The sequence below is a fragment of the Nocardia pseudobrasiliensis NBRC 108224 genome (genome assembly GCF_001613105.1).
GTDB classification, from domain to species: domain Bacteria; phylum Actinomycetota; class Actinomycetes; order Mycobacteriales; family Mycobacteriaceae; genus Nocardia; species Nocardia pseudobrasiliensis.
Map to the genome: position 1 here is coordinate 1 of NZ_BDBS01000031.1, position 111,661 is coordinate 111,661.

Here is a 111,661-nt window from a genome sequence, read left to right on the forward strand (position 1 = left end):
CGCGCCCACGCGCGAACTGCGCCGCGCCCGCACCGGCCCACACCCCCGAGGAGATCGCCCACGCCCCGCCCTGGCCGCCGAAGCCGCCGACCGCACCGGTGATCGGCTCGCGGGTGGTCACGTCACCCGCGCCGAACAATCCCGGAACCGTTGTGGCACAGTCGAATCCGGTAACTCGCAGCCCGCCCGTACCGCGGACCGTACCCTCCAGCACCGGCCGCAACTGCACCTTGGGATGCGCGAGCACCGGCGTCGCCGACAGCTGTTCGCGCAGCGAACCGGGCACCTCGTCCAGCGCCGCGTAGATCCGCCGCCCGTCGGCGATCGCCTCGAACGCCGCCGCGCGCGAGCCGAACGGCCCGCCCCCGAGGGCCGCGCCCGTCTCGTCGTAGAGGGTGGCGAAGTGCAGGGCCAGATCGGGCACCGGCCGGGCCGTCGGGACGATGGCGTCGTCGCCGAGCGCGGACAGTCGCACCGGGCCGACCGGGGCCAGCGCGTAGGCGCTCGAGAACTCCATCCCCGACAGCTCGCATCCGGCCTCGACTGCCATCAGCAGGCCGTCGCCGGTATCGACATCGGTGCCCGCGCCGCCGGACAGGAACGCGCAGCCACCCGTCGCGAGCACCACCGCGCCCGCGTGCGCGGACCAGCTGCGGTAATCATTGCGCAACTGCACGCCGCTGGCCCCGGTGACGACCCCCTCGGCATCCACGAGCAGTTGCAGCGCCGGATGATGGTCCAGGATGCGCACCCCAGCCACGATCAGGCTGCGGCGCAATCGGCCCAGATACTTCGCGCCGTCCAGACAGACCCGAGCGGGCAGGCCCGCCCGCTCGCCCGGAAACCGATAACCCCAGCGCACCAGCTGATCGACGCGCCGATGCGTCTCGGACAGCACCCGGTGCATCCACACCGGATCGCCCAGATAACCGCCCTTGGCATAGCTGTGCTGGACCGCGTCCTCCCGGGCCGGACCCGGTGGAACGTTCCACAGCGCGACAAGCCCTTTCGCCGTGGGCCCACTACTCCCACAGCGCGCCTTGTCGACCATGACCACCCGAGCGCCGCCATATGCGGCAGCGAGCGCGGCCCATGCCCCCGCGGGCCCACCTCCCACCACCAACACATCGCACTCGATCGCCGCCACAATGAAAAATATTCGGCCACAATTCACTCGATGGCAACCGTTACGCGGGACTCAATTCCACCATTGCGTAACCAAAAGATAACCCGCCGCACCAAAAACGACCACCGATCCGGAAAAGGCCGCAAAACCACGACGCCGATCGGCAAATAACTGTGCTGCGACAGCGAGCGCCGACAAACCGATATGCCACGCCACCGGACTCGCACCGGGTCCCGGAAAACCGCGGCGCGCACCGAGGATTTCCGCGCCGATCACCACCAGGGTCAGCACGACCAAACCGCCGGCGACCACCCCGCTGAGCGCCCGCAACAACCTCACGCGACGATCACCGGAACCCCGCTGGCCTTATCGGCCAACTTCTCGAACTGGTCGGGATCGGTGGTGAATTCGCCGAGCCGGATGGTCTTGTTGGCGCCGTGATAGTCCGAGGAGCCGGTCATGAGCAGGCCCAGTTCATGGGCGAGCTCGCGCAGCAGCGCGCGATCGGCCACGCTGTGATCGATGTGGTCGACCTCGATCCCGGCCAGCCCGAGTCCGGCCAGATCGCGAATCTCGTCCAGCGCCAGCAGCCGCCCGCGCGAGCGCGCCCGCGGATGCGCGACCACACTCACCCCGCCCGCCGCGGCGACCATCTCGACGGCCTTGTGCAGCGGCGTATCGGCCTTCTCGACGTAGTAGCGACCGCGTGGGGCGAGCAGATCCTCGAAGGCGGCGCTCACGGTCGGCACCACCCCGGCCGCTACCAGCGCCCGCGCCAGATGCGGCCGCCCGGCCGAGGGACCCGCGGAGGCGAGCACGGCCTCGGGATCGATCGGCAGTCCGTCGGCGGCCATCCGCTCGGCCATCGCGCGCACCCGGATCACGCGCTCGGCGCGCAGCCGCTCGCGCTCGGCCGCGAAGACCGTATCGGTCGGATCGAACAGATAGGCCAGCAGATGCACCGAAACCGGCCAGCCGTCCTCGCCCAGGCCCGAGCAGGACATCTCCATCCCGCGCACCAGCGTCATCCCGTTCGGTAGCGCCTCGACGGCCTCGGCCCACCCGGAGGTGGTGTCGTGGTCGGTGAGGGCCACCACGTCGAGTCCGGCCGCGGCCGCGTTGCGGATCAATTCGGCCGGGGTGTCGGTCCCGTCGGAGGCATTGGAATGGGTATGCAGGTCGATGCGCACCCGTCCATCTTGCCGAAGATCAGCGACTAACATCCCAACTCGTGCCCCAGATTCCGCCACTGCCCTCCTTCCGCGGCCGGGGAAAGGCGGAGCCGTTGCCGCATATTCCTGTCCCGACCGCGCGCGCCGTCATCGACTGCGCGGTGTACGTCGACGGTCATCGCCTGCCGGGGCGACTCACCCACGCCGAGGCATTGGCCACGGTGCGGGCCAAGGGGGCCGGATTCGTCTGGCTGGGTCTGCACGCGCCCGACGAGTTCCAGATGGCCGATGTGGCAGGGACTTTCGGCCTGCACGAATTGGCGGTCGAGGATGCCGTGCACGCGCATCAGCGACCCAAGTTGGAGCGCTACGACGACATTCTGTTCCTGGTACTGCGCACGGTGAACTACGTCGAACACGATCTGCACAGCATCACCGAGATCGTCGAGACCGGCGAGATCATGATTTTCCTCGGCCGCGATTTCGTGGTGACCGTCCGGCACGGCGAGCACACCGGATTGACGGGGGTGCGTCGCGAATTGGAGCGGAATCCGCAGCGGCTGGCGCTGGGTCCGGGCGCGGTACTGCACGCCATCGCCGATTACGTCGTCGATTCGTATGTCGATGTGACGCAGGAGATCGAAGACGATGTCGAGGAGATGGAGGAGGAGGTTTTCACCCCGCGCAATCGCCTCGCGATCGAGGCCATCTATCAACTCAAGCGCGAGGTGGTCGAACTGCGCCGGGCGGTGAATCCGCTCTCCCTGCCGCTGCAATTACTCTCCAAGAGCCCGGAATTGCCGCTGCCCAAGGAGGTTCGGCGCTATCTGCGCGATGTCACCGATCACCATACGGCCGTCGCGGAACGGATCAGCGATTTCGACGAATCGCTCAGTGCGCTCATCAATGCCGCACTGGCGAAGGTGAGCGTCCAGCAGAACACGGATATGCGCAAGATCTCGGCCTGGGCGGCCATGGCGGCCGTGCCGACGATGGTCGCGGGCATCTACGGCATGAATTTCGAGCATATGCCGGAATTGCGGTGGACCTTCGGCTATCCGTCGGTGGTCGCCGTCATCCTGGTCATCTGCAGCGGATTGTTCATCACCTTCCGCCGAAACAACTGGCTGTAGTCACAGATTCGCCGCGCCCCGGCCCGGATCGCGCACATCAATTCCGGCCTCGGCCCACGCCTCGCGCAGGGCCGCGGCGCCGCGCACCCGCACCCACGCCGCCTCGGTCGCGGTGATCGGGGCGACCGACAGGAAGCGCACCGGCTCGGCGGGTTCGGGCAGCGGCACCTCGGCCAGTTCGCTCGGGCCCAGCAGCGCCGCGGTGAACGGGGCATTGCGCCACAACGGTTCTCCGAGGTCCAGCAGCGCGTCCTCCCGCAGGACCACACCCTCCACCGCGGGCGAGGCGATGAGTACGCCCAGGCCGCGGCTGATGCCGGTGTGCGGGCCGCCGTGCAGGGCGAGCACCAGTTCCGCGCGGGGACCGCGCAGCGGATCGGCCAGCGCCGCAGTGGGATCGGTCATGGGATGGCGGGCCCCGCCCAGCGTCACGTAGTGGGTGAACTCACCGTCCGGGATCCGTAGGATCTCGATCGGCTCCAAACCCAGAAACGTCACCGACGCCGAATCGGCCGACGGCACACCGTAATGTCCGAGCACCGCGGCTCGAACCTCGTCCAGCACCTGCATGGGTCCTACAGTGCCAGGCGCGCCAGCATGTCCCGCGCCTGCTCGGCGGTCTTGGGCTCGCACAGCACGTCGTAGCGACCGGCCACCAGCTGCATGGTCGAGGCGAAATCGCGCTGACCGCGGGTGGCGGCGTACGGGATCGAGGTGGAGATGACGCCGAAGATGATGCCGCCCACCAGACCCACGATCAGGGGACCGAAGGTGCCCCCGGTGGTGAACAGGCTCAACAGCAGACCCAGGAACAGGCCCAGCCACGCGCCCGACACCATGCCGCCGCCGATGACCCGACCCCAGGTCAGCCGGTACAGCACCCGCTCGACCTGCATCAGGTCGACGCCGACGATGGTCACCCCGTCGACCGGAAACTGATTGTCGGCAAGGAAGTCGACCGCCCGCTGCGCCTCGGCATAGGTCGGATACGACCCGACCGGCCAACCCGATGGAGGCGTCGGCAGGGCCGGCCGATTGCGGTTCGAGTTCCCCAAGGGACTTGTCATGACTCCATCATGCTAGTTTTCGGCCACCGACGGGGCCGCGAAACGCGTGGTTCGCACCATTCCCGCGGCGCGTCCCTTATCGGCTATGACGCGCGCCATCTTCGCGCTCGCCTCATCGATCATCTCCTCGCCCAGCATCACCGCGCCGCGGGCGCCGCCGTCGACCGAGGTGTGATAGGCGTAGGCGTCCAGAATCTCCTCGGCGCGATCGTAATCGGCCTGACGCGGGGAGAAGATTTCATTGGCGGCCTCGATCTGCGTGGGGTGCAGCACCCATTTCCCGTCGAAACCCAGTGCGGCCGTTCGGGATGCGGCGCGGCGGAAACCGTCGAGATCGCGAATCTGCAGATACGGTCCGTCGATCGCCTGCAGGCCGTGGGCCCGCGCGGTCAGCAGAATCGTCATCAGAATGTGGTGATAGGCATCACCGGTGTCATAGCCCTCCGGCTGCTCGCCGACCACCAGGGTGCGCATATTGATACTGGCCATGAAGTCGGCCGGACCGAATACCAGCGTCCGCACCCGGGCGCTCGCCGTGGCGATCGCATCGATATTGCGCAGTCCCAGTGCGTTTTCCAGCTGCGGTTGGATGCCGATGCGGCCGACCTCGAGGCCGGAGGCCTTCTCCAATTGGGTCAGCAGCAGATCCAGCGCCCGCACCTGTCCGGCATCGGTGACCTTCGGCAGCAGGATCTCGTCCAGTTCCGCGCCCGCGCCCTCGACGATCGCGATGACGTCGGCATAGGTCCATTCGGTGGTCCAGTCGTTGACCCGCACCACCCGAATCTGCCTGCCCCATCCGGAGGAATTCAGCGCGGCGATGATATTCGCCCGTGCCGCCGCCTTGGCCGCCGGCGCCACCGCGTCCTCGAGATCGAGGAAGACTTCATCGGCGGGCAATCCCATGGCCTTCTCGATCATCCGGGGTTTGCTACCGGGGACGGCGAGCACCGATCGGCGAACTGACATGCAGCGAGCTCCTTACAGTCGAGATCCGGACACACCACCCTCTAGCCTGGTCGCATGGCAGCGACGAGGGTTTTCGCCGCCAGGCTGGCGGGCCTGGTGGTGCTGGGGCCGGACGGCGAGTCTATCGGCCGTGTCCGGGATGTGTTGATCTCCGTACGGTACGACCGCCAGCAACCGCGGGTGCTCGGCCTGCTCGTCGAACTGCCAACGCGCAAACGGATTTTCGTGCCGATTCTGCGTGTCACCTCGATCGAGCCGGGTGCGGTGACGCTCAACACCGGCAATGTCAGCCTGCGTCGCTTCGAGCAGCGCCCGGGCGAAATGCTGGGCCTGGCACAGGTGCTCGATTCCAAGGTGCAGGTCGACGATCCCGAACACGCGGATCTGCACGGGGTCGATCTGTTCGTGGTCGATCTGGGCATCGAGCAGACCCGCACCCGCGACTGGGTGGTCTCGCGGGTAGCGGTGCGCGGCCATCGCCGGCTCGGTCGCCGCCGCGAGGTACATGTGGTCGACTGGATCCACGTGCGCGGTCTGACCCAGCGCGAACTGAATCTGCCCGGTCAGGACGTGACCCAGCTGCTCGGCCAGTTCGAGGGCCTGCGCCCGGCCGATGTGGCGCATCTGCTGCGCGAACTGCCCGCCAAACGCCGCATCGAACTGGCCCGCGCCCTCGACGACGAACGGCTCGCGGATGTGGTGCAGGAGCTGCCCGAAACCGACCAGGTCGAGGTGTTGCAGAAACTGGGCGTGGAACGGGCCGCCGACGTCCTCGAGGCCATGGATCCCGACGACGCGGCCGATCTGCTCGGCGAACTGCCCACCGGCGAGGCCGAGGCGCTGCTGTCGCTGATGGATCCGGAGGAGTCCGAGCCGGTGCGCCGACTGCTGGAGTACTCCCCCTACACCGCGGGCGGTCTGATGACCCCCGAACCGGTCGTCCTCACCCCCGCGGCCACCGTCGCCGAGGCGCTGGCCCGGGTGCGCAATCCGGATCTGACGCCCGCGCTGGCCTCCATGATCTTCGTGGTGCGCCCGCCCACCGCGACCCCGACCGGCCGCTATCTCGGCTGTGTACATCTGCAGCAATTGCTGCGCGAACCTCCGGCGAATCTGGTGGGTGGGATCGTGGACACCGATCTGTCGCCGCTGGGACCCGATACCCCGCTGGCCGCGGTCACCCGATACTTCGCCACCTACAACTTCGTCTGCGGCCCGGTCGTCGACGAGGAGAACCACCTGCTGGGCGCGGTGACCGTCGACGACGTCCTCGACCATCTGCTGCCGGAGGATTGGCGCGAGCACGACGAGGAAGGCACCGATATGCACGCCGGCGCGCACGCCGTCAACGGAACGGGAGGACGGCCGTGACCGACCGAGCCGACAAGCCGCTGGCCCGTCAACGCCTGGAGACACCGCTCGAGACCCGGTTCCGCTTCGATTTCGACGCCGAGGCGATGGCCCGCACCAGCGAACGGATCGCGCGATTCCTGGGCACCGGGCGCTATCTGGTGCTGCAGACCGTGATCGTGATCGTCTGGATCATCCTCAACGTGTTCGTCGCCATACTGCGCTGGGATCCGTATCCGTTTATTCTTCTCAACCTGGCCTTTTCGACGCAGGCCGCGTATGCCGCGCCGTTGATCTTGTTGGCGCAGAACAGGCAGGACAACCGAGACCGGGTGGCCCTCGAGGAGGACCGCACCCGGGCGGCGCAGACCAAGGCCGATACCGAATTCCTGGCCCGCGAACTGGCGGCCCTGCGAATCGCCGTCGGCGAGGTCGCCACCCGCGACTATCTGCGCCGCGAACTCGAGGACATCAAGGATGCCCTGGCGCGCCTCGAGCTGAATGCACCAATGGACGGAGAAGAATCCGTTGCAATGCCCAAAACGAAGAAGGTTAGCGAGCGAAAGAGGGGCCGGGTCCCGATTTCTCCACAGATCGAAGGCAACTGACCGTAAATATTGAGAACAACAAGCTGACTGCCGGGTAACCTGGATCACGTTGTCCAGAGCGAGCGGCTCGCACGGGTGCCGAGCCGATCGCTCACCGACTACGAAGGGGTTTGGTTGTGCCGATGCGAATATCTGGTCCGATTACCGTATCGGCGCTGGTAGTGGCGGGTTTGGTGGCTTCGGGTTCGACGGCTGTGCACACCTCGGCACGCACCGGCGCGACGAAGCCTCCCGAGGCTCAGCTGGCCGCTATGACGGCTCCCACCGACCGTTCGAGTGCGGCGACCGACCAGTCTGTCGGCCTCGTTCCGGCCGCCCCCGAGCCGCCTCGCAAACTTCGGGCTATGGCCACCCCGGCCGGTGGGCCGCTGTTCGCCGGGACCGTCCCGCTGCAGGACATTTCGCTGCCCGGCGGCGGCGCGCTCGGAATTCCGGAAATCGTGCTCGCGGCCTATCGCAATGCCGAACTGGCCCTGCAGTCCTCGATGCCGGGCTGCGGCCTGAGCTGGAGTCTGCTCGCGGGTATCGGCAAGGTCGAATCCAATCACGCGGGCTTCGGCCGCACCGATGCCAACGGCACCACGGTCGGCGTGATCTACGGACCCGCCCTGGACGGCACCCTGCCCGGCAACGAGGTCATCAAGGCCGCCGACGGCGGATTCGTGCGGGCCGTCGGGCCGATGCAGTTCCTGCCGGGCACCTGGTCGTTCTATGCCTCCGACGGCAACGGCGACGGTGTCTCCGACCCCAACAACGTCTTCGACGCCACGCTCGCGGCCGGTAAGTATCTGTGCTCGGGCGGACTGGATCTGCGCGATCCGCAGCAGGAGCTGCGTTCGGTATTGCGCTACAACAACTCCGTGGCCTACGCCGCGCAGGTACTCAGCTGGTCCAATGCCTACAAGACCGGCGGCGCGCCGACACCGGTGCAGATCTCGCCGGATCTGATTCCGCCGGGCGCCATGCCCGAGGGCGCGGGTTCGACGATGCTGGCGGCCAATACGACCATCCCCGGGCCACCCTCGACGACCGAGCCGCCGAGCTCCGCGGCGACCACCGCGGTGCCGCAGCAGCCGACCCAGGTGATGATCAACATCCCGGGCCTGCCCCCGATCCCGTGCGGCATCTTCTGCCCGCCGCCCCCGCCGAATGCCTGTGGCCCGGCGTCGGTTCCGGCCCCGATGCCCAAACCGGGCGATCCGGTCGCCCCGGTCGAGACGCAGCGCTGGTCGGCCGCGGATCAGAACAAGCCGGGTGAGGTGAAGCCCGGCGACGATCCGAACGCGGATCCGAACAAGCCCGCCGATCCGAATGCCAGGCCGCAGGATCCGAACGCCGCGCGTCCGGCCGTCTGCGCACCGCCGCCCGCACCGGGCCAGCCCGGCGCACCGCAGCCCCCGGCTCCCGCCGCTCCGGCTCCGGCACAGGATCAGCAGCAGTCCGAAACCCCGGCCAAGACACCGGAACCCGGCCCGACCGAACCGGCTCCCGCCGAGGGCCCCGGGCCCGCCCCCGCGCCCGCGCCGCCGGGCATCACGCTGCCCTTCGGCATCGTGATTCCGCTGCCCGGCCAGCCGCAATGAAATAAACAACGAACACGGTCACGAAGAAGTAACGAAAAGGTCTCGGATGCGGTAGCCTCATCTCGTTGTGTCACGAAAGGCTCACAGCGAGCAATGGAGGGCCACCGCACAGTGGGACGTCACCGTAAGCCGCCGACCGTCACCGTTCGGCGCGGATCCGTAATCGCCCTCACCGGGCTGGTGCCTGCCGGAGTCGTCGCGGTGAGCGCGGCCTCGGCCTCGGACGTGGATACCGCAGAGCACGCGACATTGGCTGCGGCGCAGCATCTTTCGGACGACGCTCGCAATGAGCAGGCTCCGAAGTTGGAGGCCGTCGGACATCCGGCCACCGACGAGTTGATGCACGCCGCCAAGCATCCCGGGCCGCCGGTCGTGAAAACCGTTGCGCAGCCCGACGGCCGGGTCGCCTCGGACGCGCCCGCCGGGCCGCTGGGCATTCCCGGCGTCGCGTACGCGGCCTACACCAATGCCGAACGCCTGCTGGCACAGGAGGAGCCGACCTGCCACATGCCGTGGTCGGTGCTGGCCGGTATCGGTCGCATCGAATCGCATCACGCCTACGGCAAGGTCGACGCCAAGGGCAATCCGCTCGATCCGATCTACGGTCCGGTGCTCGACGGCAGCCTCGCGGGCAACAATGTCGTGCACGCGACCGACGGCGAACTCGACGGCGGTATGCGCGGCTATGCCCGCGCGGTCGGCCCGATGCAGTTCCTGCCCGAGACCTACCGCAAGTTCGCGGGCGATGGCGACGGCGACGGCATCTCCGACCCGCAGAACCTGTTCGACGCGGCCCTGACCGCGGGCAAATACCTGTGCTACGGCGGCCTGGACATGAACGATCTGTCCCAGCAGTCCAAGGCCATCATGCGCTACAACAATTCGATGGCCTACGTGGCCAACGTGATGGCGTGGGAGGTCGCGTACCGCACGGGCGTCGCTCCCCAGGCCAGCCAGCTGCCGCGAATCTGACATCCGTAAACTCGGCCCTATGCCAGTGGTTACGGAAGCGGATGTGCGGGGCGCCCTCGCGAAGGTGAACGACCCGGAGATCCGTAAACCGATCACCGAACTGGGCATGGTGAAAAGCGTCGCCATCGGCGCCGACAGCGGTGTCCACGTCGAGATCTACCTGACGACGGCGGCCTGCCCGCTGCGCTCCAAACTCATCGAGATGGTGCAGAAGGCGGTCGCCGATGTGCCCGGCGCGGGCGCGGTCACCGTCGAACTCGATGTGATGAGCGACGAGCAGCGCACCGAACTGCGTAAGAAGCTGCGCGGCGACTCCCCCGAGCCGGTCATCCCGTTCGCCCAGCCGGGTTCGCTGACCCGTGTGTACGCGGTCGCCTCCGGTAAGGGCGGCGTCGGAAAGTCCAGTGTCACGGTCAATCTCGCGGCCGCCCTGGCCGCGCGGGGGCTGTCGGTGGGCGTGCTCGACGCCGATATCTACGGTCACTCGGTTCCGCGCATGCTCGGCACCGATCAGCGTCCCACTCAGGTCGAGCGCATGATCATGCCGCCGGTCGCGCACGATGTGAAGGTCATCTCGATCGCCATGTTCACCCAGGGCAATACGCCCGTGGTGTGGCGCGGCCCGATGCTGCACCGCGCGCTGCAGCAGTTCCTGGCCGATGTGTTCTGGGGCGATCTGGACGTCCTGCTGCTCGACCTGCCGCCCGGCACCGGCGATGTCGCGATCTCCATCGCCCAGCTCATCCCCAATGCCGAAATCCTCGTCGTCACCACCCCCCAGCCCGCGGCCGCCGAGGTCGCCGAGCGCGCCGGCGCCATCGCCCTGCAGACCCGCCAGCGCATCGCGGGCGTGGTCGAGAACATGTCGTGGCTCGACCTGCCCGACGGTTCCCGCATGGACCTCTACGGTTCCGGCGGCGGCCAGGCCGTGGCCGAGCGCCTCACCCGGGCCGTGGGCGCCGATGTCCCACTCCTGGGCCAGATCCCGATCACCCAGGAACTGCGCGAGGCGGGCGATACCGGCACCCCGCTCGTGCTGAGCGACCCCACCAACCCGGCCGCCGAAGCCCTGCTGAACATTTCGGAGAAACTCGCGATCCGCCGCCGCGGCCTCGCGGGTATGTCCCTGAGCATCGACACCACCCGGCACCTGTAGCTACAGGATGTGCCAGTCGAGGGCGACGCCCCGGCGTAGGCCGTCGATGCGGCGCAGTACCTCTCGGGCGCTCGGGGAGGCGGGCGCGGATTTGTAGGCGTTGGTGGTGATCATGCGGAGTTCGCGCAGATCGCGCAGCCAGGTGTAACCGGGCCAGTCGCGGATGTCGAATCCGTAGTCGCGGCAGAACTTCTCGTATTCCACCGGTGGGTGGGCGAAGCGGCGGCAGTGGACCTCGATAGTGACCAGATCCCATTCGGGGTGGCCGAGGGCGACGCTCTCCCAGTCGCACAGCACGCCGCGCCCGGCGGCGCTGTCCCACAGGGCGTTGCGATGATGGGCGTCGCCGTGGATGAGGCCCGAGCGCAGGAAGAATTCGATATCGGCCGCGCCCGCGGCCAGGCGCAGGCGCTCATCGTGCAGCAGGCGGCGATCGAACGGGGACAGGATGGCGCTGGCCTCGATGGCATGCGCGATATGGGCGAACGCGTCGGACAGGTGGCGATGCGGCAGCCACTGCGCCGGGCGGGTGCGCAGGCCGTGCAGCAGGCGCAGCGGTTCGGCCAGATCCGCGGCGACGATCGGCCGCTGCTGCGGCAGATATCGCCAGAACGTCACCGCGCAGCCTCCGATGTGCAGCGGCTGCACCGCCGCGGCCAGCGGCACCGCGGGCACATCCTGGGCTTGCAGCCAGCGCATCAGCGCGACCACGTCCACTGGCGGCCGCACGCCGTAGGGCCGATCGATCTTCACCACGACCGGCGCGCTCACCAGCGCGTACACGGCATTGGTGTGATGGCGCAGCAGCCGGGCGCCGGTCGCGTCGAAACCGGCGCGCGCACAGGCGCGTTCGAGGATCCAGAAGGTCCGTCGCGGCGTGAATCGCGCGACGGACGCACCCGGCGCCGCCGACTCGGGCATCGCAATCACCGCAGTTCACCGGATCCGGCGGCGATCAGGTGCCGCAATTCCACCACCGCGCGCCGCCCCCGATCGGTTTCGGGGATCGCATCGAGCACCGCCGCCGCTCGCGACACCACGATCGTGGTGCGATGTTCGGCCGGCAGCGTGGTGAGCACCCGCGCGGCCAGCGCGCACGCCTCGTCCACCGCGCCCTCGAGGGCGTAGCCGACCGCGATATCCAATTCGATGAGCGCCGGATCGACCACCACATCGGGACTGCCGCGATACAGCTGGAGCGCCTGCTCCTGCACCCGGCGCGCGTCGGCGACACGGCCGAGATTGGTGTAGGTGCCGGAAAGATAGAGCAGCAAACGCTTCTCACCGAACCGGAACGCCTCGTCGGAGGTCATATCGCCGAGTTCGGCGGTCCGCAGCCGCGCCCGCCGCATCGCCGATTCCGCACCGTCGACATCGCCGAGCCGGGCCAGCGCCCGCGCCTCCGCGGCGGCCGCCAGAGCCGTTGCGTCGTCGGTGATCTCGGGCAGTTGCGCCTGTGCGGCCCGGGCCAGCACCACCGCCCGCTCCGGACTGCCGTAGTAATACGGCAGCATCGCGTGCTGGGCCCGCACCCGCGCCCGTAATCGCCGGTTCCCGGTGTCGTCGGCGGCCATCCGCGCGGTGCCGTACCAGAAGTCGGCGCGTTCGATCTGACCCAGTTTCATCAGCGCGTCGGCGATCAGCAGCCCCAGCACCGCGGTGACCTCCGACAGCCGCGACTGAATGGCCGCGGGCTGGCGGCGCGTCGAAATCGACTGCACCTCCAGCACATCGGGCAACACCGTGGCCAATACCTGCGACGGCGGGGTCCGGGTGTAGTTGAGCACGCGCCCGGCGGCCCGCTCCTCCATCAACTCCACCATCGCGGGCCCGATCGTGCAGGCCGCGAGCGTGCGATCGACCTGTGTGCGCGCATCGTCGAGCCGGGCCAGCAGCGCCGCGTCCCCGCTCGACGCCGCGGGCGGCGGAGTGGGAACCGTTCGGCGCGCGAGGGATCGGCGCGAGCCCAGCGCCTGCTCCCCCTCGGCGAGGATCTGCTCGAATCGCTCCCGAACCGGCGCGCCGACCTGAACCAACAGGGTGTCGAGCAACTCCTGGGTGAGCGGCCGCGGGATCACCGTACTCAGTCCGGCCCGCCAGTTGGCGACCGTGGTCATCTCGACACCCAGGTGAGCGGCGAAGTCCCGCACGGATTTTCGCATCGCCTCTTGCAGCGCGACCGCTTCGAACCCGGTCCAGGGGCGACCCAACACCATTGTTACGTCCTTGTTTCAAGCCTCTCTGCCAACAGTAGGCCAACACCAACGCCAACGGTGTGCGATTTCATATCGGTCGGAACACGGCGAAAGTACTAAGTGCATCCGGCGTCGAGGCACAACCTTCGCAGCCGTGACAACCCGAACCGGGCCGGCGATCCCCTTGGTCCGGTTGTCGACGCCGGATGCACCGCTCGCCAGTTGGAGGTACCCGATGGACGCCCCGCCCCCGGATGTCCGAGACCTGTGGCTGGCCGGCAGCCGCAACTGCGCCAGTGAGCCGAGCGATCTGAGCTTCGACAGAGCCCGGTTCATCCTGGCCGTCCACGCCGGGCACGGTGGCGGCTGCCGCCAATACCTGGCCGCGGCGGCCTACTGCTACCGCCGCACCGGCGAACACTGAGCGATCCCCGAGCAACCGATATGCGCGACCCCTGAATCTCGTCCGGCGCAGACCTCGGCTCCCGGCCTTGCCGTGCCGGACGGGAACCCGCCGAGCCGGGCGATGAGGGTCCGGCTCGGCGGGATCCGTCCCGACGCCGAGCCGAATCTGTCGGCCCTTCCACCTATCCTCGTCCCTATGCTCACGCTGCTGCTGTACGTGCTGATCGTCGGCCTGGTCGCCGCGCTGCTGTTCCTGGTCGCGAGCGCGGTATTCGGGCGCGGGGAGGAATTGGGCCCGCTGCCCGAGGGCACGACCGCGACCGTGCTGCCCGCCCAGGGCATCGGCGGCGCCGATGTGCGCGCACTGCGTTTCCAGCAGGTGCTGCGCGGTTACAAGGCCGGTGAGGTGGACTGGGCGCTGGCCCGCCTGGCCGCCCGCATCGATGAACTCGAGACCCAGCTGGCCCAGGCCCGCGGCGAGCACACCGTGACGCAGCCGGGTAACGGCCTGCACGGTGAGGCCCCGGCCATTCCGCAGGTGCAGCCGCCCGCCCAGCTGGTCGAGGATCCGCATGCCGACGCGGGCTCGCGGGACGCCCGATGAGCGCGCCGGTCGACGACGGCAAGGTCCGCTGCGGTTGGGGTGAATCCTCGCAGCTCTATCGCGACTATCACGATCAGGAGTGGGGCCGCCCGCTGCACGGTGAGGACGCTCTGTTCGAGCGGATGTGCCTCGAGGCGTTCCAGTCCGGCCTGTCCTGGATCACGATTCTGCGCAAGCGCCCCGCCTTCCGCGCCGCCTTCGACGGCTTCGTCATCGAGCGGGTGGCCGCGTTCACCGACGCGGACGTGGAACGACTGATGGCCGATTCTGGCATCGTACGCAATCGCGCCAAGATCGAATCGAGTATCGGCAACGCGAGGGTTGCTGCCGATCTTGATCGGCCGCTCGACGAGCTGTTGTGGTCGTTCGCCCCGCCGACGCGCCCGCGCCCGCGCACCCTTGCCGACGTGCCCGCGGTCACACCCGAATCCATTGCTCTGGCAAAAGAACTCAAACGTCGCGGGTTCCGTTTCGTGGGCCCGACCACGGCATATGCCCTGATGCAGGCGACCGGTATGGTCGATGATCATCTGGCCGATTGCTGGGTCGACCCGCGCGGGTGAACACGCGCCGCGGCGGTCGGTTTTCGAACTCAGGTACCCGCCCAGTTCCGTGATGAGGAAGAATAGGCGTGGTGCAGCCCTCCGGGCGCGGATTCTCGCGCGCGGCGGCTGCCTGTTGGTGACAACACACGAGTTCCAAGAAAGTGCGCAGCAGACCGCGCGGATCTGGAGGGAGCAGAGGATGGCGGCCATGAAGCCCCGCACCGGGGACGGTCCCCTCGAGGCAACCAAGGAAGGGCGTGGAATCGTCATGCGGGTTCCACTCGAGGGTGGCGGGCGTCTGGTCGTCGAGCTCACGCCGGAAGAGGCCGCGGCCCTCGGCAAAGAGCTCACCGAAGTCACCAGCTAGTCGCTCGTCGTATCGATGCCGGTGAACTCCGGCGCCGAGCCGCTGACCGCGGTCGCGCGGATACTGGCCTGTCCCGAATGCGGGGACACCCTGACCGTGCGCGATCGCTCATTGGTTTGCGCACGTCGGCACAGTTTCGACATTGCCCGGCAGGGCTACGTGAGCCTGCTGACCGGTGCGTCGACCAAGATGACCGGCGACACCGCCGACATGCTGGACGCGCGAGCCGCCTTTCAGGGTGAACGACATTTCGCCCCGATCGCCGACGCACTGGTCGCGGCGCTGAGCGCCGCCACACCGAATCCGCGCACGCTGCTGGAGATCGGCTCCGGCACCGGTTACTACCTCGCCGCGGCCCTCGACGCCCTCCCGAACGCGGACGGGATCGCCCTGGATGTCGCCAAACCCGCCGCCCGGCGCGGCGCCCGCGCACATCCGCGCGCCGCCTCGATCCTGGCCGACGCCTGGCGCGGCCTGCCCGTGCGCGATGCGGCGCTGACCCATGTGCTGTCGGTGTTCGCCCCGCGCAATCCCGACGAGGTCGCACGCGTGCTCGACCCCGGCGGACTGTTCGTGGTCGTGGCCCCGACCCATCGGCATCTGGCGGAACTGATCGAACCGCTGGGCATGGTCAGCGTCGACTCGACCAAGGACGATCGCCTCGCCGAGGCCCTGTCCGGCCGCTTCGAGCGGATCGATCGCGAACTCGTCGAATATCCGATGAAGCTCGGGCACACCGATATCGGCAATGTGGCGGCCATGGGCCCCTCGGCCCATCACGCGGCCGCGGCCCGGTCCGATCGCATCGCCGCGCTACCGGAGTTCGTACAGGTGACGGCCTCGGTGACGGTTTCGTCGTATCGCCCGCGCTAGCCGCGTACCCTTCAGACGTGGACGCCTCGATTTCCCCTCGAGCCCACGCGATTCCGTATCGCGCCATCGGTTACTGGGTGGCCACCGCGGTGATCGTCGCCGAACTGGCCGTCGGCGGAGTGTGGGACATCGCCCGGATCGACCTCGTGCGCGAGGTGATCACCCATCTCGGTTATCCGACGTATTTCCTGATCCTGCTGGGTATCTGGAAGATTCTCGGCGCCGCGGCGATCATCGCGCCGCGCGACCGCTGGTGAAGGAATGGGCCTATGCCGGGGCGTTTTTCGTCTACACCGGCGCGATCGCCTCGCATCTGACCACCGGCTACCAACGCTGGGAGGCGGTGATCCTGGCGGTGATGACGCTGCTGACCGTCGTGTCTTGGGCGCTGCGGCCCGCCGATCGCTGCCTGCCCAGCCGTCAGCCCTTGCGGATTCGGTCGTAGAGCGCGACGGTCTGCCGGGCGACCTCGGACCAATCGAATTCCGCCATGGCGCGATCGCGGCCCGCGATGCCCATCGCGCGCGCCAGCGCCGCATCGCCTGCCACGGCATTGACCGCCTCGGCCAGGCCGCGCTCGTAGGCCGCGGTGTGCTCGCCGTCGTAGTGCACCAATCGGCCGGTGACGCCGTCGGCCACCACCTCCGGAATACCGCCCACATCCGAGGCCACGACCGCGGTCCCGCAGGCCATGGCCTCCAGATTCACGATGCCCAGCGGCTCGTACACCGAGGGACAGACGAAGACCGTTGCCGCGGCGAGAATCTGGCGCACCTGTTCGGTGGGCAGCATCTCGCGCACCCAGAACACCCCGCCGCGACGCTGCGCGAGCTCGGCCACGGCCTCGGACACCTCGGCCTCGAGCGCGACGGTGTCGGGAGCGCCCGCGCAGAGCACCAGCTGGATGTCCGGATCGAAATCGCGAGCGGCGTGCAGCAGATGGGCGACGCCCTTCTGCCTGGTGATCCGGCCGACGAAGGCCACGATGGGCAGATCGGTGCGCACGCCGAGATCGGCGAGTACGTCGGGGGCCTGGGCGATCGGGCCGCCGGGGTGCCAGGCCTGGGCGTCGATGCCGTTGTGCACCACGTGTACTCGCGCGGGATCGATCGTCGGATAGGCGGCGAGCACGTCGTGGCGCATACCCTCGCTGACCGCGACCACGGCGTCGGCGTATTCCATCGCATTGCGCTCCGACCAGGACGACAGCCGGTAGCCGCCGCCGAGCTGTTCGGCCTTCCAGGGGCGGCGCGGTTCGAGCGAATGTGCGGTCAGCACATGCGGAATGCCGTACAGCGTGGCGGCCAGATGTCCGCTCAGGCCGGTGTACCAGGTATGCGAATGCACCACGTCGACACCGCCGACCGCATCGGTCATGCGCAGTTGCGCCGACATCATCTGCAATGCGGAATTGGCGGCGTACAGCGTCGGATCCGGTTGGTGCACCACGGCATCCGAGCGCGGCACACCCATGCAGTGCACGGTGACATCGCAGATCGCACGCAACCGCGGGACCAGTTGCGTGACATGAACCCCCGCACCGCCGTACACCTCCGGCGGCCACTCACGGGTCAGCATCGCGACCCGCAGCCGCTCCGCGGGCCCCGTCGGCTCTGGACCGTCCTCCGCGCCGAAACTCACTGCTCCAAACTAAACGCTTCGCGCCGACGTTGGCCACCGCGCCCGTCGCGACGCACCGCGGCAGCACCGGATGTTTCCGGCGTCGTTAGGGAAGCGGTACCTGGGGTACGTCTGGAGGAGCAACGAACGCAACAGCGAAACACGGTAGGTTGAGATATGTGAGGAGCCAGCCGCACGTACTCGGGATCGTGCTCGCCGGCGGCGAGGGCAAGCGTCTCTTCCCGCTCACCAAGGACCGTGCCAAACCCGCGGTCCCGTTCGGGGGCGCGTACCGATTGATCGACTTCGTCCTGTCCAATCTGGTCAATGCCGGCTATCTGCGGTTGTGCGTACTCACCCAGTACAAGTCGCATTCGCTGGATCGCCACATCTCCCAGACCTGGCGGCTGTCCGGATTCACCGGCGAGTACATCACTCCGGTGCCCGCGCAGCAGCGGCTCGGGCCGCGCTGGTACACCGGCAGTGCCGACGCCATCATGCAGTCGATGAATCTGATCTTCGACGAGGATCCGGACTACATCGTCGTCTTCGGCGCCGACCATGTGTATCGCATGGATCCGGAGCAGATGGTGCAGCATCACATCGACTCCGGCGCCGGGGTGACCGTGGCCGGGATCCGTGTGCCGCGCGCCGAGGCCAGCGCGTTCGGTTGTATCGACTCCGACGAATCCGGGCGCATCACCGGATTTCTGGAGAAGCCCGTCCATCCGCCGGGGACCCCCGACGATCCCAATGTCACCTTCGCGTCGATGGGTAACTACGTGTTCAGCACGAAGGTCCTCGTCGACGCCATCCGCGCCGACGCCGACAACTCCGACTCCGATCACGATATGGGCGGTGACATCATTCCCGCGCTGGTGACCCAGGGCGAGGCGGGCGTCTACGATTTCGCGCTCAACGATGTGCCCGGTTCCACCGATCGCGACCGCGGCTACTGGCGTGACGTCGGAACCATCGACGCGTTCTACGACGCGCATATGGACCTGGTCTCGGTGCATCCGATCTTCAATCTCTACAACCGGCACTGGCCGATTCGCGGCGCCGCGGAGAATCTGCCGCCCGCCAAATTCGCCCAGGGCGGCCTGGCTCAGGAGTCGATCGTCGGCGCGGGCAGCATCCTGTCTGCGGCCACGGTCCGCAATTCGGTACTGAGCTCCAATGTCTTCGTCGAGGACGGCGCGACCGTCGAGGGCAGCGTGCTCATGCCCGGCGTCCGGGTCGGCCGCGGCGCGGTGGTCCGGCGCGCGATCCTGGACAAGAACGTGATGGTCGGCGAGGGCGAGATCATCGGGGTCGACCTCGAGCGCGACCGCGAACGCTTCGCGGTCAGCAACGGCGGCGTGGTAACCGTCGGCAAGGGCATCTGGGTCTGACTACTGCCACCCCGGCGGCGCCGGCTCCGGACTGGCCGTACAGAACGGATAACAGGACCCCTTGGGAATATCGGTAGCCGGCTCGTGAAAGTCGCTCCCACTCACCAGAAGCAACACCAACAACGCCACGAACACCGCAATCCCCAACACCACAGCCACCAGCACCAGCCACCCCCGCGGCAACAAAGCCTCGACCAGTAGCCCGCGTTCGAACGCCATCACAGCTCCTCTGCGCTACCGAATCGCATACTCGCCCAATAATATCCGCTGCCCCCTCGAAAACCCCCGCCCGCCCCGAGCCGAACACCGAACAACCCGCACACGAACAGCCCACTCACCTCCCCGCGCCCGGCACAGCCACCTCCACCCTCAGCGCAGCCCACTCACCTCCCCCCCGCCCGGCACAACCACCTCCACCCTCAGCGCAGCCCACTCACCTCCCCGCGCCCGGCCGCCAGGCCGGGCGCGGGGTCCTCAGTGAGGTTGGGCTGGGTCCAAAGTTGTGGTGGTGCAGAACGGTTGGCAGGAGCCGGGGGTGGTTACGGGAACCGTGGTGGGATCGTTGTCGAAGTGGGCGCCGCTGACCAGGAGCATTACCAGGAGGGCTATGGAGAGGAGGATGGCCAGGAAGACCAGGGCGGGGCCGAGCCAGCCGGGGGGCATGTGCTCGCCGAAGAACATTCCGTATTCGCCGTAGTCGCCGGCCATGACAGTCCTCCGCATTCGCAGCCGTCGGATACCCGGATGCTTATCGGGCACTGTGTTCGACCCGTCATCGATCGCATACCCATGGTGCGGTACCGAAACCGGCATCGGGTGCCATTTTCGTGACGACGAGAAAAACCTCGGCGGGCGGAGCGGGCGATTTCGTCACGATCGCGAAACTACTGGCGCAGATCTCGCCGGTGGAAACCGAACAGCCCCACCACGATCAACGCGGCGGCGATCACCAGCATGATCACCACGGGCGCGGCCCGGAACGATTCGGCGGGCACCTTGGGCAGGTGGCCGTAGGGATTCAGATCTTGAACCCAATGCGGCATACCGGAAACCGAGCCGAGCAGAAACAGCGCGATCCCCGCGGTGAACAGGCCCCACGCGACCGGCGCCCAGCGCGGCAACCATCCGAACAGCAGCACTGTCACGCCAACCAGCACCCAGATCATCGGCGTCTGCACCAGCGCCGCACCGACCACCCGCGGCAGCTGCCCGCCGATATCGTGCGCGGCCGCACCGTATACCAATCCGCCGATCACACTCGACACCAGCAGCGCCACAACGGGCCCCAGCAGGGCGTAGACCAGATGCGAGGCCGCCCAGCGAATCCGGCCGACCGCCCCGGTGAGCACCACCTCGGCCCGCTGACTGTTCTCCTCCGTATGCAGCCGTAGCGCAGCCGAAATGGCGTACGCGCCCGCGAACATCCCCAGAGCCATGAACCCGGTCGCGAGGAAGGCGTCCTCCATCGCCTGCGACCCACCGAGCCGGGCGAGAATATCCTTCACGGCCTTGCTGTCGCCGAGCTGATCGCCCAACCCGTGCACCACACTGCCGATCAGCAACCCGTACAGCCCCAGCCCCACGGTCCACGCGACCAACGTGCCACGCTGCAGCCGCCACGCGAGCCCGAACGGCCCGCCCAATTCCGCCCCGGCCGCCGCCGGACCCGGCCGCTCGGCGATCAATCCCGCCCCGAGATCACGCCGCCCCAACAGGACATAGGCGATCGCGATCAATACGACCGCCGTCACGACATGCAGTAGCAGCACCGCGAAGTTGTCCTCGGCGAACGGCCGAACCTGCAGCGACCACCCCTGCGGCGACAACCAGCTGAACACACTGGCCGGACCGTCGGCTTCCCGGACATCGCCGACCGCCCGCAGCACGAAGGTCGTCGCCAGCACCGAGAAGGCGATCCCGCGCGCGGTCCGCGCACTCGTGCTCAACTGCGCGGCCACCGCCGCCACCCCCGCGAAGACGATGCCCGACCCGGCCAGCGCGAGCCCGAACGCGAGCGCGCCCCCACCGGGCACCCCAGCGCCCTTGATGCTCACCGCGGCAAGCAATCCGGCGATCAACGCGGCCCCGCACGTGAGCAGCAGCGCCGCGGTCAGATTGGCGTAGCGCCCGACACGCGTGGAGGCCAGCAACTCCTCGCGTCCGGTCTCCTCCTCGGCCCGGGTGTGCCGGATGAGCACGAGGATGGTCGCGATCGCGAGGAAGGTGAAGAACGGCCCCGCCTTCCACAGCCCGATACTGCCCAATTCGGTGCTGTAGGCCGGTCCGTACAGGGCCAGCTCGGCGGGATTGGTATTGATCGTATGTGCGTAGTTGGCCAGATCGGCCGGGGTCGACATGACCTTCTTCGTACTCGTGATGTACGTCGGCCCCAGCGGCAGCGACAGCAGGATCACCCACAGCGGCAATACGATTCGATCGCGGCGCAGATACAACCGCAGCAGTTGCAGCGTCCCGGTGAAATCCGAAGCGCCCCGCGATATCTCGGCCGGACGATGACGTGCGACGACGGCGGTGGTCATTTCGACACCTCCGCCAACTCGTGCCCCGCGCCGCCCCGCGAGTAGTGCCGTAGGAACAGCTCCTCGAGCGTCGGCGGCTGACTGACCAGACTGCGCACCCCGGCATCACCGAGAACGCGGATCAGCTCACCCAGATGTTCGCTGTCGACCTGGCAGTGCAGGGTGCGGCCGTCGATGCTGACATCCTCTACGCCCGGTATCCGGCTGAGATCACCCGGCTCACCGGACAATTCGGCCTTGATCGAGGTGCGCGACAGATGCCGCATCTCGGCCAGCGTGCCGCTCTCCACGGTCCGCCCCTCGCGGATGATCGTGACCCGATCGCACAGCGCCTCCACCTCCGACAGGATGTGGCTGGACAGCAGCACGGTCGTACCGCGCTCGGCCGCCTCGCGGGCGCAGTCCCGGAAAACCTGTTCCATCAGCGGATCCAGGCCCGAGGTCGGCTCGTCGAGCAGCAGCAGCTTCGCGGGGGAGGAGAACGCCGAGACCAGCGCGACCTTCTGTCGATTGCCCTTGGAGTAGGTGCGGGCCTTCTTACGCGGATCGAATTCGAAGCGCTCGATCAGCTCGGCACGCCGGTCGGCGTCGATACCGCCGCGCATCCGGGCCAGCAGATCGATGGTCTCCCCGCCCGACAGCGACGGCCACAACGTGACATCGCCTGGTACATAGGCGATGTCGTGGTGCAGCGCGACCGCGTCGGACCACGGGTCGCGGCCCAGAATCCGGGCCTCGCCCGAGGTCTTGGCGAGAATGCCCAGCAGGATTCGAATGGTTGTCGATTTACCGGCCCCGTTGGGGCCGAGGAACCCGTGCACCTCCCCCTCGGCGACCTCGAGGTCGAGACCGTCGAGGGCGCGCACCTGTCCGAAATGTTTGTGCAGATCTCGGACACTGATTGCCGATGACATCGAATCTCCTTGTGAGATAAGGGTTTCACCGCTTCTTCTCGCGCAGGGTCTCCAGCGCGGAGGAATCGGCGAGCAGGCCATTGGTAAAGATTTCGACCGCCGGCAGCATGACCTGGTCGGCGTAATCGCGTAGCGCTTGTCGATAGTCGAGTTTTCCGTCGTGCCGAGCGGCGTAGAGCTGCAGGAAGAAGAACAGTCCGCCGCCGTTGTGCAGCGCCAGATATCGCGCCGTCGCCTTCGGATCCTTTTGCGGCCGTAGCGTTCCGGCCTCGACACCGGTGGCGAGATAGCCCTCGACATCTTCGACCAGATGCTCGTACAGCGTCACCGTGAGCGACCCCCCGGCTTGGAAACTGCGCATCATATAGGCGATATACGGCGCGAAATCCTCTATCTCCGCAAGGGATTGGAGCAGCGTGCCCGATGTCGGGTTGCGCAGGTACTCCGTCTTCGCCTCGCGTATGAGATCGCGTACGTAATCGTCGCAGGCCGCTCGCAGCCCGTCCTTGGAACCGAAGTGATGGTTCACCAGTCCCGGTGACACACCGGCCGCGGCGGCGATGGCTCGCACGCCCACCCCGAAACCCTCCTCGCCGAAGGCGACGATCGCGGCATCGCGAATGCGGGCGCGAGTGGTCAGATCTTCGGCGGATCCTTCCGATACGGCTGCTCTCTTAAACACATGTTCAATATACTAAACGCGTGTTCAATCGTCACGCAAGAGCCTTGTTACCTGGCGTTTCGTGACATCCGGCCGCTCGATCAGTGGAGATTGCGCCCTTGGAAGGCGGCCAAACCCTCCTCGGCCACGGGGGCGTGCTCACCGCGCCCGCGCCGACTGCCCGCATAGGCCCACTCCCGCACCCCGGCCACCACCCGCGGCAGCAGCTCCACCCCCGGCGGCCGGTTCAGCACCGGATCGAAGAAGCCCGGCGCGGCATGTTCGCCGATCTCCGGACGCGACAGGGTGATCTCGGCCAGCGGGCGGGCCGGACCGAGCAGCGGGGCCGCGTAGAGAACGAACTCCAACCGATGCCCGTCGTGGTACTGCCCCAGCGAGTTCAACGAAACCGTCTGCGGCTGAGCGGAATCCGGTGCCGCGAACACCCATTCGGGCGGGCCGCCGAAGAACGAGTAGGGCATCAGACTGCCGTATCGGGCCGCGGCCCAGCTGCCGACCGGCCGGAGCAGGAACCGACCGATCGGACTCGTACCCGTGGTGGCCAGCGCCAGATCCCAGGGGCGATCCTGCCAATCCAGTACGCGCACAGCCAATCCCAACGCATCCGGAATTGCGGCGGGCATGCTGGTGGCCTTGGAGATGCGCGCCAGCACGGGTTTGTCGGGGGCGCCGATCAGTCCCCTGTAATCGTCGTCGATCGCGTGCAGGGCTCCGGTCAGCGACAGCCCCTCGGGATGAAAGACGCGAGCGTGGCGAACCCGCGCTATGGTCGAAAACGTCTGCGCGACAATACGATCCGGGAGCGCCATGAGATCACCTCAGCTCGGGCCGGAACAGTCGCACCGGCCGGTACATATAGCTGCCGCGATACCCGTTTCCGCGCGGGTTATCCCCGCGACGCGCAGAGCAATCCGTCGCCGACCGGAATCAGCACGCTGGTCAGATCCGGATCCTCGGCGATGGCGCGGGTGGCCGCCCGTACGGCCTGGGTGGCCGGATCACGTTGCGCCGGATCGGGAACCCTCCCGCCGAGCAGCGCGTTGTGCAGCAGGATCGCCCCACCCTCGCGCAGCAGCCGCACGGCCTGCGCGACGTACTGCGGATGTTCGAGCGGGGCGGCGTCGATGAAGACCAGATCGTAGGCCCCGTCGGCCAGGCGCGGCAGCACATCCAGGGCGCGGCCGTTGATCAGCCGGGTGTGCGCGGGCGGTATCTCGGCCGTGCGGAACGCCTCCCGGGCCGCGCGCTGATGTTCCGGTTCGGAGTCGATCGTGGTCAGCGTGCCGTCCTCACGCATGCCGTCCAGTAGCCACAACCCGCTGATGCCCGCGCCCGTACCCACCTCGACGACCGCCCGCGCGCCCAGCAACTGGGCGTACATGCTCAGCAACGCACCCACCGACGGCGGCACCGGCGCGGCGCCCAACTCGGTGGCCCGTTCGCGCGCCGCCACGAGAATCTCATCCTCGACGACCGATTCCTCGACATAGGCGAGGTTGCGCTGCAGGGCCGCTGCGGTGGATAACTGACTCACGGGTATGAGGCTAACGGCGGAGGACCGCCCGCGTGGCGAACGACGAGCCCGCTGGCGCGGGCAATCGGGGTACAGCGGGGACGCAATCGGGGGTTCGAAGGTCGCGATCGGGGTTTGCCGAGAATTTTTTCTCAGGTGTCCCTCAGCCTCCCCATACGACGGGCACATCGGGACCCGACAAAGTAAGGGCTACGCAAAGGCCGACCGACCACCGGACGGCGCCACCGGGAACAACCGGAACCGAAATTCGGTTGCTTTCCGTACACGAACCAGTGTCGTGTGTAGGTGCCGGCCACGGTCCCGAGTAGGAGGTAACCCCATCCACATGGTCGATGCGGCGCGTGAGTACGCCCACCTGCCCGAATCGGGCCTGCCGATCGACGGTACGGCCGATTACGAGCTGCCCACTGCCGACGGCGGCGACCCCGCCCTCGAAGAATCCCTGTCCGGAACCGCGGCCTTCGATGCCACCGGTGACCGCGACATGATGCCCACCTGGGACGAACTGGTCCGCGAGCACGCCGACCGGGTCTACCGGCTGGCCTATCGCCTCACCGGCGATCCCCAGGACGCCGACGATCTGACGCAGGAGACCTTCATCCGCGTCTTCCGGTCGCTGTCCAATTACCAGCCCGGCACATTCGAAGGCTGGCTGCATCGCATTACCACCAACCTGTTCCTGGACATGGTCCGCCGGCGCAACCGCATCCGCATGGAGGCGCTGCCCGACGACTACGACCGGGTGCCCTCCGAGGGCCCGGATCCCGAACAGGCCTATCACGACGCCCGTCTGGACCCCGATCTGCAATCCGCGCTCGACTCGCTGGCCCCGGAATTCCGTGCGGCCGTGGTCCTGTGCGATATCGAGGGCCTGTCCTACGAGGAGATCGGCGCGACACTGGGTGTGAAGCTGGGCACCGTGCGCAGCCGCATCCATCGCGGACGCCAGGCACTGCGGGAGTACCTTGCGCATAATGGTTCTCAGCAGCGGTTCGCCGCTGACGAGAAGGTCGGGTGATCCCGGCCGCTACCAGGCGGCCGATCCCGGCGCAGCTGTTATCCGTCGGAAGGGTGTGCACCGTATGAGTGGCGAAGATGCCGCGGCCAACCGGCCCCGATTCGCCCCCACCGAGCATCTGGCCAGTGAGGCCATTGCCGCCTACGTCGACGGCGAGTTGCGCATGAATGCCTATCTGCGCGCCGCCGAACATTTGGCGAAGTGCCCGGAATGCGCATCCGAGGTCGAAGCGCAGCAGCAGGCCCGCATCGCATTGCGACAGGCCGCGCAGCATCAGATCTCCGCTCCCACCGATCTGCACGACACCCTGAGCCGCATTCCGCTCGCCGACCTCACCGGACACGGCATGGAGGAAATGTCGCGCGGCACGAGTTTCCTCGGGCTGCGGACGGATTCGTTCCATTTCGTGTCCGACAGCAGGCGGTGGACCGGGTGGTGGCGCAAGTAGAGTTCACCAAGTGACCTCCGAATCCACGAACGCCGGATCGACGTCCGATGACCGGAGCGCTGCGGCGCAACGCGGTGCCGCGACGGATTCGGCGGCCGACAGGGGGAACCTGAGGCCGCCGGACGCACCCGTCCTGGGTCCACGCCCGGTCTATCGACCGCATATCGATACCCACACCACGCGGGCGTTCCGTCGCCCCGCCGGGCAGGCCGGTTCCTTCGCTCCGCACACCCCCGCCACGGCGACCCCGCGCAACGACGGTCCCGAATTGGTGAATCGTCCCCCGGACGGAGTGCTGGCCGAGGCGTTCGCGCGCCCCGCGGGTTCCACCGAACTGCTGCAACGCGATCCGGACGCGGCCGAGGACAACGGCGCGCCCGCCGGTCCGGCCGATCCGTGGCGCGATCCGCAATCCGGCGCCCGGCTCGGCGCGCCCGCGATCGCCACGCCGCGGGCGCAGGAGCTGCCCCGGGCCACCAAGCTGAGCGCGCGCGAGGTGCTGTTCGGCGGCCGGATCGCGCCCAAGGCGCTGGCGATTCTCGGTGTCGTGGCGCTGGCGATCGGCGTGGTCGGCGGACTGGTCGGCCGGTTCACCGCGGAGACCACCTCCTCGCTCACCTCGCACAAGGTCGCCCTGCAGCAGGAGAGTTCGACCGACAAGCCGCACGGGCAGATCGCCAAGGTGGCCGACGCGGTGCTGCCCTCGGTGGTCTCCATTCGCGAAACCGTCGGCGACAACGGCGCTCTCGGCTCGGGCGTGGTGATCGACGGCAACGGCTACATCGTCACCAACAATCACGTGATCTCGATGGCCGCCACGGACAAGACCGGCCGCGCCAAGATTCAGGTCACCTTCTCCGACGGCACCCGGGCCCCGGCCAAACTGGTCGGCCGCGATCCCAAGACCGATCTCGCGGTGCTCAAGGTCGACGTCAAGAATCTGACCGTGATCCGGCTCGGCAAATCCGGCGATGTGCAGGTCGGCGACGATGTGCTGGCCATCGGTTCGCCGCTGGGCCTGCAGAAGACCGTCACCTCCGGCATCGTCAGCGCGCTGCACCGGGCGATGGTGGAAACGCCGGAGGCGGGCGACGATTCGGCCGGCGCGTTCGACGCCGTGCAGACCGATGCCGCGATCAATCACGGCAACTCCGGTGGCGCGCTGGTGGACAGTCAAGGTCGGTTGATCGGTATCAACACCGCGATCCGCAGTGAGAGCGGCGGTTCGGTCGGTCTCGGCTTCGCGATTCCGGTCGATCTGGTGCAGCACATCACGCAGACCATCATTCGCGACGGCCAGGTGCACCACCCGGTGCTCGGCGTGAGCGCTCGCAACAAGCAGGTCGAGAACGATGTCCTCAGCGGTGCGCAGGTGGCCGATGTGCAGCCGGGCAGCGCGGCCGCCAAGGCGGGTATCGCCGAGGGCGACATCATCGTGAAGGTCGGCGACCGCGATGTGACCGAGACCCCGGAGCTGACAGTGGCGATCCAGTCGCATCAGATCGGCGAGACGGTGAACATCCAATTGATCCGGGACGGCCGGCGGGTGGACGTTCCGGTGACGCTCGAATCGGACTGAGCCGACCCCTGCGGGCTACCTCGGCCGGTGCGAGTCGGCCCAGGTAGCCTGTCTGTGTGTTCAATATCGGCTGGCCCGAGATGGTGATCCTGGTGGTCGCCGCATTGGTGATCCTGGGTCCCGAGCGGTTGCCGGGGGCGATCCGCTGGACCGCTCAGAGTCTGCGGCAGGTGCGTGATTACGCCAGTGGCGCGACCACCCAGTTGCGCAGTGAGCTCGGACCCGAGCTCGACGAATTGCGCAAGCCGCTGGAGGAGCTCAACGAGTTGCGCCGGCCGTTCAACGAGTTCCGCGGTATGACGCCGAAGTCGATGGTGACCAAACATCTGCTCGACGGCGATGATTCACTGTTCACGGGAAAATTCGACAAACCGACCAGTACTTCCATCGGTTCGGAATATTCCCCGCCGCCGACATATACGCCGCCGGAGCCCCCGAAACCACTGGCGCGCAATGAAAAACCGCCGATCGACTTCGACGCGACATAACAATTTCCGCTCGTTGCCGCGGGTATCGCGGTCCATTCGGGCTATTGGGACGGATCGACGCAGGTAAACGCGTTACCTCGGGAAAAATAGCGGCCGGTTGGTCGTCAAGGAGTCTGGACACATACTGCTGTCGAGCGCTCTAGACTTCGCACATGTCAGCCGATGAGGTGGCACGGGTGTTCGCGATCGAGGACAAGGTCGAGCGCCTGAAAGCGGCTACCGAAGGGGTTGCCCAGGCCCAGCAAACCATCAACGAACTCACGCGCATTCGACGGGCCGTCATTCGCGAATTGCACGCCGAGGGGTGGACGTTCGCGAGAATCGGTGCGGCGGCGGGACTTTCCCGCGCGCGCATTCATCAGGTGAGTACGCAGGGCCCGGTCCCGGAGGGCCTGTTCTTCGGACACGGCCCCCTGACCATCCTCACCCCCGATGTCCGCAGCACCACCCGGGCCGCTCCGCTGGTCGGCGCGCCCGACGCCGCCGCACCGCACCGCCTGGTGGAACTGTTGCGCGAGTTGGGATTTACCGTCGGCGTGGAGCGCTTCCTCCCCGGCCGCCCCCTCGACCTGGACCGAGACGGCCTCATCGTCCTGGGCGGCCCCGAACTCTCCCCCAGCCTGCGCTACCTCGTCGCCGCCGACCCCCGCCTGCGCCGCACGGTCGCCCGCGCGGGCCGAGTCCGCCGCGGCATAGAAGACCGCGCCGCCCGCCGCGTCTACCGCCCCGGCGGCACCGAACCCTACGACATCGCCTACCTCGCAAGGGTCCCCCGCCCCGACGCCCGAGGCACGGTCCTGGTCATAGACGGCCTCCACCCACCCGGCTCCCTCGGCGCCATCCGCCTCCTGGCCACCCGCCTGGCCACCCTCCACGAACGAGCAGGCACCCACCCCTTCTCCGCCGTAGTAGGCGTCCGCTACGACCGCAACACCGGCGAACCCTTGGAAGCGGACCTGCTCACCCCGATCTACCGCCACGAAAGGTAATGGGCGACAAAGGGTCAGACGTCCCCCGTCGCCCGGTCAGGCGGCTACCTCGGTGGGGCGGAGGGTGTTCATCGGGGGGCGGTCGGAGAGGGAGACCTCTGTGGTCAGGGCGGTGAATTCGTCGCCTATCAAAGGGAATTGGGTGAGGGCGGCGCCTGAGTCTCGGATGCCGCTGCGGCCCAGGATGGTTCCTACGATTTGGCGACTCATGACGCCTAGGTCGGAGAGGGGGCGGTTGCGGTGGGTGCGGACGCCCAGGTTGACCTGGCCGATGGCGGGGAGGCCCAGGAGGTCGTATGTGTCCAGGAGCAGGCCGATTTCCACGCCGTAGCCGGGGGCGAAGGGGACGGCGGTCAGCAGTTCGCGGGTGCCGGCGTATTCACCGCCCAAGGGCTGCAACACCTTCGACAGGTCGGGGCGCAGCGCCGACAGCAGGGGGCGGGCCACCAACTCGGTGACGCGGCCGCCGCCGTTGTGATCGACCGTCTCGCCCTGACGCAGCGGGCGACGGTAGTACGCCTTGACCAGATGCACATCGTCGACCGTCAGCAGCGGGCCCAGCAGCCGCGGCACGAACAGCGGATCCGGATCGATCAGATCCGAATCGACGAAGGCGATCAGATCCCCGGTTGTGGCGGCCAGCGAACGCCACAGCACCTCACCCTTACCGGGCACGGGCTCCAATTCGGGAACGGCCTGTTCGCGGGTGACCACGCGCGCCCCGGCACCCCGGGCCCGCTCGATGGTCGCATCGGATGATCCGGAATCCAACACGACGAGCTCGTCGACCAGCGTGCCGACCAGCGGCAGAATACTGGCCACCACGTCGGCGACGGTACGTTCCTCGTTCAGCGCGGGCAGCACCACGGAAACCGTGCGCCCGTCCTTGGCGGCGATCAGTTCGTCGATCGTCCACTCGGGGCGATCCCACGTACGCGAGATCGCCCAGTCGTCGGAGTTGTCGAAATTTTCGGGGTTGGTTGTCATACCAGACCTCGCAGAGTTCGTGCGGGGGGCCGGATGCCCTGAATCGCGGCGATCGTGTCCACCACGCGCCGGGTCGCAGCGACCTCGTGGACACGGAACACTCGAGCGCCGGCCGCGGCCGACCACGCGGTTGCCGCCAATGTGCCCTCCAATCGCTCGGATAGGCCGACACCGAGAGTCTCCCCGATGAAATCCTTGTTGCTCAGCGCCATCAAGACCGGCCATCCGGTATTTACAAGAACGTCCATCGCCCGCAACAGTTCGAGCCCGTGGTAACTGTTCTTGCCGAAATCATGGGTCGGATCGATCAGAATCGCGTCCCGCGCGACACCCGCCGCCTCGGCCGCCTCGGCGGCCCGCACCAGCGTATCGGTCACCTCGCCCACCAGATCGGCGTACCGCACCCGGTGTGGGCGGGTACGCGGCCGCGCCCCGCCGGTATGACTGCAGACGATGCCCGCCCCGAGATCGGCGGCCACCCGAACCAGATCGGGATCCGCGCCCGCCCAGGTGTCGTTGATCAGCCCCGCACCCGCCGCGACCGCCGCCCGGGCCACCTCCGCGCGCCAGGTATCGATACTGATCAGCAGGTCCGGATATCGCTGTCGAATAGCCGCCACGAACGGCACCACCCGCCGGGCCTCCTCCGCGGCGTCGACCTCGGTCCCCGGCCCGGCCTTCACCCCGCCGATATCGACCAGATCCGCACCCTCGACGACCGCCCGCTCGACGGCCGCCATCGCGGCCTCGTCGGAGAACGTGGCCCCCTGGTCGTAGAACGAGTCCGGCGTGCGGTTCACGATGGCCATGACCAGCGACCGATCCGTCACCACCGGTTTCCCGCACAAAGTGGACAACACCGGCGTCGAACTCATGATCACGAGTTTATCGGCCGGGCCGCGCCCGACGGGGTGCGGGCATCACAGCCTCGGGGCTTTACCCCTCGCCACCTCGTCGACGTAGTCGTCGTAGAAGGGCACGTACCCGTCCTCCCGACCGGACAGGACGTAGAGGGTGGTCGCGTCGTCCGGCGTGTAGCCCTGCTTGCGCAGGTCCACCTTGAGGCTTTTGAAGGTCGAGGTGGTCTGGAGCTCGTCGACCACGCGCACGAACAGCGGGACGGCGTAGGCGGGCAGCCGATCGGCGAGATGACCGGCCAGGGCCTTGCCGTCGAATTCGACGCCCGGGCGCAGGGTCAGCGCGGCCATACCGGCCTTACCGTCGGCCCCGGGAACGTCGACGCCGTAGACCACGGCCTCGGTGACCGCGTCCGCACCGTCGAAGGCCGCCTCGACCTGCGTGGTGGCGACATTCTCACCCTTCCACCGGAAGGTGTCGCCGAGCCGGTCCACGAACGCGATATGCCGCCAGTGCTGATCGCGCACCAGATCTCCGGTGTCGAACCAGAGATCGCCGTCGTCGAAGGCGTCGCGCACCAGCTTCGATTCGGTCGCCTTCTGATCGGTGTAACCGTCGAACGGCGAACGGTCGGTGACCTGGGACAGCAGCAGCCCCACACCACCCGAGCCCACCCGCCGCAACCGCCCGTCCGGGAACCGCTTGGGTTTGCCTGTGGCATCGTCGAATTCGACCACCGCGTACGGCAGCGGCCCGAATCCGGCCGTCCGATCCACCCCGAACGCGTTGATGAACGCGACGTTTCCCTCACTGGCGCCGTAGAATTCGACGATCCGGCCGATACCGAACCGCTCGCGGAACTCGTCCCACAGCTCCGGCCGCAATCCATTGCCGACCGCCAGGCGCACTCGATGCTCGCGCTCCTGCGGCTTATCGGGCTGATTGAGCAGATACCGGCACAGCTCGCCGATGTAGATGAAGGCGGTGGCCCGCGAGGCGACCACCTCCTCCCAGAACCGCGACACCGAGAACTTGCGCCCCAGAGCCAAAGTCGCCCGCGCGCCCAGCACCGCGCCGAGCGCGACGGTCAGCGCGTTGTTGTGATACAGCGGCAGGCAACAGTACATGGTGTCGTCACCGTGCAGCCGAATTCCCAAGCCGCCCAACCCCGCCAGGCTCTTGTTCCAGCGGAAGTGGGTCATCACGCTGGCCTTGGGCAGGCCGGTGGTGCCGGAGGTGAAGATCAGGAAGGCTCGCTCGCTGCCCCGAATATCCTCGCACACAGGCGGATTCGTGGCATCGGCGCCGCGCGCCAGCTCCTCCAGCTCACCGGAGTAGAGCACATTGTCGAGTGGCTCGCCCAGCGTGTCCAGCGCGTCGCGGCACTCCTCGCCGATCACGTTCAGCACACTGCCGAGCAGACCGAAGCTGTGCTCCAGAACCTGTTCGCGCTGATTGTGATTGAGCACTCCGATGGTCGCGCCCAGCTTCACCGTCGCCAGCACCACGAACAGCGTCTCGGGCCGATTGGTCATCAGCACCCCGACCACATCACCACGCCGCACGCCCCGCGCGGTCAGCACGGCGGCGTAGCGGTTCACCTCGGCATTGGCCGAACCGTAGCTGTACTCACGCTCCTCGAACCGCACGAACGGGCGATCCGGGAACCGATCGGCCGCGCGTTGAAAGTGCAGGCCCACAGAGACTTTGTCATGCGGGCGCGCCATCATGCCGAGCACACCGCGCAGCATTCCCGGCGCGTCCAATGCCATGGCGGGTAACTTCCGGGCGATGTCGAGCAGGGAGATATTGCGGGTGTCCGCGGCCACGGTTCCTCCAGCAGGGTTCGTGCTCAGGTCGACTCAGGCGAGCGCCTCGAATGCCGAGGCCAGGTCTGTGGCCACGGTAACTCGGTCGAGCGCGCCCTGCCCGATGAATCCGCCACCCTGAATCTCGCCGAGCCAGGCGAACAGTCCGCGATAGTGCCCGTGTGGATCCAACACCACCAGCGGTTTGTCGTGCAGGCCGAGATAACCGCCGGTCCAGGCCTCGAAGAATTCCTCGAGCGTGCCGACGCCGCCGGGCAGGGTGAGGAAGGCGTCGGCGCGATCCTCCATGACCTGTTTGCGCTCGCGCATGGTGTCGGTGACGATCAGCTCGTCGGCGTCGACATCGGCGACCTCACGATGCACCAGGCTCTTGGGGATCACTCCGACCGTGCGCGCACCGGCCGCGCGGGCCGCCCGCGCGACCGCGCCCATCATCGAGACATTGCCGCCACCGGAGACCAATTGCCAACCGCGCCGGGCGATTTCGGCGCCCACCCCGGCGGCGAGAGCCAGATTCTCCGGACCGTCCGCGCTGGCCGAGCAGTAGACGCACACCGCATAGCTCACCACTGATCCTCCGTACCGGTCACGTGCTCACCGCGACTCTCGGCAGCGCGCACGACGATATCGATCACCACGTCGACGCTGTCGGTGACATACAGCAGATCCACATCGCCCGGCGAGATCTTGCCCGACTCCAGCAGCGAATCCCGCAGCCACCGCACCAATCCCGACCAGTAGTCGGTGCCGAACAGCACGATCGGAAAGCGGGTGATCTTGCGGGTCTGCACCAACGTGAGCGCCTCGAACAGTTCGTCGAGGGTGCCGAAACCGCCGGGCAGGCAGATGAACGCCTGCGAATATTTGACGAACATCGTTTTGCGGGCGAAGAAATAGCGGAAGTTCAGGCCCAGATCGACCCATTCGTTGAGGCCCTGTTCCATGGGCAGTTCGATGCCCAGGCCGATCGAATAGCCGCCCGCCTCCGACGCGCCGCGATTGGCCGCCTCCATGACGCCGGGGCCGCCGCCGGTGATGACCGCGAATCCGGCTCGCGCCAGCGCCGCGCCGATGGCCCGGGCCGATTCGTATTCCGGCGTCTCGATCGCGGTGCGGGCCGAGCCGAAAACCGCTACGGCGCGCGGGATTTCGGCCAGCGCTCCGAAACCCTCCACGAATTCGCTCTGAATGCGCAGCACCCGCCAGGGGTCGGTGTGCACCCAGTCGGTGGGCCCGCGACCGTCGAGCAGATGCTGATCGGTGGTGCCGGTGCCCTCTTTACGATCGCGGCGCAGCATCACGGGTCCGCGGAACTTCGGAGTGGACCTCGGCTGCCGATCGGACTCGAACTCGGTGGACATATCGCTACGCTAACAGCGCTCTCCGCGCCGCTCCGGCGTCGCGGTCGCGGCCTTGGCGATCTCCGCCCGTCCCTCCTCCGCTCCGCCGGTCCAGGACGGCGGCGAGCCGCCGCGCCCAGGTGACGAACTTCACAGCGGCGGCGGCAACAGCCTCAGACACCCGCCCCGGTGAGGTAGCTGCGCAGGATCTCGGCGACGGTGGTGATCTGCGCGGTCGGCACGTGCTCGTCGACCTTGTGGGCCAGATTGGGATCGCCCGGGCCGAAGTTCACCGCCGGGATGCCGCGCGCGGCGAATCGGGAGACATCGGTCCAGCCGTATTTGGCGCGCACTCCGCCGCCGCCGTGGGTGTGCACCATCTCGACCAGATTCTTGGCCGCGGGCGCGGACAGGCCGGGCAGGGCGCCCGGTGCGCCGTCGGTGCGTTCGAATTCGACGCCCAGGCCCGAAAAGACCTGGCGCACATGTTCGGTCGCCTCGTCGAGCGTGCGGTCCGGCGCGAAGCGGAAGTTCACGACCACCTCGGCCTCGTCGGGTACGACATTGCCCGCGACGCCGCCGGACACCTGGACCGCCGACAGGCCCTCACGGTAGACGCAGCCGTCGATCTCCACCTCGCGGGCGCGATAGTCGCGCAGACGTTCCAGGACCGGGGCCAGATCGTGAATCGCGTTGTCGCCCAACCAGGCTCGCGCGGTGTGGGCGCGGGTGCCGGAGGCGGTGAGCCGGGCGCGCAGGGTGCCCTGACAGCCCGCCTCGATCCAGCCGCCCGAGGGTTCGCCGAGAATGGCCAGATCGGCGTCGAGCCATTCGGGCAGTTCGCGTTCGATGCCGCCGAGACCGTTGAATTCGGCGGCGATCTCCTCGCAGTCGTAGAAGATCAGGGTCAGATCGCAGACCGGATCGGCGACCGTGGCGGCCAGATGCAGGAACACGGCGTCACCGGATTTCATATCGACGCTGCCGCAGCCGTACAGACGCTCCTCGCCGTCCTCGACGACGACGTGGCCCGGGACGTTGTCCGCGATCGGGACGGTATCCAGATGTCCGGCGAGGATGACGCGGGTGGGGCGGCCGCGGTCGGTGCGGGCCAGCACGGTATTGCCGTGGCGCAGCACTTCGAAACCCTCGGTCTGCTCGCGCAGCGCCGCCGCGACGACGTCGGCGATGGCCGCTTCATCCCGCGAGACGCTCGGCATGTCGACGAGGGCGGCGGTCAAGGCGATGGGGTCGGCGCGCAGATCGATGGTCACCCCATCCACCCTAATTGTTCGTTTGCCTAAACTGCCTGTGTGAGTATTCAGGGAGCTTCCGCAGTCGGCCTCGCGACCGTGACCGTCAACGGCACGGTCCTCGACACCTGGTATCCGTATCCGCAGCTCGGAGAGTTCGCGGCGGCCGGAACCGAAAAGCTGGGCCCCACCGATCCCGAATACGCCCGCTTCGCCGAACTCGTCGGCTTCGACGAGGCCCGGCGGGTGGAGGTGGTGGCCGTGCGCACGACCATCGCCGATGTGGCCGCGGCGCCGGTCGACACCCACGACGTGTATCTGCGACTGCATCTGCTGTCGCATCGGCTGATTCGGCCGCACGGCGCCAATCTGGACGGCATCTTCGGACTGCTCGCCAATGTCGTGTGGACCAACCACGGGCCGTGCTCGGTCGAGGAGTTCGAGCTGGTGCGGGCCAAGCTGCGCGCCCGCGGCCCGGTGACCGTCTACGGCGTGGACAAGTTCCCCCGCCTGGTCGACTACGTCCTGCCGTCGGGAGTCCGCATCGCCGACGCCGACCGCGTGCGCCTGGGCGCGCATCTGGCCGAGGGCACCACGGTCATGCACGAGGGCTTCGTCAATTACAACGCGGGCACCCTGGGCGCGTCCATGGTCGAGGGCCGCATCTCCGCGGGCGTGGTAGTCGGCAACGGCTCCGACGTCGGCGGCGGCGCCTCGATCATGGGCACCCTCTCCGGCGGCGGCAAGGAGGTCATCTCCATCGGCGAACGCTGCCTCCTCGGCGCCAACGCGGGCCTGGGCATCTCCCTCGGCGACGACTGCGTCATCGAAGCGGGCCTCTACGTAACCGCAGGCACCAAACTGACCCTCCCCGACGGCAAGACCGCCAAGGCAGCGGACCTGTCGGGCCGATCCAACCTGCTGTTCCGCCGCAATTCCCTCACGGGCGCAGTGGAAGTGGTAGCCCGCAAGGGCACGGGCATCGAACTCAACGCGGCCCTGCACGCGAACTGACCGCGCACCCCCGCCGCTCGCTGACGCTCGCGGCGGGGGAAATATGGGCGGTAGTGCGGCGAGGAAATCTGGGCGGCAGCGCGGCGGGGGAAAATGGGTGCCCCCACCGCAAGACAAACGGATGCCGCCAACGCAGACCAAACCGATGCCGTCCCTGTGGAATAGATGGAGGCCGCCCCTGCGGGACGAATGCACACCACAGCAGCGGCATACGTTCGAACAGCATTGCGGTGAGGACGAATCGGTGGGCTCGCAGCGGTCTGCCAGCGTCGCTCGGGTGGCCAACTCTTATCCCCGAGCGGGGCGAGGGGTCAGATGCCGAAGGCGAGGATTCGTTCGGGGGTGATGCGGATGAGTTCGGGAGAGCCGCCGGGGAGGTAGGTTTCGGTGTTGCGGAGGGCTTGGGCTGTGCCTCGGATTTCCAGGCAGCGGACTTCCCAGGGGGATTGGGATTTGATGTCGTCCACTACGAACGCGACGCGGTCTTCCTTGGTGAGGTTGCGGAATTTTTGGGAGGCGCCGAGGTCTCGGCCGCCGATGTCTATGGTGCCGAGGGCCTCGTTGTAGCGGAAGCCGACGGGGTTGTTCTGGGGGGAGCCGTCGGGGCGGATGGTGGCGAGTCGGCCCAGCCGCTGGGTGCGCAGATACTCGATCTGGGCGGGTGACAGCGTTGCGATCATGGTAGGAAGCCTAGGACCTCGAGTGTGGTAGAGGTCAAGCCGTCAGATGTTTCTTCTGGACCTTACCCATGGCGTTGCGGGGCAGCGCGTCCACCAGGCGGACCTCGCGCGGGCGCTTGTGCACCGAGAGCTGTTGTGCCACAAGATCGATGAGTTCGTCCGCAAGCGAGTCGCCGGGCGCGCCTCGCGGCACGACGAAGGCGACGATGCGCTGGCCCAGATCCGCGTCGGGCAGGCCGACCACCGCCGCCTCCGCGACGGCCGGATGGCCGAGCAGTACGGTCTCGATCTCCCCCGCCCCGACGCGGAAACCGCCGGACTTGATGAGATCCACCGATTCCCGGCCCACGATGCGGTGGAAGCCGTCGACATCGATCGCCGCGACGTCACCCGTGCGGAACCACCCGTCCTCGGTCCAGCATTCGGCGCTCGCCTCGGGCCGGTTCAGATACCCGTCGAACAACATCGGCCCGCGCACCTGCAGCCCGCCGATACTCTCCCCGTCGTGCGGCACCGCGTCCCCCGCCTCGTCGCGCAGCCGAGTTTCCACGCCGGCCACCGGAATTCCGACCCAGCCGGGCCGACGCTCGCCGTCGGCGCGGGTGGACAGCGTGATCATGGTCTCGCTCATGCCGTACCGCTCGATCGGCGCCTGCCCGGTCAGCTCGCGCAGCCGCTCGAAGACCGGCACCGGCAGCGGCGCACTACCCGATACCAGCAGCCGCGCGGAGGCCAATTCCTTTGCCGCGGTGGGATCTTCGACAATTCTCGACCACACCGTCGGCACCCCGAAATACAGCGTCCCGCCCGCGGCGGCATACGCCTGCGGCGTCGGCTTACCGGTGTGCACGAGCGGACTGCCCAGCCGCAGCGGTCCCAGCAGGCCCAGGATCAGCCCGTGCACATGGAACAGCGGAAGCCCGTGCACCAGAACATCTTTCGAAGTCCACGCCCACGCCTCGGCCAGCGCGTCCAATCCGGCCGCGATCGCGCCGCGACTGAGCATCACACCCTTGGGCGCACCCGTCGTCCCGGAGGTGTAGAGGATGAAAGCCGTTGTGCGCGCGTCCGGTTCGGGATAGGTGTGCCACGAGCGGGCGTGTTTACGCACCGGCACCACCGGCAGCGACGTCCCCTCAGGCGCCTCGCCGAGCCACGCCCGCGCACCGGAATCGGCCAGGATGTGCGCGAGTTCGGCCGCCCCCGCGTCGGGCGGCACCGGCACCACGGTCACACCCGCGATGAGACATCCGACCACCGCGAGCACGGTCGTCACCGTCGGCCGCGCCAACACCGCCACCCGATCGGCCCCGGCGATCCGCTCGGCGACCGAGGTGGCCGCGCCGAGCACATCGCTGCGCGAAAGCACCTGGGAGTCGATGGTGACCGCATCGGGAATATCGGCCCCCGCGGCGACGGCGGCCGGATTCAACGAGCGCAGCAGCGGTAACGATCCAGAGATCACCCGCCCAAACTACCAATCCGCAGCACTGTGATGGTTGACACACCATTGAGTCAGTGAGAAATTTGATCCACAGCTTTCTCACCGAGAACGAGGTCAACGATGACCAGGCCGATTCGCGCGACGCCGCACGAAAAACACACGCCGAGCGGTGATTTCGACATCACCCGCTTCATCGACGGTTCCGCCGCCTTCTTCGGCGCCGCGGCGAATGTGATCATGCAGCTCAGCTCCCCACCGGTCGGCTACGGCGTCGTCGAGAGCACGGTGGACAGCGGCAAGATCATGCTGCATCCGATCAAACGCACCCGCACCACCCTGACCTATCTGGCCGTGGCCATGCTCGGCACCGAGACCGAACGCGCGGCCTATCGCGCCGCGATCAACTGGTCGCATCGCCCGGTGCGCTCCACCGCGTCGAGTCCGGTGAAGTACAACGCCTTCGACCCCCGCCTGCAGCTGTGGGTGGCCGCCTGCCTGTACTGGGGCGCCCGCGATCTGTACGAGCGCATGCACGGCCCCATGACCGAGGCCGACGCCGACGGCTTCTATCACCACTGCGCCCGTCTGGGCACGACATTGCAGATGCCACAGGAACTCTGGCCGCCCGACCGCACGGCCTTCGACCGCTACTGGACCACCAACCTGGCCCGCACGAGTATCGATCCGCCCGTACGCGCCTACTTCCAGGACCTGATCGATCTGAGGATGTTCCCGCAGCCGATCCCTTTGGTATTCGGTGCGTTTCACCGCTGGGTCGTCGCGGGCCTGCTACCCCCGCGGCTGCGCGAGCAGATGGGCATGACCTGGAGCGACACCGACGACCGCCGACTGGCCCGGCTGCTGCGCCTCGTCGGCGCGGTGGAGCAGCGATTGCCCAAGCAGCTCGAGCTCTTTCCGATCAACATCTTCCTGACCGATCTGCGCGTGCGCCGCGCGCTGGGCCTGCGCCTGGTCTAGCCGCGCAGCCGGAACCCGGGCACGATGTGGTCGCGCGCGAACTGTCGCAGCGCGACCTCGTCCTCGAGCGGAATCACAGTCTGCGGCGTCAGCGCCATGGACAGCGCGGTGCGCGCGATCGTCTCGGCCAGCGGCAGCGGGTCGTAGCGCTCGAGCTTGTCCTCGTCCTGTAGCCGCGTGATGAATTCGGCCAGATAGTCGCGGCCGAGCTCGATCACCGGCGCGCCCCGAACGGTCAGATGCGGCAGCACGATCTCCGGCTCGGTCTTCAACAGCCGATCGAGCAGCCGATTGCCGCGCAGCCCGTCGACGAAGGCCACGAACAGCTCGACGATCTGCTCCTCGGCCGGGGCATCGCCATCGATCTGCGGCTGCACGGCCGCGTCGACCTGCTGCACGAACTGCCGCGCCTGCCTCAGCCCGACGGCCTGGATCAAATCCGACTTCCCCGCGAATCGCCGATACAGCGTGGCCAGCGACAATCCACCGCGCCGCGCCACCTCGACCATGCTCGTGCGTTTGATTCCGAAGTCGAGGAAGGCCAGCAGCGCCGCGTCGAGCACCTTGATCTGGCCGCGATCCTCGGCCCCCGCATCGCGGACCAGCGGCAACAGCTTGGCCATGCCCGGACTCCTTCCCGCGAAACGACACGATGACAGGGAGATCTTCCCATATCGTCACCAATGGGGTACCGGCATTGACATGGGCATCGCCCGATGAGAAGGTGAGAAGAGAAGTTTCTCACACTTCTTCCGCCTCACGAAGCGAGACCGAGGAGACGAGTCGACGATGACCGCCCCGCTGCGCTATACCGAATCCGAAACCCCGGACACGCCGGAACTCACCCCGCGCACAGTGCGTCCACATATGGACGGCATCGCCGCGTTCCTCGGCGGCGCCGCGAATGTCGTCATGCAGCTGAGCCACCCGCCGGTCGGCTACGGCGTGCTGGAGAGCCCGGTCGACAGCGGCAAGGCCACGCTGCATCCGATCAAGCGGCTGCGCACCACACTGACCTATCTCGCGGTCGCGTGGCTGGGCACCGAGGAGGATCGGCGGATCTATCGCGAGGCCGTCAATGTCTCGCATCGGCCCATCCACTCCAAACCGGACGCCGCGGTGAAGTACAACGCCTTCGATCCGAAGCTGCAGCTGTGGGTCGCGGCCTGCCTGTACTGGGGCGTCGACGATCTGTACCTGCGCATGCACGGCCCGATGGAACCCGAACTCGCCGAAGCCTTCTACCGATACTCCGCGCGCCTGGGCACCACATTGCAGATGCGCCCGGAGATGTGGCCAGCAGACCGCGCCGCGTTCTATCGGTACTGGGACGAGAATCTGGCCCAGCGCACCATCGACGAACCGGTGCGCCGCTATTTCAACGATCTGATCGACTTGAAGATGCTCTCGCCGGTTCCGCGCGTCCTGTTCGGTCGCATCCATCGCTTCGGCGTGACCGCCCTGCTCCCGCAACATCTTCGGGAGCAGATGGGCATGACCTGGACCACCCGCCAGGACCGCCGCTACACCCGGATCCTGCGCGCCATCTCGTTCGTATGGCTGCGCCTGCCCGAGATCATCCGAGCCTTCCCGCTCAACTATCTGCTGTGGGATATGCGCATCCGCCACCGCCTGGGACGACCACTGGTATAGGGCGTCAACGCTTTTCGGTAAGGGCACGCAAGAAGAACGCGAGGTTGGCCGGGCGCTCGGCCAGCCTGCGCATCAGATACCCGTACCACTGATTCCCATACGGCACATACACCCGAACCCCGTGCCCCGCCCGCGTCAGCCGCAACTGCTCGGCATCGCGAATGCCGTACAGCATCTGAAACTCGAATTCCCCGGCACCCAGGGCGTTTTCGAGCGCGAACCGGGACGCGGCCGCGATCATGTCCGGATCGTGGGTGGCCACCATCGGATACCCCGCGCCCCGCATCAGCACGTCCAGGCAGCGCAGATACGCCGAATCCACATCCGAGCGCCGCTGATGCGCCACCTCCGACGGCTCCCGATACGCTCCCTTGCACAATCGAATTCGCCCGCCCAGCGACGCCAGCTCCCGGCATTCGGTCTCGGCGCGGCGCAGATAGGTCTGCACCGCGACCGCCAGCCAGGGGAATTCCCCGCGCAGCTGACGCACGGTGTCGAGGGTGGCATCGGTGGTGGTGTGGTCCTCGGCGTCCACGGTCACCCACACCCCGGCCTGTTCGGCCCGCAGGCACAGCGTGCGCAGATTCGCCGCGGCGATCTCCGGTCCGGCCGCGCCCAGCGCCTGCCCCAGCGCCGAGAGTTTGACCGAAACCTCCACGCGCCGAACCGATGTACCGCCGTGACCGTTCCAGCCCGCCAGATCGTCGATGAGCGCCAGATATTCGGTGACGGCGGTATCGGCCATGGACCGCTCGGTGGTGTGCTCACCGAGGTAATCCACACTCACCATTCGCCCCGAGGCCAGCAGCTCGCGCACCACCGGCGCCAGATCCGGCCGCGACTCCCCCGCCACGAAGCGCCGCACCACTGCGGCCGTGATCGGAATGCCGGTGAGCGCCCGCCTCATTCGCGAGGAATCCGCCGCGGCGAGGATCGCCGGGCGCAGCGGATTCACGATCCCTCCATATGCGGATAGCGGTAATCGGTGGCCGGCCGGAAGGTCTCCTTGATGGTGCGCGGGGCCAGCCAGCGCAGCAGATTCAAATACGATCCGGCCTTGTCGTCGGTGCCCGAGGCACGCGCCCCGCCGAACGGCTGCTGGCCGACCACCGCACCCGTCGGCTTGTCGTTGACATAGAAATTGCCCGCCGCGAAACGCAGAGCGGCCGAAGCCTGTTCGATGGCATCGCGATCATTGGCGAAGATCGCGCCCGTGAGCGCGTACGGCGCGGCCGCGTCGACCTCGGCCAGCACATCGGAATAGGCCCCGGGGGCGGCGTCGTCGTAGACGTACACCGACAGAATCGGACCGAAGTACTCGGTCGCGAACGCCTCGTCGCGCGGATCGTCGGCCAGCAGCACCGTCGGCCGCACGAAATACCCCTCGCTGTCGTCGTAGCGGCCGCCCACCGCGATCTCGAGTCCCGCCGCGCGCGCCCGCTCCAGCGCGGCCACATTCTTGTCGTAGGCCCGCCGATCGATCAGCGCCCCACCGAAATTGGCCAGCTCCGCCACATCGCCGTAGGTCAGCTCGTCGACCTGAGCGAAAAACTCCGCGCTCATCCGCCGCCACACCGATTTCGCGATATAGGCCCGCGAGGCGGCCGAACACTTCTGACCCTGATATTCGAACGCCCCGCGAATCAACCCCGTGCGCAATGCCTCCGGATCGGCCGAGGAGTGCGCGACGATGAAATCCTTACCGCCGGTCTCCCCCACCAGCCGCGGATAGCCGTGATAGCGCGGCAGATTCGCGCCGACCTGCTGCCACAGATACTGAAATGTGCGGGTGGAGCCGGTGAAGTGGATCCCGCCCAGCTGCGGGTCGGCCAGCACCTCCTCCGACAGTTCGGCCCCGTCGCCGGTGACCATATTGATCACCCCCGGCGGCAACCCGGCCTCCTCCAGCAGCCGCATGGTGTAGTAGGCGGCCAGCGTCTGGGTAGGCGAGGGCTTCCACACCACCGTATTGCCCAGCAAAGCCGGTGCGGTGGGCAGATTTCCAGCGATCGCGCTGAAATTGAACGGCGTGATCGCGTAGACGAAACCCTCGAGCGGCCGATAGTCCATCCGATTCCACACCCCGGCAGCCGATTCCGGCTGTTCGGCCATGATCCGCTGGGCGAAGGCGACATTGAAGCGCCAGAAGTCCACCAGCTCGCACGGTGCGTCGATCTCGGCCTGATACGGCGATTTCGACTGTCCGAGCATGGTTGCGGCGGCCATGGTTTCGCGCCACGGTCCCGCCAGCAGATCGGCCGCCCGCAACAGGATCGCGGCCCGCTCGTCGAAGGCGAGCGCACGCCACGCGGGCGCGGCGGCGACGGCCGCTTCGACCGCCGCGCGGCCCTCCTCGTGCGTGGTATTCGTGTAAGTCCCCAGCACGTGCCGATAACGATGTGGCATCACGATATCCAGCCGCGGACCGGATCCGGGTCGGTGTTTCCCCCCGATCACCAGGGGCACGTCCACCACCCCTGCGGCGATCTCGCCCAGCCTGGTGACCAGCAGTTCTCGCTCCGGACTACCCGGCGCGTAGGAGTGCACCGGTTCATTCGCGGGAGGCGGGACAACGGTGACAGCGTCCATGGGTTCAGGCTAGCGCCGAGCCCCGATCGCTCGTCGACTTTGCACGCTCGGCGCGCGGAACTCCGCACACTGCGAGCGAATCCGTGCCGAGCGCGGCAATATGTCGATCATGCGCGTTGTCATTCAGCTTCGCCCGGACGCCGATCTGATCACCGCAGTCGCTGATCCCCGGACCCGAGTCGCCCCGGCCGATGTCGCCGGGTCACTGCCCGGCTTCGATCTCGATCACGACTTCGAACCGGTGGCGATACCTCGCCGGACGGACAATCCGACCTATTCCATGTCCCCCGATCACGCCTCGGTGCTCGTCCGCGGCGAACTCGGCGACGATCCCGCGACCCATCGCAGAGTGGCGGAGTTGTCGCTGGTCACAGGCGTTTTCGCCGATCCGGCCATCGAGCCGGTCCTCACCTGTGGCGGTGATCCCTCGGTCGGCGACTGGCATGGCGTCGGCACGCTGCTGCATGCCGACGATCTGGCCGCCGCGGGTCTGACCGGTCAGGGCGTGGCCCTGGCCGTGGTCGACACCGGAATCAATGCCGCACAGGTGGACCGGGTACGCGGCGGGCATATGACCATCGATGCCGCACGCAGCTGGAATCCCTCGGGCGTCACCGGCGCCCCGGGCAAATTCCCGGTCGATCACGGCAGTATGTGCGCCTTCGACGCCCTCATCTGCGCACCGCGGGCGTCCTTCCTCGATCTGCCGGTGTTGCGCAGCGTGCGACAGGGACAGACCACGATGGACGGCCTGCTCTCCGACGCCCTGGCCGGATACGCCCACTTGCGCACGGTGTTGACCGATCAGCCCGCGGCGACCCGCGCGCTGGTGGTGAGCAACAGCTGGGGTTCGTTCTCCCCGGACTGGGATTTCCCGGTCGGGCAGCCCGGCAACTATTCCGATAATCCGTCGCATCCGTTCAATGTGATCGTCGGTTCGCTCGAGGCCGCGGGGGCGGACATCCTGTTCGCGGCGGGCAACTGCGGGCGTGACTGCCCCGACGGTCGCTGCGCCTATCCCGACCGCCCGATCAGCGGCGCGAATTCGCATCCGAGCGTGCTGAGCATCGGTGGCGTGGACACCCAGAACCGGCGAGTCGGTTATTCGTCACAGGGGCCTGGACGACTCTCCGATCACAAACCGGACGTCTGTACCTACACCCACTTCGCCGGCTCACAGGCCTTCGGGGCCGACGAACCCGATACCGGCACCTCGGCGGCCTGTCCGGTGGCCGCGGGCCTGGTCGCGGCCGTTCGGACGAAGTGGTCGGCGACCGCGCTGCCCCCGGCTCAGCTGCGCGCACTGATCCAGCGCACCGCCCTGGATCGCGGGTCCAAGGGCTTCGACTACGACTACGGGTACGGCATCGCCGACAGCGCCGCCCTGCTCGAGGAGCTGCGCAGGACGACGAATCGGGCGTAGCTTGGTGTAATGCCGTTGCTCACCGTCCAGCTGCCGCAGGGCGCGTCCATGAGCGATGCCCTGCGCACGCTGCATCTGACCGAGAGCGAGGTCGACATGGGCTACGGCCTGATCCCCGTCGACCCCGAGATCGGTCTGTACGCCCTGCGAGTCTCCGATTCCGCCGCCGCCCGCCTGTCGACCAACGGTACGGGTGCAACGGTTTTCGCGGACCCGCATATCGAACCGGCGCATTCGGTCGCCACCCGGGGCCGGAACGCGTCGCCGCCCGGACGGTGACGACGATCAGGCCAGTCGCTCGGCCGCCGCGGCGATCCGTTCGTCGGTGGCCGTGAGCGCGATGCGGACGTGGTCGACGCCCGCGGGACCGTAGAAGTCACCGGGCGCGGCCAGAATGCCGCGATCGGCCAGCCATTCCAGCGTGGCGCGACCCGATTCGCCGCGCGTGGACCACAGATACAGTCCGGCCTGCGAATGATCGATGCGGAAACCCGCGTCCTGCAACGCCTTTCGCAGGATCTCCCGACGGGCGCGATAGCGTTCACGCTGCGCGGCCTCGTGCGCGTCGTCGCCGAGGGCCGCGGTCATGGCGGCCTGCACCGGGAACGGCATGATCAGCCCGGAATGTTTGCGCACCTCGAGCAGTTCGCGCACCAGCGCGGGATCGCCGGTCACGAAGCCCGCGCGATATCCGGCCAGATTCGAGGTCTTGGACAGCGAATGAATCGCCAGCAGGCCGGTGTGGTCGCCGTCGCAGACCCGCGGATCCAGGATCGAGACGGCCGGTTCGTCCCACGCCAGGCCGAGATAGCACTCGTCGGAGGCGAGGACCGCGCCGCGCTCACGCGCGAAGGCCACGACCTTGCGCAGATGTTCCACGCCCAGCACCCGCCCGGTCGGATTCGACGGCGAGTTCAGATAGATCAGCGCGGGATCGCGCGGGCCGAGCTGAGCGGTCCCATCGGCCCGCGCGATCTGCGTGCCCGCCAGCAGCGCACCCACCTCGTAGGTCGGATACGCCACCTCGGGGATGACGACCAGATCATCGGCGCCGAGTCCGAGCAGCCGCGGCAGTCCGGCAATCAGCTCCTTGGTGCCGATCACCGGCAACACGGCCGCGGAGTCGACGCCGGTAATGCCGTAGCGGCGCTTCAGCGCGTCGACCGCGGCCGCCCGCAGTTCGGGTGTGCCGTGCGTGGCCGGATAGCCGGGCACCTCGGCCACCGAGGCGAGCGCCCGCCGAATCAACGGATCCACCGGATCCACCGGTGTGCCCACCGACAGATCCACGATTCCACCCGCATGCGCGGCGGCCCGCTGCTTCACCGAAGCAATGGTGTCCCAAGGAAAATCGGGCAGCAGGCTACTGACCCGGCCACGCGTCGACAAGATGCCTACTCGCTCGCCATCGGGGGCAGCGCCGCGATGAACGGTGGATCGAAATCGACCTTGCCCACCTTGGTGGCGCCGCCGGGCGAACCGAGCTCGTCGAAGAAGTCGACATTGGCGTTGACGTAACCACTCCACTGGTCCGGAGTGTCGTCCTCGTAGAAGATGGCCTCCACCGGGCATACCGGCTCACATGCACCACAGTCCACGCACTCGTCCGGATGGATGTACAGCATGCGACCGCCCTCGTAGATACAGTCCACGGGGCATTCCTCGATGCACGCCTTGTCCTTCACGTCAACGCACGGTTCAGCGATGATGTACGGCACTGCCGCTCTCCTAGTCTGGTCCTTGCCTGCGGGATACTTCCGCGCCCCGCGCAACAGTATCCCGCACCGACACATTACTACTGGTCAGCCTTGCCTAACTTGTTCCGGTTATCCCACCGGTAGCGACATCGCCGGAGCCCGGTGCGGAGGCACACCGTACACCGTCGTGCGTTCCCGGACCGGACGGCCGATACCAGCGGCGATCTCGCTCAGCTCCGCAACGGTTTTCGCCGAACCGTGTTCGGAGCCGGCCATGCGGGAGATGGTCTCCTCCATCAGCGTGCCGCCCAGATCGTTGGCGCCGCCGGTGAGCATGACCCGAGTACCCGTGGTGCCGAGCTTGACCCAGCTGGTCTGGATGTTGTCGATGCGCCCGTGCAACATGATGCGGGCCAGGGCGTGCACCGCGCGATTGTCCCGATTGGTCGGGCCCGGCCGTGACGCGCCCGCCAGATACAGCGGGGCGCTCTGATGGACGAACGGCAGTGGCACGAATTCGGTGAAACCGCCCGTCTCGTCCTGGATTCCGCGCAGCACCCGCAGATGGCCGACCCAATGCTTCGGGCTGTCCACATGTCCGTACATCATGGTCGAACTCGACCGGATGCCGAGCCGGTGCGCGGTGGTGATCACCTCGATCCAGGCGGAGGTGGGCAGTTTGCCCTTGGTGAGCACCCAGCGCACCTCGTCGTCGAGGATTTCCGCGGCCGTGCCCGGAATGGTGTCGAGTCCGGCCTCGGCGAGCGCTTGGAGCCAGTCGTGCACGCTCTGCCCGCCGCGCGAGGCGCCGTTGACGATCTCCATCGGGCTGAAGGCGTGCACATGCATCGACGGCACCCGCTTCTTGATCGCCCGCACCAGATCGGCATAGCCGGTGACCGGCAGATCCGGATCGATACCGCCCTGCATGCAGATCTCGGTCGCGCCCTCGACATGCGCCTCCCACGCGCGGTCGGCGACCTCGTCGGTGCTCAGGGTGTAGGCGTCGGCATCGCCCTTGCGCTGCGCGAAGGCGCAGAACCGGCAGCCGGTGTAGCAGATGTTGGTGAAGTTGATATTGCGGTTCACCACATAGGTGACATCGTCGCCGACCACCTCGCGGCGCAGCTGATCGGCAAGGGCCGCAACGGCTTCCAGCTCCGCGCCGTCGGCGGTGGCCAGCGCCAGATACTGCTCGTCGGTCAACCCGGCCGGATCGTTCTCGGCCGCGCGCAGGGCCGAGAGCACATCCGCGTCGAAGCGCTCCGGCGCGGAGGCGGCCAGCTCACGCACCTGCTCGCGAATGGTCTCCCAGTCGCCGAACGCACCGAGCACCTCCTGACCGAGCCCGGAATCGCTGCGGGACACGGTGTTACGGCCATCGGTATCGATCGCGCTGTGCAGATCGACCCGGCCCGCCGACTCCCACGACTCGTCCGGCTCCTGCCACGGCAGGCCCCGCGGAATCGCCTCCGGATTCGCCAGGCCCGTGCGCAGATCCGACAGCGCGGCGACATGTGCGCCGATGCGCGGATCCACCCAGGGATTTCCGGCGCGTACGTAGCGCGGATGCGCCGAGGTGCGTTCGGCCAGTTGGAATCCCGCGGATTCGGTGATCCGCACGAGCGCGTCCAGATCCGGCCACGGACGCTCCGGGTTCACATGATCGACGGTCACCGGGGACACTCCGCCCCAATCGTCGATGCCCGCGTCGAGCAGGGCCTGACATTCGCTCTGCGACACCAGATTCGGCGGCGCCTGCACGGCGACATCCGGCGGCAGCAGCAGTCGGCTGACCGCGACGGTCGCCAGGAACTCCTCGATATCGGCATCGGGAGTATCGCGCATGGCGGTGTCGTCCTTGGCCCGGAAGTTCTGCACGATGACTTCCTGGATATGCCCGAACGCCTTGTGCTGCTTGCGAATCGCCATGATCGACTCGGCCCGCTCGTGCAGCGTCTCACCGATGCCGACCAGAATGCCGGTGGTGAACGGCACCGACAGGCGGCCCGCGTCGGTGATCGCGCGCAGGCGCACCTGCGGGTCCTTGTCCGGACTGCCGTAGTGGCAGTTGCCCTTCTCGCTGAACAACCGGGTCGCGGTGGTCTCGAGCATCAGGCCCATCGACTGCGACACCGGCTTGAGCCGCGAGATCTCCTCCCACGACATCACGCCCGGATTGATGTGCGGCAGCAGGCCCGTCTCCTCGAGCACCATGATCGAGACGGCGCGCAGGTAGTCCAGGGTGGAGTCGTAGCCGCGCTCGTCGAGCCACTGCGCGGCCTCCGGCCAGCGGTCCTCGGGGCGATCGCCGAGGGTGAAAAGCGCTTCTTTACAGCCCAATTCGGCGCCGCGGCGGGCGATGTCGAGCACCTCGTCGGGCTCCAGGTACATCCCCTTGCCCTCGGCGCGCAATTTGCCGGGCACGGTCACGAACGTGCAGTAGTGACAGCGATCGCGACACAGTTTGGTCAGCGGGATGAAGACATTCTTCGAATAGGTGATGGTCCTGGGCCGGCCCGCCGACTCCAGGGCGGCGTCGCGCACCCGCGCGGCACTGTGACTCAGATCGGTCAGATCGGCTCCCCGTGCGTGCAGCAGCACGGTCGCTTCGTCCACATTGAGCGTCACTCCATCGCGGGCGCGGCGCAGCGCGCGGCGCATCGCCGAGGCCGTCGGCGGCGGAGAAGGAATGCTCGGGTTCGGCAATTCGGTCACCCCGTCGATCATGCGCTACCCATCCGGACATGTCTCCTTCCACTGCCTGTGAGGGGTGACAACCTCCCCGATGACCACACTATTCCGGGCACGGCGACGATTCCTGGACACGGCCGGTTCGTGAAACCATGGCTGCATGGCACAGCCGACGATCATGGCCGCGCCCGCTCGGCGCCCCAGCCCGCGGGCGAAACTGCTCTGGGCGCTCGGGCCCGCGATCGGCTGGGCACTCGTGGTGCTGGGCGAACTGGTCTGGATCGTCGTCGACGATCGGTATCGGGCGATCCAGGCCGCGGTCGTGGTGGCCACCCTGCTCGTGGCGGTATTCGTCTGCGTGGTGGTGCCGCTGTGGCGCTACAACGTTCATCGTTGGGAGATCACCGACGAGGCCGTCTACACCCGCACCGGCTGGATCACCCAGGAGAGTCGAGTCGCGCCGATCACGCGCGTGCAGACCGTCGACACCCATCGCGGACCGCTCGAGCGGCTGCTCGGATTGGCGACGGTCACGGTCACCACCGCCTCGTCGGCGGGCGCGGTGCGCATCACCGCACTGGATCTCGCGGTGGCCGAGCAGACGGTCACACGATTGACCGAGGTCGCGGCCGCGCATCGCGGAGACGCCACATGACCGACACGACCACCGCGGGCGGACAGTGGCAGCGTCTGGATGCTCGCATGCTGCTGGTACATCCCGTGCGCGAGGCGATCCGCTTCATTCCGGTGCTGATCGTGACCGTGGTCGTCGGCAGCCGCAGCGACAATCCCGGTTGGGGTCTGCTGGCGTTGGCGGTGATCGTCGCGCTGGCGCTGGGCCGCTGGTTCACCACGACGTATCGGATCGGGCCGGAGAATGTGCAGTTGCGGCGCGGGCTGCTGCAGCGGCGCACATTGACCGTGCCGCGCTCGCGAATTCGTTCGGTGGATGTGCACGCCGATCCGATGCACCGGATCCTGGGCCTGGCCGCGCTGACCATCGGCACCGGACAGCAGGCCGACCGCGAGGAGCGGTTCCATCTGGACGGGGTGGCCACCGGACAGGTGCCCGAACTGCGGGCGCTGCTGCTGTCGGATCGGCCCGAAGAGGCCGCACCCCAGGAGGTTTCCCAACCGTCGGCGCGGCCCGAGCCGGACGAGGGTGTGGATATCGCGCAGTGGCGACCGGCATGGGTGCGGTACGCCCCGCTGTCGCTGACCGGACTGGCCATTGTCGGCCCGATCGTGGGCCTGGCCCTCAAATACGGTGTGGCGCAAGTACTCGTGGATTCCCGGACCGTGCACGATCTGGGTGAGCGCGGTGCGGTCTTCCTCGCGATGCTGGCGCTCATCGGCATAGCGGCACTGCTCGTGGTGACCGCGCTCGCGGCCTGTATCCACTATCTGACCACCTATTTCGGGCTGAAGGTGCTCGACGACGGCAAGACCCTGCACATCCGCCACGGTCTGTTCACCACGCGGCAGACCACGTTGGATCTGGCCCGACTGCGCGGCGCGACGGTCAAGGAGCCGCTGCTGCTGCGCCTGGCCGGGGCCGCCGAACTCGAGGCCGTGATGACGGGTACCAGTCCGCGGCAGAAACTGCTGCCGCAGGCGCCGCGCGCGGCGGTCGAGCGCACCCTGGCCCGGCTGTTGAGCGGCGGGCGCGCGGCCCCGGGTGACGCGGCCGCACCGGCACTGGTCGAGCTGATTCCCCACGGCCCGCGCGCCCGACGCCGCCGCTACATGCGGACGCTGACCCCGGTCGCCGCGCTCGCTGTCGCGCTGATCGCCATATCCCTTGTGAGACCGGGCCTTCCGGGCTGGACCTGGATCGCGCTGGCCGGATTGTTCGCCGCGGCGATCCCGCTGGCCGAGGATCGCTATCGCGGTCTCGGGCACGCGGTGCTGCACGCCGACCCCACCTGGCTGATCACCCGCCACGGCTCCCTGGATCGCGATCGCGATTGCCTCGAGGCCCCCGGCATCATCGGCTGGACGGTCCGGCAGACCTTCTTCCAGCGCCGCGCGGGCCTGGCCACGCTGACCGCGGCCACCGCGGCGGGTAAGAAGCGCTACCACGTCGTCGACGTTCCGATCGAAAGAGCCTGGGCGATCATCGAATCGGTGACCCCGGCAGGAAAGTGAACTACATCACAATTCCCGAACCCGCTCGACTCATTAAGTAACTGCCGATTCTGATAGAACTCAGCAGGCGTCGAGAAGGGTGGAGTTCATGGAGGCGACGGCCGAGCAGCGGGCAGCGATGAGCGCGATCTGCGATACCTTCGTACCGGGCGACGGGCTGACCCTGCCGTCGGCGAGCGCGCTCGGTGCGGTCGATACGGTGTTCCGATTGCTGGCGCGCAGTCCGCGGGAGGCCGATCGCAAACAGCTGGCAATGTTGCTGGGGCTGTGGGACTCCCGCTTCGCGGGCTTGCTGCTCGGGGCGGGTCCGCGGCGGTTCTCGACACTGACGCCGCAGGAACGCGAACAGGCGCTGCTGCGGCTCGGCGATTCGCGACTGACGCCCGTGCGGGCGATCTTCCAGGCGTTGAAACAGGCTGCGCTGCTGGCCTACAACGTGACCCCCGGTCCGACGGGTACCAATCCGCTGTGGAAGGAGATCGGCTATCCGCCGCCGACGGGTCCGCTGCGTGAGGCTCCGCCACCACCGCTGAATCCGCTGCGGATCACCGAGGACACCACGCTCACCTGCGATGTCGTGATCGTCGGCTCGGGCGCCGGCGGCGGCGCGGCGGCCGCGGTACTGGCCGAGGCCGGCCTCGATGTGCTCGTGCTGGAACGCGGAAACTATTACGACGACCGGGATTTCGGCGCAGGCGAACTCGCCGCCCTGGAACAGCTCTACGCACCGGGAGCCAGTTCGGCGGAGGGACAGATCACGCTGGTCGCGGGCAGTTGCCTGGGCGGCGGCACGGTCGTCAACTGGAGCACCTCACTGCCCACCCCCGACGAGGTTCGCGCGGAGTGGGCGGCCCTGGGCGCGAGGCAGTTCGCCGAGGACGAGTACGGTTCCGCGCTCGCGGCGGTGCGGAACCGGTTGGCGGTCACCGACGATCGCTCACCGCTGTCGACGCGCGACGGCGTCCTCGAACGCGGGGCCCACGCCCTCGGCTGGGAGGTCGACGCGCTGCCGCGCAATGTCTCCGACGCCTGTGACGCCGGAATCGAATGCGGCCGTTGCGGTTACGGATGTCGCCTGGGCGCCAAGCGGTCGGTCGCCAAGACCTGGCTGGTCGATGCCGCCACACACGGGGCCCACTTGATCGTCGACGCCGACGTGCGCGCTATCGACGTGACGAATGCTCGCGCCCAAGGGGTTTCGGCGATCACCTCGACGGGCGCGCGGATCGAGGTACGCGCCCGCGCCGTCGTGGTCGCGGCGGGCGCGATTCAAACCCCCGCGCTGCTGCGTCGATCGGGTCTGCGCAACAAGAACATCGGCGCGCATCTGCGCCTGCATCCGGCCGCCGCGGTGTTCGGGGTGTTCGACGAGGAGATCCGGGCCTGGGAGGGCGCGCTGCAGGGCCGCATCTGCCGCCGCCACGCGAATCTGGACGGCGAGGGCCACGGCGTCATCTACGAGACCGGACCGATCCACCCGGGTATGGGCATCGGCTTCATGAGCTGGCGCGGCGCGGATCACCACCGCAACACCATGCTCGATCTGGCCCGCACCGCGGCGATCGGCGTCATCACCCGCGACCGCGACGCGGGCGTCGTCACGATCGACAAATCCGGCGAGCCGCTCGTGCGCTATCGGCTGTCGGACCGCGACGCCGCCCATCTGCACACCGGAATCACCGGCGCCGCAAGCATTCTCGAGGCCGCGGGGGCGCGCCGCATCTTCTCCGGACATCAGGCGGGGATCGACTACGAACCCGGCAGGCGCGGCACACACGCCGATTTCGCCGCCACCTGCCGGGCCGCCGGATACGGACCGGGACAGTGCGCGCTGGGCGCCCTGCACATCATGGGTTCGGCCCGGATGGGCGGTTCGCGGGACAGTTCGGCCACCGATCCGGACGGCGCGACCTGGGAGGTCGGCAATATCGTCGTCGCCGACGCCTCCTGTTTTCCCACCGCGTCCGGCGTCAATCCGATGATCTCGATCGAGGCGATAGCCTACATGAACGCGAAAAGGCTTGCGGGACGGTTGATCTAGCGCGCGAGGTCACCCACGGGCCGGAAACGCCCGCCGAAACAGATAGAACCCCGCGGGAACCAGACCGCAGGCCAGCAACAGCGGCGAGGCCCAGTTGTCGGTGAGCATCACATCGCCGCCGGGTCCCGCGGTGGAGCAGAACAGAAAGCCGAGCAACCACGCGACCAATGGCAACGACATCGCCGCCGGGCGGGCGACCACCGCGCCCATACCCGCGATCAGCGCGATGTTCACCAGCGCGGCCACGGCCGCGCTGATCGGAACGGGCGTACCGCCGATGTACAGCGGCAGGAACAGCACCTCCAGGGCCAGGGTCAGCAGGCCGTCCAGCACCAGCACAGCGGCCAGTACCGCGCCCAGCACCGACCATGCGAGCCCGCGCCCCTCGGCCGCGGCGGGCACCCGATCGATGGCCGCCGTCACGGCACCGGCGGGAAGCCGAGCAGCGTCAGCAACTGACTCTGCATAGCGACGAACCCGTGCAGCACCGCCAGATAGATCTCGTGCTGCATCTGGAAATACGGCTTCTGGCTTTCCACGAACGCCGCGATGGCGTCCTGCAGGGCCCAGTTGTACATGCGGGTCAGTCTATGCCAGGCGGCGGATATGCCCGCCAGCTCGGATCGAGCAGGGCCCACAGGTCGTGGGATGCGCGTGAAATGTCGGTGAAACCCTCGCCCAGCAGGCTTCCACCCGGTAACGGAAAACCCCACGGAGAGAACCGAAATGAAATCTGTCAGTCGTATTGCCGCAGCGTCGATCCTGGCGGCTGCCGCCTTCCTGATCAGCGTCCCCGCCGCCCAGGCGTACAATCTGCCGCGGGTGAACACCGGCAGCGCCGCCCCGGAGGCGGCCGGGCCGAACGGTCCCTTCGAACGGCTCAGCAGCTGCGAGGCCCGCGGCAATCAGGGTATGGCCAACGGTGAATGGGACGACTACGACTGCGTCGGTGGTCCCGGCGCCTGGTTCGTCCAGCCGAAGTAGTCCGCGGCGAATGCGCGGTCACGGCTGGGCAATGCCCGCGAACAGATCGTGTTCGCGCTTATCCGGTCCCACCGGACCCAGCCGGCCGCGCACCAGCAGGTAGTGCTCCTCGGGCAGGATGGGCTGGGCGACATTGTTCGACAGCGCGAACTCGCGGCCCGAGGCGGCGACGCTGACCTGGGTGGCGTGTGCCCGCAACGCGGCGCGTTTGGCGGCCAGAACATCGGAGACGTCGATTGTGGTGGTCACCGATTCGCTGGGCACGCAGGGCAATTCCCCCTCGGCGGGCAGCCGCCAGCCGGGGGGCAGCGCGCCCGGCAGCCGGTCCACCGTGCGGCGGGCCAGGGCCTCGGTGTGCAGGCGCAGCACCGAGGCGTCGGTGACGGTCCAGTACACCTTCGGTGCGGCCCAACCCTTTTCGGCCGCGGCGTCCACGGCGTCCATCGTGACGCGGTGTGCGCGAATATGATCCGGATGTCCGTAACCGCCGCGCGGATCGTAACCGATCACCACCTGCGGCCGGATCTCGAGCAGCAGCTCCACCAGGGCCTCGACCGCCGCCGGGCCGGAATCGACGAACGCCCGCGGATGCGTCGGTTCCATCGGCCGCGGATCGGCTGTCGTCCCGGACATTCCGGAATCGCGCCAGCGCCCGGCCCCGCCGAGGAACCGCGGCGGCCCCGCACCCAATTCGCCCAGCGCCCGGTCCAATTCGCCGATTCGAAAACCGCCCAGCTGATCGGCCTCGACGCTGATCAGCCGCGCCCACCGATCCCCGATCACCTCGCCCTCCTCGCCGAGGGTGCAGGTCACCACGGTCACCGGAACGCCGAGTCGGCGATAGTGCGCGATGGTGCCGCCGGTGGTGATGGTCTCGTCGTCGGGATGGGCGTGGACCAGCAGCAACCCGCCGACGGCGGGAGCGTCAGGCCCGGAGGCGGCAGCCTGAGTAACCATGGAGGGCCCGCGGACGCCGCGTCGAGCACCGCTCACGACAGCCGCCTCCAGGTGGCCGCGCCCGCGAACATGCCGATCTGGATGGATCCGCCGAGCGAGACTCCGTCCATGCGCGAACTGGCCGCGGCGACACCGGTGTCCTGCATGATCGGCAGCACGGTCGACAGATCCCACAGCTTGGGTTCGGCATCGCCGAGGGCCCTGGGCACATCGAGTCCGCGCAGCGCCGCGTCGATTGGCGGCTGCAATGTCGGATCGCAGACACCGGCGATATTGCTCGGCGCCTTGCGCATCGCGTCCAGCTGCGCGGCGTTCTCCTCGGCGCCCGTGGGCGGCGCGGGCGGCGGCGGGCAGCCGTAGCGCGAGGCCAGCCGCGTCGCGGCGTCCTCACCGGCCCGCTCCCAGCCGACGATCGCGTCGACGGTGCCGTCCAGCAGATCCTTGCCGTACAGCTCGTCGGCGGGCAGATTGCGCACGGTGGCGTCGATACCGGCACTGCGCAACTGATCCGCGGCGGTATTGGCGACCGCGAGCGTGGTCGGATCCTTGTCGACCGCGCCGATGCGCAGGGTCAGGGTCTTGCCGTTCTTGGCCAGCGGCCGCGGTTGTGGGGCGGGCGAGGTCGGCGAATTGCCCTGCGGCGGTTCGGGTGCGCGGCCGTAACCGGCCTCGGCGAGCAGCGCGAAGGCCTCCTCCACCGGCGGTCGCGGCGGCGCGGTCGGGGCGTAGCCGGGATCCGAGGGCGAAAGCACCTGGGCGCGAACCGGTTCCGCCCATGCGCCGGTCTGCGCGCCGACAGTAGCCAGCAGCGCCGGATCCAGCAGCGACAGCACGGCGTGGCGGACCCGGACGTCGGCGAGTTCACCGGTGCGGGCATTGAGAGCCAACTGCATTTCCCGCGCCTGGGCCATGACCGCGGTGCGCACCGCCGGAATCGCGGCCAGTTGCGATTGCAGCGCTACACCGCCGTGCACCAGTGCCATCTGCGCGTCGCCGGTACGCAGGGATTCGGCGAGCTGAGCGGCGGTTCCGCCACGTCGCAGCAGGATCTGATCCGGAATCGCGGGCGTGCCCCAGTACCGATCGTTGCGCTCGAGCAGGATCTCCTCGCGGCCGGAATCGGCCTGTTTGACCCGGAACTGCCCGCCGGAGATGGGGTTCTGATCGATCAGCCCGCGCTCCACGGCCAGCGCCCGCTGGAATCCACCGGGCTGATCCTTGAGCAGATGGGAGGGCAGCAGATCGGTGAACAGCTCCCGCCACGCCGGATACGGCCCGTTCATGGTGACGGTCACCGTCTTACCGCCCTCGGAGGAGGCGACATCGGCGATCAGCCGATAACCCGCCGGATCGACCACACCCGGCTGGGTGATCATCTGCTGCCACAGATAGCGGAAGTCCTCCGCGGCGATCGGCGCGCCGTCGGACCAGGAGGCCTGGTTCTGCAGCTTGTAGGTGATCGTGAACGGTTCCTGCGCGGTCACATCGGCCGAGACCATCAGCGAGTTGTCCGGCACCCAGTCGGTCACCCCCGGCGGCGCGGGCGGGGCCGCGGGCGCCGGTTTGAACGGGCTCGGAAACACCATCGAGGCAACGGCATTCGTCGCGGGAGACTGATTCGAGCGCAGATGCGGATTGAATCCGATCCCGATGTCGTCGACCGCCACCACCACGGTGCTCTTGGTGGGCTTGGCGGGCGTCGTCTTCGGACTGTCGGTGCTCTCGATCGGTGGCGGCGGATTCGCGGTGCATCCGGCGAGCACTGTCACCAGCGTCGCCACAACAACCACCACGCGCACCGTCGCGCGAGTTACTGCCCCCGGCATCACGCTGGGCACTCTACCGTCCTGTAGTCGTCGTTCGATTCGCCCCGGGTCGCTCCACAGACAACCGTGCCCGGGTGGGATACCCGGGCACGATCGGTGGATTACGCGTTCTGCGCGGCGCGGTCGCGGGCCTTGCGGCGCGAGACCTCGCGGGCGCGCTCGGTGGCGTTCAGGATGACCTTGCGCACCCGGACCACGTTCGGGCCGACCTCGACGCATTCGTCGCCGGCGCAGAACTCCAGCGCGCCTTCCAGATCCAGCACCATCGGCTTGGCCAGGGTCTCCAGCACGTCTCCGGTGGCGCTGCGCATATTGGTCAGCTTCTTCTCGCGGGTGACGTTGATGTCGAGGTCCTCCGCGCGCGGGTTGATGCCCACGACCATGCCCTCGTAGGTGTCCGCGCCCGGCTCCACGAAGAAGGTGCCGCGATCGGCCAGCTGCGCCATGGCGTAACCGGTGACGCTGCCCGCGCGGTCGGATACCAGCGAACCGGTGTGCCGGGCGCGGATCTCACCGGCCCACGGCGCGTAGCCGTGCGAGACGGCGTTGGCGATACCGGTACCGCGGGTGTCGGTCAGGAAGTCGGTGCGGAAACCGATCAGACCGCGCGAGGGCACGATGAATTCCATGCGGACCCAACCGGATCCGTGGTTGGTCATCTGCACCATCTTGCCCTTGCGGGCGGCCAGCAGCTGGGTGATCGCGCCCAGATGCTCCTCGGGCACGTCGACGGTGAGCTCCTCGAAGGGCTCGTGCACCTTGCCGTCGACCAGATGGGTGACCACCTGCGGCTTGCCGACGGTCAGCTCGAAACCCTCGCGGCGCATGGTCTCCACCAGAATGGCCAGCGCCAGCTCACCGCGGCCCTGCACCTCCCAGGTGTCGGGGCGCTCGGTGTTGAGCACGCGCAGCGAGACGTTGCCGACCAGTTCCTGATCCAGGCGCGCCTTCACCATGCGGGCGGTCAGCTTGGTGCCGCCGTTGCGTCCGGCCAGCGGCGAGGTGTTGATACCGATGGTGACCGAGATCGCGGGCTGATCGACCGTGATGCGCGGCAGCGCCACGGGATTCTCCGGATCTGCCAGGGTGTCGCCGATCATGATCTCCGGAATTCCGGCGACCGCGACGATATCGCCCGCCACGGCCTCCTCGGCCGGATTGCGTTCGACGCCAACGGTCTTGAGCAGTTCGGTGATCTTCACCGTCTTGGTGCCCTCGGCGCTCATCCAGGCCACGTTCTGGCCCTTGCGCAGGGTGCCGTTGTGCACGCGCAGCAGGGCGAGACGACCCAGGAACGGGGAGGCGTCGAGGTTGGTGACGTGGGCCTGCAGCGGCGCGGTCGCATCGCCCTTGGGGGCGGGGATGTAGTTCATCAGAATCTCGAACAGCGCGTCGAGGTTCTCCGCGTCGGGGGCACTGCCGTTCTCCGGGCGGGTCGTGGAAGCCTTGCCCTCGCGGCCGGAGGCGTAGAGCACCGGTAGGTCCAGCGCGAGTTCGGCGGCCTCGGCGGCCTCGTCGTCCAGATCCGAGGCCAGATCCAGCAGCAGGTCGTGACTCTCCTCGACGACCTCGGCGATCCGCGCGTCGGGACGGTCGGTCTTGTTGACCACCAGGATCACCGGCAGCGAGGCGGCCAGCGCCTTGCGCAGCACGAACCGGGTCTGCGGCAGCGGGCCCTCGGACGCGTCGACCAGCAGCACGACACCGTCGACCATGGACAGGCCGCGCTCGACCTCACCGCCGAAGTCGGCGTGGCCGGGGGTGTCGATGACGTTGATCACAGTGACGCTGCCATCGGGGTTGTGGCGGTGCACGGCGGTGTTCTTGGCGAGAATGGTGATGCCCTTCTCGCGCTCGAGATCGCCGGAATCCATCACACGATCGACGGGCTCGGCCCGCTCGGCGAACGCACCGGACTGCCTGAGCATGGCATCGACCAGCGTCGTCTTGCCGTGGTCGACGTGCGCAACGATGGCCACGTTACGGAACTCGACAGACGACACGTTTGATTCCTCCTGCTGAATGGGGTGGTGCGGCCGACCCTCGCCGTAGAGGGGACGAGCTTGCGGCCAGCTACACAGTACCGAAATTCGGGTGGCCACCAATTTCCGGGCATTGCTATTAGGGTATGCTTACCTACTATGGGCAAGGTCAAGGCGAAGAAGGTTTCGAGCCTCAAGCCGAAGAAGAAGTGCTGTCGCAAGTCGACGCGCTGTGTGAAGTGCCCTGTCGTCATCATGCGGATGAAGAAGGCCGAAGCCGCTGGTTGCTGCGGTAAGGATCTGAAGAAGGCCCTCAAGCAGGCGCGTGCGGCATAGTCCGTGGGGTAGAACGTGGGTATGAGTACGCCATTGCTCACCGACGACGAATTGGCCACCGCGCTGAAGGACCTCCCCGACTGGACCCATACCGGCGATTCCATCGCCCGGACAGTCGAGGCCCCGACCTTCCTGGCCGGCATCGAACTGGTCCGCAAGGTCGCCGCCGCGGCCGAGGAGGCCAATCACCACCCCGATATCGACATCCGCTGGCGGCGGGTCGGTTTCACCCTGTCCACCCACGACTCGAACGGTCTCACCCGGCTGGACGTGGAGCTGGCACACGAGATCGATCGCCTGGCTCGGCAGAGCTAGCGCCCTCGGCTTCGGGCCCGGGCGTCGTGCGCCGGGGCCCGACCCGAACGATCCAGATCAGCAGCGCCAGTACGCCGATCACGTCGACCGTGCCCAGCCACGACAGGATCGCGGGCCGGGAGATCTCCCAGATGGTCGGCTGGAAGAACGAGAGAATCCACGGCACGCCCACCAGCGTGGTGACCAACCAGTACCCCGCCAGCACGCGCGCACCGGCCACCGCGCGCAGCGGGCCGTAGAGCAGCCACAGGATCAGCGGCAGCAGCCACACGAAGTGATGCGACCAGGAGATGGGCGAGACCATCAGTCCGAACAGCTGCACCACCAGCAGCTGACCCAGCCGGTCGTCGAATGCCAGGGCGCGCCAGGCGAATACGGACAGCACCGTGATCACCGCGACCGCGGCCAGCCACCACGGCCCGAACGGGATCCGATGGCCCGCGAGGGTCCAGGGCGATCCGGCGTCATGGCCGAGCAGCCGGCTCAGCGCGCCGCGCAGCGATTGATTCCACACCGAGCCGACCGGCCCGATCCGATGCGCGTCGCCCAGCAGCGGCCCGAAGTAGGTGCGCGTCTCCCCCGCCGAGATCAGGAAGCTGAGTCCGATGGTCGCGCCGAACACCGCCGCCGAACACAGCACGGCCGCCCAGCGTCGCCGGGCGGCGAGATAGAAGCCGGTAACGGCCGGGGTCAGTTTCACCCCCGCCGCGATGCCGACCAGCAGGCCCGACAGCCACCAGCGCGTGGAGTAGGCCGCGATCATCCCGGCGAGCACCAGGAAGACATTGACCTGTCCGTAGTCGATGGTCGTGCGTACCGGTTCGAGCCAGAGCCCGACCGCGGTCCAGCCGATCGCCGCGGTGCGCCAGCGGCTTTCGCGCGCGGCCTCGCCGAGCAGCATCGAGAGCGCGATCCGAACGACCGCGTACAGCGCCGCCACGATCAGCAGCAGCCAGCCGATCGCCACCACCGTGAACGGTAGATAGTGCAGCGGATAGAACAGCACCGCGGCGAAGGGCGGATAGGTGAACGGCAGCGGAAAGTCCGGTGTCTTCTCCGAATAGGTGAAGTCGTACAGATGTCCGGTGCCCAGATCGGCCGCGCCGCCGACGTAGACGTGCAGATCGACCAGATTCATGCCGTTGGGCGCGAGCGTCATCCACAGCAGCCGGATCAGTACCGACACACCCAGCGCGGCAACGGCTGCGCGACGTCCGCCGAGGATCGATCGCAGATTTCGAGTCACGGCGCGCAAGCTTTCGGGTCGGGTGCCGGGCCTGGACAAGATTAGCGGCGCGAGCGTACCGGAACTAAGCCGACCGACACATTTGTAACACTTGCATCTCTAATCACTCCAGTCACACCGAGTAGGGCTATCTTCTGATAACGCGCCGACCAGTTTGATTACTCGCCCAACGACTGCAGGCAAGATCACACCACGGCTGTACAACACAGATCTCGATCCCTAGAGTGACGCGCAGCGATGCGCGCCGTATCGCCGACGTTGATGTACCCGAGGGTAAGGACGGCTACACCAGTGCTTCGCAGCAGAGGAACGCGGTTCGCATTGTCCGTGCTGGCCCTGACGGCCGGCACCGCCCTTGCCGCGTCGACGACCGCAGTCGCCGCCCCCGCACCGAAGCCCCAGGAATCCGCGACGGTTCCGCTGGTGCCCGAGGGTGTTCCGGTCGACGCGCTGGCGGCCCTGGCCCCGGCCATCGTCGGCGCGGCCGCCCAGAACATCGCGTCGCCGGGTCAGCAGACCATCCTCGATCAGGCCGAGGCGATTCTCGATTCGGCGGGTCTGCCGCCGCAAATCAAGAAGACCCTGCAGGCCATCATCGCGTTCCTCACCGGTAGCAACGGCGGCGGTCCGGACATCCCGAAGAACGGCCCGACCATCGCGCAGTTCCTCTACCCGAGCATCGGCCGCGGCTGCATCGGTCCCGGCGCCGATTCGGTCGGCACCGCGCTGGCCGTCCCCGGCCCCGCCGAACTACCCCCGCCGGGCCCGCAGGCCAACCAGGCCGGCTTCGTCTTCACCGCCCTGGGCACCAAAGGTCTGACGCCGCAACAGAACGCGCCGATGACCGTCCAGTGGTTCAACATCGACACCCAGCGCGGGGGCACCCTGGCGCTGACCGACGAGGCCCACATCAACCCCGACGGCCCGGCCACCCTGACCGCGATCGCCGATACCGGCCCCGGCCGCATCGTCGCCGTCGTCGCGGGCTCCCTGACCACCCAGCCCGCCGCCGACCAGCCCCCCATCACCTGCTCCTTCCTCCCCACCCTGGGCTTCTTCACCGTCGCCCCGGGCGCCCCCCAGCAGGTCTCGGCCCGGGCTCCCCAAGCCCCGGCCCCCCAACCGGCCTCCGCCCCGCAGCACTGAGCCGCAAGCGAACTTCAGCCGCGCCCAGCCCCGGCAGGGCGCGGCTTTCTTTCACCGCCTCCACCGGGCCGAGGTCGGGCCCTCTCGCACGAAGCTTGGGGGCTGGCCCGCACTTGTTTCTCGGCTAGGACCGGGCCTCATCCTTCCTCGGCTGGGACCGGTCTAATCTTTCCTCGGCTAGGACCGGGCCTCATCCTTCCTCGGCTGGGACCGGTCTAATCTTTCCTCGGCTAGGACCGGGCCTTATCCTCCCTCGGCTGGGACCAGGCCTTATCTTTTACTCGGCTGGGGGCCAGGCCTAATCTTTTCCTCGACGGACGCGGAGCGGACGTCGAGGACCCCTTACCGGCGCACGCCCGACACTCCGGACATTTCGTCTCGAACGTCCGCGATGGCGCGTTCGCTGTGGTAGACCGCTATCTATGGCGACTGTCGATCAGATCGAACGGTCAGCAGCCCGGCCCTCGCGCCGGTCGGTGATGTCGCGTCGCTCCTATCGGTCGGTGCTGTCGACCAGATCCCATCGCTCGGTGCTGTCGATTCGCTCGGAGGGTTCGATCCTCTCGATCGGATCGGCCTACTCCGTCCTGTCGATCGGCAGCGTGGGTTCGGTGCTGTCGGTCGGATCGGCGGGATCGTTCTTCAGTCTCGGCTCGGCCTTCTCCGGCCTGTCGCGCTGGTCGCTGCTGTCATGGATGGGCAACCGCGAGGCCCCGGAGATCCGTCCGGCGCTGCGCGTGGTCCCGAGGGAACCGGATCCGACCATGGACCCGATCCTGCACTGCCAGACCTAGTTCACCACTGGCCGTACTGCGGCGTCAGGATCGCGTTGACGTCGACGCCGATCCCGTCGAGGGTGCGCTTATCGATCTCGAACTGGTGCAGATGCGCCGCGGGGTGGACATAACCCTTCGGGGTGCCCCAATTGTGCTGCCAGAACCAGGAACCCAGCCCGGCCGCACGGACCCAGTCGATGGTCGGCGAATTGGCGTAGACGCCGACATTCGCCTTGCCGATCACGGCCTGCCAGCCCAGCAGATAGGGCGCGATCATGGCGCCGAAATCGGCCGCGGTGGGATTGTCATCGATGGCGGCGTAGATCGGCACGCCGTCGGGACCACCCGCCTGCTTGTGCAGCTTCAGCGCCTGATCGGCATGGTATTTACCGGCTTCCAGCCCACCGCGCCAATCGGCCGTGGGCCCCTTGCCGAACTGATAGCAGGACACGATGGCGAGCCCGGCCCCGTGCAGCGCGTCGACCTCGTTGGCCTGCAACGGCTTTCCGGCCATCCACTCCGCCCCGGGCCGCCGTTCGGAAACGTAGCGGATCACCCCCGCGTGGCCCGCCGCGCGGATCGCATCGGCGCCGGGCACCCCACCCGCGTAGTCCAGCAGCGTGCCGAGTTCGGCGCGTTCGGCCGACGCCGCGGGGGCCACGGCCGCCACACCGGCTGCCAGGGCCGCGCCCGCGGCACACCCGAACAGGGTCCGCCGGGACATCGGATCCGAACGCATCGACGACCTCCTTCACGCGGTTACCACGGCAGGAAAATCCCCGGCGCGCCTTCCCCGACGACATCGCCGATGTCATCCGCGCGCCGGGAGCCTCGAATGTCAACTCATTTCACCACATGCACACCCGAACCGCCAGGCTCACAGGACACATCAACACCACAAGTCACACCGAGGTCTTGCCGATCTTGTCCAATCGCGCCGCCACATCGATCGTCCGCCCGGACGGATCGGCCAACTCGCCCCGAATGACCCGCGCCACCTGCACCGCGATCTGTTTGCGAATACCGCCGACCGCGCCCAGCGCCTTGGCCCGCCAGCCCTCGGCCGCCAGATCGACCCTCACATCCAGCGCGGACGGCGGCGTCGCATCGATCACGATCAACAGCGGATCGGCCGCCCGGGCCACGAGTCGCACCGGAATCTCCACCTCGGCCCGATAACGATTGGCCTTGAGCACATCGACGGTGATGTCGAGCCCCACCGGCACGGCCAGATCGAACGACACCGGATCCACACCCTCGCGCTCGGTCAGCCGCGGCACCCGCACGGTGCCCTTCACCTCCACCGTCGCCGCTTCGCGCGGTCCGGTATGGATCGGGCCGACCTCGATACTGCGCCCGGCCAATCCCTCGACCACCTCGCGCACCCGCGCGGCGGTGACGATGCGCGGGAAGAACCGCCGCCCGAATTCGGCATAGTCGATCCAGTCGAACCGCTCCTGGGAAAGATGTTCGGAACGAACGCCGTTCATGATCGCCTCGACGTCGAAGACCCGCGCCCGCCGCGCACCCGGATCGGCGAGCATGCCGTTGAGCCGCCCGGCGACCTCGCGCTGCACCAGCGCCGCGATCGGATCCAGCAGCAGTTCGAAGGCCGCGCCCACCGCCTGGGCCCGCATGACGAAACTGACGTCGCGCGAACCGATCCGCGGGATATCGATGACGATCAGCAGCGGATCCGCGGTCCTCGCGTGCAGGGTGAGATCGATCTCGACCACCGCCTCCAGCCGCAGCCGCTGCCCGCCCAGGGTCACGGTCACGTGCAGGGTCACGGGCAACCGGACCTCGAAGGTGACATTCGGCCCGCTGCGCGCGATGACCGGCTTGCCGACACTGCCCTCGGCGACGAATCCCGCCAGCCCGGCGGGGCCGATGGAGAACGGCCCGAGGGTTATTCCGCGCCCGGCCATTCCGGACACCGCGGATTCGATGCGCTCCGGCGTCACCGCGTGCCGGACGAAACGTTCACCGAATTCGCCGTAGTCGATCCACGTCGGATCGTATTCGCTGTGCTCTGGCATGAGATCGGGGTCGCCCTTCGGCTCTCGCGTCGGTTGGATCCGAGCGTAAGCGATTGCGATGCAAGTCCCCGTCCTGCCGATGAGGGGGCAGCAGGACAGGGACCGCGACGGCGGCGCTGCCGGGCACCGCCGGGTTTATCGTAGGGCGCGGCGCACACAGGCGCCCTCCCCCGTCAGTCCAGTTATCACCCCGCGGGGCGGATACGTTTCACAGACGACCGGAACCGACGATACCCGGTACCGACGCTCGTTCGTAGTGGTGAATTCCGATGCCGCCCCGTTCGTTTGCGCCGATTGCCACCGAATCGTCGGCGGCGATACCGGGCACGACGGCGGCGTACCGGTCGAACGGGCTGGTAGAGGCATATGGGACCATGGCCTCGATACCCGTATTCGACCGTCGCGCGGCGCTCGGACGCCACGAAATATTGGCCGAATCGTTCCTTGCCGCGCTTGTGACATACGCCCGGAAAATCCCTCGCCACACACCGCCGCGCCGATACACTCAGCCCGCTCGGACGCCGCGAAGTGGGAGGTCGGCACCTGAACACGTTGTGGACCTTCGTGGTCGACCACCGCAGTCAGCTGCTCGTCGATTCCTATCTGCATGTCTCCGCGGTCGTTCAGGCGGTCGTGCTCGCGACCGTGATCGCGGTGCTCGTGGGAGTCGCGGTGCAGCACAGTCCGTGGGGTTCGGCGCTGTCGACCGCGGTGGCAAGCATCATTCTGACCGTGCCCTCGTTCGCGCTGCTGGGCATTCTCATCCCGATCATGGGCCTGGGCGTGCGGCCGACGGTCACCGCGCTGGTGCTCTACGCGCTGCTGCCGATTCTGCGCAATACGATCGTGGGTCTCGCGGGCGTCGATCCGGCCATCAGCGATGCCGCGCGCGGTGCGGGGATGAACCGGCTGCGGGTGCTCGGCCGCATCGAACTGCCGCTGGCGTGGCCGTCGATTCTGGCCGGGATGCGGATCAGCACGCAGATGATCATGGGCATCCTCGCCATGGCCGCCTATGCCAAGGGGCCCGGGCTGGGCAATCTCATCTTCTCCGGGCTGGCTCGCCTCGGCAGCCCGACCGCGGTTCCGCAGGCGCTCACCGGAACCGTGCTGATCATCGTGCTGGCCCTGCTGCTGGACGGCGTACTCGTACTCGTCGGCCGGCTCACCACGAGGGGAATCCGTGACTGACAACGAACGGGCCGAGATCGTGCTGGATTCGGTCTCCAAACGCTATCCCGGACAGCGGGATCCGGCGGTCGACGATATCTCGATGACCATCGCGGCCGGTGAGATCGTGGTGCTGGTGGGCCCGTCGGGCTGCGGTAAGACGACGACGATGCGCATGATCAACCGACTGATCGAGCCGAGTTCGGGCGTCATCACCATCGCCGGGCGCGATATCACCCGGATGAATCCGGATCTGCTGCGCCGCGGGATCGGATATTCGATTCAGCAGGCCGGACTGTTCCCGCATCTGACGGTCGCGCGCAATATCGCCACGGTGCCCGGGCTGCTGGGCTGGGACCGCAAGCGCATCGCCGCGCGGGTGGACGAGATGCTCGCGCTGGTCGGGCTGGATCCGGATACCTTCCGCGGCCGCTATCCCCGGCAGCTGTCGGGCGGACAGCAGCAGCGCGTGGGCGTGGCGCGCGCGTTGGCCGCCGACCCACCGGTACTGCTGATGGACGAGCCGTTCGGCGCGGTCGATCCGATCACCCGCGGCGCGCTGCAGGACGAATTGCTGCGCCTGCAAGCCGAATTGCACAAGACCATCGTCTTCGTCACCCACGACTTCAACGAGGCGGTCAAACTCGGCGACCGGATCGCGGTCCTGGGCAATCAGTCCCGCATCCTCCAGTACGACACCCCCGCGGCGATCCTCACCGAGCCCGCCGACGAGACGGTGGCGGGTTTCGTCGGCGCCGACGCCGCCCTCAAACAGCTCACCCTCGTCCGAGTGAGCGAAACCGAACTCGCCGACTGCCCCACCATCCTCGAATCCGACCCACTCGACACCGCCCGAGCGGCCCTCGCCACCCAGGACTGGGGCCTGATCCTCGACGCCACCCGCCGCCCCCTGCGCTGGATCTCCAAACCCCAACTCACCCAAGCCACCACCCTCCACAACCTCGGCCTCCCCGTAACCGGCACCGTCCCCCTGCGAGCCACCCTCCAACAGGCCCTGGAAACCCTCCTCGCCGAATCCAACGCCAACGCCGTGGTAACCGGCCCCCACGGCGAATACCTGGGCCTCGTCACAATCGACACCTTGGTCACCCACCTCTCCGAACTCCGCGCCGAACACACCAGCGCCCCATCCCCTTCGGAGCCCCAACCATGACCAACCCCCCACCGCACCCGACCCACGCATTCCCGCCGCAGAGCACGACCCGCCTGTTGCCTCCGCCGAGCACGACCCACACGTCCCCGCCACCGAGCACAACCCACCTGTTCCCTCCGCCGAGCACGACCCACACGTCCCCGCCACCGAGCACAACCCACCTGTTCCCTCCGCCGAGCACGACCCACACGTCCCCGCCACCGAGCACAACCCACCTGTTCCCTCCGCCGAGCACGACCCACACGTCCCCGCCACCGAGCACAACCCGCACGATCCCTCTGCCGAGCACGGCCCATCTGTTCCCCCCGCCGAGCGCCAGCGAGGCGGGGGGATGAGCGCTGTGGATATGCGGACCGAGAAGCGGGCGGAGCGGATTCGGCTGCTTATTCAGCCTGCGCTCGCGCTGGCGCTGGCCGCTGGGGTGCTGGTTTGGGCGTTCGATCGGCAGCTCACCGTCACCCAGCGGGCCAGTCTCTCCGCGGGCAATATCGCCACCGCCACCCGGCAGCACATCCAGATCACCCTTACCGTCATCGCGATCGTCGTGGTGGTCGCGGTGCCGCTGGGGACGCTGCTGACCCGGGCTCGATATCGCAGGCTCGCACCGTTTTTCGTCGGCATCGCCAATATCGGGGCCGCGGCGCCGGCGATCGGGTTGATCGTGCTGGCGTATCTGTGGACGCAGACCACCGGCTTCTGGGTCGGCGTCGCGCCGATCGCCTTCTACGCCCTCCTGCCCGTGCTGCGCAACACCATCCTCGGTTATCAGCAGGTGGATCCGACCCTGGTCGACGCGGGGCGCGGGCAGGGGATGTCGGCTCGAACGGTGCTGCGCCGCATCGAATTTCCGCTCGCGATTCCCTACATCCTCGCGGGCCTGCGCACGTCGCTGGTGCTGGCCGTCGGCACCGCCACGCTGTCGTTCCTGGTCAGCGCGGGCGGGCTGGGCATTCTCATCGATACCGGCTACAAGCTGCGCGACAATGTCACCCTCTGGGTGGGCGCGCTGCTGGCGGTGGCGCTGGCCCTGCTGGTCGACTGGTTCGGCGCGCTGGCCGAACGATTCCTCGGCCCGAGGGGGCTGCGATGAGGCGAATCGCACTGCTGCTCTTGGCGTTCGGCCTGCTGGCCGGATGCGGTCTGGAGGCGGGCGGCGCGGTGCCGCTGCGGGTGGGCCCGGGCAGCATCCGCCCGGTGGCCGAACTCGACGGGGTGCGAATCACGGTGGGCTCCAAGGACTTCACCGAACAGAACATCCTCGGCTACCTGATCGAATTCGCCCTCACCGCCGCCGGCGCCCAGGTTCGCGACCTGACCAACATCACCGGCTCCAACAGCCTGCGCGACGCCCAACTGCACGGCCAGGTCGACATCGCCTACGACTACACCGGCACCGGCTGGATCAACTACCTCGGCAACGAAACCCCGATCCCCGACTCCGACAAGCAATTCCAGGCCGTTCGCGAGGCCGACCAGGCCGCCCACGGCATGCTCTGGGCGGATATGGCCCCGATGAACAACACCTACGCCCTGATCACCACCGCCGCCGACGCCACCAGCACGCTGTCGGACTACGCACGCCTGGTGAACTCCGATCCGAACTCCGCCAACACCTGCCTGGGCACCGAATTCAGCGTCCGTCAGGACGGATTCCCCGGCATGGCAGGCAAATACGGCATCGATCCCGGTCGGGCCCGCAAGCAGATCATGAACGACGCCCTGGTCTACACCGCCGTCGCGAACGGCACCTGCCGCTTCGGCTCGGTCGCCGCCACCGACGGCCGCATCCAGGCCCTGCGACTGAAACTGCTCGACGACGATCTCGGCTTCTTCCCGAAATACAATGCGGCACTGGTGATGCGGAAATCCTTCGCCGACGCCCACCCGCGGATCGCCGAGATCATGGCCCCCATCTCACAGCTGCTGACCAACGAGACCATCACCGAACTCAACCGGCAGGTCGACGTCGACGGCCGCGAACCATCGGTGGTCGCCCGGGACTGGCTGGTCGCGCGCGGCTTCGTCACCGCGCGCTGAACATTCAGGCGGCCGCCGCGCGCAGCGCCAGCCACCCGTCGCCCGGCTCGGCGAAGCCGTGGTACATCAGCGGAATACGTTGATCCACACCGAAATACCGATAGACGGCCAGCATCGCCCGCCGCACCGACAACTCCTGGAAGTCATCGATGCGCCGCGCCCCGATCGACCGTTCCGGCAGCAGCGCCAGCCGCGCCATCTCGGCCGAATCCCCAACGTCGAGCCCGACCGGACCGTCGGCGATGTAGTGATCGTGGAACACCGACCGCACCCTGCGCGGGTCCGAGTCGACGGCCGCGAACGCCACCGCACGCACCCGCACACCGGGCAGGCGCAGCCCCTCCAGCATGGCCACCAGTTCCGGATCGCGCCGCGGCGCACCGGCCACCGGAGCCTGCTCGAGCAGATGCAGCATGTAGGCGCCGCGCACCCGCGGTTCGGGCACCAGGAACAGGCTCACCATCGGTTCGGCATGCCCCGAACAGGACAGACAGATTCTGCTGTGCAGCGGATCGGACATGCGGACTCCTCAGGAAAGCGGGCCGGCCGATACTCCTCGAAGTATAGGAGCCGAGCCCGCCTCCGCACAGAGTTCTCACGCGTTCAGCAATTGCCCGTCGGTCGAGCCGTTGGCGGCGAGCTGGGCCGCGATATTCGCCCGGACCGTCGGCCACTCCTCGTCCAGAATCGAATAGAAGGCCGTGCTGCGCACCTGCCCGTCCAGTCCGCGCGAATGCGCCCGCCGCACGCCGTCGCTGGTGGCGCCCAGGCGCTCGATCGCGATGCGCGAGCGCAGATTTCGCACATCGGCGCGCATCGCGATCCGCCGCACGCGCCAGCTGTCGAACGCATGGCTCAGCAGCAGCAGCTTCGACTCGAGATTCGCCCCGGACCCCCGCGCGGACCGCGACAGCCAGGTATTGCCGATCTCGGCCGCGTCCGGCACCGCCATCAGCGGATCCCCGCTGGGCATACCGTGTACGACCGGCCAGACCAGCGGCCCCTGCCAGTAGTCGAAGCGGGTGAATCTGGTCGAACCCAGGACTCTGCCGTCGACCGCCGAGACGATGGCGAAGGCCAGCGCGGTACCGGCCGCGTGGCCGGCCACCGCCTGTGCGACGTACTCGGTGGCCTCCTCCGGGCCCTGGGGTACCGGCGTGAAGGCAAAGGCGTCGCGGTCCCCGAAGCCCGCCTCGGCGAGCCCCGGAATATGATGCGGCGCAATCGGTTCCAGCCGTACCAGGCGGCCGGTGAGAGTAACGGGTGCAGGCACGTTCCCTCGATCTTTCGGGACGGTCTCGGCCACGTTCGGGCAGGTTGCCGTACCGGTCGCAACGCTCCGGATCGACGGACCAGCCCTGGCGCGCCAGCAGCAGCATCGGACAGTGAAATGAACGATAACGGAACATGCGCCATCGGCACTGTAGGCGCAATGTAAATTCCGCAGCCCGGCTCGCGTGTCTCTCGGCGCGTCGCGAGCCCCCGGTCAGCCCCCGGTCAGCGGCAGGATCCGGTACCCCGGCGGCGCCGAATCCAAACCCGCGAATTCGATTGCTCGTTGAAAGCTGATAACCGATCCGAGCCCCGCTTGCGCTCGACCGGCCGGCGCACGGCGCCTGGTCCCTCCGGGATCAGACGCCCACCGGAAAATGCTGAGGCAGACGATGTTTGGCGGCGAAGCGGTGGGTCAAACGGACGATCGGCCCGGCGAAGGTCCCGCCGAGGCGGGTATAGGGCCACAGGGCGATCAGTACCAGCAGGATCAAGCCGCGCGCCTGAACCATCACGGGCGCGTCGGCGAGCGCCTCCGGATTCGGGTGCAGACTGAACAGCGACCGGAACCAGACGAAAAGCATTTCGGCCGCAGGGTGTTCGCCGTCGGTAGGGTTCGAGCCGAAGTCGATGGCCACCCGCGACAGCACGGTCGCGGCCAGCACCGGCAGCGTGAACCGATCGAGCGGGCTCACCGCCGAATTCGGCATGGCCGCGATGAGCGGCGGCACGATCAGCAGCATGGCGCCGAGGATCGCGAAGGGCTGGGCGAGGATCTCGACCACCGTGGCCACGGTATGCACCGAATCGGTTGTGTGCGAGGTGGAGCCGATCATGTCCAGCACCCGTGCGCCCAGCACGCCGGCGATGCCGATCCGGAAGATCGCGGGACCGATCCGCTCCAGGCGACCGGCATCGGGACCGGGCTCGAGTGGGCCGAACCGGTCGTGCCGATAGCGCCACAGATGTCCCAGCGCGAATGAGGCAAAGGCGCTGTAGGGGAGGATGATCCACATCAGGAACATCATGGTAGTTCTACTTTCAACTTCGGATCTGGACCATCACAGCAGACCGTGCGGACTGAAACAAGGGACGGAAGTCAACAGTCCGCGAATTTGCGAAGGATATGCCGCTCTGTCCGAATGATCCCGACGTTCGCAAGGGTGTTGCCGGTAGGTCATCCAGCGCTGCCAGGATTCGCTTGCCTCGCAAGAATTCCCACCCGGAACGGAGACCGAGCATGCGATTACCCAAGGCGATGCTCACCACCATGCTGGCGGCGATCACCCTCGCCGCCGGATTCACCCCGAACGCGCACGCGGCCGACGACGCGAATGTGCGCGTGCTGTCCTGGAACATCCTGCACGGCGGCCGCGAGCCGTCGCCGGACAATCTGCCGCGGCTCATCGACCAGGTCGTCGACGTGCGGCCGGATGTGTTCTTCGCCGTGGAGACCTACGGTTCCGGCGACGCCATCGCCGACGCCCTGACCCGGCGCGCGAACAACGGCCGCTACACCGGGATTCGCGTGACCGACCGCGCGCCGGGCTCGGACAATCTGTGGATCTTCACCCGCTACGAGGTGGTCGCCACCTATCCGAAACCGCAGGGCGGCCAGGTCACCGACTTCAATCTCGGCGGTGTGCGGGTACGCCTGCCGCGCGGCGGCGAGCTGAATCTGTTCGCGGCCTGGCTGCCCTATACCAATCCGTGGAACGGCTATCTGATGGACGACAACGCGGCCGATCGCCAGGCCGGGCGGCCGCCGCGGCATTCGGTCGACGATGTGGTCGCGGCCGATCGGGCGCAGACGCAGGCCGTCACCGATATCGTCACCAACCAGCTGCCCCGGATGCTCGGTACCGACGGTTCGCCGGTGCTGCTGGCGGGTGATTTCAATACCGCCCCCGCCGTCGATTGGACTCAGGCCCAGGCCAACTGCCCGAACCACTTCGGTCTGAGCTATCCCCTGCGGGCCACCCAGGCCGTGACCACCGCGGGTTTCGTCGACACCTACCGTGCGGCGCACCCGGATGTGTGCACCGATCCGGGCAGCACGTGGAGTCCGCTGCCGACCGAGAAGATGATCACCCCGCAGCGCATCGACTTCATCTTCGCCCGCGGCGGGCTCGACATTCGCTCCTCGCGGCTGATCGACCGGCGCATGCCCCAGCACGGTCCCGGCGTGTTCTATTCCGATCACGCCGCGGTCGTCACCGAGGTGCGCCCGCTGCGCTGGTGGTGAGGATGCCGCCGAGACCATAAGCTGACCCGGTGATTTCGGGTCGGACTGTGATCGACCAGCGGTTCGAGCTGATCGAGCCGCTGGGCAGCGGCGGTATGGGCACGGTGTGGCGGGCCTATGACATCGCCCTGCACCGCGAGGTGGCGCTCAAGGAGGTCCGCGACGACCAGCAGGGTGGCGCGCAGCGCGAGCGGGTGCTGCGCGAAGCGCGGGCGCTGGCCCGGATCGGGCATCCCAATGTCGTAGCCATCCATCACATCGTGGATTCGCCCGCGGAGAAGCATCCGTGGATCGTCATGGAACTGGTCCGCGGCGGCTCGCTCGCCGACCGCCTCGCGGCCGGACCGCTGCCGCCCGACCAGGCCGCCAGAATCGGTCGCGGCATCCTCGCCGCACTGCGCGCCGCCCATGCCGTGGGCGTTCTGCACCGCGATGTGAAACCGGCGAATGTGCTATTGCGCCAGGATGATTCCCCGGTGCTCACCGATTTCGGCATCGCCGCGCTCAGCGATATGACCGGCCTGACCTCCACCGGCAGTGTGGTCGGCTCGCTGAATTACGTTGCCCCGGAACGTCTGGGCGGCCGCGAGGGCCTGCCCGCCTCGGATCTGTGGTCCCTGGGCCTGGTGCTGTTCACCGCCGTCGAGGGCTATCAGCCCATGCAGCGCGAAACCTCGGTCGCCACCCTGGCAGCCGTTCTCAAAGGCGAAGTGCCGCAACCACAACGCTCCGGCCCCCTGACCCCGGTCCTAACTGCCCTCCTGGTCCCGGACCCCGACAGCCGTCCCACCGCCGAAGCCCTCGACCACATGCTCGCCCACACAGCCGAGCGCCCCTACCCCTTCACTCCCCCGCCTCCCCAAATCTCCCCCACCTCAACCACCTACACCTCCACCCCCAGTTCCCCGTACACCGCTGGCCCACAGCACGATCCATCCTCCACATCCGCCCCACAGCACTTTTCGGCCGGGCCCACCCACACCCCCGGCCAAGCGCATCCCCCAGCCGGGCCTGGCCACGCCTTCTGCCCACAGCACGATTCCTCCTCTGGATCCACCCACACCTCAGCCCCACAGCACTTTTCGGCGGGGACCACCCACACCCCCGGCCAAGCGCACCCCCCAGCCGGGACCGACCACAGCTCGGGCCGAGTGCATTCCTCGGCTGGCCCCACCCACAGCTCTGGTCCTCATTTCTCCGCGGGCTCTGTTCATCCCTCCGGGCAGCGGGATTCGTCCGCATATCCGCATGGTCCGCAGTCGCCCGTCCGATCGCGGCGCGGTTGGGCGGTGGCGGGGGTTGCGGTCCTGGCTTCCGGGGCGATTCTGGCCGTATTCGGGCTGGTTCTCTTGCGGTCGACGCCGTCCGCGCCCGAGGCGGGTGGTGCGGATCAGCCGGTGCCTTCGCAGGTGGTTGGTCCGGCGAGCATAGTGGCACCGTCCGCTACCGCCAGGATCACCGCCGCTCCCCCGGTCGGTGAGCAGTCGAATCTGCTCACCCCCGAGGGCATGCGGGCGGCCGTCGCGGCGCTCGAAAAGGCCGCGGGCGGGCAGCAATTCACCGAGACCACCATCTATCCCGGCTACGTGAACACCGGCGCGCCCGTGGCGGGCCAGCCGGGGTTGTTCGACCGGTTCAGCTATCGCAACGGCAAGGCCGCGCGCAGCGGGCCGGGTGGTCAGCTCACCGATCCGACCATCGCACTGGGGTCCGTCGACTGGTCGGTGCTGCCGAAACTGTTCGACGCGGCCGATCAGCAGCTCCGAATCCCACATCCCACAAGCAGATACGTCATCGTCGACCCGGCTTGGACATTCAACGACAACCGACCCTCGCTGCTGATCTACCTGTCCGACGACTACGGCGGCGCATATCTCGCCGCCGATCTGGACGGCACAATCGTGCGGACGTACCCCCGCAAGTGATCTGGGGGGTATGACACTCCCAGGGCGCGGCAATCGGGGCCCCGGCACGACAAAATCGGTTGAGTGGGTGCCTGCAGGCGTCGAGGATGGCCGGGTGACGGGATCGGTGTTGTGGTTGACCGGTGCGCCGGGGGTTGGGAAGTCGACGGCCGGGTGGGGGTTGTTCATGTGGGCGCGGGCTGCGGGGCGGGCGGTGGCGTATGTGGATATCGATCAGTTGGGGTTGCTGGCTCCGGTACCGGAGGGGGATGTGGGATATCACCGGATCAAGGCGGGCAATCTCGTCGAGGTGGTCGAGGTGTTCCGGCGGCACGGGGTGGAGCAGGTGATCGTGTCGGGGGTGGTCGATCCGGTGCGGGGCATCGCGCCATATGTGGGAGATCTTGATATCACGCTCGTCCGGTTGCGTTGCACGGCAGGGGAATTGCGACGTCGTTATCTCGGGCGGGGATCATCCGGCGAGCGTGTGGTTCAAGCGTTGGAATTCTCGGATCTGCTGGATCGCAATGGCATCGGCGTCCCATTGGATATCACCACGCTGTCACCCGAGGCCGTCGTCGACGCACTCTCCGAGCGAATTGGCACTGCGGCACAGGGGAACACCGTACCGCCGACCACCGAAACGGACGGATTCACCGAGCCGCTTCCGGTGCTGCTACTCCTCGGCCCCACCGCGGTAGGCAAGTCGGCCGTGGGCTGGGAGGTACTGCGGACTCTGTGGGATCGAGACCTTCCGGCCGCCTTCATCGACGCCGAGCAACTCGGCTTCCACCCTGACGGGTCAGGCCCGAATATCAAGGCCCAGAATCTTCTTCGCGTCTGGCACGGATACCGTCGCGCGGGCGCACGAGCGCTGATCGTCGTGACACGGGGCCAACCCGAGCCCTTTACGCGAGCGCTCTGCGAAGAGTTCGTCACCACCGTCCGGCTGGACGCCTCCCCCGAGGAGTTGGCGAAGCGGATCGCCCAGCGCGCACACGGACAAGGCCCCGGCCTCGCGGGCGATTCCCTCATCGGGGCATCCGCCGAACGGCAGACGCGAACCGGGCGGCGCGCCGACGCGGAGGCGCGCACATTGCGCCGAAACACCGACGGCATCCCGGTGATCGAAACCGACGGCGCGGACATTGCGAGTATCGCGGCCGAATTGGCCGATTTCATGATCGAAATTCGTTGACCCCCAACATATTCGATCTATATAACCCGTAAACCCCTACTGCGTCGAGGAATTCGAATTTGCGCGCCCGGGATCGACGCTCGCCCCGCTCCACCCGGTCGGATGATGACTGCATTGGACTCGGATGAGGGAGCAGAATCATGAGTCGTCGATGGCCACGTCTGGCAGGAATCGTCGCGGGGCTCGCCTTGAGCCTCGCCGCACTGACGCCGGTAACCCATGCCGCGCCGAGCGACAGCGCCACCTGCGCAACCAAACCGCGACCGGCGGGCAAAGTGCTACAGGGATATTGGGAGAACTGGGACGGCGCGTCCAATGGCGTGCATCCGGGCATGGGGTGGATTCCGATCACCGACGCCCGCATGGCCACACACGGTTACAACGTCATCAACGCGGCATTCCCGGTCATCCGCTCGGACGGCACCGCGCTGTGGGAGGACGGGATGGATTCGACGGTCAAGGTCGCGACGCCCGCGGAAATGTGCCAGGCCAAGGCGGCCGGAGCCACCATCCTGATGTCCATCGGCGGCGCGGCGGCCGGTATCGACCTCAATTCCAGCGCGGTCGCCGACCGTTTCGTCGCGACCATCGTGCCGATTCTGAAGCAGTACAACTTCGACGGCATCGATATCGACCTGGAGACCGGCCTCACCGGCAGCGGCAATATCAAGACGCTGTCCACCTCCCAGGCCAATCTGATCCGGATCATCGACGGCATCCTGGCCCAGATGCCCGCGGGCTTCGGCCTGACCATGGCCCCCGAAACCGCCTATGTCACCGGCGCGAGCGTCACCTACGGTTCGATCTGGGGCGCCTACCTGCCGATCATCAAGAAGTACGCCGACAACGGGCGGCTCTGGTGGCTCAACATGCAGTACTACAACGGCAGCATGTACGGCTGTTCCGGCGACTCCTACCAGGCCGGAACGGTCCAAGGGTTCACCGTTCAAACCGATTGCCTGGCAAAGGGTCTCACCGTACAGGGCACCACGATCACCGTCCCCTACGACAAGCAGGTCCCCGGCCTGCCCGCCCAGCCCGGCGCGGGCGGCGGCTATATGTCCCCGAGCCTGGTCGCCCAGGCGTGGAACCATTACGGCAGCGGCGCGGGCAATCCGCTCAAAGGCCTGATGACCTGGTCGATCAACTGGGACGGCTCCCGCAATTGGACCTTCGGCAACAACGTCAAATCGCTACAGGCCAGGAGCTGATCAATTGCATTGAGGCGGACGCGCGCCGCGCTGTAGACTGACGCCCGCGCACGGCGCGCGTCCGACGAACCGGAACCAAGGAGCTGATGAATATGGCCCGCACAGGCTGTATTCGCCATGCCCTCATCCGGTTCGTGCGTTGACGCACGCCCGGATCGTACTTCCACGATCTGGAGATCTCATGTCCACCACTCCTCCGGTGACCGACCTGCGCACCGAACGTCTCGTCCTGCGCCGCTGGACATCCGGCGAGATCGACGCCGTACTCACCGACCGGCGGCTGCCGCACTGGGCGGCCGACTTCCCCGCCGAGGGCGACCGGGTCATCGCCGGTCTGATCTCGGAGAATCCGGACTGGTCGACCGAGTACGGCCATCGCCTCATCGCCGAACGCGACGGCGGCCTGATCATCGGATCGATCGGCCTGTTCTGGCCGCCGAACAATGGCGAAATCGAAATCGGCTACGGCATAGCGCCTTCCCGCCGGGGCCGCGGCTACGCCACCGAGGCCACCCGCGCACTGGCCGAATTCGCCTTGGGCGCAGCACAAGTGCACACCGTGCTGGCGAAGGTCGAACTGTCGAATCCGGCTTCGATCCGTGTGCTGGAGAAGGCGGGCTTCCGGCACAGTCCGGCGCTCATCGACGAGGACGTCGCGGAATTGCGCCTGAGGGCCTAATCCTCCTGTCCGGCCAGGGCTTCCGCGGTGAGTGACAGGTGTCGGGTCAATACCTCAGCCGCGGTGTCGGCGTCGCGGGACAGTGCGGACTCCTCGAGTCGGCGGTGTTCCTCGGCGCCGTCCCGGTGCGGATTGCGCCGCGCCGACAGCCGGCGGGCCAATTCGCTTGCGGTCCAGAGGCGATCGAAGGTTTCGAGCAGGGCGTGGTTGGCGCAACCCTCCAGCAGAGTGCGATGGAAGCTCCGGTGCGCCTCGGACCAGGCTTCGCTGTAGTAGTCGCCGTCCCGCGGTGTGAAGGGCGGCGTGCGGGCGAGGCGGTGGTGGGCGGCTCGGACGCGGGCCTCCCAGTCGAGGTCGCCGCGTTCGATGGACATGCGCAGCATCGCCGGTTCGATGGTCCGGCGGGCCTCCGCGATCTCCTGCCAGCGGCGGTCGGTGAATTCCGGTACGGCGAAGCCGCGATTGGGCAGCCGATCGGCCAGGCCCTCGCCGACCAATCTCACCAGGGCCTCACGCACGACGGCCAGGCTGACACCCTGCGCCCTGGCCAGATCCTGCGGTTTCAGGGCGTCGCCGGGTGCGTGCTCCCCGCGCATGATCGCCTCACGCAGGCGGAGGTAGACCTGCTCGGAGAGCATCTGCTTCGCTGGTGACGTCGAGGGGTGGGCCGTCCGGATCATCCGCTCAGCATAGACGATTCGACAAATAATCGATTATTCGTGCTACGGTCGATCATGTTCCACAGTTCGGCTCGAAAGGTACGCGATGAGCGCCAACGACCCCTTCGCCCGCCTCCCGCAGGCGGCCTCGTTCACTGTCACCAGCACCACCGTCACCGACGGCGCCCCATTGCCGCCGCAGCACTGGTCCTCCGGCGTACCCGGCGGGAAGGACATATCGCCGCAGCTGTCCTGGAGCGGCGCTCCGGACGGCACCGAAAGCTACGCCGTCACCGTCTACGACCCCGACGCCCCGACCGGATCCGGATTCTGGCACTGGGCGGTCGCCGACATCCCCGCCACCGTCACCGAACTGCCCGAGGGTGCGGGTGACGACACCGGTTCGGCCTTGCCCGAGAAGGCTTTTCAGCTGCCCAACGACGCGCGCATGGCGCGTTTCCTCGGCGCGGCCCCGCCCGCCGGGCACGGACCGCACCGCTATGTGATCGTCGTGCACGCCCTCGATGTCGAATCCCTCGGCGTCCCCGCCGATGCCACCCCGGCCTATCTGGGCTTCGTCATGAGCTCGCACATCCTCGGCCGCGCGGTGCTGACCGCTACGGCGTATACGCCTCCCGCGACCGAAGTCGTTGAACGCGTGGAGGTCTCGCGCGTCATTCCCGCTCCCCCCGCCGCCGTCTTCGCGATCCTCACCGATCCGAAGGGCCATGTGGACATCGATGCGTCCGGGATGCTCATGTCCGCCGAGGGCCAGCCGGTCGAGCGGGCCGGTGACAGATTCGTGGTGCATATGGACCGAGATGCCCTGGGAGACTTCCCACTCGGCAAATACGACGTCGAGGTCGTCATCACCACACTGATCCCCGACGAAGAGATCGCCTGGACGGTCGAGGGTCAGCTGCGGCCGCATGTCCGCCACATCTACGGCTACCGGCTCGCGCCGACCGAGGGCGGCACACTCGTCACCTCCTACTACGACTGGTCCGAACTCGACGAGACCTGGAAGCGGCGACTGACCTTCCCGGTGGTCCCCGAAACCGCCCTCCGGGCCACCCTCGGCATCCTCGAACGCACCGTCCGCCGCCGCACCACCTGATCTCGCGGGGCCGCATAGGAATTCCCTATGGGGCCCGCTGACAATTCGTCTTTGCCACCGCTTCTTTTCGGGACATACCGTGAAAACAGCTCGACGCCGATTCCATTTTTCGCCGAGCGTCGACACGTAATCGAAAGGATCAGTGGCATGACCACGATCGAAACACGGTCGGAAACGCGAGAACTCGCGGGGAAGCGCGCCTTGGTCACCGGCGGCACTCGCGGAATAGGAGCGGCCATTGTGCGCCAACTCCTCGACGCGGGGGCCGAGGTGCTGACGACCGCCAGGTCGACGACCAGCACCGCGCCGGAGGGGGCCTCCTTCGTGGCGGCCGATGTGCGGACGCGGGCCGGTGCGGAGGCGATCGCCGCCGCCGCGCGGGAGCTGCTCGGCGGGGTGGATGTGCTGGTGCACAACGCGGGTGGTGGGCAGCCGCATCATGGAGCCCTGGCCATTCCCGACGAGGTGTGGCAGGACGCGCTGGATTTGAACTTCCTGGCCTCGGTGCGACTGGACGCGCTGCTGGCACCGGGGATGCGGGAGCGCGGTTCGGGAGCGATCGTGCACATCTCCTCGGCCGCGGTCCCGTCCGTCGCGCCACCCTTCCTGCACTACACGACGGCGAAGGCGGCGCTCGAGAACTACAGCCGCGGGCTGGCCGCGGAGTTGGCGCCGTTCGGGATTCGGGTCAACGCCGTATTGCCGGGCCGGACCGCCACCCCGGGCGGCGAGGCGACGCGGGAGCGGTGGGCACTGCTGAACGAGGGGCCGGGCCAGGACAACACCTTCCCGCCGCTGGGCCGCGACGGCAGACCCGACGATATCGCCGACGCGGTGCTGTTTCTCGTATCCGGCCGGGCGAGTTGGCTGACCGGAAGCAGTCTCGTCGTAGACGGCGGCGAATTCCCCCGGGGCTGAAGCGAATCGGAAGGAGGCCCGGCATGGGCGTCTACAGCGACAAGAATGTGGTGATCACCGGGGGCGGTAATGGCCTGGGGTTCGCGATGGCGAAGCTGCTGGTGGACGACGGAGCGCGGGTGATGATCACCGGTCGTTCACAGGCCACCCTCGACGCCGCGCGGGAGCGGCTCGGGGACAACGCGTTGGCCGTCCGGGGCGATGTGTCCGCGGTATCGGACCTGGCTGCCTTGGCCGACCGCGTGCGGGATGAATTCGGCACGGTCGACGCCCTTTTCGTCAATGCGGGCATCGCGGCCCTCACGCCGTTCGAATCGACGACCGAGCAGATGTACGACGAACTGTTCGCGATCAATGTCAAGGGCGCGTTCTTCACCGTGCAGAAACTCGCTCCGCTGCTGAATACGGGTGCGGGGGTCGTTCTCACCACCTCGAATGCGAATACCATCGGCGTGCTGGAGTCGAGTGTCTATTCCGCGGGCAAGGCGGCACTGCGCTCATTCGCCCGCACTCTGTCCCGCGAGCTGATTTCGCGTGGAATTCGGGTCAACGCGATCAGTCCCGGCCCTATTGATACGGGAATTCTGGAGGCCACGATGACCGCGGCGGCCGCCGAGCGGTTCAAGGCGGAACGGGTCGCGGACAATCCCATGCGGCGGTTCGGTACGCCCGAGGAAATCGCGCGGGCGGCAATATTTCTCGCCTTCGAGGCGACCTACACCACCGGGGCCGAACTCGTCGCCGACGGTGGCGCCACGCAGCTGTGAGTCGGCGCTAGGACGCCAAGGGGGCGGCGCTGTACCAGATCTCCTGCCGCAGGAGTTCGAGTAGCGCCGTCGCCGCCCGTCCCGCCTCCTGACGCACCACGGCGACGACGGGCTGGGAGACGATCGGAAATACCGGGCGCACAAGGTATTCGTAGCCGTGGGGCACCGCGGAGGCCGGAACGAGTGTCACACCCAGTCCGTGGGCGGCCCAGCGCACGGCCGTCGCCGTCTGGGATACGCGGGCGGCGGTGACCGGGGTCAGCTCGTTGTCACGCAGTACACCGGTGAGCACACCGTCGAGCGCGCTGTCACGGTCGAACCGCACCCACGCTTCGCCGTCCAGTTCACGCAGGGCGACCCGGTCCGCGGCCAGCTGCGAATGTCCGGCGCTCAGCACCACGGCGAACTCCTCGTGGCCGAGATGGTGCGCACCGGCCGGACCCCGCTCGCACGCCGCCATCAGCGCGAGATCCAGCGCGCCCCGGCGGCAGAGTCGTTCCAGCTCGGCGGAACTCGGCTCCTCGAAGACGGTGACCTCCAACCGGGGGAAGCGCCGACGCAGCGCGCCCAGCGCGCCCGGCAGTTGCCGCGTGCCGAAACCCATCTGCACCGCGACCACCACTTCGCCCGCCAGTTCCTCGGCCCCGGCCCGGGCGGTCGCGCGCGCCTGACGCGCCGCGCGCACCGCGATCTCCGCATCCCGCAGAAACGCGCGACCGACCGCGGTGGGAACGAGGCCCGTCGGCGTGCGCGCGAACAGAGTCACGCCGAGCTCCCGCTCCAAATTGCGGATCTGCTGGGACATCGACGGTTGGGCGACATGCAGCAGCTCCGCAGCCGCCGTGACCGAGCCCGCCTCCGCGACGGCCAGGGCGTATTCGAACTGACGAAGGCTCATCGGCCCCATCTTATCCACGTCACCGATGGCGAGATCGTGTGCACGAGCTGACGAACTCCTCGGGCAAGGTGTCAGGGCGCGCAGGGAGATCGTCGACCCGATCTTTCTCCCGCTGGTCCGTGGCACAGTGGATCCGAGACGACCCCCCAGGGAGGAGCAACACACGATGAGCGGACGCACCCCCAGCCAGTGGGAGGAGATCACGGCCGCCGATCCGGCGCATTCGACCTGGTACGTGGAGCGGTTCCGGACATTGGCGGCGGAGGGCACCGATATCGTCGGCGAGGCGCGACTGATCGACGCGATGCTCGAGCGCGGTGCGCGCGTCCTGGACGCGGGATGCGGTCCGGGGCGGGTGGGCGGTTATCTGCATCGCGCCGGTCACCTCGTGGTCGGCGTCGACGTCGATCCGGTCTTGATCGCCGCCGCCGAGCAGGACCATCCCGGCCCGACCTGGATCGTCGGCGATCTCGCCGAACTGGATCTGCCCGACCGCTTCGATGTCATCGTGTGCGCGGGAAATGTGATGACATTCGTGGCGCCGTCGACCCGGACGGCCGTGCTGACGGGGTTCGCCCGCCACCTCGCCCCGAACGGTCGCGTGGTCGTGGGGTTCGGCGCGGATCGTGGTTACGAGTTCCCGCGATTCCTCGCCGACGCCGAGAGCGCCGGACTCGTTGTGGACGTGCGACTTTCGACGTGGGATCTGCGCCCGTTCACCGACGACTCCGATTTCCTGGTGGCGGTATTCTCTGCAACGAAATCGGATCCCAGGTGAATACGAGTGGCGGTTGGGAATCGGCGCTTCACAGGCCCGCGGCGGTGAGCCGGTAGTCCGCTTCGAGCAGCAGCCACCCGCTCAGCTGCACCGATAGATCCGGGCTCAGGTTCTCCGCGGGCGGAGGCGGTGAATGTGTGAGTTGGGCAAGGACTTTCGTGCCGTCGGGGATCGTGACCGGGCGGGACCAATCCATGCCGAACAGTGGCAGCCCGTGTACCTCGGCACGGTTCTCCCAGGCCGCTCGCGCGGAGGCGTGCACGATTCGCGCCGCGGTCGTATCGCGCAGGGACAGTGCGGCTTCGGCGAGATAGCGGGCGAGGATGCCCATGAACAGTCCGGAATCGTCCGCACCGGAGGCGGCGATCACTCCGGTGTGGGCGAGCCTGTCGCCGGCCGCGGCGACGAGTGCGGCCGCGCGGTCGTGATGAACCGATTCGCCTGTGCGGACGGCTAATTCGGCTTCCAGCCCGATGACCACGCCTTGACAGTAGGTCAGGACGGTGCGGTCCACCCGCCCGCCGGGCTCGTAGAGACCGTCGAGGATCAGATCGCTGTCGGCGTCGCGTAATCGGGTGTGCAGGAAGTCGGCGAGTTGCTCGGCGCGCGGCAGTTCGCCCAAGCGCGCCAGAGCGATCGCGGTCGGACCGATCGCCGGGGTGTTGTAGTAGTCGGCATTGATCCGCCACGGCACCGCGCCGACGGCCGGGTTCCAGCCATCCACCAGGGCCGACTTCAAATCTTCGACCGCATCGCCGAACCGGATGCCGAGCAGTCGATCGGCGCGTTCGAGCGCCAATGCCAGCCACGCCATATCGTCGTAGTACCGATTGGTCCAGCCGGTGAGATTGCGTGCCCGAATCCCATTGGCGAGGGCGATAACTCGTTCGACGCGTTCGGGAGTGCGGGCGCGGTACGCGGCATCCACCGCGCAGTCGAGCAGATGGGCCTGCCACCAGTAGCACCATTTCAGAAGCGACTGATCCAAGAGCGACGACGGCCAGACGAGCGTGCCCAACCGCAGCCCCGACTGTCCCCACAGCGTGCGCACATGCCGGCGCACGATCGCCTGTTCCGCCAGATCCGCCCGCTTCGCGCACTCCTCGACGCCCACGCAGTACGCGCCCGCGCTCCGCGTGAGCGATCGCGCCTGGGTCGGCTGGGTGAGCGCGGTGAGTGCGACCGTCGCCCCGGCGGCGAACAGCACGCTGCGCCGACTGATCCCCTTGTTCCGGCGATCCATCCGCCCGGACTCCTCTTACAGAACAACGCTCACCAGAGCCGGAAACCGTTCAGTTACAGCTTATCCTGCCCTGGCCGCCACGGCGCGGCGCGCGGGATAACCCCAGGTGAAGGAGTTGATCACCGACAGCGATCCGCTGCGTTGGCCATGCATCAGCTACTGCCTCGTTACCTTCGAGACACGCGAAGTTCAGCAATCCCCGACCGCACGGACTCGTGAATGTCCAGCGTCAGTTGCACAGTGGCGAGCACACTTTCCGGTGCGATCCGGTTGTCGGCCTCGCCACGCAGACAGGCCAGTACGTGGTCGATCATCGCGGTGTAACTCGAATCGCCTTCCGGTGCACGGCCACGGATTCCGTCTGAGGTGTATTCGGTTGTGGTGGAATCGGATTGCTGCGCCACCCCGGTGAATCGATGTTCGAGCACACCGTCGGTGAAGGTGGCGCGGTAGCCGCCGCGAGAGCCGTGGGCATGCGGCATGAGCGAACTGGCGCTGACGCGGACGAGTCTGTCGGGGTAGGACAGCAGCGCGACCGTCGGCCACTACACGACCGCGTAGAAATCTCGCCCGGGGCGGCGGCCCCTACAACCATTGGCAGCGGGACTGCGTGGGAACGGCCGTGCGCATCCTGAGGCAGAATACGGGCGTGGACGACTTGCCGGGATCCGGCGAAAACGAGCTCGATGCGGTGGAACGGTTACATGGGAAGCCGGAAGATACGACGGCGGCCGAGAGTGGTCGCTCCGAGGGGGACAACAGCACGGCAAAGCTCATCCGGCTGCCACATCGACCGCGCCGCAGGACCTGGCAGCCCGAGGGCGGTACGGTATTCGATCCCGCACCGACCAGGCCCGTCCTGCGATCGGAACTGCAGTCCGAAACGGGGGCATGGCCGGTCGATCCGGGCGCGGGCGAACATGAGGGAAGCGTCATCGATCTCGGCGCGTCGCGACGCAAACGAGCCGGTAACGAGGCTCCGGGGGTAGGAATTCGGCGTCTGGCCAAGCCGCGCAGAATCGGGCCGGACACCCCGTAGAAACCGTCACCGCCCGCAGCCGGGGTCAGCCGAAGATCGGGGTTTCGGTGCTGTAGAGGAAACGGGTCAGGGAGCGATCGATGAATCGCTCCTCGTCCGGGGCGACGGTTGTGGTGTGGGTGTCGGAGGTGAACCAGCGGGCGGCGTCGGCGATGTCGTCGACCCACACCTCGGCGACGCCATCGTAGAAGACGCTGCTGACGCCGGGGATCTCGTCGTCGGTGGGCAGCAGGTGGTCGACAGCGCGCCCGGACATGTCGCGCAGGTGCGCCGCCTCGTATTCGACCCGCTCACCACCGCACAGCGCCGACACCTCGGCGTCGCCCTGTCCCGCGTCGCCGAGGCCGTGCGGCGCGAGACATCCGGGTGAATGCTCACCGCTGTCGCCATCGACCCGAGCCGGGGGCTGCGCACGGCCCGCCCGATCGGGCCCCAACATGAGCAGCAGGAGCGGCACGGATCCAGCCCCCTGCTGCTCGAATCCTGCTGCACTGCAGCCTGCTTCGAATCGGGGTGAAAATCACCCGGCATCATGAATAGGTGGAGTCGACGCAACAAACCGAAAGACATGAGCTCGCCGGAGAACGTGAGACGCTCACCCGAGCTCTGGAATTCCAGCGAGAAACATTGGCCCGGATATGCTCCGGGCTCACCGCCGACCAGCTTCGCACGCGGGCCGTGGAGCCGTCGGCACTGTCGCTGATCGGACTCGTCCGCCATCTGACCGATGTCGAACTGGGCTGGTTCGACCGCATCCTGTCCGGCGGCAACATCCCATTCCGCTATTGGCGCGCCGACGCCCCGGACGGCGCGGACTTCGACATCGACGAGGCCGATACCGACGAGGCGCTCCGGTTGTGGCACAACGCATGTGACCGATCCCGCGAAATCACCGCCGCCCGCGAGTCGCTCGACGCCTACGGCGTCTACCAGCCGACCGGCGAGAGCTTCAGCCTGCGCTGGATTCTCGTGCACATGATCGAGGAATACGCTCGTCACAATGGTCACGCGGACCTCATTCGGGAACGGATCGACGGCCGGACCGGCATCTAGAAGCGGCTCCCGCGCCGATCGCGGGCGCACGCTAATCTATTGCGTGCGAGGAGGTTACATCGAAATGCGCAACAAGCTCGATCAGCGTGACAGCGGCCTGGCGTCGGGAGTGTTCCTGAAACCACAGCGGCAGCCGAGTCGGGGCGGTCTGGACGTGATCGGCGCGGTGCTGCTGTTCGTAGGGGTGTTCTTCTTCGGCAACGTCCTGACATTCGTCGTCGGCATGCTCGGCGCACCGGGAGGAGCGTCGAGCGAATGTACCGGCCAGTGCCGCACCTACGTCGACGCGGGTTCCGATCTGATGGGTTACGGGACATACGGTATCGGGCTCGTCGTGCTGATTCTGATTGCATGGAGCGTGCGACGTGAACGGCGCGCGATGGTGTGGCCGCTGCTGTCGATCCCGGTGCTGATCCTTGTGGCGATCGTCAGTTTCTGGCTCGCCGCCCACGGGGCCGCATCCGCGCACAGCTGAGATCGGGCCGAGCGAGCAGGCGCTCGGACCGGCCGAGGCGCTACGGCTTCCAGACGTATCGGATGTCCGGCTCGCGTTCCTCGTTCTCGCTGCCGTCGGTGCGGAAGCTTTCCACGAAGCCATGGCGTTCGTAGAAGCGCTGGGCGGGAGTGTTGACCTGGAAGGTCCAAAGCTCGAGGCCGCCAGGACAGCGCTCCTTCGCGACCGCGATCAGACGGTCACCGATGCCGCGCCCACGCCAGTCCGGGTCGAGGTAGAGCTGGTCGAGTTCACCGTTGTGCAGCACCATTACGCCGACCACGGCGTCCCGTGCCTCGGCCACCCAGGTCTCCCGGGTGGGTACGACGTTGTGCACGAACCAGTCTCGGATCCGGTCATCGTCTCGAGGGCGACGCACCGTCGGCAACGCCGCATCGAACGAGCGGATCCAGACCTCCGCCACCGCCGCCGCATCGGCTTGGACGGCGCGGCGGATCAGCACTTGATGATTGTCCATTCGTAGTACTCGTTGGTTGCGACAGGCTGATTGAACTTCGAGACGTAGGACCTCGTGAATCCTGTGGTGTCTCGGGACGACGGAGGCCGACGGCGTCTCAGCCGGATCAGTGAATCACGAGAAGGGGGAAATCAGATGGAGTTTCGGTGTAGAGCCGTGGGGTGAGACGGTAGGGAATCCGTCCCACCTCAAAGAGTCCGAACAGGGAAAGTGCCTGGCTATCAGGTTCGAGGACGGGGGCCCGCTCGACGGGGCCCGGCTAGCCTCCCCCGCCTCCGGCCTCGGCACCACGCCCGCCATTGTCGGAGCGTATGCGCTCGCCGGTGAACTCGCTTCGGCGACAGGGGAATTCACCGCCGCATTCGCCCGCTACGACCGGCGCATGCGGCCGTTCATCACGACATGTCACACCCGCGCACGAGCCGGGGGCAACCTCTACATCAGCCGATCGAAGTTCTGGTGGCAGATGCAACAGATCCGCCTGTCGAACATCTCGCTCGTCCGGCGGCGGATGGCCCGCGCGGCCGCCGAGGACAAACAACAGATCGCCAACTCGATCGACCTTCCCTAGTACTGAACCAACATGCCGGACCCTTTGCGGTGCAGCGCATTTCGTCGGACGAACCGCGACGCGGTCCTCGACGCGCTCGACGCCGACCACCAGCCGACCCGGCTAGCGCGCCCGGCGGGGCAGGCAGAACATCAAGGCCCACAGCACGATCAACGCACCGCCGACCCACCAGAGCACGCCGGTGAACGCGTCGCGGTTGAGCGCGCCCGCGGGTGCGCCGCCGGTGCTGGAGAAGAACATTGGGCCCGTCAGCGCGATACCGAGGGCGTAGCCCAGCTGGAGCGCGGTGTTGAACAGGCCCGAGGCCGAACCGGCGCTCTCGCGCGGAACCCGCGCCAGAGTCAGATCGGCGATCGGTCCGCCGATCATGCCGAAGCCGAAGCCGAGCAGTAGCACGGGGACCGTCATCGCCAGCAGGGTGACCTCCATCCGGCCGCTGATCTGGAGCGCGTAGGCCGCGATCGCGGCGAGGGCGATCAGGGTTCCGGTTTGCGGCAGCCGACGCGCGAAACGTCCGGCGGTCTTGGTCGCGACCATCGCACCGGCCAACTCGCCGAGGGCGAGCAGCACGAAGGCAAGGGCCGCCATCAGCGGGCTCATGCCCAGGCCGTGCTGGAGGTACAGACTCCAGGTCATGAAGAACAACCCGCACACCAGGGCCATCGTCAACTGTGCGGACAGACCGCCGGAGAACTGCTTGCTCTTGAACAGCGACAGCGCCACCAGCGGTGAATCGTTGGTGCGGCGGCGCTGGTGAACGAGGAAGGCGGCCAGTACGAGCAGACCGCCGGCGAGCATGGCGAAACACCACAGCGGCCAGCCGTGGGTGTGGCCCTCGGTGAGCGGGAAGACGATCAGCACCATCGCGATCGCCGACAGCAGCACCCCGGCGAGGTCGAGGCGGTCGGCCTTCGCCGCGGTCGACTCCGTGATGAACATGCGTCCGAGGATGATCACCGCGACGCCGACGGGAACGTTGATCAGGAATATCGGTCGCCAGGACAGTCCGAACAGGTCGGCCTCGGTGAGCACGCCGCCCAGGATCGGACCCGCGACGTTGGCGGTCGCCAGGATGGCCCCGTAGAGGCCGAAGGGGCGGCCGCGGTTTTCGCCGTCGAAGGTAACGTGCAGGGTCGCCAGCACCTGCGGGATCATCACGGCCGCGGCCCCGCCCTGGAGCACGCGCGCGACGATCAGCATGCCGGGCCCGACCGCGATGCCGCACAGCAGCGAGGCGAGGGTGAATCCGACGGTGCCGAGCAGGAAGGTCCTGCGTCGGCCGTAGAGGTCGCCGAGCCTGCCGCCGGTGATCAGCCCGAGCGCGAAGGTCAGCGCGTAGCCTGCGGTCAGCCACTGCACCACGGCCGGTCCCGCGCCGAGCGACTGCTGGAGAGTGGGCATGGCCGTCAGGACGACCGAATCGTCGACGATGTTCATGAGTTCGCCGGTCAGAACGACCGCGAGGGCGATCTTGGCGGCCGTCGTCGTCTTCGACGCGGTGCCGGATGGGGTACTGCCCGCGGGCTCGCGGGTGTGCTCGGGTTCGTTGTCGAGCGCGGAGGAATTCATGGCAGGACTCCTGGTTCACCGAATCGGGGAGCTCGCCGTCAACACACCAGGGCCGGACAACACGAAACCCGGGGCAGTCGGCAGAGCTGCACCCGGGAAATGACAGAAAACAGGGATTGGGTGACGCAACTCAGGCCAGCGCGACGTCCGCCCCGGACACGTTCAGAAATCAGGACGTGGGGGAACACGGACGGCTACATGGCCTGGGATATAAGTCACCACCTCGAATCCACTACAGAAGCAACGAACCTGCACTCTACCCCGCCTCAACTCGGGACTCCCCCGGCCGTGCATCCTCAGTGCCGACCGCTACCGTCCGATCGGTCGACATATGGCCGAATACAGTGACCCCCAGTCCAATTCACGTGGTCGCCCCGGCGCTCGTTCTGGTTGAATCGCCCGTATGGCAACCAGCGTGCGCATTCCCGGGCTGGTGCTCACCGAGCACGAGTTCTCCGTCCCCCTCGACCATTCCCGCCCTGACGGCCCGAAGATCACTGTCTTCGCGCGGGAGATCGCCGATCCGGACGGGCTCGACCGGCCGTTTCTCCTCTACCTTCAGGGCGGGCCCGGGCACGAGGCGCCGCGGCCGTCGCGCGGGACGCCGAGCTGGCTGTCGCGAGCGTTGCAGGAGTACCGGGTGCTGATGCTCGACCAGCGCGGCACCGGGCGGTCCACGCCGGTCGGCATGTTGTCCGGCTCTCCGGCCGAGCAGGCCGAATACCTCACCCACTTCCGCGCCGACGCGATCGTCCGCGACGCGGAGTTCGTGCGGCGGCAGTTGGGCGTCGAGAAGTGGAGTGTGCTCGGACAGTCGTTCGGCGGGTTCTGCACGCTCGCCTACCTTTCCCACGCTCCCGAGGCCCTGGCCGAGGCCTTCTTCACCGGCGGGCTGCCGCCGATCGCGCGGCATCCCGACGAGGTCTACACCGCGACGTTCGCCAACCTGATCGAGCGCAATCGCCAGTACTACCTGCGCTATCCGGGCGATCGCGAGCGGGTGGAAGCGCTGCTGCCGATGCTCGACGACGGGGCCGTCGTCCTGCCCGACGGCAGTCCGCTCACCGCGCGGTTGTTCCAGCAGCTCGGGTACGTCCTCGGTACCAGCGGCGGCGAGGAGGCGCTGCACTATCTGCTCGAACGCGACCCCAAGTCCCCCGCCTTCGCGCACGACGTCGCGAACTCGCTGCCGTTCACCGCGCGCAATCCGCTGTACTCGGTGATCCACGAGTCGTCCTACTCCGATGGCTTCGCCACCCGCTGGTCCGCCGAGCGCGTGCTGCCGGACAAGTTCCGCACCGACCGGACGCTGTTCACCGGGGAGCACGTGTTTCCCTGGATCTTCGACGACTTCCACGGTCTCCGGCCGATGAAGGAGACCGCCGAACTGCTGGCCGCACACCAGTGGCCGCGGTTGTATGACGCCGACGTGCTGCGCGAGTGCACGGTCCCGGCGGCGGCCGCGATCTATGCCAACGACATGTATGTCGAGCGAAAGTTCTCCGAGGAGACCGCGCGGTCGATCCCGACACTGCGGCCGTGGATCACCAACGAGTACGAGCACAACGGCCTGCGCGCGGCGGGCGATCACGTGCTCGGGCGGTTGATCGACCTCGTCCGCGGCCGGATCTGACGGCTTCACCACGGCACGGTACGTCCGAAGTCCGCGATATCGTGCGCGAACCGTGCCTCAAAGGAACTGTCCGCTGGCCAGATAGGGCGCCGGAGTCGGCATACCGCGGACGGCGATATAGCCCTCCTGGCCGATCCGCAGCCCGGCTGCCAGCCCGACGTCGACCGCCCACTCGTTCGCGACGGTGATGCGGTTGACGAGGGTGTCGGCACCTGAGGAAGCGAGCGCTTCCCACAGAAGATTTTCCGCGGTGCTGTGATCGGCCGCCGCCAGAAGGATCGAACGCCCTCGATCATCGAGATATACATATCCGCGCTTGTCAGCGGCACGAGACACCCTCAGGCGGTGATGGTTCAGCAATTGCCGGTGATCGGGTCCGTGGCCGGCGCCGCGAAGCTGTCGGTCCAGTCGGTCCATCCAGTCGAAGTCATCGACCGACCCCTCGGACAGACCGGTCACCGCCGGAAGGGTGGAGCGGTCGACGGTGCCGATCATGCGCATCTGAGGATGCAGCGAGAACCCGGCCAGCCGATATCGCCGGGTGGCGCCGGGATGTACGGACGAGGAGAAGATGCCCTGGCGACCATCGGCGTGGGTCAGGACGGCGTCGAGCAGTCGCTTCCCGATACCCCGCCCCTGCCGGTCCGGCAGGACGCCATATGTCGCCAAGTACCACAGGCGTTCTCGATTCTGCGAGATCGCGAATCCGACGACCTGCTCGCCATCGACCGCGATCCAACAACCGTGCGGGTCCACCTCCAGGAAATAACGCATCCGGTCGATCCACCGCTTGGCGGCCTGTTCCGATCGAGGTTCGGGTTCGGGCTCACCGACTCGCAGGTCACGCCGATCACTATCGAGAAAGACAGCATCAGAAGCACTTTCGGCGCCCGGCAGATCACCGACCCGCATCGGTCTCACCTCCGCACAATCCATTTTCCCACGGTACAAACCACACGGTGGAGAGGAGAACTGATTTTGCGCAGTCCGGAAGATCAACCCAATTGCCGACGAGAGCGTTTCGTTCAGTGAGAAGTTTGGGGGTGGAGGAGTTGCTGATTGAGGTATCTGCGTACGGCGTCTACATCCATGGGTGTTTCGGTGGTCAGGGTGTCGGACAGATCGGCGCAGGCACGGGCGGCTGCGGCGGCTCGTGGCAACATGGTGTTTTCATAGGCGCGGACGGCAGTGTCTCTCTCGGAGTGTGTGGCGAGGGCGTGGGCTAGGTCGACGCCGTCGAGCATGGCGAGGTTGGCCCCGATGCCGAACGGCGGCATGAGGTGGGCGGCATCGCCGAGCAGGGTGAGGCCCGGGGTGTGGTCCCAGCTGTGCCCGACCGGCAAGCCGTACAGGGGGCGGTTGATGAATCCTGCGTCGCTGTCGCGCAGCAGGCTGAGCAGGCTGTCGTGCCAGCCGTCGAACTCCCGCAGTAAGAGTTCCCGCACGGCGTCGGTGCCCTGGAAGTTCACGCCGGTGGCGGCGTGCCACTCCAGCGGGGTGTCGAGCATGGCGTAGATGCGCACGTGGCCGCCGCTGTTGCGCTGCGCGGACAGTGCTTTTCCGGCGGACTTGGCGATCATGGTGCCGTTGCCGATCAGGTTCGCGATGGCGGGGTGCTGGGTGTCGACGTGATCGAGATGGGTCTCGACGAGAGTGGTGCCGAGATATTCGGGCACGGCGTCGGATAGGGCCGGGCGGATCCGCGACCAGGCTCCGTCCGCGCCGATGATCAGTTCGAAGTCCTCGGCAGTACCGTCCGCCATATGCAGGCGGGCAGTACCGTCACCGAGCGGGGTCGCCCCGCTCGCGGTGCAGCCCCAGCGCACGGCGCCGTCGGCGAGGGAGCCCAGGAGCAGGGTGCGCAGCTGGCCGCGGTCGATCTCCGGTGCGTAGTCCTCCCCGTCGCCGGGCTGGTCGTGGCGCAGGACCCCGGCGGTGGCAGGTTCCAACACTCGGTGCTCCTGGCCCTCCGGGCGGGACAGAGCTCGGAACTGTTCGAACAGGCCCGCCGCGCGCAGGGCTGCCTGGCCGGTTTCGGGATGCAGATCCAGGGTGCCGCCCTGCGAGCGGGCGTCGGGAGAGCGCTCGCGCTCGTACACGGTGACCGGCCGGCCACACAGCTGCAGAACACGGGCACAGGCCAAGCCGCCGAGCCCAGCTCCGATGATCGCTACGCGCATGCCGAACCCTCCATCGTCAGCTCGTCGGAATCATCGTTGAGCGAAACACCGACGAGTACACAAACATTCGATCTCACAGGCCCACCCTGCGAGCCGCAGCTTGCGCAGGGCTTGCATGACACTGTCGCCGAAGCGAATCGACGAAGAGATCCAGACACCAGTGCGTGACCGCGAAGCCGCGAACGTGACGAGTGTCACTTCGTGTCAGATTCCGGGGACGCGGCGTGTCTCGAGGGCATGACTGATTTGAACGCCATCACCCAAGTGGTCGTCATCGGCGGCGGTTACGCCGGTGCCGTAGCGGCCAATCGGCTCCGGCTGCGTCGGGATATCGAGATCACCCTGGTCAATCCGCGCCCGGAGTTCGTCGAGCGCATGCGGTTGCACCAGTTCGTGGCCGGTACCCACGAGGCCGCTATCGGCTATGAGACGCTGCTCGGCGCGGGTGTGCGGTTGATCGTGGATCGTGCCGTCCGCGTCGATACTGCTACTCGCCGAGTGGAACTGGGGTCGGGGCGCGCGCTTGAATACGACTATGTGGTCTATGCGGTCGGCAGCACCGCCACCGTGCCCGCGTCGATACCTGGTGCGGCCGAGTTCGCCTACCCGATCGCCGAATACGAACACGCCCAGCGGCTGCGCGCCGCGCTGGCGGACGTGCCCGTTGGGGCGCCGATCGTCGTGGTCGGCGGCGGGCTGACCGGAATCGAGACCGCCGCCGAACTCGTCGAGCAGGGCCGCGCCGTCACGATCGTGAGTGGCGAGGGGTTGGCGGCGAACTTCTCGAATCCGGCGCGGCGGTCGGTAGCGAAGTGGCTGGCCGGGAACGGAGTCGAGGTACGTGAGCAGGCGCGGGTGCGCGAGGTGCGACGCGACGGGGTCGTACTGGCCGACGGCGATGTGCTGCCCGGTGCACTCACGATATGGACCGCCGGATTCGGGGTGCCCGAGCTGGCCTCACGCAGCGGTCTGCGCACCGACGAGCTGGGCCGCTTGCTGACCGACGAAACGCTGACCAGTATCGACGACGATCGCATCGTCGCCGCCGGGGACGCGGTCGCGCCCTCGGGCCGTCCACTGCGGATGAGCTGCTACGCCGCCCAGCCCCTGGGCGCCCAGGCCGCCGACACTGTCCTGGCCCGCATCGCGGGAGCCGAACCCAGCGTGCTGGATGTGGCGTTCGTGGCGTGCACCGTGGGCTTGGGCAGCCGCGCGGGTGTGATGCAGTTCAGCCGCCGTGACGACACACCCGTGCCGATGTACCTCGGCGGGCGCGTGGCCGGGCAGATCAAGGAGCGGGTGGGTCTGGCCGGACCGATCGCGACCATCCGCAAGGAAGCCCGCAAGCCCGGCGCGATCCCCACCTTCATGGGCTTGGGCAGGCGCAAGGAACTGAGCGCAGCAGAACCGAAGAGTACCGTGCAGCCGTGAACCCCATCGATGAACACACCGAGCGTTTCGTGCACCTGCGACCGCTGCTGTTCACCATCGCCTACGAAATCCTCGGCGCGGCAACCGAAGCCGACGATGTACTGCAAGACAGCTACCTGCGTTGGCGGCGCGTGGAGTTGACCACGGTGCGTGACACCAAATCCTATCTGGCCCAACTGGTTACTCGGCAGGCGTTGAATACGTTGCGGGCCGGCGCCAGCCGCCGCGAGGAGTACGTCGGTCCGTGGTTGCCCGAGCCGCTGCTGCTCGCCGACGGTGATGCCTCGAGCGACGTGGTGCTCACCGAATCGGTCTCGATGGGGATGCTGGTGGTGTTGGAAACGCTCACCCCCATCGAGCGGGCGGTCTTCGTGCTGCGCGAGGTCTTCGGCTTCGATTACGACGAGATCGCTTCCGCGACAGGCAAATCCCTCGACACCGTTTATCAGACGGCCCGCCGAGCCCGCAACCACGTGCAAGCGCGGCGCAAGCGGTACGGCCCCGTCGACACCGCCCGAACCGCAGCGGTCACCGAACGCTTCATCACCGCTGCGACCACCGGAGATATGGAAGGGCTGCTGTCGATGCTCGCGCCGGATATCACCTGGACCACCGACAGCGGCGGCAAGGTGACCGCGCTGCCGGAACTGGTCATCGCCGGCGCCGAGCGGGTGGGCCCGATTCTCATGGCGGTCTTCCGATACGCGCAGCGGCGACCGCAGGTGCGCATCGAGACAGTGAACTGCAACAGCCAACCGGCACTCGCGTGCTATGTCGGCGACAAACTGGAAGCCCTACTCGTCTTCGACATCGCCGACGACAGGATCATCAACGGTTACGGAATCCGCAACCCCGACAAACTGTCCGCGCTCGGAATCCCCCGCACAATCAGTCGCACCGAAAAGGCGTAACCTCACACGCGGTGCAGACATCCCCTGATACCGCGGGTCGAGCGGTTTACGGGTGCGATCGACTGCGTCGCAGAACGTGCGCACATGCCGGTCGGCGAGCTGTTTGGCGCCCAACGGGATCGCGCACGTCGCGCCGAGTGCAGCGCGGATGCCTCCGGCGGCTGCGGCGTCAGCGCGACGTGCAGTTCACAGACCTTTACCAGCCTCTAGCTGTAAACCACCAAACCCCACTTGCCGACTCGGTCCTGCACACAGGCGGAGGGCCCGGGATATTGTCCCCGGGACCGTACGTCCTGGCATTCTTGTTCGGTGTCGAAAATTGCGATGATCGTACCGATGGACCGATTGGCCTGATAGAGAACGTGCTGTTCGACGCCTCGGGTAACAACGTTCGGAGCCGTACCGACAGTCGCCTCCGCAACGGAGCCGACCGCACCGACCAGGCCGATCGCCGCCATGGTTATAGCCAACGTGCGAAACACTGAGCTTCCCCTCCTCGATCAAGATGGAATTATCTATCGATCTCGAGCCTGAAAGCAGGCACTCGAGAACACCAGCGAAGTCGAATCTGACACAGCGATTCTCTAAATGGCATGGAACATTTCAACTCCCCCTCGAAGTACCGGCCTCACCTCAGAATACGGCCGGGAGCGCACCCCCACCTCGTCATGGCTCGCGAGGCTTACAGAGTGCGACGGTACCAGCGCTCGGGGTTCACGGCAATGTTGGCCGCACGCACCCCGCACTCCCGCGGGATGCGAATCCTGCTGAGTGACCGCGCATCTGAGCCGTCCGCCGCGCCTGTCCGACTCGACGTGTACCCGCGCCCCGGCAATATCTTCGCCCATGCCTGAATCCCCTTTGCCTCATATTCTTTCGGCTTCGAGCTGGAAGATTCCACGCACATCAGAACCCAGCCACGCGTACAGCTGGGAATTGTTGGCCGCCAGTAGCTCTCGTGAATATCCGACGGCGTGGGAGTCGCCGATACCCACGGACATGCGTCGGGGAGCCGTTGCCCGGCCGGGCGGGTGCGCCGCCCAACGGGAGCGCGCACAGGAGATCACAGCCGCCATGCGCGGTACTGGCGGCGGGACCGGACGCGGAGTCAGGTTCCCCATCCTGGGGGCGCCACTCCTATGAGAGCGGCGGCCTCCCCGATCTACCGCGCTCGGGCCATGGTGGTCGACGGGAACGAAATCAGCTCCCGTTGAACAGCTTCGGAAGGAAGTCATGACCACCACCGCCATCCCACCCTCCTGGAATCTCACCGGCCGAGTCGCCGTCGTCACCGGCGCGGCCCGCGGCATCGGCCACGCCACGGCCACGCTGTTACGAGCACGCGGTGCACGGTTGGTCGTCACCGATCGTCTCGACACCGTCGAGGAATTCGCCGCGCACGATCCGGACCACGCGGCCGCCCTCGTCGGCGACGTGTCCGACGAGGAATTCGCCCGCGCCACCATGCACACGGCGCTCGATCGGTTCGGGCGGCTCGACATGCTGGTCAACAATGCGGGGCGGACACTGAACAAGCCGATCACCGATACCAGCGTCGAGGAGTTCGACGAGATCCTGCGCATCAACGCCCGCGGGAACTTCGTTCAGGCCCGCGAGGCATTCCGGGTGATGGAAACCCGCGGGGGTGGGGCGATCGTGTCGATCGCGTCGGTGTCCTCGCTCGTCGCCTTCGCCACTCAGACCGCCTATGCCGCATCGAAAGGCGCGCTGGCGCAGATCACTCGCGTGCTCGCCATCGAGGGCGGCCCCAAGGGGATTCGTTCCAACGCGGTACTGCCGGGCGTGATCGACACCGACATCATGGACGGCGTGGTCGAGGACGGTCGCGAAATGCTCGCCTCCTTCGGACCGGCGCACCCGATCGGCCGGATCGGCCGCCCCGAAGAGATCGCCGAAACCGTCGCGTTCCTCTGCTCCGATGCGGCGAGCTTCATCACCGGCGCACTGGTCGCGGCCGACGGCGGCTGGACCGCGCAGTGAACACAGCACGCCTCACCGGCAAAGTCGCGCTGATCACGGGCGCGACCGGCGGCATCGGAGCGGCCACCGCGGAACTGTTCGCCCGCGAGGGCGCGCGGCTGATCGTCACCGATACCGATGCCGCGATCGTGGAGACGCTCGCGGCGCGGCTGCGGTCCGACGGCGCCGAGGCGCTCGGCGCTCGCCTGGATGTTTCCTCGGCCGACCGATGGGCCCGGGTCGTCGAATCGGCCAGCGACCGGTTGGGCGGCCTCGACATTCTGATCAATATCGCCGGAGTCGTGGACTGGGCCGGTGTCGAGGACACCGAGCAGCGGGCATGGGATCGCGTAATCGCGGTCAACCAGACCGGTACCTGGCTCGGGATGAAGACGGCCATGCCGCTGCTGCGCGCATCCGGTAATGCCTCGATCGTCAACACCTCTTCGGTACTGGGCATCGTGGGCAGCGGATCGGCCGCGGCCTATCACGCGTCCAAGGGCGCGGTCCGACTACTGACCAAGACCGCCGCCGTCGAATACGCCACCCAGGGCGTGCGGATCAACTCCGTACATCCGGGAGTAATTGCCACACCGATGATTCAAGACATTCTCGACGAACAAGGCAACCAACAGCCCGACATCGTGCGGACACCCATGCGCCGCGCCGGACTCCCTCGCGAGATCGCCCACGCCATGCTCTTTCTCGCCAGTGACGAGTCGTCCTTCATCACAGGAGCCGAACTCATCGTCGACGGCGGACTCACCGCACACTGACACGAACTCGGCCCCGATATGAGCACTGAAATAACCAGTGGGAATCGGCCGAGGCCGTGCAGACCATGTTCGACGACCCGTAAAAAGCCACGGTGACCGTGAACTGACCGATCAACCGAGGATCGCTTCCCGACATCGGACGTGTTCGATCCGGGCGGCACGCTATTCCAGCAACCAGTGCAGCTCGTGCGCAAGGGTTTTGGCGACGGTGCGGATGCGGTGATGTAGAGGTGACTGCACGCGTGGGAGGACCAAGTGAAGCGTCAAGGTGGGTGCGCCCCGCAGCGGTCGCCATGTGAGACCGGCCGGTTGCGTCGTGACCGCGACCTCACCGGCCGGAGCGAGGGTGAGCCCGTCGCGCAGGTCGCGCTGAGACATATCGAAAGAGATTGCGGGCGTGTGAAATCGGGGGCCGGGCCGGGTATCGCGGAACAGTGCGGCCAGCTGATCGTGGATCACGGGGTTGGCCGCGCGGTCGGGCAGTCGCACCGGATACGCGGCCGCGTCGGCGATCTCGATCTCCGGGTGTTCGGCCAGCGGATGATGTTGTGCCAATTGGACTCCGACGCGCTGACGCCGCAGCAGGAACCGGCGCACGCCACGGCCCGGCTGTTCACCGCGGGTGATCCCCGCATCGATGCGGCCGTCGGCGACCGCGGGAGAGATCTCCGGTGTCGCCATCGGAACCGCGCCGACCTCGAGTCCCGGGCTGCTGCGAATGAGCCTGTCCACCAAGGCCGGTGCCGTCTCGGCCCCCGCGCTGAGGCTGTATCCGATGCGCAGCGTGCCCAGTTCACCGGCCCCCGCATTCCGGGCGATGTCCCATGCCCGGTCCAGCGCCGCCAGCGCGGGCGGCGCGGCCTCCGCCAAAGCCGCACCGGCCGTGGTCAATACGACGCTACGCGTGTTACGAACCAGCAGGCTCGTACCGAGTTCCGCCTCCAATCGACGCATCCGGGCACTGAGTGCGGGCTGCGCGATACCGATCCGCGCGGCCGCCCGGGTGAAGTTCAACTCCTGCGCCAGCACCAGAAAGTACCGCAGGCTCACCGTATCCGGCGCCATATGCCCTCCCTGCCGATTGATAACGATCCGTTCTGAGCCTATCCCGTCCCGGTCTTTCTCTCGACCGCATATCAAGCCCTAACCTGCGCATATGACGATTCGACCGACCGCGGTACCGGACACCGCGCCCACACACGCCGGGAGGCGCGCATGCACAAGCTGCTAGTCCTGTATCCCAAACCCGCGGACCCCGACCACTTCCGCGACTACTACGTGACCCACCACCTTCCACTGGCCACGAAAATGCCCGGACTGCTTGCGTGGCGCTACAGCTTCGACGTGACGGCGGCCAATGGAGAAGCGCCGTATTTCGCGGTCTTCGAAGCCGACTTCGCCGACGCCGACGCCATGCGGTCGGCACGGTCGTCGCCGCAAGGCCAGCGGGCGGGCGCCGACGTCGTCAACTACGCCACCGGCGGTGTGGTCATCATCGACTACCCGGTGCGGGACGACACCCACTGATACGGGACGGCACGCTCCACGCCTTCCGGCGGGATCCGTTGTCGGCCTGTGGGTTCGGCAGACCCTGCACAGGATTTTCTCTGCGATGGGCTGCGCGGGTAGCGCGGTCGGCACCCATGATGTGAATGTAAATACTCATTCGCATTTCGGCACGGGTCCGGGACACCACGTCATCGCCCTCAGCCACCGGGTCGCACGGCCCGACAGCGATGCGTTCACTTGGACGGAAATGGCCGTCCGCCGAGTAGGAAGCACGGCGTCATGAGCAATATCGCGCTCTACACGTTCGGCGTTCTCGACCCCGCCATGGAGCCGACCGCGCTGTCCGACTTGTCCAAGCGAGGTGACGAGATCTTCAGCGCTGTCGACGATGCCCCGGGGTTCGTCGGCCGGGCCGGAGGAGGCTATGGGGAGAACGCGGAACACGCACCCGGCCAAGATTTCGGCTGCTGGGGGATCTACGTACTCCCCCTGGGCCTTCCGGACTTCGCGGGTCACGACCCGCTCGCGCACATCGCGACATTGAGTCTGTGGCAAGACGTCGAGAGCGCACGCCTGTTCGTCTACAGCGGCCTGCACCGCGAGGTCCTGAAGCTCAGATACGACTGGTTCTTGAAAGGCCCTGGCCGGGTCACGTTCTCTGGAGCATCGAGGACGGCTCGGTCCCCCGCTGGTCGGACGGCGTAGCAAGACTCGAGGCTCCCGCCCGGAACGGAGAGTCCGCCCAGCACTTCACCTTCGGTTCACATTCGGCCCGAGCATGTGACCGCCGACGCCCATAGCCGGATACGGCGCGCACGCATCATCGAAGGCGCTGAGCGCCGCCGCGTGCTTCAGCGGTGCGCTCATGCCCATAACCCGGGGACGTTCAGTCGATCTGGTGGTTCCGTGTGTAGGCGGCGGAATGTTCGGGCGATGCGATGGTCAGGTAATAGACGCCCGTGGCCGGGTCGGCGGTGGTCATGCGATGTGCACCGTCGACCCGGGCAGGACCATGCGGACCTCGACGCTCGGTGCGAGGCGGGCGACCGCGTCGGCGTAGTGACGGGGGTCGTTGTCCGCCTTGGTGATCATGCGGTCGCCGAGGCGGCCGCTGTGGAATGCGTAGTGGTGCGGGATCGCCAGGGTCGGAAGCAATACGGCGGTCAGGGCGGCGGCCTGCTCGGCATCCATGACGACCTGGCGCATATCGGCCGCGCGCACGCACAGGCCGTTGGTCGGCAGGATCGTCAGGTCGAAGTGACCGAAACGGGTTGGGAGGGTGTCGAGTTCGGGAACCCGCAGCGAATCGCCGCCGAAAAATACGGTGCGCCCGCCGGATTGGAGTACAAAGGTGACCTCGTGGACGCCGTGCTCGCCGGGCGTGGCCGTCACCCGCAGGTCGCCGACGGTCGCCGACTCCCAGGCTTCGATGGTCCGCAGGTCGCGAAATCCCTTGCGGGCCGCGATGTCCGTCACGGTGTGCGGGGCGATCAGGGGTGTGTCGAGGTCGAAGCCGCCCGCGATCAGTGCGTCCAGGTCGCAGTGGTCATAGTGCTCGTGGCTGATCACCAGGGCGTCGATGCGGCCCAGGTCCGCGACGGTCGCGGTGACCGGTTCGCCCGGGTGGTAGGTCGCGGTCTCGGTGAACCACGGATCGGTCAATACCCGGATGTCGCCGAATTCGATGAGCTGGCAGGCATGCCCGATGCGGGTCACCGTGAGCGGAGTGGTCATGATCATGGTCCTCACTTCGAGATCTCGAGGTCGAGGATCGCGCCGAGCAGTTCCTCGGGTGTCTCGACCTGCGGCAGATGGCCGGTGCGGGGCAGCAGCGTGAAGACCGCGCCGGGAATCGCTGCGGCATAGGCCTTTCCGTACCCCGGGCCGACCATGCGGTCACTCTCACCCCACAGCACGTGTACCGGCACGTGGATGTCGGCCAGGCGCGCGGCCAGGGTCGGGTCGGTCATGGTCGGGCCGGTGTAGCCGATCAGCGCCTGCACGTCCGGGCTCGGGCCGGCGCCGCCGCCGGGCGGGACCGGCGCCTTGCTCGGGTCGTGCCAGGACAGTGCGCGGATCTCCTCGATCGACATGCCGCGCACATCGGTCAACGGGTGACCCTCGACCTCGATACCGATCCCGTCGATGATCACCGCGCCGCTGACTCGCGGGCTGGCCTGCAGGGCGATCTCGGCGGCCAGCCAGCCGCCGAAGGAATTGCCGATCACGGTCACGTCGGCGAGGTCGAGGCGGTCGAGCAGCGCCACGTAGGCGCGCGCCAGGGCGGCGACATCGGTCAGCCCGGTTGCTTTCGGGGTGCCGGAGAAGCCGGGGTGGGTGGGCAGCAGCACGCGGGAGTGGGTGCGCTCGGCCAGCAGGTCGGCGAATCCGGCCATGGTCGGGACTCCACCGCCGCCGTGCAGCAGCAGGAAGGGCCGGGTGCGGTCGCGGTCGGCGACGGTGATCTCGAGATCGCCTGCGAGTGTGTGGGTTTCGGTGGTGACGGGCCGGAGGGTGCCAGCCGGAACGGGAGTGCTCATTGTCGTTCTTTCTGCGCTGTCAATGATGTAAGAAACCTTATATCAGTAACCTTATATAAACAACCTTCTCAGATCGTCTAGGATGAGTGACATGACCTATCGCCTGGCCGAGGTGGGCCTGTCCGTCAAGCGACTGCAACACCGTCACCACCGCGCCATGAACCAGGCCCTGGCTCCGCTGGGTCTTTCCCTGGTGCAGTGGGACACGTTGCGTCATCTGCACCGCAATCCGGATGCCTCGCTGCACGATCTGGCGGTGCTGACCTTCCAGACCGATCAATCGTTCGGCTCGCTGGCCACCCGGATGGCCGACCGCGGACTGATCGAGCGCATCCCGGGCCCGGGTCGCGCTGTCCGCCACCGGCTTACAGCGGAGGGCGAGCGACTGCGCGCCGAGGGCCAGACGATCGCCGACGCGATCCTGAAAGAGTCCTTCCACAGCCTGTCGCCCACCGAACTCGACCAGCTGGGAACGCTCCTCGACAAAGCCCTCGGTCCCGAAGCGGTCTAGCGCCGACCACACTCACCGTCGGTCGGGATGCCTGCCGCGGTGGGGTGGCCAGGCAGTGCTCCCCGCGGCGGCCAACACGAGGTCGAGCACCCTTCCGCCCCTGAAGTGCCGTACTCGCCCGCCGTCGGCGCATCGTATGGCCGTGTCAGCGAGGATACTCGATGCTTGTGGAAACAATTCCCATGTGGACTGACCAGCGCACTATGGTGAACCTGCGTGATGTCTTGACGCGGTTCCAGCCGAACGATTGGCGGTGGCGAGTCGAAGAGTTCGAGGGTGCCGGAAGATTTCCCGGCGGCGTCACGTGGGCAGAGTTCGATGCCAATGTCGAGGCCGGGGCTGCCGTCTTCGATTGGGACGGAATCCAGCAGTTCGCCGACGGCTTGGACCAGATGATCGACGGCCGGATTGTCGCCACCGACGCGAACGGCGCCATCATGGCGACGATCGAGGCTCTGGACAGCACCGAATACGAGATCGTCGTCAATCCCGTGTCGGGCCAGCCTGCGGCCGCAACGCACTGATCCGAAGCTGGGCATGCCTTGGTCGGCCGTCCAGCGAACCGAATGCGCGGTAATGTCGCTGCGCGAATGGGCCGCAGAGCCCGCCGCTGCATCCGATCACTCGGATACCGGGGCGCAGTCCAGTATCTCGTTCACATGGAAGTAGCCGACGACCCTCGGCCCTTCGGTGATGACCACAACAGATCCCGGCCGGACGCTGTAGATACCCGCGTTCTCGACGACCAGCCATCCTCCGCAAGCGGATGAGCGCCGCGCCGTGCGATCAGCTACGCGAATCACGAACGAGGCGAGCCCCTCCTCGAGGGTGCACGGTGGCACGAATGCCGTTGAGGCATAGCCCTGATCCGCTGTGCGTGCTGGCCCCGACCGGCGTCCTCCTTGCCCCCGAGTGAGCCAGACGAGCTCACCGCCGAATGGAGGACTGCCGCGAAAGAACACTGGGACATCTTCCCCTGCGAATGGACGATGAGATGCGGATCCCGCGCAGGGCGCCAGGCGGCCCCGGCTTCGATCGGTCCAACAAGATCTCGTAGTCGCCGAAGTTCTGCGGTAGCGTGAAACGATCACGCACGTGGCGGGGCGGCGTGATCGAACAGCTCGTGCGGAATGGTCGGATCTGCTTGTACGAGAGGAGATTTCATGCGCACCAGAAATTTGTCCCGAATGTTCGGAGTGCCCGCGCTGGCAGCGGTCCCGCTTCTCGTCGGCGCCGTACCGGCGGAGGCCGCGCCGGACGGACAATCCTGGGACACCATTTTCACCGCGGCCCGATCGGGACTCTGTGTCGGCCGCATCGACCCCGGTATCGGCTACGGCGGGCTCGCGAACGGCGCGGCCCTGTTCAACTTCCAGGCAACACTGTGGGGCGTCGGCGACTGCCGGGTGACCATCACCGCGGACTGGCGCAACACCGACAACGGACGCAGCGGGTCGGTGAGCCAGGAGATCACCGGACCGGGCTATCACCATTACGGCGCCGAACCACGGATCTACCCGGGCCCAGGCCACATCACCGTCACCTTCACCATGGACGCCCTGTCGGCGCCCGCCCCTGCTCACGGTGAATGGCTCATGCCCCAACTGCCGGGCGACGGGAGTTAGCGGCCTTCAGATAGGCATCGACGACCGGATCCAGCCGGGCGGCCGCCGAGCGGCGGGTCAGACAGGTGGTCAAGGTCAGCTCGAATCCGGAAAAGTGCAGGGCTGCCAGACCTTCGGCGGCCGCGACCGCGGCCTCGAGATAGAGATCGAAACCAACGGAACCCGCAGCCCGCTCGCCGCTCTGGTCCGCCCCGAGGTCCGATTCAACGTGTCACCGAAACTGGCGCACTCCGGTGACCCACAGGCACGAAGAATCGTCCCCGCCGCACTGACGAGACTCGCCGAAACCCCGGCGCCGTATTCAAGTTCGTCTGCCGAAGTCCCACCGATCTCGACGAGGTCGCCGACCTGGTGAACCGATTCGGCCTTCGCTCGGTATGGATCATGCCCGGAGGCCGAAGCGCAGAGCAGATCACCAAACATCTGGAGGCCCTGGCCGACGCGGTGATCGACCGCAGGTGGAATCTCACGACAAGGCTCCAAACCCTGGCTTGGGGCCAGCGCAGAGGAGTTCGACTTCAGTCTCGGGCCGGTTCGCCGGCTGTCCCCGGTGCCGTTCTGCGGTAGAGGCCGCAGTACTCGTGCGAGGGTGGCGGATACCACCGGGTTACGGACCGACGGTGATCATGTGCCCCTGGTCGGTGGGATTGTTCACGATGAGGGTGGCCGACACCGTCTCCCAGGAATTCCCTGTCGGACAGGAGGCGTCACCGGATCTCCTTGTCGGCACGTAATCGAGGACCGTCATCGTCGGCAGCGACTTCAGACCGCCGTTGTCGACGCTGTTGGTGTAGGTGCCGGACACCGTGGCGGGTCCGTCCGGCGCGTAGACGGTGGTGCAATTCGCTGCCCCGCCGGTTGTGGTGGTCACTCCCCCTTGCGGAATGATCAGATCGGCGGCGATCGGTGACCCGTTCTGTGCCGCCATTCCCCAGATGCCGGTCGTCTTGACCGTGCGATCGGGCTCGTCGAAGTCGCATTTGCTCAGAGCCAGCGGGCCGAGCGACACGATCACCGGACCGCTGGTGTTCTTGTTGTTCGGTGCCGCGGGAACGGAACCGCCACTGGATATGGCGGTATAGCACGTGGTCTTCGAGATGCCTGTCCCGAAGACCACCGGACCCATGTTCGCGGTAGCGACACCGGCTCCGGCCGGGCTGACCGTGGTCGAGTCCTCGGCCCGCGCCGGACCAGCGCCGACTGCCATCGCGGCGGCGGTACAACTCACCGCGATCAGGGCCGCCCGTACGCGGGACAGTTTTCCGAACATTGCAAACTCCTTCGAGCGACACGAGGCTGGCGATCTCGGCCCGGCCGAAACCGGAGGCAAGGCAGGTTCGCGGAATGATCGGATTGCGGTATCACGCCCCCGCGATCCATCATCGAGCGCCCCTGCCTGTCCGGTAAAGCCCCTACTACCGTCGGGACCGGACTGTTCCGGTGGCCGATCGACTCTCTGGCACAACGACATCGGGCCGAGCGCGGGAATACACACCGATACCGGCCAAGATCGTTGTCGGCGACCACCTGCTGGCGCGCAGGTTCGTGGCGCGGGATCGGCCGTGGTCCTCGAATGCGACGGTGGGACCAGGGAGTCGACTCTTGAGGAACGGAATTGAAGACGGCACTGGTCGAGCGGGCCACTGGGACGCCTCGGTGGCATCGACGACCCGCTGCAGGGTGGGATCGGCTTCCCAAAGCCGCGCCAGACGGGCAGCGAAAAGCGTTCGTGGCGAAACATTCTCAGGATCAGCGCCCAGACCGATCAAACTCCAAGCCATTACGACCGTGGCGGGATCGATCACGGCCCACATATCGACGACACCTCATCCACTCGTCGGCCCTATCATGCGTTATCCGCCGGCCGGATTCGGGTGAAACGCGGCCTGCTGCTTGATATTCGATGGGCGGTGATCGAGGCCCGTGCACGGGTTGGTCAGCCCCCCAGATTTTGGGGGCGCTTCGCCTAGCTAACGAAGTCCGGGGGTCATCCGACGATCAAACCATAAGTCCGAAAAGCCCAAAGGTGCAAAAGCTCTCGTCGCGGGTCGGGTCGCCTCGGGTGGCTATCTCGCAGCCATGGCCGGAGCCGTCATGCTGATCGCGGGCTGCGGCACCACAACAAACAGCTCGCCGGGTCCGACCGGGCCCGGGTCGACCACCCCGGCTGCTGCCACCACAACGGCTGGCACCGCAGAGGCATCAGCGTCGCAACCCGCTCCGGCCGAGGATGTCGTCACAAAGTCCACGAACACCGCAGCCCCTGCCCCCAGCGTGGAAAACCCCTCCACCACAACAGCGCCGGCTGCCGCTTCGGTGTGGGACGCTTGCTCGCTGTCGGAATCCGCGCTCGCCGCCGCGGGTTTGGATACGGCTTCCAAGGCGCGCGTGCCCGACGCCGGGAACCCGGCCGCCCGCGTGTGCAAGTGGCAATCCGCCGATCGGTCCTACGAACTGGTCGTCACCGCCTCCGACCGCACCTTCGACGATCAGCTCGCCTCCGGTCGGTACACCGATGTGCGCAGGACCCAGTGCTACGGCCGGGACTTGGCCGTGTACCGCGCGGCGCAGGACACCGCCAAACTCGGTTGCTACGCCGGAACGCCAGCCGCCTTCGGCAGCATCGTGTTCACGGTGCGCAACGACCGCACCCAGAGCGGCGAAGCCGAACCATGCGCCATAGCGAATCGTCTCGGAGCCGCACTGTTCAGGTCGCTCCCGTAACCCGTCACGAACAAGACCTCCGGCGGCTCGAGAATCAGCCCGCCCGCGCGGCAATCATGCTGGAGCCGACCGGAGGCGTGTGACTTCGAAGGTTCACCATCGCCCCGCCGACTTCCATCTTCTCCGCCCGCTGCCGCGGCAAGGCCAATTGTTCGGGATGGCTTTCTCCGACAAGTACGAATACGACAATCGACCCTATGAGTGGTTCTCCGGATCGAAGGCGGCCCGCCACCGCTGGCGTGGTACCGGATTGCCATGTGGTGATCGGTTCAGGGATTGGACGGGCGCGTTTCGGTCCAATCGACCAGAAGCTGCCGTTCGCTGAACAACCAGCGGCGGTCCGCGCAGTGGGCATAGGCGTCGAACAGTTCGCGAATCGCCAGCCGATCGGCGGCCTCCTGCGGTGATACGGCCACATGAGTACTCATCGGCATCACCGTGGAGCGGAGGCCGGGAAATTCGCGCTCATACTGGAAATCGTCCGCCGCATAACGAAGGGAGAGCGATCGTGCGGCTCGCGCGATATCGCTGTGCTCCACCGCTCGACCGGGCGCGCTGAAATCACGCTGCGCCGTCGAGCATTCGGGGCGGCGTCGACGTCGGAGAGTCGGGCTCGGCTGTAAACCGAGTGCCTCATGCTGAGTGGGTTCGAATCCCACCCGCCCCACGGTGCGGTCGGTCTGCGCGACGAGATCGACTGCGGCGCTGAACATGCGGTATTGCCGATGAGCGAGTATCTAATGGGATACGCGGTCGGCTCCGACGGCCGTGCAGTCGTACTGCTGTGCCGGTTGGAGTTCTAATTCGGTGGGATGCTGAGTTTGTGGTGGAACAAGTTGGTGGGGTCGTATTTTCGTTTGAGTTCTGACAGGCGGGCCAGGTGGTTGCCCCAGTAAGCGGTCGAGATGTCGTCGGAGGTGGCGTTTTCGGCCAGGTCGTCATCGCCGATGTAGCCGCCGGCGCTGTAAGGGCGGAAGACGTTGTAGGCCTCGTTCAGCCAGATGTCGTTGGCTCGGCCGGCCTGGATGAGGCTGTCCTCGTCGGGGAAGTCCGCGAGTTCGAACCAGCTGGACATGCCCATCGCCCAGGTGGCGCCGCGGACCGGGATCGCGGTGTCGCCCAGCAGGGGGCCGTCGTCGGGGTTCAGGCTGACCAGTTGGATTCGGCTGCCGGTCAACGGTTGTCGGGCGACGATCTCGGCAAGGTGGTTGATGCATTCGGCGTTGAGCGGTTCGGGGAGGAATCCGGCGCGGATGGTCATGTAGCGCAGGTGTTCGTCGTGTTCGCGTTCGATGGCGCTCAGATCGCTGTACCAGGGCGCCGAGGTCTGGGTCAGGCCGAAGTCGCGCACCGATTCCAGGAAGCTGACCATCTTGACCTGCTTGGCGGTGGTCGGCGGCAATGCGGCGTCCAGGTCGGCGAGCACGGTGTCGCGTTCGGTTCCGGTGTCGGTCAGAACGGCGCCGACGAACTCCACTTCGCCGAGCCAGAGACAGATCCACGGGTTGGCGGTGCGCGACATCGACAGCGCGTAATTCTGTAACAGGGTGAAATGCTTCGCGAAGTCGATGTCAGAGCGTTTCCACTTGTAGGAGAACCGCGCCACCGCGCGCGGGGCCTTGGTCAGTTCTATTTTCGCTCGGGTGATGATGCCGAAGGAGCCGGTGCCGTTGCCTCGGACGGCCCAGAACAGATCCGGGTTGGTGGTCTTGTCGGCCACCCGCAGTTCGCCGTCGGCGGTGACGATCTCGACCTGCAGGATCTGGTCGGTGAGGATGCCGGCGGTGCGGGAGTAGTGACCGTAGCCGCCGCATTGCAGCTGACCACCGATCCCGACAGTGACGCAGCTGCCCGCGGGCACCATGAACCCGCCCTGGTTGAACGCTTCTCGGTACAGGTCGCCGAGCAGAACACCGCCTCCGACGATCGCGACCTGCTCATCGGATCGGATCTCGATCTTGTTGAATTTCACCATGTCGACGACCAGAGCCTTGTCGTCCTCGCCGCCGAGACTCAACCCCTCGAACGAGTGCCCACCCGAACGGGCCACCACCCGGGCGCCGGCTCTTGCGCGTACGCAGTCGAGCACGGTCTGTATCTCTTCAACACTCGTCGGCTGAACGATGCCCAGTGGCCGATAGCGGTTGCGGACATTCCAGGTGGCCCTCGCCCGGTCGAAGTCGGGATCGCCGGGAAAGCTCATCCGCGTCGTCGGTAGCTTGCCGTGAAGAAGCGTCCGGATCTCGGTCACGAACTAGGTTCCTCTCGTCGGTGACACATCCGTTCCCGCCGCCAACAATGCAGGCCGATCGGCGGTGAACCGTTCAGCTCGGCGGGTGTGTCGCAATGGCGGTAGATCGTGATCGCGACAAGATGGTGACCATGACGGAGCCCTCCCCGCCCGCGCCCGGCCGGACCACGCTCGTGCTGGGCGGAACCGGCCCGGTGCGAATGGGATGGCTGGTGGGGCTGATGAACGGGCTGGCCGCCCGCGGAGTACAGCTGTGCGAGGCCGACCGGATCGTGGGCACCTCCGGGGGTGCGCTCGCGTCCGCAATGCTGACCACCCACGGGGATCTCATGCGGTTGCTGGGTCCCGACGCTTCGCCCGCGCCACCGGCCGATTCCCAGGCCGCCACCGACGCACTGACGATGCTCGGTGAGCCGGGCCTGGACCTGGCGCAGGCACGGCGCAAGGCGGGTGAGAAAGCCGTCGCGGCTGCGAGCAGCGATCCACGAGAACACATCGCCCGCATGCGCGCGCTGACCGGAACCGAATCCTGGCCGCCACGGGATCTCGTGATCACCGCCGTTGACATCACCACCGGTGACCTACACGGGTGGACACGCGACGGCGAGGCGTCACTCCCCGAAGCCATGGCAGCCAGCACCGCGGTACCCGGCGTACTGCCCCCGATTCCCATCGGCGGCCGCTCCTACATCGACGGCGGCGTCGGTTCCGCCATCAACGCCCACCTGGCCGCCGGCGCGGACCTGATCATCATCATCGACGCCGTGGCCGACGAATTCTCGCGCCTGCCCACCGATCAGGACCTCGGCCGAGCCACCGTCCTGACACTCGTACCCGACGACGCCGCGATCGCCGCATGCGGCACCGACATCTTCGACCTCACCCGCCAGCCCGCCGCCTACGACGCCGGTCTGCGCCAATCCGAGGACGCGGCAACACGATTGAAGGAATTCGACTGGCCGACCCACTGACCATCTCCAGCGGTGACACGCAGGCATCACATTTGCCGTCCCTGGGCACCTGCCCCGAACCCGAAGCCCTGGGGGGACCGCGCTGTCGCAGCCGCCTCCCACGAATATCCGCACATGCCGCGTGTAGCGCGGTTCGACGCGGCTGTGCCCACTCCCGGAAGGTCAACGGGCCGAGAACATCTCGGCCCGCCGAACGCACCATATTGCCGACTTCCAGATTTGCGCACGGTGGAGAAATGATTCGAAGACTGCGATGTGTGTGAATTAGCCTGGCCTGGTGGCGGAGACGGTGAACCGGCAGTGGATTGTGCGGAGGCGGCCCGAGGGGGCTTTGCGGGATGGGGATTTCGAGCTCAGGAGCGTTCCGGTTCCCGCTCCCGGGCCGGGCGAAGCCCTGGTCAGGGTGCATCGGCTGGGTATTGATCCCACGCAACGGGGTTGGCTCAACGATGCGGACAACTACGTCGATGCGGTCCCGGTCGGCTCGGTGATGCGGGGCAGCGGGGTGGGACAGGTGGTGCGTTCGAACACCGCGAGCTATCCGGTGGGTAGCTGGGTCGCCGGTATGGTCGGCTGGCAG

Annotated in this window: 120 protein-coding genes, 1 tRNA gene and 2 pseudogenes (1 of these 123 cut by a window edge); 67 read left to right on the forward strand and 56 right to left on the reverse strand. The window is 67.4% G+C overall.

The genetic code is table 11. From position 1 onward, the window contains the following. The 3 genes from NP4_RS23510 to NP4_RS23520 all read right to left on the reverse strand — a co-directional run. Window positions 1-1,147, reverse strand: a 1,147-nt coding sequence (locus NP4_RS23510) for an FAD-dependent oxidoreductase (RefSeq protein WP_156524936.1), incomplete at its 3' end; no start/stop codon positions are given. 51 nt (window positions 1,148-1,198) lie between these two features. After that, window positions 1,199-1,465 (reverse strand): hypothetical protein, encoded by a 267-nt coding sequence (locus tag NP4_RS23515; RefSeq protein WP_068001719.1) that lies wholly within the window; start codon window positions 1,463-1,465, stop codon window positions 1,199-1,201. Beyond that, entirely contained in the window at window positions 1,462-2,316 is an 855-nt protein-coding gene (locus NP4_RS23520) for a PHP domain-containing protein (RefSeq protein ID WP_068001722.1), read from the reverse strand. Before NP4_RS23520 ends, NP4_RS23515 begins: the two co-directional genes overlap by 4 nt. 41 nt (window positions 2,317-2,357) lie before the next feature. Between NP4_RS23520 and corA the strand changes: the two genes are divergently transcribed. Continuing rightward, window positions 2,358-3,431 (forward strand): magnesium/cobalt transporter CorA, encoded by a 1,074-nt coding sequence (gene corA, locus NP4_RS23525; RefSeq protein WP_068001728.1) that lies wholly within the window; start codon window positions 2,358-2,360, stop codon window positions 3,429-3,431. Here the strand turns inward: corA and NP4_RS23530 are convergent, their stop codons facing one another. The 3 genes from NP4_RS23530 to NP4_RS23540 are packed head-to-tail and all read right to left on the reverse strand — an operon-like array spanning window position 3,432 to window position 5,467. Further along, window positions 3,432-4,001 carry a suppressor of fused domain protein gene (locus tag NP4_RS23530; RefSeq protein ID WP_068001731.1) on the reverse strand — a complete coding sequence of 190 codons (570 nt, stop codon included), beginning with the start codon at window positions 3,999-4,001 and terminating at the stop codon, window positions 3,432-3,434. Window positions 4,002-4,006: 5 nt separating this feature from the next. After that, window positions 4,007-4,498 carry a YflT domain-containing protein gene (locus NP4_RS23535; RefSeq protein ID WP_062511947.1) on the reverse strand — a complete coding sequence of 164 codons (492 nt, stop codon included), beginning with the start codon at window positions 4,496-4,498 and terminating at the stop codon, window positions 4,007-4,009. Between the two features lie 12 nt (window positions 4,499-4,510). Beyond that, window positions 4,511-5,467 (reverse strand): HpcH/HpaI aldolase/citrate lyase family protein, encoded by a 957-nt coding sequence (locus NP4_RS23540; protein WP_068001734.1) that lies wholly within the window; start codon window positions 5,465-5,467, stop codon window positions 4,511-4,513. Window positions 5,468-5,521: 54 nt separating this feature from the next. Between NP4_RS23540 and NP4_RS23545 the strand changes: the two genes are divergently transcribed. The 5 genes from NP4_RS23545 to NP4_RS23565 all read left to right on the forward strand — a co-directional run bounded on the left by NP4_RS23545 (window position 5,522) and on the right by NP4_RS23565 (window position 11,136). After that, window positions 5,522-6,838 carry a magnesium transporter MgtE N-terminal domain-containing protein gene (locus tag NP4_RS23545; RefSeq protein ID WP_068001737.1) on the forward strand — a complete coding sequence of 439 codons (1,317 nt, stop codon included), beginning with the start codon at window positions 5,522-5,524 and terminating at the stop codon, window positions 6,836-6,838. Beyond that, window positions 6,835-7,425: a DUF1003 domain-containing protein gene (locus tag NP4_RS23550; protein WP_068001740.1), complete on the forward strand. Its 591-nt coding sequence runs from the start codon at window positions 6,835-6,837 to the stop codon at window positions 7,423-7,425. The genes NP4_RS23545 and NP4_RS23550 overlap by 4 nt, the downstream gene beginning before the upstream one ends. Before the next feature lie 344 nt (window positions 7,426-7,769). Beyond that, complete coding sequence (locus NP4_RS23555; protein ID WP_245996849.1) at window positions 7,770-9,008, forward strand: lytic transglycosylase domain-containing protein; 1,239 nt, start codon at window positions 7,770-7,772, stop codon at window positions 9,006-9,008. A 111-nt stretch (window positions 9,009-9,119) separates the two neighbouring features. Beyond that, the gene (locus NP4_RS23560) at window positions 9,120-9,980 is read left to right on the forward strand and encodes a lytic transglycosylase domain-containing protein (protein WP_068002100.1); all 861 of its coding nucleotides are present in this window, start codon (window positions 9,120-9,122) and stop codon (window positions 9,978-9,980) included. Window positions 9,981-9,999: 19 nt separating this feature from the next. Beyond that, window positions 10,000-11,136, forward strand: coding sequence for an Mrp/NBP35 family ATP-binding protein (locus tag NP4_RS23565; protein ID WP_068001746.1), 1,137 nt, complete (start codon window positions 10,000-10,002; stop codon window positions 11,134-11,136). Here NP4_RS23565 and NP4_RS23570 read toward each other — a convergent pair whose 3' ends face one another. Together NP4_RS23570 and NP4_RS23575 are read right to left on the reverse strand one after the other, a co-directional pair. Continuing rightward, entirely contained in the window at window positions 11,137-12,057 is a 921-nt protein-coding gene (locus NP4_RS23570; protein WP_068002105.1) for an aminoglycoside phosphotransferase family protein, read from the reverse strand. A gap of 5 nt (window positions 12,058-12,062) precedes the next feature. Next, on the reverse strand, window positions 12,063-13,352 hold the full coding sequence (locus NP4_RS23575) for an NsdA family TPR-like regulatory protein (RefSeq protein WP_147287802.1): 1,290 nt from the start codon (window positions 13,350-13,352) through the stop codon (window positions 12,063-12,065). A 214-nt stretch (window positions 13,353-13,566) separates the two neighbouring features. Between NP4_RS23575 and NP4_RS23580 the strand changes: the two genes are divergently transcribed. The 7 genes from NP4_RS23580 (at window position 13,567) to NP4_RS42750 (ending at window position 16,570) form a co-directional block, all read left to right on the forward strand. Further along, a complete protein-coding gene (locus NP4_RS23580) occupies window positions 13,567-13,755 on the forward strand; it encodes a hypothetical protein (RefSeq protein ID WP_068001751.1) in 189 nt (62 codons plus the stop codon). A 177-nt stretch (window positions 13,756-13,932) separates the two neighbouring features. Next, the gene (locus NP4_RS23585) at window positions 13,933-14,340 is read left to right on the forward strand and encodes a DivIVA domain-containing protein (RefSeq protein WP_245996848.1); all 408 of its coding nucleotides are present in this window, start codon (window positions 13,933-13,935) and stop codon (window positions 14,338-14,340) included. Further along, on the forward strand, window positions 14,337-14,903 hold the full coding sequence (locus NP4_RS23590) for a DNA-3-methyladenine glycosylase I (protein ID WP_068001755.1): 567 nt from the start codon (window positions 14,337-14,339) through the stop codon (window positions 14,901-14,903). Before NP4_RS23585 ends, NP4_RS23590 begins: the two co-directional genes overlap by 4 nt. A 181-nt stretch (window positions 14,904-15,084) precedes the next feature. Continuing rightward, window positions 15,085-15,252, forward strand: coding sequence for a DUF3117 domain-containing protein (locus tag NP4_RS40165; RefSeq protein WP_019929283.1), 168 nt, complete (start codon window positions 15,085-15,087; stop codon window positions 15,250-15,252). Window positions 15,253-15,267: 15 nt separating this feature from the next. Continuing rightward, on the forward strand, window positions 15,268-16,125 hold the full coding sequence (locus NP4_RS23600; RefSeq protein ID WP_068001758.1) for a putative RNA methyltransferase: 858 nt from the start codon (window positions 15,268-15,270) through the stop codon (window positions 16,123-16,125). A 17-nt stretch (window positions 16,126-16,142) separates the two neighbouring features. Beyond that, window positions 16,143-16,382 carry a DoxX family protein gene (locus NP4_RS42745; RefSeq protein WP_245996846.1) on the forward strand — a complete coding sequence of 80 codons (240 nt, stop codon included), beginning with the start codon at window positions 16,143-16,145 and terminating at the stop codon, window positions 16,380-16,382. Further along, a complete protein-coding gene (locus tag NP4_RS42750) occupies window positions 16,379-16,570 on the forward strand; it encodes a hypothetical protein (protein WP_245996844.1) in 192 nt (63 codons plus the stop codon). The genes NP4_RS42745 and NP4_RS42750 overlap by 4 nt, the downstream gene beginning before the upstream one ends. On the opposite strand, the gene glgA is transcribed toward NP4_RS42750, so the two are convergent. Then, window positions 16,546-17,715, reverse strand: a complete 1,170-nt coding sequence (glgA, locus tag NP4_RS23610; RefSeq protein ID WP_068002106.1) for a glycogen synthase — start codon at window positions 17,713-17,715, stop codon at window positions 16,546-16,548. The two genes, NP4_RS42750 and glgA, sit on opposite strands and share 25 nt — an antisense overlap. A 209-nt stretch (window positions 17,716-17,924) precedes the next feature. On the opposite strand from glgA, the gene glgC reads away from it, so the two are divergent. Continuing rightward, window positions 17,925-19,139 carry a glucose-1-phosphate adenylyltransferase gene (gene glgC / locus NP4_RS23615; protein ID WP_068001761.1) on the forward strand — a complete coding sequence of 405 codons (1,215 nt, stop codon included), beginning with the start codon at window positions 17,925-17,927 and terminating at the stop codon, window positions 19,137-19,139. Here glgC and NP4_RS23620 read toward each other — a convergent pair whose 3' ends face one another. From NP4_RS23620 to NP4_RS23650, 7 genes are all read right to left on the reverse strand, one after another. Further along, the gene (locus NP4_RS23620; protein WP_068001764.1) at window positions 19,140-19,358 is read right to left on the reverse strand and encodes a hypothetical protein; all 219 of its coding nucleotides are present in this window, start codon (window positions 19,356-19,358) and stop codon (window positions 19,140-19,142) included. A 255-nt stretch (window positions 19,359-19,613) separates the two neighbouring features. After that, window positions 19,614-19,847 carry a hypothetical protein gene (locus NP4_RS23625; RefSeq protein WP_245996843.1) on the reverse strand — a complete coding sequence of 78 codons (234 nt, stop codon included), beginning with the start codon at window positions 19,845-19,847 and terminating at the stop codon, window positions 19,614-19,616. A gap of 176 nt (window positions 19,848-20,023) precedes the next feature. Beyond that, the gene (locus NP4_RS23630; RefSeq protein WP_068001769.1) at window positions 20,024-21,679 is read right to left on the reverse strand and encodes an ABC transporter permease; all 1,656 of its coding nucleotides are present in this window, start codon (window positions 21,677-21,679) and stop codon (window positions 20,024-20,026) included. Next, window positions 21,676-22,593: an ABC transporter ATP-binding protein gene (locus NP4_RS23635; protein WP_068001773.1), complete on the reverse strand. Its 918-nt coding sequence runs from the start codon at window positions 22,591-22,593 to the stop codon at window positions 21,676-21,678. The genes NP4_RS23630 and NP4_RS23635 overlap by 4 nt, the downstream gene beginning before the upstream one ends. Before the next feature lie 25 nt (window positions 22,594-22,618). Continuing rightward, window positions 22,619-23,275 (reverse strand): TetR/AcrR family transcriptional regulator, encoded by a 657-nt coding sequence (locus NP4_RS23640; protein WP_068001775.1) that lies wholly within the window; start codon window positions 23,273-23,275, stop codon window positions 22,619-22,621. Between the two features lie 80 nt (window positions 23,276-23,355). Further along, window positions 23,356-24,084, reverse strand: coding sequence for a hypothetical protein (locus tag NP4_RS23645; protein WP_068001778.1), 729 nt, complete (start codon window positions 24,082-24,084; stop codon window positions 23,356-23,358). A 77-nt stretch (window positions 24,085-24,161) separates the two neighbouring features. Then, window positions 24,162-24,809, reverse strand: a complete 648-nt coding sequence (locus NP4_RS23650) for an O-methyltransferase (protein ID WP_068001781.1) — start codon at window positions 24,807-24,809, stop codon at window positions 24,162-24,164. A gap of 325 nt (window positions 24,810-25,134) precedes the next feature. Between NP4_RS23650 and sigE the strand changes: the two genes are divergently transcribed. The 5 genes from sigE (at window position 25,135) to NP4_RS23675 (ending at window position 29,331) form a co-directional block, all read left to right on the forward strand. After that, window positions 25,135-25,827 carry an RNA polymerase sigma factor SigE gene (gene sigE / locus NP4_RS23655; protein ID WP_082876167.1) on the forward strand — a complete coding sequence of 231 codons (693 nt, stop codon included), beginning with the start codon at window positions 25,135-25,137 and terminating at the stop codon, window positions 25,825-25,827. A gap of 64 nt (window positions 25,828-25,891) precedes the next feature. Then, window positions 25,892-26,275: a zf-HC2 domain-containing protein gene (locus NP4_RS23660; protein WP_068001784.1), complete on the forward strand. Its 384-nt coding sequence runs from the start codon at window positions 25,892-25,894 to the stop codon at window positions 26,273-26,275. A 10-nt stretch (window positions 26,276-26,285) separates the two neighbouring features. After that, window positions 26,286-27,854 carry a trypsin-like peptidase domain-containing protein gene (locus NP4_RS23665; protein WP_068001786.1) on the forward strand — a complete coding sequence of 523 codons (1,569 nt, stop codon included), beginning with the start codon at window positions 26,286-26,288 and terminating at the stop codon, window positions 27,852-27,854. Window positions 27,855-27,934: 80 nt separating this feature from the next. Next, entirely contained in the window at window positions 27,935-28,342 is a 408-nt protein-coding gene (tatB, locus tag NP4_RS23670) for a Sec-independent protein translocase protein TatB (protein ID WP_373863862.1), read from the forward strand. A gap of 152 nt (window positions 28,343-28,494) precedes the next feature. Next, entirely contained in the window at window positions 28,495-29,331 is an 837-nt protein-coding gene (locus NP4_RS23675; RefSeq protein ID WP_062511971.1) for a hypothetical protein, read from the forward strand. A gap of 36 nt (window positions 29,332-29,367) precedes the next feature. Here the strand turns inward: NP4_RS23675 and NP4_RS23680 are convergent, their stop codons facing one another. From NP4_RS23680 to dapE, 6 genes are all read right to left on the reverse strand, one after another. After that, window positions 29,368-30,318, reverse strand: a complete 951-nt coding sequence (locus NP4_RS23680) for a glucosyl-3-phosphoglycerate synthase (RefSeq protein ID WP_068001789.1) — start codon at window positions 30,316-30,318, stop codon at window positions 29,368-29,370. Further along, complete coding sequence (gene folP / locus NP4_RS23685) at window positions 30,315-31,193, reverse strand: dihydropteroate synthase (protein WP_068001792.1); 879 nt, start codon at window positions 31,191-31,193, stop codon at window positions 30,315-30,317. The genes NP4_RS23680 and folP overlap by 4 nt, the downstream gene beginning before the upstream one ends. A 45-nt stretch (window positions 31,194-31,238) precedes the next feature. Beyond that, window positions 31,239-33,005: a long-chain-acyl-CoA synthetase gene (locus NP4_RS23690; protein ID WP_068001794.1), complete on the reverse strand. Its 1,767-nt coding sequence runs from the start codon at window positions 33,003-33,005 to the stop codon at window positions 31,239-31,241. Between the two features lie 33 nt (window positions 33,006-33,038). Beyond that, complete coding sequence (locus NP4_RS23695; RefSeq protein WP_373863861.1) at window positions 33,039-33,572, reverse strand: LOG family protein; 534 nt, start codon at window positions 33,570-33,572, stop codon at window positions 33,039-33,041. Next, the gene (locus NP4_RS23700) at window positions 33,569-34,366 is read right to left on the reverse strand and encodes an LOG family protein (RefSeq protein WP_068001800.1); all 798 of its coding nucleotides are present in this window, start codon (window positions 34,364-34,366) and stop codon (window positions 33,569-33,571) included. Before NP4_RS23700 ends, NP4_RS23695 begins: the two co-directional genes overlap by 4 nt. 152 nt (window positions 34,367-34,518) lie before the next feature. Then, a complete protein-coding gene (dapE, locus tag NP4_RS23705; protein WP_068001803.1) occupies window positions 34,519-35,619 on the reverse strand; it encodes a succinyl-diaminopimelate desuccinylase in 1,101 nt (366 codons plus the stop codon). A 39-nt stretch (window positions 35,620-35,658) separates the two neighbouring features. Between dapE and dapD the strand changes: the two genes are divergently transcribed. Further along, entirely contained in the window at window positions 35,659-36,612 is a 954-nt protein-coding gene (gene dapD / locus NP4_RS23710) for a 2,3,4,5-tetrahydropyridine-2,6-dicarboxylate N-succinyltransferase (protein ID WP_068001805.1), read from the forward strand. A gap of 311 nt (window positions 36,613-36,923) precedes the next feature. On the opposite strand, the gene NP4_RS23715 is transcribed toward dapD, so the two are convergent. Next, a complete protein-coding gene (locus tag NP4_RS23715; RefSeq protein WP_068001807.1) occupies window positions 36,924-37,292 on the reverse strand; it encodes a PPOX class F420-dependent oxidoreductase in 369 nt (122 codons plus the stop codon). A 34-nt stretch (window positions 37,293-37,326) separates the two neighbouring features. Then, window positions 37,327-38,757 (reverse strand): acyl-CoA synthetase, encoded by a 1,431-nt coding sequence (locus tag NP4_RS23720; RefSeq protein ID WP_114755430.1) that lies wholly within the window; start codon window positions 38,755-38,757, stop codon window positions 37,327-37,329. A gap of 99 nt (window positions 38,758-38,856) precedes the next feature. Here NP4_RS23720 and NP4_RS23725 point away from each other — a divergent pair, with 99 nt between their 5' ends. After that, the gene (locus tag NP4_RS23725) at window positions 38,857-39,714 is read left to right on the forward strand and encodes an oxygenase MpaB family protein (protein ID WP_068001810.1); all 858 of its coding nucleotides are present in this window, start codon (window positions 38,857-38,859) and stop codon (window positions 39,712-39,714) included. Here NP4_RS23725 and NP4_RS23730 read toward each other — a convergent pair. Next, a complete protein-coding gene (locus NP4_RS23730) occupies window positions 39,711-40,337 on the reverse strand; it encodes a TetR/AcrR family transcriptional regulator (RefSeq protein WP_068001812.1) in 627 nt (208 codons plus the stop codon). The genes NP4_RS23725 and NP4_RS23730 overlap by 4 nt on opposite strands. A gap of 166 nt (window positions 40,338-40,503) precedes the next feature. Here NP4_RS23730 and NP4_RS23735 point away from each other — a divergent pair, with 166 nt between their 5' ends. Beyond that, window positions 40,504-41,367 carry an oxygenase MpaB family protein gene (locus NP4_RS23735; protein WP_068001813.1) on the forward strand — a complete coding sequence of 288 codons (864 nt, stop codon included), beginning with the start codon at window positions 40,504-40,506 and terminating at the stop codon, window positions 41,365-41,367. Between the two features lie 4 nt (window positions 41,368-41,371). On the opposite strand, the gene NP4_RS23740 is transcribed toward NP4_RS23735, so the two are convergent. Both NP4_RS23740 and pruA read right to left on the reverse strand, forming a co-directional pair. Further along, on the reverse strand, window positions 41,372-42,274 hold the full coding sequence (locus tag NP4_RS23740) for a proline dehydrogenase family protein (RefSeq protein ID WP_082876187.1): 903 nt from the start codon (window positions 42,272-42,274) through the stop codon (window positions 41,372-41,374). Window positions 42,275-42,318: 44 nt separating this feature from the next. Beyond that, window positions 42,319-43,956: an L-glutamate gamma-semialdehyde dehydrogenase gene (gene pruA / locus NP4_RS23745; RefSeq protein ID WP_068001818.1), complete on the reverse strand. Its 1,638-nt coding sequence runs from the start codon at window positions 43,954-43,956 to the stop codon at window positions 42,319-42,321. A gap of 109 nt (window positions 43,957-44,065) precedes the next feature. Between pruA and NP4_RS23750 the strand changes: the two genes are divergently transcribed. Then, window positions 44,066-45,379 carry a S8 family serine peptidase gene (locus tag NP4_RS23750; protein WP_068002112.1) on the forward strand — a complete coding sequence of 438 codons (1,314 nt, stop codon included), beginning with the start codon at window positions 44,066-44,068 and terminating at the stop codon, window positions 45,377-45,379. 9 nt (window positions 45,380-45,388) lie between these two features. Next, window positions 45,389-45,658 (forward strand): hypothetical protein, encoded by a 270-nt coding sequence (locus tag NP4_RS23755; protein WP_068001821.1) that lies wholly within the window; start codon window positions 45,389-45,391, stop codon window positions 45,656-45,658. Window positions 45,659-45,664: 6 nt separating this feature from the next. Here NP4_RS23755 and dapC read toward each other — a convergent pair whose 3' ends face one another. The 3 genes from dapC to NP4_RS23770 all read right to left on the reverse strand — a co-directional run bounded on the left by dapC (window position 45,665) and on the right by NP4_RS23770 (window position 49,806). After that, window positions 45,665-46,768 carry a succinyldiaminopimelate transaminase gene (gene dapC, locus NP4_RS23760; protein ID WP_068001824.1) on the reverse strand — a complete coding sequence of 368 codons (1,104 nt, stop codon included), beginning with the start codon at window positions 46,766-46,768 and terminating at the stop codon, window positions 45,665-45,667. 5 nt (window positions 46,769-46,773) lie between these two features. Further along, window positions 46,774-47,097: a ferredoxin gene (gene fdxA / locus NP4_RS42150; RefSeq protein WP_062511987.1), complete on the reverse strand. Its 324-nt coding sequence runs from the start codon at window positions 47,095-47,097 to the stop codon at window positions 46,774-46,776. Between the two features lie 108 nt (window positions 47,098-47,205). Further along, window positions 47,206-49,806, reverse strand: coding sequence for a bifunctional FO biosynthesis protein CofGH (locus NP4_RS23770; protein ID WP_068001825.1), 2,601 nt, complete (start codon window positions 49,804-49,806; stop codon window positions 47,206-47,208). A 124-nt stretch (window positions 49,807-49,930) separates the two neighbouring features. On the opposite strand from NP4_RS23770, the gene NP4_RS23775 reads away from it, so the two are divergent. The 3 genes from NP4_RS23775 (at window position 49,931) to NP4_RS23785 (ending at window position 53,959) form a co-directional block, all read left to right on the forward strand. Beyond that, window positions 49,931-50,425, forward strand: a complete 495-nt coding sequence (locus tag NP4_RS23775) for a PH domain-containing protein (RefSeq protein ID WP_068001829.1) — start codon at window positions 49,931-49,933, stop codon at window positions 50,423-50,425. Continuing rightward, window positions 50,422-51,918, forward strand: coding sequence for a PH domain-containing protein (locus NP4_RS23780; RefSeq protein ID WP_068001830.1), 1,497 nt, complete (start codon window positions 50,422-50,424; stop codon window positions 51,916-51,918). The genes NP4_RS23775 and NP4_RS23780 overlap by 4 nt, the downstream gene beginning before the upstream one ends. A gap of 88 nt (window positions 51,919-52,006) precedes the next feature. Continuing rightward, a complete protein-coding gene (locus NP4_RS23785; RefSeq protein ID WP_068002115.1) occupies window positions 52,007-53,959 on the forward strand; it encodes a GMC family oxidoreductase N-terminal domain-containing protein in 1,953 nt (650 codons plus the stop codon). A 9-nt stretch (window positions 53,960-53,968) separates the two neighbouring features. On the opposite strand, the gene NP4_RS23790 is transcribed toward NP4_RS23785, so the two are convergent. Together NP4_RS23790 and NP4_RS41725 are read right to left on the reverse strand one after the other, a co-directional pair. Beyond that, window positions 53,969-54,382, reverse strand: a complete 414-nt coding sequence (locus NP4_RS23790) for a hypothetical protein (RefSeq protein ID WP_082876168.1) — start codon at window positions 54,380-54,382, stop codon at window positions 53,969-53,971. Further along, window positions 54,379-54,537, reverse strand: a complete 159-nt coding sequence (locus NP4_RS41725; protein WP_169813796.1) for a hypothetical protein — start codon at window positions 54,535-54,537, stop codon at window positions 54,379-54,381. Before NP4_RS41725 ends, NP4_RS23790 begins: the two co-directional genes overlap by 4 nt. 148 nt (window positions 54,538-54,685) lie before the next feature. Here NP4_RS41725 and NP4_RS23795 point away from each other — a divergent pair, with 148 nt between their 5' ends. Next, the gene (locus NP4_RS23795) at window positions 54,686-54,943 is read left to right on the forward strand and encodes a hypothetical protein (protein WP_068001833.1); all 258 of its coding nucleotides are present in this window, start codon (window positions 54,686-54,688) and stop codon (window positions 54,941-54,943) included. Between the two features lie 18 nt (window positions 54,944-54,961). Here NP4_RS23795 and mshB read toward each other — a convergent pair whose 3' ends face one another. The 3 genes from mshB to typA form a co-directional block, all read right to left on the reverse strand. After that, the gene (gene mshB, locus NP4_RS23800) at window positions 54,962-55,900 is read right to left on the reverse strand and encodes an N-acetyl-1-D-myo-inositol-2-amino-2-deoxy-alpha-D-glucopyranoside deacetylase (RefSeq protein ID WP_068001836.1); all 939 of its coding nucleotides are present in this window, start codon (window positions 55,898-55,900) and stop codon (window positions 54,962-54,964) included. 32 nt (window positions 55,901-55,932) lie between these two features. Next, window positions 55,933-57,726 carry an ABC transporter family substrate-binding protein gene (locus NP4_RS23805; protein WP_068001838.1) on the reverse strand — a complete coding sequence of 598 codons (1,794 nt, stop codon included), beginning with the start codon at window positions 57,724-57,726 and terminating at the stop codon, window positions 55,933-55,935. 101 nt (window positions 57,727-57,827) lie between these two features. After that, window positions 57,828-59,729 (reverse strand): translational GTPase TypA, encoded by a 1,902-nt coding sequence (gene typA / locus NP4_RS23810; protein WP_068001841.1) that lies wholly within the window; start codon window positions 59,727-59,729, stop codon window positions 57,828-57,830. Window positions 59,730-59,867: 138 nt separating this feature from the next. Between typA and NP4_RS41730 the strand changes: the two genes are divergently transcribed. Together NP4_RS41730 and NP4_RS23815 are read left to right on the forward strand one after the other, a co-directional pair. Further along, complete coding sequence (locus tag NP4_RS41730; RefSeq protein ID WP_169813797.1) at window positions 59,868-60,044, forward strand: hypothetical protein; 177 nt, start codon at window positions 59,868-59,870, stop codon at window positions 60,042-60,044. Between the two features lie 21 nt (window positions 60,045-60,065). Continuing rightward, a complete protein-coding gene (locus NP4_RS23815) occupies window positions 60,066-60,359 on the forward strand; it encodes a 4a-hydroxytetrahydrobiopterin dehydratase (RefSeq protein WP_068001844.1) in 294 nt (97 codons plus the stop codon). Here NP4_RS23815 and NP4_RS23820 read toward each other — a convergent pair. Then, on the reverse strand, window positions 60,301-61,605 hold the full coding sequence (locus NP4_RS23820) for a mannosyltransferase (RefSeq protein ID WP_245996842.1): 1,305 nt from the start codon (window positions 61,603-61,605) through the stop codon (window positions 60,301-60,303). The two genes, NP4_RS23815 and NP4_RS23820, sit on opposite strands and share 59 nt — an antisense overlap. 291 nt (window positions 61,606-61,896) lie before the next feature. Here NP4_RS23820 and NP4_RS23825 point away from each other — a divergent pair, with 291 nt between their 5' ends. Both NP4_RS23825 and NP4_RS23830 read left to right on the forward strand, forming a co-directional pair. After that, window positions 61,897-62,751: an Rv1157c family protein gene (locus NP4_RS23825; RefSeq protein WP_245996841.1), complete on the forward strand. Its 855-nt coding sequence runs from the start codon at window positions 61,897-61,899 to the stop codon at window positions 62,749-62,751. A 479-nt stretch (window positions 62,752-63,230) separates the two neighbouring features. After that, complete coding sequence (locus NP4_RS23830) at window positions 63,231-63,545, forward strand: hypothetical protein (RefSeq protein ID WP_068001852.1); 315 nt, start codon at window positions 63,231-63,233, stop codon at window positions 63,543-63,545. Between the two features lies 1 nt (window position 63,546). Here NP4_RS23830 and NP4_RS23835 read toward each other — a convergent pair whose 3' ends face one another. Together NP4_RS23835 and NP4_RS23840 are read right to left on the reverse strand one after the other, a co-directional pair. Next, entirely contained in the window at window positions 63,547-64,266 is a 720-nt protein-coding gene (locus tag NP4_RS23835; protein ID WP_068001855.1) for a DUF1906 domain-containing protein, read from the reverse strand. Window positions 64,267-64,429: 163 nt separating this feature from the next. Then, window positions 64,430-65,566 (reverse strand): hypothetical protein, encoded by a 1,137-nt coding sequence (locus tag NP4_RS23840; RefSeq protein ID WP_068001858.1) that lies wholly within the window; start codon window positions 65,564-65,566, stop codon window positions 64,430-64,432. Between the two features lie 543 nt (window positions 65,567-66,109). Here NP4_RS23840 and NP4_RS23845 point away from each other — a divergent pair. The 4 genes from NP4_RS23845 to NP4_RS23860 all read left to right on the forward strand — a co-directional run bounded on the left by NP4_RS23845 (window position 66,110) and on the right by NP4_RS23860 (window position 69,947). After that, window positions 66,110-66,757 (forward strand): ABC transporter permease, encoded by a 648-nt coding sequence (locus tag NP4_RS23845; RefSeq protein WP_068002123.1) that lies wholly within the window; start codon window positions 66,110-66,112, stop codon window positions 66,755-66,757. Then, window positions 66,750-67,910: an ABC transporter ATP-binding protein gene (locus NP4_RS23850; protein WP_068001861.1), complete on the forward strand. Its 1,161-nt coding sequence runs from the start codon at window positions 66,750-66,752 to the stop codon at window positions 67,908-67,910. The genes NP4_RS23845 and NP4_RS23850 overlap by 8 nt, the downstream gene beginning before the upstream one ends. Before the next feature lie 331 nt (window positions 67,911-68,241). Continuing rightward, complete coding sequence (locus NP4_RS23855) at window positions 68,242-69,000, forward strand: ABC transporter permease (RefSeq protein WP_068001863.1); 759 nt, start codon at window positions 68,242-68,244, stop codon at window positions 68,998-69,000. Continuing rightward, the gene (locus tag NP4_RS23860; protein ID WP_068001866.1) at window positions 68,997-69,947 is read left to right on the forward strand and encodes a glycine betaine ABC transporter substrate-binding protein; all 951 of its coding nucleotides are present in this window, start codon (window positions 68,997-68,999) and stop codon (window positions 69,945-69,947) included. Before NP4_RS23855 ends, NP4_RS23860 begins: the two co-directional genes overlap by 4 nt. A gap of 4 nt (window positions 69,948-69,951) precedes the next feature. On the opposite strand, the gene NP4_RS23865 is transcribed toward NP4_RS23860, so the two are convergent. From NP4_RS23865 to NP4_RS23875, 3 genes are all read right to left on the reverse strand, one after another. Beyond that, entirely contained in the window at window positions 69,952-70,467 is a 516-nt protein-coding gene (locus NP4_RS23865; protein WP_068001869.1) for a hypothetical protein, read from the reverse strand. A gap of 75 nt (window positions 70,468-70,542) precedes the next feature. Continuing rightward, window positions 70,543-71,220: a GNAT family N-acetyltransferase gene (locus NP4_RS23870; RefSeq protein WP_068001873.1), complete on the reverse strand. Its 678-nt coding sequence runs from the start codon at window positions 71,218-71,220 to the stop codon at window positions 70,543-70,545. A 358-nt stretch (window positions 71,221-71,578) separates the two neighbouring features. Continuing rightward, complete coding sequence (locus NP4_RS23875; RefSeq protein WP_068001876.1) at window positions 71,579-72,247, reverse strand: respiratory nitrate reductase subunit gamma; 669 nt, start codon at window positions 72,245-72,247, stop codon at window positions 71,579-71,581. 212 nt (window positions 72,248-72,459) lie between these two features. On the opposite strand from NP4_RS23875, the gene NP4_RS23880 reads away from it, so the two are divergent. From NP4_RS23880 to NP4_RS23900, 5 genes are all read left to right on the forward strand, one after another. Next, window positions 72,460-73,464, forward strand: coding sequence for an endonuclease/exonuclease/phosphatase family protein (locus NP4_RS23880; protein ID WP_068001879.1), 1,005 nt, complete (start codon window positions 72,460-72,462; stop codon window positions 73,462-73,464). A gap of 47 nt (window positions 73,465-73,511) precedes the next feature. Next, window positions 73,512-75,389, forward strand: coding sequence for a serine/threonine-protein kinase (locus NP4_RS23885; RefSeq protein ID WP_068001882.1), 1,878 nt, complete (start codon window positions 73,512-73,514; stop codon window positions 75,387-75,389). A 94-nt stretch (window positions 75,390-75,483) separates the two neighbouring features. Then, the gene (locus NP4_RS23890; RefSeq protein ID WP_068001884.1) at window positions 75,484-76,566 is read left to right on the forward strand and encodes an ATP-binding protein; all 1,083 of its coding nucleotides are present in this window, start codon (window positions 75,484-75,486) and stop codon (window positions 76,564-76,566) included. Between the two features lie 140 nt (window positions 76,567-76,706). After that, window positions 76,707-77,777: a chitinase gene (locus NP4_RS23895; RefSeq protein WP_068001887.1), complete on the forward strand. Its 1,071-nt coding sequence runs from the start codon at window positions 76,707-76,709 to the stop codon at window positions 77,775-77,777. Between the two features lie 181 nt (window positions 77,778-77,958). Then, complete coding sequence (locus NP4_RS23900) at window positions 77,959-78,456, forward strand: GNAT family N-acetyltransferase (RefSeq protein WP_068001890.1); 498 nt, start codon at window positions 77,959-77,961, stop codon at window positions 78,454-78,456. Here NP4_RS23900 and NP4_RS23905 read toward each other — a convergent pair. Continuing rightward, window positions 78,453-79,136, reverse strand: coding sequence for a GntR family transcriptional regulator (locus NP4_RS23905; protein WP_068001892.1), 684 nt, complete (start codon window positions 79,134-79,136; stop codon window positions 78,453-78,455). The genes NP4_RS23900 and NP4_RS23905 overlap by 4 nt on opposite strands. An 85-nt stretch (window positions 79,137-79,221) precedes the next feature. Between NP4_RS23905 and NP4_RS42755 the strand changes: the two are divergent. The 4 genes and pseudogenes from NP4_RS42755 to NP4_RS23920 all read left to right on the forward strand — a co-directional run. Next, window positions 79,222-79,764, forward strand: a pseudogene (locus NP4_RS42755) (YbhB/YbcL family Raf kinase inhibitor-like protein); the annotation flags it as partial. Between the two features lie 9 nt (window positions 79,765-79,773). Then, window positions 79,774-80,232, forward strand: coding sequence for an SRPBCC family protein (locus NP4_RS42155; protein WP_245996986.1), 459 nt, complete (start codon window positions 79,774-79,776; stop codon window positions 80,230-80,232). A gap of 147 nt (window positions 80,233-80,379) precedes the next feature. Continuing rightward, window positions 80,380-81,150 carry an oxidoreductase gene (locus NP4_RS23915; protein ID WP_068001896.1) on the forward strand — a complete coding sequence of 257 codons (771 nt, stop codon included), beginning with the start codon at window positions 80,380-80,382 and terminating at the stop codon, window positions 81,148-81,150. Between the two features lie 23 nt (window positions 81,151-81,173). After that, window positions 81,174-81,917, forward strand: a complete 744-nt coding sequence (locus NP4_RS23920) for an SDR family oxidoreductase (protein ID WP_068001898.1) — start codon at window positions 81,174-81,176, stop codon at window positions 81,915-81,917. 7 nt (window positions 81,918-81,924) lie between these two features. Here the strand turns inward: NP4_RS23920 and NP4_RS23925 are convergent, their stop codons facing one another. Further along, a complete protein-coding gene (locus tag NP4_RS23925) occupies window positions 81,925-82,815 on the reverse strand; it encodes a LysR family transcriptional regulator (RefSeq protein WP_068002125.1) in 891 nt (296 codons plus the stop codon). Between the two features lie 166 nt (window positions 82,816-82,981). Here NP4_RS23925 and NP4_RS23930 point away from each other — a divergent pair, with 166 nt between their 5' ends. Continuing rightward, the gene (locus NP4_RS23930) at window positions 82,982-83,593 is read left to right on the forward strand and encodes a class I SAM-dependent methyltransferase (RefSeq protein ID WP_068001900.1); all 612 of its coding nucleotides are present in this window, start codon (window positions 82,982-82,984) and stop codon (window positions 83,591-83,593) included. Between the two features lie 28 nt (window positions 83,594-83,621). Here the strand turns inward: NP4_RS23930 and NP4_RS23935 are convergent, their stop codons facing one another. Both NP4_RS23935 and NP4_RS23940 read right to left on the reverse strand, forming a co-directional pair. Further along, window positions 83,622-84,836 (reverse strand): glycoside hydrolase family 76 protein, encoded by a 1,215-nt coding sequence (locus tag NP4_RS23935; protein WP_082876170.1) that lies wholly within the window; start codon window positions 84,834-84,836, stop codon window positions 83,622-83,624. A gap of 167 nt (window positions 84,837-85,003) precedes the next feature. Further along, window positions 85,004-85,264 carry a hypothetical protein gene (locus tag NP4_RS23940; RefSeq protein WP_147287801.1) on the reverse strand — a complete coding sequence of 87 codons (261 nt, stop codon included), beginning with the start codon at window positions 85,262-85,264 and terminating at the stop codon, window positions 85,004-85,006. Between the two features lie 221 nt (window positions 85,265-85,485). On the opposite strand from NP4_RS23940, the gene NP4_RS23945 reads away from it, so the two are divergent. Next, window positions 85,486-85,875, forward strand: a complete 390-nt coding sequence (locus NP4_RS23945) for a hypothetical protein (RefSeq protein ID WP_068001906.1) — start codon at window positions 85,486-85,488, stop codon at window positions 85,873-85,875. A 25-nt stretch (window positions 85,876-85,900) separates the two neighbouring features. On the opposite strand, the gene NP4_RS23950 is transcribed toward NP4_RS23945, so the two are convergent. Continuing rightward, window positions 85,901-86,332 (reverse strand): EthD domain-containing protein, encoded by a 432-nt coding sequence (locus tag NP4_RS23950; RefSeq protein ID WP_068001909.1) that lies wholly within the window; start codon window positions 86,330-86,332, stop codon window positions 85,901-85,903. Between the two features lie 83 nt (window positions 86,333-86,415). Between NP4_RS23950 and NP4_RS23955 the strand changes: the two genes are divergently transcribed. Both NP4_RS23955 and NP4_RS23960 read left to right on the forward strand, forming a co-directional pair. Then, entirely contained in the window at window positions 86,416-86,928 is a 513-nt protein-coding gene (locus NP4_RS23955) for a DinB family protein (protein ID WP_068001911.1), read from the forward strand. After that, a complete protein-coding gene (locus tag NP4_RS23960; RefSeq protein ID WP_156524938.1) occupies window positions 86,876-87,403 on the forward strand; it encodes a hypothetical protein in 528 nt (175 codons plus the stop codon). The genes NP4_RS23955 and NP4_RS23960 overlap by 53 nt, the downstream gene beginning before the upstream one ends. Window positions 87,404-87,443: 40 nt before the next feature. On the opposite strand, the gene NP4_RS23965 is transcribed toward NP4_RS23960, so the two are convergent. Next, window positions 87,444-87,899, reverse strand: coding sequence for a GNAT family N-acetyltransferase (locus tag NP4_RS23965; protein WP_068001916.1), 456 nt, complete (start codon window positions 87,897-87,899; stop codon window positions 87,444-87,446). Window positions 87,900-88,146: 247 nt separating this feature from the next. Here NP4_RS23965 and NP4_RS43420 point away from each other — a divergent pair. Beyond that, window positions 88,147-88,276 (forward strand): annotated as a pseudogene (locus NP4_RS43420) (FAD-dependent monooxygenase); the annotation flags it as partial. A gap of 5 nt (window positions 88,277-88,281) precedes the next feature. Further along, window positions 88,282-88,470, forward strand: a complete 189-nt coding sequence (locus NP4_RS41130; RefSeq protein ID WP_147287800.1) for a hypothetical protein — start codon at window positions 88,282-88,284, stop codon at window positions 88,468-88,470. A 102-nt stretch (window positions 88,471-88,572) separates the two neighbouring features. Here the strand turns inward: NP4_RS41130 and NP4_RS23975 are convergent, their stop codons facing one another. Next, window positions 88,573-90,039 carry an MFS transporter gene (locus NP4_RS23975; RefSeq protein WP_068001924.1) on the reverse strand — a complete coding sequence of 489 codons (1,467 nt, stop codon included), beginning with the start codon at window positions 90,037-90,039 and terminating at the stop codon, window positions 88,573-88,575. A gap of 403 nt (window positions 90,040-90,442) precedes the next feature. Here NP4_RS23975 and NP4_RS23980 point away from each other — a divergent pair, with 403 nt between their 5' ends. After that, window positions 90,443-91,672: an alpha/beta fold hydrolase gene (locus NP4_RS23980; protein WP_068001928.1), complete on the forward strand. Its 1,230-nt coding sequence runs from the start codon at window positions 90,443-90,445 to the stop codon at window positions 91,670-91,672. A gap of 57 nt (window positions 91,673-91,729) precedes the next feature. Here NP4_RS23980 and NP4_RS23985 read toward each other — a convergent pair whose 3' ends face one another. Both NP4_RS23985 and NP4_RS23990 read right to left on the reverse strand, forming a co-directional pair. After that, window positions 91,730-92,671, reverse strand: coding sequence for a GNAT family N-acetyltransferase (locus NP4_RS23985; RefSeq protein WP_245996839.1), 942 nt, complete (start codon window positions 92,669-92,671; stop codon window positions 91,730-91,732). Between the two features lie 26 nt (window positions 92,672-92,697). Continuing rightward, window positions 92,698-93,852: an FAD-dependent oxidoreductase gene (locus NP4_RS23990; RefSeq protein ID WP_068001934.1), complete on the reverse strand. Its 1,155-nt coding sequence runs from the start codon at window positions 93,850-93,852 to the stop codon at window positions 92,698-92,700. 237 nt (window positions 93,853-94,089) lie between these two features. Here NP4_RS23990 and NP4_RS23995 point away from each other — a divergent pair, with 237 nt between their 5' ends. The 4 genes from NP4_RS23995 to NP4_RS24015 all read left to right on the forward strand — a co-directional run bounded on the left by NP4_RS23995 (window position 94,090) and on the right by NP4_RS24015 (window position 98,950). Then, window positions 94,090-95,283: an NAD(P)/FAD-dependent oxidoreductase gene (locus NP4_RS23995; protein ID WP_068001937.1), complete on the forward strand. Its 1,194-nt coding sequence runs from the start codon at window positions 94,090-94,092 to the stop codon at window positions 95,281-95,283. Further along, window positions 95,280-96,194: an RNA polymerase sigma factor SigJ gene (sigJ, locus tag NP4_RS24000; protein ID WP_068001939.1), complete on the forward strand. Its 915-nt coding sequence runs from the start codon at window positions 95,280-95,282 to the stop codon at window positions 96,192-96,194. Before NP4_RS23995 ends, sigJ begins: the two co-directional genes overlap by 4 nt. 1,233 nt (window positions 96,195-97,427) lie before the next feature. Further along, on the forward strand, window positions 97,428-98,195 hold the full coding sequence (locus NP4_RS24010) for an SDR family NAD(P)-dependent oxidoreductase (RefSeq protein ID WP_068001942.1): 768 nt from the start codon (window positions 97,428-97,430) through the stop codon (window positions 98,193-98,195). After that, window positions 98,192-98,950 (forward strand): SDR family NAD(P)-dependent oxidoreductase, encoded by a 759-nt coding sequence (locus NP4_RS24015; RefSeq protein ID WP_068001944.1) that lies wholly within the window; start codon window positions 98,192-98,194, stop codon window positions 98,948-98,950. Before NP4_RS24010 ends, NP4_RS24015 begins: the two co-directional genes overlap by 4 nt. Window positions 98,951-99,112: 162 nt before the next feature. Here the strand turns inward: NP4_RS24015 and NP4_RS24020 are convergent, their stop codons facing one another. Next, window positions 99,113-100,015 carry a LysR family transcriptional regulator gene (locus tag NP4_RS24020; protein ID WP_068001945.1) on the reverse strand — a complete coding sequence of 301 codons (903 nt, stop codon included), beginning with the start codon at window positions 100,013-100,015 and terminating at the stop codon, window positions 99,113-99,115. Window positions 100,016-100,165: 150 nt separating this feature from the next. Between NP4_RS24020 and NP4_RS24025 the strand changes: the two genes are divergently transcribed. The 3 genes from NP4_RS24025 (at window position 100,166) to NP4_RS43425 (ending at window position 101,259) form a co-directional block, all read left to right on the forward strand. Next, the gene (locus NP4_RS24025; protein WP_068001947.1) at window positions 100,166-100,477 is read left to right on the forward strand and encodes an EthD family reductase; all 312 of its coding nucleotides are present in this window, start codon (window positions 100,166-100,168) and stop codon (window positions 100,475-100,477) included. A gap of 261 nt (window positions 100,478-100,738) precedes the next feature. Continuing rightward, window positions 100,739-101,164, forward strand: a complete 426-nt coding sequence (locus NP4_RS24030; protein WP_068001950.1) for a DUF3291 domain-containing protein — start codon at window positions 100,739-100,741, stop codon at window positions 101,162-101,164. Beyond that, entirely contained in the window at window positions 101,125-101,259 is a 135-nt protein-coding gene (locus tag NP4_RS43425; RefSeq protein ID WP_373863863.1) for a DUF3291 domain-containing protein, read from the forward strand. Before NP4_RS24030 ends, NP4_RS43425 begins: the two co-directional genes overlap by 40 nt. A 178-nt stretch (window positions 101,260-101,437) precedes the next feature. On the opposite strand, the gene NP4_RS24035 is transcribed toward NP4_RS43425, so the two are convergent. Both NP4_RS24035 and NP4_RS24040 read right to left on the reverse strand, forming a co-directional pair. Further along, the gene (locus NP4_RS24035) at window positions 101,438-102,193 is read right to left on the reverse strand and encodes an MBL fold metallo-hydrolase (protein WP_068002130.1); all 756 of its coding nucleotides are present in this window, start codon (window positions 102,191-102,193) and stop codon (window positions 101,438-101,440) included. 11 nt (window positions 102,194-102,204) lie between these two features. Next, on the reverse strand, window positions 102,205-102,999 hold the full coding sequence (locus tag NP4_RS24040; RefSeq protein ID WP_068001953.1) for an alpha/beta fold hydrolase: 795 nt from the start codon (window positions 102,997-102,999) through the stop codon (window positions 102,205-102,207). A 91-nt stretch (window positions 103,000-103,090) separates the two neighbouring features. Between NP4_RS24040 and NP4_RS24045 the strand changes: the two genes are divergently transcribed. The 3 genes from NP4_RS24045 to NP4_RS24055 all read left to right on the forward strand — a co-directional run bounded on the left by NP4_RS24045 (window position 103,091) and on the right by NP4_RS24055 (window position 105,135). Then, window positions 103,091-103,510 (forward strand): MarR family winged helix-turn-helix transcriptional regulator, encoded by a 420-nt coding sequence (locus NP4_RS24045; protein WP_068001955.1) that lies wholly within the window; start codon window positions 103,091-103,093, stop codon window positions 103,508-103,510. 161 nt (window positions 103,511-103,671) lie between these two features. Further along, window positions 103,672-104,034: a hypothetical protein gene (locus NP4_RS24050; protein ID WP_114755428.1), complete on the forward strand. Its 363-nt coding sequence runs from the start codon at window positions 103,672-103,674 to the stop codon at window positions 104,032-104,034. A 639-nt stretch (window positions 104,035-104,673) separates the two neighbouring features. After that, window positions 104,674-105,135 (forward strand): hypothetical protein, encoded by a 462-nt coding sequence (locus NP4_RS24055; protein WP_147287799.1) that lies wholly within the window; start codon window positions 104,674-104,676, stop codon window positions 105,133-105,135. Window positions 105,136-105,742: 607 nt separating this feature from the next. Here NP4_RS24055 and NP4_RS24060 read toward each other — a convergent pair. After that, window positions 105,743-106,405, reverse strand: coding sequence for a hypothetical protein (locus NP4_RS24060; RefSeq protein WP_068001965.1), 663 nt, complete (start codon window positions 106,403-106,405; stop codon window positions 105,743-105,745). A gap of 824 nt (window positions 106,406-107,229) precedes the next feature. Here NP4_RS24060 and NP4_RS40175 point away from each other — a divergent pair. Next, window positions 107,230-107,859, forward strand: a complete 630-nt coding sequence (locus tag NP4_RS40175; protein WP_169813798.1) for a DUF3558 family protein — start codon at window positions 107,230-107,232, stop codon at window positions 107,857-107,859. A 269-nt stretch (window positions 107,860-108,128) separates the two neighbouring features. Here the strand turns inward: NP4_RS40175 and NP4_RS42160 are convergent, their stop codons facing one another. After that, window positions 108,129-108,287 (reverse strand): hypothetical protein, encoded by a 159-nt coding sequence (locus NP4_RS42160; protein WP_211335695.1) that lies wholly within the window; start codon window positions 108,285-108,287, stop codon window positions 108,129-108,131. A gap of 156 nt (window positions 108,288-108,443) precedes the next feature. Here NP4_RS42160 and NP4_RS41140 point away from each other — a divergent pair. Continuing rightward, window positions 108,444-108,526: transfer RNA gene (locus NP4_RS41140), tRNA-Tyr, on the forward strand. Next, a complete protein-coding gene (locus NP4_RS41145) occupies window positions 108,495-108,662 on the forward strand; it encodes a hypothetical protein (RefSeq protein WP_156524939.1) in 168 nt (55 codons plus the stop codon). The genes NP4_RS41140 and NP4_RS41145 overlap by 32 nt, the downstream gene beginning before the upstream one ends. Here NP4_RS41145 and NP4_RS24080 read toward each other — a convergent pair. Then, complete coding sequence (locus NP4_RS24080) at window positions 108,659-110,110, reverse strand: FAD-binding oxidoreductase (RefSeq protein WP_147287798.1); 1,452 nt, start codon at window positions 110,108-110,110, stop codon at window positions 108,659-108,661. The two genes, NP4_RS41145 and NP4_RS24080, sit on opposite strands and share 4 nt — an antisense overlap. Before the next feature lie 131 nt (window positions 110,111-110,241). Here NP4_RS24080 and NP4_RS24085 point away from each other — a divergent pair, with 131 nt between their 5' ends. Continuing rightward, window positions 110,242-111,081 carry a patatin-like phospholipase family protein gene (locus tag NP4_RS24085; protein WP_068002133.1) on the forward strand — a complete coding sequence of 280 codons (840 nt, stop codon included), beginning with the start codon at window positions 110,242-110,244 and terminating at the stop codon, window positions 111,079-111,081. Window positions 111,082-111,358: 277 nt separating this feature from the next. After that, window positions 111,359-111,661, forward strand: partial view of an NADP-dependent oxidoreductase gene (locus NP4_RS24090; RefSeq protein ID WP_068001980.1) — the start only. 720 nt of this gene lie beyond the right edge of the window; only the first 303 of its 1,023 coding nucleotides appear in the window; it begins with the start codon at window positions 111,359-111,361; its stop codon lies beyond the right edge, outside the window.

Excerpts from the sequence above, each read along its gene's own strand:
- mshB (WP_068001836.1), bottom strand. The coding sequence starts at position 55,900 with ATGGTTACTCAGGCTGCCGCCTCCGGGCCTGACGCTCCCGCCGTCGGC.
- NP4_RS23675 (WP_062511971.1), top strand. The coding sequence starts at position 28,495 with ATGTCAGCCGATGAGGTGGCACGGGTGTTCGCGATCGAGGACAAGGTC.
- NP4_RS23625 (WP_245996843.1), bottom strand. The coding sequence starts at position 19,847 with ATGGCCGGCGACTACGGCGAATACGGAATGTTCTTCGGCGAGCACATG.
- NP4_RS24035 (WP_068002130.1), bottom strand. The coding sequence starts at position 102,193 with ATGACCACTCCGCTCACGGTGACCCGCATCGGGCATGCCTGCCAGCTC.
- NP4_RS24040 (WP_068001953.1), bottom strand. The coding sequence starts at position 102,999 with ATGAGCACTCCCGTTCCGGCTGGCACCCTCCGGCCCGTCACCACCGAA.
- NP4_RS23815 (WP_068001844.1), top strand. The coding sequence starts at position 60,066 with ATGAGTACGCCATTGCTCACCGACGACGAATTGGCCACCGCGCTGAAG.
- NP4_RS23545 (WP_068001737.1), top strand. The coding sequence starts at position 5,522 with ATGGCAGCGACGAGGGTTTTCGCCGCCAGGCTGGCGGGCCTGGTGGTG.
- NP4_RS23585 (WP_245996848.1), top strand. The coding sequence starts at position 13,933 with ATGCTCACGCTGCTGCTGTACGTGCTGATCGTCGGCCTGGTCGCCGCG.
- NP4_RS23925 (WP_068002125.1), bottom strand. The coding sequence starts at position 82,815 with ATGAGCCTTCGTCAGTTCGAATACGCCCTGGCCGTCGCGGAGGCGGGC.
- NP4_RS23920 (WP_068001898.1), top strand. The coding sequence starts at position 81,174 with ATGGGCGTCTACAGCGACAAGAATGTGGTGATCACCGGGGGCGGTAAT.
- NP4_RS23795 (WP_068001833.1), top strand. The coding sequence starts at position 54,686 with ATGAAATCTGTCAGTCGTATTGCCGCAGCGTCGATCCTGGCGGCTGCC.
- NP4_RS23660 (WP_068001784.1), top strand. The coding sequence starts at position 25,892 with ATGAGTGGCGAAGATGCCGCGGCCAACCGGCCCCGATTCGCCCCCACC.
- NP4_RS23915 (WP_068001896.1), top strand. The coding sequence starts at position 80,380 with ATGACCACGATCGAAACACGGTCGGAAACGCGAGAACTCGCGGGGAAG.
- NP4_RS23580 (WP_068001751.1), top strand. The coding sequence starts at position 13,567 with ATGGACGCCCCGCCCCCGGATGTCCGAGACCTGTGGCTGGCCGGCAGC.
- NP4_RS41130 (WP_147287800.1), top strand. The coding sequence starts at position 88,282 with ATGCGGCCGTTCATCACGACATGTCACACCCGCGCACGAGCCGGGGGC.
- NP4_RS24030 (WP_068001950.1), top strand. The coding sequence starts at position 100,739 with ATGAGCAATATCGCGCTCTACACGTTCGGCGTTCTCGACCCCGCCATG.
- NP4_RS24010 (WP_068001942.1), top strand. The coding sequence starts at position 97,428 with ATGACCACCACCGCCATCCCACCCTCCTGGAATCTCACCGGCCGAGTC.
- NP4_RS23980 (WP_068001928.1), top strand. The coding sequence starts at position 90,443 with ATGGCAACCAGCGTGCGCATTCCCGGGCTGGTGCTCACCGAGCACGAG.
- NP4_RS23725 (WP_068001810.1), top strand. The coding sequence starts at position 38,857 with ATGACCAGGCCGATTCGCGCGACGCCGCACGAAAAACACACGCCGAGC.
- NP4_RS23740 (WP_082876187.1), bottom strand. The coding sequence starts at position 42,274 with ATGAGGCGGGCGCTCACCGGCATTCCGATCACGGCCGCAGTGGTGCGG.
- NP4_RS23575 (WP_147287802.1), bottom strand. The coding sequence starts at position 13,352 with ATGGTGTTGGGTCGCCCCTGGACCGGGTTCGAAGCGGTCGCGCTGCAA.
- NP4_RS23785 (WP_068002115.1), top strand. The coding sequence starts at position 52,007 with ATGGAGGCGACGGCCGAGCAGCGGGCAGCGATGAGCGCGATCTGCGAT.
- NP4_RS23895 (WP_068001887.1), top strand. The coding sequence starts at position 76,707 with ATGAGTCGTCGATGGCCACGTCTGGCAGGAATCGTCGCGGGGCTCGCC.
- NP4_RS41725 (WP_169813796.1), bottom strand. The coding sequence starts at position 54,537 with ATGTACAACTGGGCCCTGCAGGACGCCATCGCGGCGTTCGTGGAAAGC.
- NP4_RS23860 (WP_068001866.1), top strand. The coding sequence starts at position 68,997 with ATGAGGCGAATCGCACTGCTGCTCTTGGCGTTCGGCCTGCTGGCCGGA.
- NP4_RS42160 (WP_211335695.1), bottom strand. The coding sequence starts at position 108,287 with ATGAGTACTCATGTGGCCGTATCACCGCAGGAGGCCGCCGATCGGCTG.
- NP4_RS24025 (WP_068001947.1), top strand. The coding sequence starts at position 100,166 with ATGCACAAGCTGCTAGTCCTGTATCCCAAACCCGCGGACCCCGACCAC.
- folP (WP_068001792.1), bottom strand. The coding sequence starts at position 31,193 with ATGAGTTCGACGCCGGTGTTGTCCACTTTGTGCGGGAAACCGGTGGTG.
- NP4_RS40165 (WP_019929283.1), top strand. The coding sequence starts at position 15,085 with ATGGCGGCCATGAAGCCCCGCACCGGGGACGGTCCCCTCGAGGCAACC.
- NP4_RS23635 (WP_068001773.1), bottom strand. The coding sequence starts at position 22,593 with ATGTCATCGGCAATCAGTGTCCGAGATCTGCACAAACATTTCGGACAG.
- NP4_RS41730 (WP_169813797.1), top strand. The coding sequence starts at position 59,868 with ATGGGCAAGGTCAAGGCGAAGAAGGTTTCGAGCCTCAAGCCGAAGAAG.
- NP4_RS41145 (WP_156524939.1), top strand. The coding sequence starts at position 108,495 with ATGCTGAGTGGGTTCGAATCCCACCCGCCCCACGGTGCGGTCGGTCTG.
- NP4_RS23805 (WP_068001838.1), bottom strand. The coding sequence starts at position 57,726 with ATGCCGGGGGCAGTAACTCGCGCGACGGTGCGCGTGGTGGTTGTTGTG.
- pruA (WP_068001818.1), bottom strand. The coding sequence starts at position 43,956 with ATGGACGCTGTCACCGTTGTCCCGCCTCCCGCGAATGAACCGGTGCAC.
- NP4_RS23750 (WP_068002112.1), top strand. The coding sequence starts at position 44,066 with ATGCGCGTTGTCATTCAGCTTCGCCCGGACGCCGATCTGATCACCGCA.
- NP4_RS23995 (WP_068001937.1), top strand. The coding sequence starts at position 94,090 with ATGACTGATTTGAACGCCATCACCCAAGTGGTCGTCATCGGCGGCGGT.
- NP4_RS23590 (WP_068001755.1), top strand. The coding sequence starts at position 14,337 with ATGAGCGCGCCGGTCGACGACGGCAAGGTCCGCTGCGGTTGGGGTGAA.
- NP4_RS23630 (WP_068001769.1), bottom strand. The coding sequence starts at position 21,679 with ATGACCACCGCCGTCGTCGCACGTCATCGTCCGGCCGAGATATCGCGG.
- NP4_RS23620 (WP_068001764.1), bottom strand. The coding sequence starts at position 19,358 with ATGGCGTTCGAACGCGGGCTACTGGTCGAGGCTTTGTTGCCGCGGGGG.
- NP4_RS23540 (WP_068001734.1), bottom strand. The coding sequence starts at position 5,467 with ATGTCAGTTCGCCGATCGGTGCTCGCCGTCCCCGGTAGCAAACCCCGG.
- NP4_RS23855 (WP_068001863.1), top strand. The coding sequence starts at position 68,242 with ATGAGCGCTGTGGATATGCGGACCGAGAAGCGGGCGGAGCGGATTCGG.
- NP4_RS23975 (WP_068001924.1), bottom strand. The coding sequence starts at position 90,039 with ATGAATTCCTCCGCGCTCGACAACGAACCCGAGCACACCCGCGAGCCC.
- NP4_RS23875 (WP_068001876.1), bottom strand. The coding sequence starts at position 72,247 with ATGATGTTCCTGATGTGGATCATCCTCCCCTACAGCGCCTTTGCCTCA.
- NP4_RS23960 (WP_156524938.1), top strand. The coding sequence starts at position 86,876 with ATGGTCACGCGGACCTCATTCGGGAACGGATCGACGGCCGGACCGGCA.
- NP4_RS23700 (WP_068001800.1), bottom strand. The coding sequence starts at position 34,366 with ATGTCCACCGAGTTCGAGTCCGATCGGCAGCCGAGGTCCACTCCGAAG.
- NP4_RS23840 (WP_068001858.1), bottom strand. The coding sequence starts at position 65,566 with ATGCCAGAGCACAGCGAATACGATCCGACGTGGATCGACTACGGCGAA.
- NP4_RS23570 (WP_068002105.1), bottom strand. The coding sequence starts at position 12,057 with ATGCCCGAGTCGGCGGCGCCGGGTGCGTCCGTCGCGCGATTCACGCCG.
- NP4_RS23965 (WP_068001916.1), bottom strand. The coding sequence starts at position 87,899 with ATGGACAATCATCAAGTGCTGATCCGCCGCGCCGTCCAAGCCGATGCG.
- NP4_RS24060 (WP_068001965.1), bottom strand. The coding sequence starts at position 106,405 with ATGTTCGGAAAACTGTCCCGCGTACGGGCGGCCCTGATCGCGGTGAGT.
- tatB (WP_373863862.1), top strand. The coding sequence starts at position 27,935 with ATGGTGATCCTGGTGGTCGCCGCATTGGTGATCCTGGGTCCCGAGCGG.
- NP4_RS23905 (WP_068001892.1), bottom strand. The coding sequence starts at position 79,136 with ATGATCCGGACGGCCCACCCCTCGACGTCACCAGCGAAGCAGATGCTC.
- NP4_RS23930 (WP_068001900.1), top strand. The coding sequence starts at position 82,982 with ATGAGCGGACGCACCCCCAGCCAGTGGGAGGAGATCACGGCCGCCGAT.
- NP4_RS24020 (WP_068001945.1), bottom strand. The coding sequence starts at position 100,015 with ATGGCGCCGGATACGGTGAGCCTGCGGTACTTTCTGGTGCTGGCGCAG.
- NP4_RS24085 (WP_068002133.1), top strand. The coding sequence starts at position 110,242 with ATGACGGAGCCCTCCCCGCCCGCGCCCGGCCGGACCACGCTCGTGCTG.
- NP4_RS24050 (WP_114755428.1), top strand. The coding sequence starts at position 103,672 with ATGCTTGTGGAAACAATTCCCATGTGGACTGACCAGCGCACTATGGTG.
- sigE (WP_082876167.1), top strand. The coding sequence starts at position 25,135 with ATGGTCGATGCGGCGCGTGAGTACGCCCACCTGCCCGAATCGGGCCTG.
- NP4_RS23770 (WP_068001825.1), bottom strand. The coding sequence starts at position 49,806 with ATGATCGACGGGGTGACCGAATTGCCGAACCCGAGCATTCCTTCTCCG.
- NP4_RS23775 (WP_068001829.1), top strand. The coding sequence starts at position 49,931 with ATGGCACAGCCGACGATCATGGCCGCGCCCGCTCGGCGCCCCAGCCCG.
- NP4_RS23880 (WP_068001879.1), top strand. The coding sequence starts at position 72,460 with ATGCGATTACCCAAGGCGATGCTCACCACCATGCTGGCGGCGATCACC.
- NP4_RS23715 (WP_068001807.1), bottom strand. The coding sequence starts at position 37,292 with ATGATCGCAACGCTGTCACCCGCCCAGATCGAGTATCTGCGCACCCAG.
- NP4_RS23565 (WP_068001746.1), top strand. The coding sequence starts at position 10,000 with ATGCCAGTGGTTACGGAAGCGGATGTGCGGGGCGCCCTCGCGAAGGTG.
- NP4_RS23535 (WP_062511947.1), bottom strand. The coding sequence starts at position 4,498 with ATGACAAGTCCCTTGGGGAACTCGAACCGCAATCGGCCGGCCCTGCCG.
- NP4_RS23680 (WP_068001789.1), bottom strand. The coding sequence starts at position 30,318 with ATGACAACCAACCCCGAAAATTTCGACAACTCCGACGACTGGGCGATC.
- NP4_RS23865 (WP_068001869.1), bottom strand. The coding sequence starts at position 70,467 with ATGTCCGATCCGCTGCACAGCAGAATCTGTCTGTCCTGTTCGGGGCAT.
- NP4_RS24045 (WP_068001955.1), top strand. The coding sequence starts at position 103,091 with ATGACCTATCGCCTGGCCGAGGTGGGCCTGTCCGTCAAGCGACTGCAA.
- NP4_RS23730 (WP_068001812.1), bottom strand. The coding sequence starts at position 40,337 with ATGGCCAAGCTGTTGCCGCTGGTCCGCGATGCGGGGGCCGAGGATCGC.
- NP4_RS24055 (WP_147287799.1), top strand. The coding sequence starts at position 104,674 with ATGCGCACCAGAAATTTGTCCCGAATGTTCGGAGTGCCCGCGCTGGCA.
- NP4_RS23555 (WP_245996849.1), top strand. The coding sequence starts at position 7,770 with ATGGCCACCCCGGCCGGTGGGCCGCTGTTCGCCGGGACCGTCCCGCTG.
- NP4_RS23830 (WP_068001852.1), top strand. The coding sequence starts at position 63,231 with ATGTCGCGTCGCTCCTATCGGTCGGTGCTGTCGACCAGATCCCATCGC.
- NP4_RS23645 (WP_068001778.1), bottom strand. The coding sequence starts at position 24,084 with ATGGCGCTCCCGGATCGTATTGTCGCGCAGACGTTTTCGACCATAGCG.
- NP4_RS23735 (WP_068001813.1), top strand. The coding sequence starts at position 40,504 with ATGACCGCCCCGCTGCGCTATACCGAATCCGAAACCCCGGACACGCCG.
- NP4_RS23780 (WP_068001830.1), top strand. The coding sequence starts at position 50,422 with ATGACCGACACGACCACCGCGGGCGGACAGTGGCAGCGTCTGGATGCT.
- NP4_RS40175 (WP_169813798.1), top strand. The coding sequence starts at position 107,230 with ATGCTGATCGCGGGCTGCGGCACCACAACAAACAGCTCGCCGGGTCCG.
- NP4_RS23600 (WP_068001758.1), top strand. The coding sequence starts at position 15,268 with ATGCCGGTGAACTCCGGCGCCGAGCCGCTGACCGCGGTCGCGCGGATA.
- NP4_RS23900 (WP_068001890.1), top strand. The coding sequence starts at position 77,959 with ATGTCCACCACTCCTCCGGTGACCGACCTGCGCACCGAACGTCTCGTC.
- NP4_RS23935 (WP_082876170.1), bottom strand. The coding sequence starts at position 84,836 with ATGGATCGCCGGAACAAGGGGATCAGTCGGCGCAGCGTGCTGTTCGCC.
- NP4_RS23755 (WP_068001821.1), top strand. The coding sequence starts at position 45,389 with ATGCCGTTGCTCACCGTCCAGCTGCCGCAGGGCGCGTCCATGAGCGAT.
- NP4_RS23990 (WP_068001934.1), bottom strand. The coding sequence starts at position 93,852 with ATGCGCGTAGCGATCATCGGAGCTGGGCTCGGCGGCTTGGCCTGTGCC.
- NP4_RS23530 (WP_068001731.1), bottom strand. The coding sequence starts at position 4,001 with ATGCAGGTGCTGGACGAGGTTCGAGCCGCGGTGCTCGGACATTACGGT.
- NP4_RS23835 (WP_068001855.1), bottom strand. The coding sequence starts at position 64,266 with ATGCGTTCGGATCCGATGTCCCGGCGGACCCTGTTCGGGTGTGCCGCG.